Annotated in this window: 97 protein-coding genes (1 of these 97 running past the window's edge); 40 read left to right on the plus strand and 57 right to left on the minus strand. The window is 72.0% G+C overall.

Annotated features, from left to right (window positions below):
• The 3 genes from I4J89_RS31655 to I4J89_RS31665 all read right to left on the minus strand — a co-directional run.
• A partial coding sequence (locus I4J89_RS31655; protein WP_196417796.1) for an RICIN domain-containing protein occupies window positions 1–238 on the minus strand: 238 nt, incomplete at its 3' end.
• An 8-nt stretch (window positions 239–246) separates the two neighbouring features.
• Window positions 247–1,299 (minus strand): arabinan endo-1,5-alpha-L-arabinosidase, encoded by a 1,053-nt coding sequence (locus I4J89_RS31660; RefSeq protein WP_196417797.1) that lies wholly within the window; start codon window positions 1,297–1,299, stop codon window positions 247–249.
• A gap of 313 nt (window positions 1,300–1,612) precedes the next feature.
• Window positions 1,613–3,886 (minus strand): beta-L-arabinofuranosidase domain-containing protein, encoded by a 2,274-nt coding sequence (locus tag I4J89_RS31665; RefSeq protein ID WP_196417798.1) that lies wholly within the window; start codon window positions 3,884–3,886, stop codon window positions 1,613–1,615.
• A gap of 212 nt (window positions 3,887–4,098) precedes the next feature.
• Between I4J89_RS31665 and I4J89_RS31670 the strand changes: the two genes are divergently transcribed.
• The 3 genes from I4J89_RS31670 to I4J89_RS31680 all read left to right on the plus strand — a co-directional run bounded on the left by I4J89_RS31670 (window position 4,099) and on the right by I4J89_RS31680 (window position 6,890).
• Window positions 4,099–4,863, plus strand: a complete 765-nt coding sequence (locus I4J89_RS31670; RefSeq protein ID WP_196417799.1) for a L,D-transpeptidase family protein — start codon at window positions 4,099–4,101, stop codon at window positions 4,861–4,863.
• 186 nt (window positions 4,864–5,049) lie between these two features.
• Window positions 5,050–5,361, plus strand: coding sequence for a hypothetical protein (locus tag I4J89_RS31675; protein WP_196417800.1), 312 nt, complete (start codon window positions 5,050–5,052; stop codon window positions 5,359–5,361).
• Window positions 5,343–6,890, plus strand: coding sequence for an MBL fold metallo-hydrolase (locus I4J89_RS31680; protein WP_196417801.1), 1,548 nt, complete (start codon window positions 5,343–5,345; stop codon window positions 6,888–6,890). The genes I4J89_RS31675 and I4J89_RS31680 overlap by 19 nt, the downstream gene beginning before the upstream one ends.
• On the opposite strand, the gene I4J89_RS31685 is transcribed toward I4J89_RS31680, so the two are convergent.
• Window positions 6,855–7,694, minus strand: coding sequence for a thiopeptide-type bacteriocin biosynthesis protein (locus tag I4J89_RS31685; protein WP_196417802.1), 840 nt, complete (start codon window positions 7,692–7,694; stop codon window positions 6,855–6,857). The two genes, I4J89_RS31680 and I4J89_RS31685, sit on opposite strands and share 36 nt — an antisense overlap.
• Complete coding sequence (locus I4J89_RS31690) at window positions 7,621–10,110, minus strand: lantibiotic dehydratase (protein WP_196417803.1); 2,490 nt, start codon at window positions 10,108–10,110, stop codon at window positions 7,621–7,623. The genes I4J89_RS31685 and I4J89_RS31690 overlap by 74 nt, the downstream gene beginning before the upstream one ends.
• Window positions 10,111–10,242: 132 nt before the next feature.
• On the opposite strand from I4J89_RS31690, the gene I4J89_RS51660 reads away from it, so the two are divergent.
• The gene (locus I4J89_RS51660; RefSeq protein ID WP_196417804.1) at window positions 10,243–12,297 is read left to right on the plus strand and encodes a B12-binding domain-containing radical SAM protein; all 2,055 of its coding nucleotides are present in this window, start codon (window positions 10,243–10,245) and stop codon (window positions 12,295–12,297) included.
• On the opposite strand, the gene I4J89_RS31700 is transcribed toward I4J89_RS51660, so the two are convergent.
• From I4J89_RS31700 to I4J89_RS31710, 3 genes are read right to left on the minus strand one after another with little or no spacing between them, the layout of a single operon-like run.
• Window positions 12,260–13,354, minus strand: coding sequence for a TfuA-like protein (locus I4J89_RS31700; protein WP_196417805.1), 1,095 nt, complete (start codon window positions 13,352–13,354; stop codon window positions 12,260–12,262). The genes I4J89_RS51660 and I4J89_RS31700 overlap by 38 nt on opposite strands.
• A gap of 2 nt (window positions 13,355–13,356) precedes the next feature.
• The gene (locus I4J89_RS31705; RefSeq protein WP_309238554.1) at window positions 13,357–14,598 is read right to left on the minus strand and encodes a YcaO-like family protein; all 1,242 of its coding nucleotides are present in this window, start codon (window positions 14,596–14,598) and stop codon (window positions 13,357–13,359) included.
• A complete protein-coding gene (locus I4J89_RS31710; RefSeq protein WP_196417806.1) occupies window positions 14,595–15,842 on the minus strand; it encodes an amidohydrolase family protein in 1,248 nt (415 codons plus the stop codon). Before I4J89_RS31710 ends, I4J89_RS31705 begins: the two co-directional genes overlap by 4 nt.
• Window positions 15,843–15,942: 100 nt before the next feature.
• Between I4J89_RS31710 and I4J89_RS31715 the strand changes: the two genes are divergently transcribed.
• Window positions 15,943–16,488 carry a hypothetical protein gene (locus I4J89_RS31715; protein WP_196417807.1) on the plus strand — a complete coding sequence of 182 codons (546 nt, stop codon included), beginning with the start codon at window positions 15,943–15,945 and terminating at the stop codon, window positions 16,486–16,488.
• Between the two features lie 162 nt (window positions 16,489–16,650).
• Here I4J89_RS31715 and I4J89_RS31720 read toward each other — a convergent pair whose 3' ends face one another.
• The 3 genes from I4J89_RS31720 to I4J89_RS31730 all read right to left on the minus strand — a co-directional run bounded on the left by I4J89_RS31720 (window position 16,651) and on the right by I4J89_RS31730 (window position 19,790).
• A complete protein-coding gene (locus I4J89_RS31720; protein ID WP_196417808.1) occupies window positions 16,651–17,361 on the minus strand; it encodes a VOC family protein in 711 nt (236 codons plus the stop codon).
• Window positions 17,362–17,430: 69 nt separating this feature from the next.
• A complete protein-coding gene (locus I4J89_RS31725) occupies window positions 17,431–19,017 on the minus strand; it encodes a methyl-accepting chemotaxis protein (protein WP_309238555.1) in 1,587 nt (528 codons plus the stop codon).
• A gap of 104 nt (window positions 19,018–19,121) precedes the next feature.
• A complete protein-coding gene (locus I4J89_RS31730; RefSeq protein WP_196417809.1) occupies window positions 19,122–19,790 on the minus strand; it encodes a class I SAM-dependent methyltransferase in 669 nt (222 codons plus the stop codon).
• A 36-nt stretch (window positions 19,791–19,826) separates the two neighbouring features.
• Here I4J89_RS31730 and I4J89_RS31735 point away from each other — a divergent pair, with 36 nt between their 5' ends.
• From I4J89_RS31735 to I4J89_RS31745, 3 genes are all read left to right on the plus strand, one after another.
• The gene (locus tag I4J89_RS31735) at window positions 19,827–20,255 is read left to right on the plus strand and encodes a MerR family transcriptional regulator (protein ID WP_196417810.1); all 429 of its coding nucleotides are present in this window, start codon (window positions 19,827–19,829) and stop codon (window positions 20,253–20,255) included.
• 104 nt (window positions 20,256–20,359) lie between these two features.
• Window positions 20,360–21,589: a serine hydrolase domain-containing protein gene (locus I4J89_RS31740; protein ID WP_196417811.1), complete on the plus strand. Its 1,230-nt coding sequence runs from the start codon at window positions 20,360–20,362 to the stop codon at window positions 21,587–21,589.
• Between the two features lie 138 nt (window positions 21,590–21,727).
• Window positions 21,728–23,296: a pectate lyase family protein gene (locus tag I4J89_RS31745; protein WP_196417812.1), complete on the plus strand. Its 1,569-nt coding sequence runs from the start codon at window positions 21,728–21,730 to the stop codon at window positions 23,294–23,296.
• A gap of 39 nt (window positions 23,297–23,335) precedes the next feature.
• On the opposite strand, the gene I4J89_RS31750 is transcribed toward I4J89_RS31745, so the two are convergent.
• Window positions 23,336–23,977, minus strand: a complete 642-nt coding sequence (locus tag I4J89_RS31750; RefSeq protein WP_196417813.1) for a response regulator — start codon at window positions 23,975–23,977, stop codon at window positions 23,336–23,338.
• Window positions 23,974–25,119 carry a sensor histidine kinase gene (locus I4J89_RS31755; protein WP_196417814.1) on the minus strand — a complete coding sequence of 382 codons (1,146 nt, stop codon included), beginning with the start codon at window positions 25,117–25,119 and terminating at the stop codon, window positions 23,974–23,976. The genes I4J89_RS31750 and I4J89_RS31755 overlap by 4 nt, the downstream gene beginning before the upstream one ends.
• 146 nt (window positions 25,120–25,265) lie before the next feature.
• On the opposite strand from I4J89_RS31755, the gene I4J89_RS31760 reads away from it, so the two are divergent.
• Window positions 25,266–26,309 (plus strand): DUF418 domain-containing protein, encoded by a 1,044-nt coding sequence (locus I4J89_RS31760; RefSeq protein ID WP_196417815.1) that lies wholly within the window; start codon window positions 25,266–25,268, stop codon window positions 26,307–26,309.
• On the opposite strand, the gene I4J89_RS31765 is transcribed toward I4J89_RS31760, so the two are convergent.
• Window positions 26,288–26,812 (minus strand): CGNR zinc finger domain-containing protein, encoded by a 525-nt coding sequence (locus I4J89_RS31765; RefSeq protein WP_196417816.1) that lies wholly within the window; start codon window positions 26,810–26,812, stop codon window positions 26,288–26,290. The two genes, I4J89_RS31760 and I4J89_RS31765, sit on opposite strands and share 22 nt — an antisense overlap.
• Window positions 26,813–26,911: 99 nt before the next feature.
• Here I4J89_RS31765 and I4J89_RS31770 point away from each other — a divergent pair, with 99 nt between their 5' ends.
• Both I4J89_RS31770 and I4J89_RS31775 read left to right on the plus strand, forming a co-directional pair.
• A complete protein-coding gene (locus I4J89_RS31770) occupies window positions 26,912–27,778 on the plus strand; it encodes an alpha/beta fold hydrolase (RefSeq protein WP_196417817.1) in 867 nt (288 codons plus the stop codon).
• Window positions 27,779–27,954: 176 nt separating this feature from the next.
• Window positions 27,955–29,169: an oxygenase MpaB family protein gene (locus tag I4J89_RS31775; protein ID WP_196417818.1), complete on the plus strand. Its 1,215-nt coding sequence runs from the start codon at window positions 27,955–27,957 to the stop codon at window positions 29,167–29,169.
• Window positions 29,170–29,175: 6 nt separating this feature from the next.
• Here the strand turns inward: I4J89_RS31775 and I4J89_RS31780 are convergent, their stop codons facing one another.
• On the minus strand, window positions 29,176–30,339 hold the full coding sequence (locus tag I4J89_RS31780; RefSeq protein WP_196417819.1) for a TetR/AcrR family transcriptional regulator: 1,164 nt from the start codon (window positions 30,337–30,339) through the stop codon (window positions 29,176–29,178).
• A gap of 128 nt (window positions 30,340–30,467) precedes the next feature.
• On the opposite strand from I4J89_RS31780, the gene I4J89_RS31785 reads away from it, so the two are divergent.
• The 3 genes from I4J89_RS31785 (at window position 30,468) to murJ (ending at window position 33,612) form a co-directional block, all read left to right on the plus strand.
• The gene (locus tag I4J89_RS31785) at window positions 30,468–31,295 is read left to right on the plus strand and encodes a peptidoglycan-binding domain-containing protein (RefSeq protein ID WP_196417820.1); all 828 of its coding nucleotides are present in this window, start codon (window positions 30,468–30,470) and stop codon (window positions 31,293–31,295) included.
• Window positions 31,296–31,592: 297 nt separating this feature from the next.
• Window positions 31,593–31,964, plus strand: a complete 372-nt coding sequence (locus I4J89_RS31790) for a hypothetical protein (RefSeq protein ID WP_196417821.1) — start codon at window positions 31,593–31,595, stop codon at window positions 31,962–31,964.
• Between the two features lie 85 nt (window positions 31,965–32,049).
• Complete coding sequence (gene murJ / locus I4J89_RS31795; RefSeq protein ID WP_196417931.1) at window positions 32,050–33,612, plus strand: murein biosynthesis integral membrane protein MurJ; 1,563 nt, start codon at window positions 32,050–32,052, stop codon at window positions 33,610–33,612.
• 120 nt (window positions 33,613–33,732) lie between these two features.
• Here murJ and I4J89_RS31800 read toward each other — a convergent pair whose 3' ends face one another.
• The 5 genes from I4J89_RS31800 to I4J89_RS50070 all read right to left on the minus strand — a co-directional run bounded on the left by I4J89_RS31800 (window position 33,733) and on the right by I4J89_RS50070 (window position 37,798).
• Window positions 33,733–33,933 (minus strand): DUF6186 family protein, encoded by a 201-nt coding sequence (locus tag I4J89_RS31800; RefSeq protein ID WP_196417822.1) that lies wholly within the window; start codon window positions 33,931–33,933, stop codon window positions 33,733–33,735.
• Window positions 33,930–34,310 (minus strand): hypothetical protein, encoded by a 381-nt coding sequence (locus I4J89_RS31805; protein ID WP_196417823.1) that lies wholly within the window; start codon window positions 34,308–34,310, stop codon window positions 33,930–33,932. The genes I4J89_RS31800 and I4J89_RS31805 overlap by 4 nt, the downstream gene beginning before the upstream one ends.
• Window positions 34,311–34,366: 56 nt before the next feature.
• On the minus strand, window positions 34,367–35,197 hold the full coding sequence (gene erm / locus I4J89_RS31810) for a 23S ribosomal RNA methyltransferase Erm (RefSeq protein ID WP_196417824.1): 831 nt from the start codon (window positions 35,195–35,197) through the stop codon (window positions 34,367–34,369).
• 628 nt (window positions 35,198–35,825) lie between these two features.
• A complete protein-coding gene (locus I4J89_RS31815) occupies window positions 35,826–36,827 on the minus strand; it encodes a helix-turn-helix transcriptional regulator (protein WP_196417825.1) in 1,002 nt (333 codons plus the stop codon).
• A complete protein-coding gene (locus tag I4J89_RS50070) occupies window positions 36,824–37,798 on the minus strand; it encodes an AraC family transcriptional regulator (protein WP_230859948.1) in 975 nt (324 codons plus the stop codon). Before I4J89_RS50070 ends, I4J89_RS31815 begins: the two co-directional genes overlap by 4 nt.
• A gap of 224 nt (window positions 37,799–38,022) precedes the next feature.
• Here I4J89_RS50070 and I4J89_RS31825 point away from each other — a divergent pair, with 224 nt between their 5' ends.
• A complete protein-coding gene (locus tag I4J89_RS31825) occupies window positions 38,023–39,105 on the plus strand; it encodes an ATP-binding protein (RefSeq protein ID WP_196417826.1) in 1,083 nt (360 codons plus the stop codon).
• 69 nt (window positions 39,106–39,174) lie between these two features.
• On the opposite strand, the gene I4J89_RS31830 is transcribed toward I4J89_RS31825, so the two are convergent.
• The 3 genes from I4J89_RS31830 to I4J89_RS31840 are packed head-to-tail and all read right to left on the minus strand — an operon-like array spanning window position 39,175 to window position 42,812.
• Window positions 39,175–40,884, minus strand: a complete 1,710-nt coding sequence (locus tag I4J89_RS31830; protein ID WP_373688177.1) for a DEAD/DEAH box helicase — start codon at window positions 40,882–40,884, stop codon at window positions 39,175–39,177.
• Between the two features lie 33 nt (window positions 40,885–40,917).
• Complete coding sequence (locus tag I4J89_RS31835; RefSeq protein ID WP_196417828.1) at window positions 40,918–41,559, minus strand: response regulator transcription factor; 642 nt, start codon at window positions 41,557–41,559, stop codon at window positions 40,918–40,920.
• Window positions 41,547–42,812, minus strand: coding sequence for a sensor histidine kinase (locus I4J89_RS31840; protein ID WP_196417829.1), 1,266 nt, complete (start codon window positions 42,810–42,812; stop codon window positions 41,547–41,549). Before I4J89_RS31840 ends, I4J89_RS31835 begins: the two co-directional genes overlap by 13 nt.
• A 165-nt stretch (window positions 42,813–42,977) precedes the next feature.
• Here I4J89_RS31840 and I4J89_RS31845 point away from each other — a divergent pair, with 165 nt between their 5' ends.
• Window positions 42,978–45,173 (plus strand): MMPL family transporter, encoded by a 2,196-nt coding sequence (locus I4J89_RS31845; protein WP_196417830.1) that lies wholly within the window; start codon window positions 42,978–42,980, stop codon window positions 45,171–45,173.
• Between the two features lie 33 nt (window positions 45,174–45,206).
• Window positions 45,207–46,403 (plus strand): alpha/beta hydrolase family protein, encoded by a 1,197-nt coding sequence (locus tag I4J89_RS31850; RefSeq protein WP_196417831.1) that lies wholly within the window; start codon window positions 45,207–45,209, stop codon window positions 46,401–46,403.
• A 6-nt stretch (window positions 46,404–46,409) separates the two neighbouring features.
• On the opposite strand, the gene I4J89_RS31855 is transcribed toward I4J89_RS31850, so the two are convergent.
• A complete protein-coding gene (locus I4J89_RS31855; protein ID WP_196417832.1) occupies window positions 46,410–47,585 on the minus strand; it encodes an extracellular catalytic domain type 1 short-chain-length polyhydroxyalkanoate depolymerase in 1,176 nt (391 codons plus the stop codon).
• Between the two features lie 158 nt (window positions 47,586–47,743).
• Here I4J89_RS31855 and I4J89_RS31860 point away from each other — a divergent pair, with 158 nt between their 5' ends.
• Entirely contained in the window at window positions 47,744–48,481 is a 738-nt protein-coding gene (locus I4J89_RS31860; RefSeq protein WP_196417833.1) for an ABC transporter ATP-binding protein, read from the plus strand.
• Window positions 48,478–50,991, plus strand: coding sequence for an FtsX-like permease family protein (locus tag I4J89_RS31865; protein WP_196417834.1), 2,514 nt, complete (start codon window positions 48,478–48,480; stop codon window positions 50,989–50,991). The genes I4J89_RS31860 and I4J89_RS31865 overlap by 4 nt, the downstream gene beginning before the upstream one ends.
• 7 nt (window positions 50,992–50,998) lie before the next feature.
• On the opposite strand, the gene I4J89_RS31870 is transcribed toward I4J89_RS31865, so the two are convergent.
• From I4J89_RS31870 to I4J89_RS31880, 3 genes are read right to left on the minus strand one after another with little or no spacing between them, the layout of a single operon-like run.
• Window positions 50,999–51,637: a response regulator gene (locus tag I4J89_RS31870; protein ID WP_196417835.1), complete on the minus strand. Its 639-nt coding sequence runs from the start codon at window positions 51,635–51,637 to the stop codon at window positions 50,999–51,001.
• Window positions 51,628–52,752 (minus strand): sensor histidine kinase, encoded by a 1,125-nt coding sequence (locus tag I4J89_RS31875; protein WP_309238556.1) that lies wholly within the window; start codon window positions 52,750–52,752, stop codon window positions 51,628–51,630. The genes I4J89_RS31870 and I4J89_RS31875 overlap by 10 nt, the downstream gene beginning before the upstream one ends.
• A 39-nt stretch (window positions 52,753–52,791) precedes the next feature.
• Window positions 52,792–54,192, minus strand: coding sequence for a sensor domain-containing diguanylate cyclase (locus I4J89_RS31880; protein WP_196417836.1), 1,401 nt, complete (start codon window positions 54,190–54,192; stop codon window positions 52,792–52,794).
• A 140-nt stretch (window positions 54,193–54,332) separates the two neighbouring features.
• On the opposite strand from I4J89_RS31880, the gene I4J89_RS31885 reads away from it, so the two are divergent.
• Entirely contained in the window at window positions 54,333–55,175 is an 843-nt protein-coding gene (locus tag I4J89_RS31885) for an alpha/beta fold hydrolase (RefSeq protein ID WP_196417837.1), read from the plus strand.
• A 2-nt stretch (window positions 55,176–55,177) separates the two neighbouring features.
• Here I4J89_RS31885 and I4J89_RS31890 read toward each other — a convergent pair whose 3' ends face one another.
• Window positions 55,178–55,573, minus strand: a complete 396-nt coding sequence (locus I4J89_RS31890; RefSeq protein ID WP_196417838.1) for a DUF2750 domain-containing protein — start codon at window positions 55,571–55,573, stop codon at window positions 55,178–55,180.
• Between the two features lie 106 nt (window positions 55,574–55,679).
• Here I4J89_RS31890 and I4J89_RS31895 point away from each other — a divergent pair, with 106 nt between their 5' ends.
• Together I4J89_RS31895 and I4J89_RS31900 are read left to right on the plus strand one after the other, a co-directional pair.
• Complete coding sequence (locus tag I4J89_RS31895; RefSeq protein WP_309238557.1) at window positions 55,680–56,675, plus strand: endonuclease/exonuclease/phosphatase family protein; 996 nt, start codon at window positions 55,680–55,682, stop codon at window positions 56,673–56,675.
• A gap of 87 nt (window positions 56,676–56,762) precedes the next feature.
• Window positions 56,763–57,761 (plus strand): zinc-dependent alcohol dehydrogenase family protein, encoded by a 999-nt coding sequence (locus tag I4J89_RS31900; protein WP_309238558.1) that lies wholly within the window; start codon window positions 56,763–56,765, stop codon window positions 57,759–57,761.
• A gap of 167 nt (window positions 57,762–57,928) precedes the next feature.
• On the opposite strand, the gene rox is transcribed toward I4J89_RS31900, so the two are convergent.
• The 7 genes from rox to I4J89_RS31935 form a co-directional block, all read right to left on the minus strand.
• Window positions 57,929–59,350 (minus strand): rifampin monooxygenase, encoded by a 1,422-nt coding sequence (gene rox, locus I4J89_RS31905; RefSeq protein WP_230859949.1) that lies wholly within the window; start codon window positions 59,348–59,350, stop codon window positions 57,929–57,931.
• A gap of 695 nt (window positions 59,351–60,045) precedes the next feature.
• Entirely contained in the window at window positions 60,046–60,492 is a 447-nt protein-coding gene (locus tag I4J89_RS31910) for an SRPBCC family protein (RefSeq protein ID WP_196417840.1), read from the minus strand.
• 249 nt (window positions 60,493–60,741) lie between these two features.
• Window positions 60,742–62,235, minus strand: coding sequence for an ATP-binding cassette domain-containing protein (locus I4J89_RS31915; RefSeq protein ID WP_196417841.1), 1,494 nt, complete (start codon window positions 62,233–62,235; stop codon window positions 60,742–60,744).
• Window positions 62,232–64,772 carry an ATP-binding cassette domain-containing protein gene (locus I4J89_RS31920; RefSeq protein WP_196417842.1) on the minus strand — a complete coding sequence of 847 codons (2,541 nt, stop codon included), beginning with the start codon at window positions 64,770–64,772 and terminating at the stop codon, window positions 62,232–62,234. The genes I4J89_RS31915 and I4J89_RS31920 overlap by 4 nt, the downstream gene beginning before the upstream one ends.
• A gap of 4 nt (window positions 64,773–64,776) precedes the next feature.
• A complete protein-coding gene (locus tag I4J89_RS31925; RefSeq protein ID WP_196417843.1) occupies window positions 64,777–65,865 on the minus strand; it encodes a tetratricopeptide repeat protein in 1,089 nt (362 codons plus the stop codon).
• Window positions 65,866–65,895: 30 nt separating this feature from the next.
• Window positions 65,896–66,180, minus strand: coding sequence for a hypothetical protein (locus I4J89_RS31930; protein ID WP_196417844.1), 285 nt, complete (start codon window positions 66,178–66,180; stop codon window positions 65,896–65,898).
• Between the two features lie 48 nt (window positions 66,181–66,228).
• Window positions 66,229–66,603: a hypothetical protein gene (locus tag I4J89_RS31935; protein WP_196417845.1), complete on the minus strand. Its 375-nt coding sequence runs from the start codon at window positions 66,601–66,603 to the stop codon at window positions 66,229–66,231.
• Between the two features lie 100 nt (window positions 66,604–66,703).
• Between I4J89_RS31935 and I4J89_RS31940 the strand changes: the two genes are divergently transcribed.
• Entirely contained in the window at window positions 66,704–69,499 is a 2,796-nt protein-coding gene (locus tag I4J89_RS31940) for an AfsR/SARP family transcriptional regulator (protein WP_196417846.1), read from the plus strand.
• A 16-nt stretch (window positions 69,500–69,515) separates the two neighbouring features.
• Here the strand turns inward: I4J89_RS31940 and I4J89_RS31945 are convergent, their stop codons facing one another.
• Entirely contained in the window at window positions 69,516–70,331 is an 816-nt protein-coding gene (locus I4J89_RS31945; protein ID WP_196417847.1) for an SDR family NAD(P)-dependent oxidoreductase, read from the minus strand.
• 91 nt (window positions 70,332–70,422) lie between these two features.
• Between I4J89_RS31945 and I4J89_RS31950 the strand changes: the two genes are divergently transcribed.
• Window positions 70,423–71,088, plus strand: coding sequence for a winged helix-turn-helix transcriptional regulator (locus I4J89_RS31950; RefSeq protein WP_196417848.1), 666 nt, complete (start codon window positions 70,423–70,425; stop codon window positions 71,086–71,088).
• 89 nt (window positions 71,089–71,177) lie between these two features.
• Window positions 71,178–72,185 (plus strand): LacI family DNA-binding transcriptional regulator, encoded by a 1,008-nt coding sequence (locus I4J89_RS31955; protein ID WP_196417849.1) that lies wholly within the window; start codon window positions 71,178–71,180, stop codon window positions 72,183–72,185.
• Here I4J89_RS31955 and I4J89_RS31960 read toward each other — a convergent pair.
• Genes I4J89_RS31960 through I4J89_RS31975 form a run of 4 tightly spaced genes read right to left on the minus strand, consistent with a single transcriptional unit; the run spans window position 72,139 to window position 77,029 of the window.
• Entirely contained in the window at window positions 72,139–73,944 is a 1,806-nt protein-coding gene (locus I4J89_RS31960) for a glycoside hydrolase family 127 protein (RefSeq protein WP_196417850.1), read from the minus strand. The two genes, I4J89_RS31955 and I4J89_RS31960, sit on opposite strands and share 47 nt — an antisense overlap.
• On the minus strand, window positions 73,941–74,825 hold the full coding sequence (locus I4J89_RS31965; RefSeq protein WP_196417851.1) for a carbohydrate ABC transporter permease: 885 nt from the start codon (window positions 74,823–74,825) through the stop codon (window positions 73,941–73,943). The genes I4J89_RS31960 and I4J89_RS31965 overlap by 4 nt, the downstream gene beginning before the upstream one ends.
• A complete protein-coding gene (locus tag I4J89_RS31970) occupies window positions 74,822–75,700 on the minus strand; it encodes a carbohydrate ABC transporter permease (protein WP_196417852.1) in 879 nt (292 codons plus the stop codon). Before I4J89_RS31970 ends, I4J89_RS31965 begins: the two co-directional genes overlap by 4 nt.
• Before the next feature lie 15 nt (window positions 75,701–75,715).
• The gene (locus I4J89_RS31975; protein ID WP_230859950.1) at window positions 75,716–77,029 is read right to left on the minus strand and encodes an ABC transporter substrate-binding protein; all 1,314 of its coding nucleotides are present in this window, start codon (window positions 77,027–77,029) and stop codon (window positions 75,716–75,718) included.
• Window positions 77,030–77,255: 226 nt separating this feature from the next.
• On the opposite strand from I4J89_RS31975, the gene I4J89_RS31980 reads away from it, so the two are divergent.
• Entirely contained in the window at window positions 77,256–77,825 is a 570-nt protein-coding gene (locus I4J89_RS31980) for a hypothetical protein (protein ID WP_196417853.1), read from the plus strand.
• A 13-nt stretch (window positions 77,826–77,838) separates the two neighbouring features.
• Window positions 77,839–78,072 carry a hypothetical protein gene (locus tag I4J89_RS31985; RefSeq protein WP_196417854.1) on the plus strand — a complete coding sequence of 78 codons (234 nt, stop codon included), beginning with the start codon at window positions 77,839–77,841 and terminating at the stop codon, window positions 78,070–78,072.
• A 6-nt stretch (window positions 78,073–78,078) separates the two neighbouring features.
• On the opposite strand, the gene I4J89_RS31990 is transcribed toward I4J89_RS31985, so the two are convergent.
• The gene (locus tag I4J89_RS31990; protein WP_196417855.1) at window positions 78,079–78,480 is read right to left on the minus strand and encodes a hypothetical protein; all 402 of its coding nucleotides are present in this window, start codon (window positions 78,478–78,480) and stop codon (window positions 78,079–78,081) included.
• A 178-nt stretch (window positions 78,481–78,658) separates the two neighbouring features.
• Here I4J89_RS31990 and I4J89_RS31995 point away from each other — a divergent pair, with 178 nt between their 5' ends.
• Genes I4J89_RS31995 through I4J89_RS32035 form a run of 9 tightly spaced genes read left to right on the plus strand, consistent with a single transcriptional unit; the run spans window position 78,659 to window position 88,934 of the window.
• A complete protein-coding gene (locus I4J89_RS31995; RefSeq protein ID WP_196417856.1) occupies window positions 78,659–79,624 on the plus strand; it encodes a VOC family protein in 966 nt (321 codons plus the stop codon).
• A gap of 44 nt (window positions 79,625–79,668) precedes the next feature.
• On the plus strand, window positions 79,669–80,673 hold the full coding sequence (locus I4J89_RS32000) for a hypothetical protein (protein WP_196417857.1): 1,005 nt from the start codon (window positions 79,669–79,671) through the stop codon (window positions 80,671–80,673).
• The gene (locus I4J89_RS32005) at window positions 80,670–81,794 is read left to right on the plus strand and encodes an NAD(P)/FAD-dependent oxidoreductase (RefSeq protein WP_309238559.1); all 1,125 of its coding nucleotides are present in this window, start codon (window positions 80,670–80,672) and stop codon (window positions 81,792–81,794) included. Before I4J89_RS32000 ends, I4J89_RS32005 begins: the two co-directional genes overlap by 4 nt.
• 8 nt (window positions 81,795–81,802) lie before the next feature.
• A complete protein-coding gene (locus I4J89_RS32010; protein ID WP_196417858.1) occupies window positions 81,803–82,588 on the plus strand; it encodes a VOC family protein in 786 nt (261 codons plus the stop codon).
• 16 nt (window positions 82,589–82,604) lie between these two features.
• Window positions 82,605–83,564: a VOC family protein gene (locus I4J89_RS32015; RefSeq protein WP_196417859.1), complete on the plus strand. Its 960-nt coding sequence runs from the start codon at window positions 82,605–82,607 to the stop codon at window positions 83,562–83,564.
• A gap of 3 nt (window positions 83,565–83,567) precedes the next feature.
• On the plus strand, window positions 83,568–85,049 hold the full coding sequence (locus I4J89_RS32020) for an FAD-binding oxidoreductase (protein ID WP_196417860.1): 1,482 nt from the start codon (window positions 83,568–83,570) through the stop codon (window positions 85,047–85,049).
• A complete protein-coding gene (locus I4J89_RS32025; protein ID WP_196417861.1) occupies window positions 85,046–86,584 on the plus strand; it encodes a class I adenylate-forming enzyme family protein in 1,539 nt (512 codons plus the stop codon). The genes I4J89_RS32020 and I4J89_RS32025 overlap by 4 nt, the downstream gene beginning before the upstream one ends.
• 3 nt (window positions 86,585–86,587) lie before the next feature.
• Window positions 86,588–88,258 (plus strand): CoA transferase, encoded by a 1,671-nt coding sequence (locus I4J89_RS32030; RefSeq protein ID WP_196417862.1) that lies wholly within the window; start codon window positions 86,588–86,590, stop codon window positions 88,256–88,258.
• Window positions 88,251–88,934: a PIG-L deacetylase family protein gene (locus I4J89_RS32035; protein WP_196417863.1), complete on the plus strand. Its 684-nt coding sequence runs from the start codon at window positions 88,251–88,253 to the stop codon at window positions 88,932–88,934. Before I4J89_RS32030 ends, I4J89_RS32035 begins: the two co-directional genes overlap by 8 nt.
• A gap of 4 nt (window positions 88,935–88,938) precedes the next feature.
• Here the strand turns inward: I4J89_RS32035 and I4J89_RS32040 are convergent, their stop codons facing one another.
• Both I4J89_RS32040 and I4J89_RS32045 read right to left on the minus strand, forming a co-directional pair.
• Window positions 88,939–89,772, minus strand: coding sequence for a helix-turn-helix domain-containing protein (locus I4J89_RS32040; RefSeq protein ID WP_196417864.1), 834 nt, complete (start codon window positions 89,770–89,772; stop codon window positions 88,939–88,941).
• Between the two features lie 24 nt (window positions 89,773–89,796).
• Window positions 89,797–91,023, minus strand: a complete 1,227-nt coding sequence (locus I4J89_RS32045) for an ABC1 kinase family protein (RefSeq protein ID WP_196417865.1) — start codon at window positions 91,021–91,023, stop codon at window positions 89,797–89,799.
• Window positions 91,024–91,212: 189 nt separating this feature from the next.
• Here I4J89_RS32045 and I4J89_RS32050 point away from each other — a divergent pair, with 189 nt between their 5' ends.
• Complete coding sequence (locus I4J89_RS32050; RefSeq protein WP_309238560.1) at window positions 91,213–92,022, plus strand: helix-turn-helix domain-containing protein; 810 nt, start codon at window positions 91,213–91,215, stop codon at window positions 92,020–92,022.
• Window positions 92,023–92,203: 181 nt separating this feature from the next.
• Window positions 92,204–94,033, plus strand: coding sequence for an AfsR/SARP family transcriptional regulator (locus I4J89_RS32055; protein ID WP_196417866.1), 1,830 nt, complete (start codon window positions 92,204–92,206; stop codon window positions 94,031–94,033).
• Here I4J89_RS32055 and I4J89_RS32060 read toward each other — a convergent pair.
• The 6 genes from I4J89_RS32060 to I4J89_RS32085 are packed head-to-tail and all read right to left on the minus strand — an operon-like array spanning window position 94,012 to window position 104,555.
• Window positions 94,012–94,650, minus strand: coding sequence for an NADPH-dependent F420 reductase (locus I4J89_RS32060; protein ID WP_196417867.1), 639 nt, complete (start codon window positions 94,648–94,650; stop codon window positions 94,012–94,014). The two genes, I4J89_RS32055 and I4J89_RS32060, sit on opposite strands and share 22 nt — an antisense overlap.
• The gene (locus I4J89_RS32065; protein WP_196417868.1) at window positions 94,647–95,090 is read right to left on the minus strand and encodes an acyl-CoA thioesterase; all 444 of its coding nucleotides are present in this window, start codon (window positions 95,088–95,090) and stop codon (window positions 94,647–94,649) included. Before I4J89_RS32065 ends, I4J89_RS32060 begins: the two co-directional genes overlap by 4 nt.
• A gap of 5 nt (window positions 95,091–95,095) precedes the next feature.
• On the minus strand, window positions 95,096–100,711 hold the full coding sequence (locus tag I4J89_RS32070; RefSeq protein ID WP_196417869.1) for a type I polyketide synthase: 5,616 nt from the start codon (window positions 100,709–100,711) through the stop codon (window positions 95,096–95,098).
• 11 nt (window positions 100,712–100,722) lie between these two features.
• The gene (locus I4J89_RS32075; protein ID WP_196417870.1) at window positions 100,723–101,664 is read right to left on the minus strand and encodes an RnfABCDGE type electron transport complex subunit D; all 942 of its coding nucleotides are present in this window, start codon (window positions 101,662–101,664) and stop codon (window positions 100,723–100,725) included.
• A gap of 12 nt (window positions 101,665–101,676) precedes the next feature.
• Window positions 101,677–103,575, minus strand: coding sequence for an FG-GAP repeat domain-containing protein (locus tag I4J89_RS32080; protein WP_196417871.1), 1,899 nt, complete (start codon window positions 103,573–103,575; stop codon window positions 101,677–101,679).
• Window positions 103,572–104,555, minus strand: a complete 984-nt coding sequence (locus I4J89_RS32085) for a DUF1702 family protein (protein WP_196417872.1) — start codon at window positions 104,553–104,555, stop codon at window positions 103,572–103,574. The genes I4J89_RS32080 and I4J89_RS32085 overlap by 4 nt, the downstream gene beginning before the upstream one ends.
• Before the next feature lie 165 nt (window positions 104,556–104,720).
• Here I4J89_RS32085 and I4J89_RS50075 point away from each other — a divergent pair, with 165 nt between their 5' ends.
• A complete protein-coding gene (locus tag I4J89_RS50075; protein ID WP_230859975.1) occupies window positions 104,721–105,398 on the plus strand; it encodes a MerR family transcriptional regulator in 678 nt (225 codons plus the stop codon).
• A 20-nt stretch (window positions 105,399–105,418) separates the two neighbouring features.
• Here I4J89_RS50075 and I4J89_RS32095 read toward each other — a convergent pair whose 3' ends face one another.
• Both I4J89_RS32095 and I4J89_RS32100 read right to left on the minus strand, forming a co-directional pair.
• Window positions 105,419–106,933 carry an aminotransferase class I/II-fold pyridoxal phosphate-dependent enzyme gene (locus I4J89_RS32095; protein WP_196417873.1) on the minus strand — a complete coding sequence of 505 codons (1,515 nt, stop codon included), beginning with the start codon at window positions 106,931–106,933 and terminating at the stop codon, window positions 105,419–105,421.
• Window positions 106,933–107,634 carry a VOC family protein gene (locus I4J89_RS32100; protein ID WP_196417874.1) on the minus strand — a complete coding sequence of 234 codons (702 nt, stop codon included), beginning with the start codon at window positions 107,632–107,634 and terminating at the stop codon, window positions 106,933–106,935. Before I4J89_RS32100 ends, I4J89_RS32095 begins: the two co-directional genes overlap by 1 nt.
• 128 nt (window positions 107,635–107,762) lie before the next feature.
• On the opposite strand from I4J89_RS32100, the gene I4J89_RS32105 reads away from it, so the two are divergent.
• Window positions 107,763–108,128, plus strand: coding sequence for a VOC family protein (locus I4J89_RS32105; protein ID WP_196417875.1), 366 nt, complete (start codon window positions 107,763–107,765; stop codon window positions 108,126–108,128).
• A 64-nt stretch (window positions 108,129–108,192) separates the two neighbouring features.
• Here the strand turns inward: I4J89_RS32105 and I4J89_RS32110 are convergent, their stop codons facing one another.
• The 6 genes from I4J89_RS32110 to I4J89_RS32135 form a co-directional block, all read right to left on the minus strand.
• Window positions 108,193–108,639: an ester cyclase gene (locus tag I4J89_RS32110; RefSeq protein WP_196417876.1), complete on the minus strand. Its 447-nt coding sequence runs from the start codon at window positions 108,637–108,639 to the stop codon at window positions 108,193–108,195.
• An 80-nt stretch (window positions 108,640–108,719) separates the two neighbouring features.
• Entirely contained in the window at window positions 108,720–109,649 is a 930-nt protein-coding gene (locus I4J89_RS32115; protein WP_196417877.1) for a TIGR03619 family F420-dependent LLM class oxidoreductase, read from the minus strand.
• A 17-nt stretch (window positions 109,650–109,666) separates the two neighbouring features.
• Window positions 109,667–111,253, minus strand: a complete 1,587-nt coding sequence (locus I4J89_RS32120; RefSeq protein WP_196417878.1) for a DegT/DnrJ/EryC1/StrS family aminotransferase — start codon at window positions 111,251–111,253, stop codon at window positions 109,667–109,669.
• Between the two features lie 52 nt (window positions 111,254–111,305).
• On the minus strand, window positions 111,306–112,190 hold the full coding sequence (locus tag I4J89_RS32125) for a VOC family protein (protein ID WP_196417879.1): 885 nt from the start codon (window positions 112,188–112,190) through the stop codon (window positions 111,306–111,308).
• A gap of 95 nt (window positions 112,191–112,285) precedes the next feature.
• The gene (locus I4J89_RS32130; protein ID WP_196417880.1) at window positions 112,286–113,296 is read right to left on the minus strand and encodes a methyltransferase; all 1,011 of its coding nucleotides are present in this window, start codon (window positions 113,294–113,296) and stop codon (window positions 112,286–112,288) included.
• A 73-nt stretch (window positions 113,297–113,369) separates the two neighbouring features.
• Window positions 113,370–115,343 carry the 3' portion of a BTAD domain-containing putative transcriptional regulator gene (locus I4J89_RS32135; RefSeq protein ID WP_196417881.1) on the minus strand. Its footprint extends 1,359 nt past the window's final position, so only the last 1,974 of its 3,333 coding nucleotides appear in the window; its start codon lies beyond the right edge, outside the window — the gene reads right to left on this strand; the stop codon is at window positions 113,370–113,372.

The raw sequence follows: 115,343 nt of genomic DNA on the forward strand, positions 1-115,343 counted from the left end.
CTGCGTCGAGGAACTTCCATTGCTGCCAGGCGCCGTCGTTACGGGTGTACTGGTTGATCGCGGCGCCGTCGGTGGTGGCCAGGTTGTAGACGTCCAGGGCCTTGCCGCTGTTGCGGTTGACCAGCACGTACGGAGTGCCGGCCTGCACGGTGGCGGCGGACGCGTCGGTGGTGACGGCGACCGTGCCGGTGGACGCCAGCACCACCGTGGCCGCCGCCGTGAGAATGCGCTTTCGCATGCCTGCTCCTAGTAGACGAACGGCCAGCCGGCGGTGTCGTACCCGATGAGGTTGATGCCGAGCAGCGAGGCGCCGTTGTTCGCGTAGTAGTGGTAGACCAGCGCGTCGGCGTCGCTGTCGGCCAGGACGGCCTGGTGACCGGGGCCGTGGATGTTGCCGTGCCCGGCGAGGACCTGGGTGCCGCCGCCGGAGTTCATCGCGGTGCCGTTGCGGGCGACGTACGGGCCGGTGACGCTTGTCGACCGGCCGACCATGACCCGGTACGTGCTGGAAGCGCCCTGGCAGCAGCGGTCGAACGAGACCCAGAGGTAGTAGTACGACCCGCGCTTGACGATGACCGGCGCCTCGATCGCGCCGCCGCCCCGGCCGGCGATGCTGTGGATCGTGTTGTCGGCCCGCTTGCCTGTCGACGGGTTGAGCGCGACCAGCTTGATGCCGGACCAGAACGAGCCGAAGCTGAGCCACCACCGGCCGTCGGAGTCGACGAACAGGTTCGGGTCGATGGCGTTGAAGTTGTCGGAGGAGCGGGACTCGATCACCAGGCCCTGGTTGGTCCAGGTGCCGGACTCGCCGGTGGTGCTGGTGGCCAGGAAGATCGCCGACCGGTTCGAGCCGAAGGTCGAGGCCGAGTAGTACAGCCAGTACCGGCCGTCGCGGTAGGTGAGATCCGGTGCCCACAGGTTGCGGCTGCCGCCGGTGTAGGTCGTGGTCCAGGAGGCGCCGCCGGGGAATACGGCGCCCGCGTTGCGGAACGCGGTCCGGTCGGTGGAGGTCTTCAGGGCGATGTTGTTGCCGGTGTGCGCGACCAGGTAGCCGCCGTTCGGGCGACGCACGATCGTCGGGTCGTGCATACCGATGTCGCCGGTCACCACGCCGGGGTTCGGGTAGGCCGCGGGCGGGGTGGTGGGGGTGGCCGCGGCCAGCGGGACGGCGGCTCGCGTGGCCGCGTCGGACGGGCGGGTGGCCAGAGCCACGCCGGCGGCCGCGACGACGGCGAACGCGGCCGTCAGCGCCGCCAGACGGATGCGGGATCTGCGCGCGGGGGATGCGGACGAGATCATGAGCGTCCTTCGACTCGGAGGGGGCGCCGACGGCCAGGACGGGCCGGCGGCGCTGTCCGGACGCGCCGGCCGGCGACGAGGACTCCGGAGCGAATTCCTGTCGCCGGGGATGGCCGGCGCGTCCCGGGACGGGGCAACCCCGATGTTCTCGTTAACATCGTAGTACGTCAATATGCTTGGGTGGTTGGCTTCTGGGAAGTTTGAGCAGGTCAGCGCAACGACCGCAGCAGCCCGGCGGTCGCCGGACGGCCGGAAGCTGGCTGGCGATCGCGGGGCTGTGCGGGACTCTGCCTGGGCGTACCAGATAGCGGTTTTAGGTTGTCAGTGTGAGACGCCAGAGGTTGTCGGCGCTGCCGTTGTCGGATTCCTGGACCACCTGGGCGCCCTGGGTGGTGGCGTTGTTGAGGACGGCGAGCAGTTTGCCGCTGTTGACGTTGCGGATCTTGAAGGTGCCGTTGCCCTGGTCGAGCAGCGCCCAGCGGTGGTCCGCGGTCCCGTTGTCGTCCCATTGCAGGACGCGGGCGTTGTCCGCGGTGGACATGTTGTCGACGCCCAGCACCTTGCCGCTGTTGACGTTGCGGAAGCGGAACGCGTCGCCGTCGGTGATCCGGACCCAGCGGTGGTCGGCGGTGCCGGTGTCGCCCCAGATCAGAGCCAGGCCGCCGTTGGCGGTCGACATGTCCTGGATGCCGAGGACCAGCCCGCTGGCGGCGTTGACCAGCTTGTACGTCCCGGTCGTGCCGGTGCTCGTGTTCCAGTAGACGGAGTAGTTGAAGCCGTGCGCGTTGTAGAACGGCACCAGGTTGACGGTCGCGCCGTTCGCGGTGGCGGTGGTACGGGTGACCGACGAGACGTCCAGGGTGGGCGGCGTGGTGAGCGCGGTGTTGCCGTAGTTGCCGGCCAGCACGGCGGGGCCGTAGGTGATCGCCTGAACGGCGGGGTTGTCGTTGGCGGCGCGCATGACGACCCGCATCGGCAGGCGCACGGTGACGGTGTCGCCGGCGGCCCAGGTACGGGTGATCGTGGCGTACGTCCCCGGCGCGGCGGACGGGACCGAAGTGCCGTTGACGCTGATCGTCGCCCCGCTGGTCCAGGACGGGATGCGCACCCGGATGCTCCACGAGCCGCTCATCGTGCCGGACAGCGTCAGCGTGGTGGTGTCGCCGGCCGGGAACGTGGTCGTCTGGGTGACCGTGATGCCGCGCTGCGTCCAGTTCAGCACCGACGGCACGAACAGGTTCACCGTGAGCGTGTTGCCGTTGCGGAAGTAGACCGAGTCCATCAGCCGGGTGTTGACCTCGACGCCGGTGCCCTGGCAGCACCAGAAGGTGGTGTAGTCGGTGGACCAGGTGCCGCCGCCCCAGGCCGGGCCGACGCCACGGCGCCCGCCCGCGCGCAGCGGGGTGAAGTACGTGACGTGGCCGTGGTTGTCGGCCGGGTTCTGCGCGCCGATCACGTGGTTGAGCAGGGCCTGCTCGTAGAAGTCGAAGTAGCCGGCCCGGTTCGGGTCGATCAGCCACAGTTCCCGGGTCAGCTGGAGCATGTTGACGGTGTTGCAGTGCTCGCAGGTGTCGTTGGTCAGGTAGGCGGCGATCGCGTTCGGCGGGCGGAAGTGTTCGGCCTGGCTGTTGCCGCCGATCGCGTACGTGTGCGCGCCGACCGTGATGTTCCAGGCGTTGGAGGCGATGTCGCGGTAACGGGTCGTGGCCGTCGCCTTGTACTCGCGGGCCGCGCCGATCCACTTGGGCACCTGGGTGTTGGCGTGCAGCCCGTTGAGCCGGTCCTGGTTCGCCGCGAGGGGGTCGAAGACCGCGGCGTGGTCGAAGCGCTGCGCGACGGTCAGCCAGCGGGCGTCGCCGGTCTGCTGGTAGACGTCGGTGAGCACGGCGTTCATACCGCCGAACTCGGTACCCAGCATGGCCTGCATCTGGGCGGTGGTGAGCCGGGCGGTCCGGGTGTCGACCCAGCCGGCGAGCGCCAGCAGCACGGTACGCGCCTGGGTGTTGCCGATGTAGCGCCACACGTCCAGGAGCCCGGCGAGAGTCTTGTGGACGCAGTAGTACGGCACGTTCCCGTTGCTCAGGGTCCGCGCTTCCAGGGCGGTGAAGTCGGACTCCGGGAAGCCGGAGAGGTAGCCGTTGGCCGCCTGGCACTTGGCCAGTTCCGCGACCATGTAGTTGGCCTTGTCCCGGCAGGCGGTGTCGCCGAGCACCGCCCAGGCCTGCGCCCAGGCGGTGAGGAAGTGGCCCTGCACGTGGCTGCGGAACGGGAAGCTGGGCGCGTCCCAGCCGCCGTTGGCCGCCGCGCCGCCGGTGGACCGGCCGTGGTTGGCGCGGAATACATAGAGCAGCCGGTCCACGTCGACGAACCGCAGGTAGTTGAGCGTCCGGTTCTGGTTGTCCAGGAACCGGCCGGCGGTCAGCCGCACCTGGCCGAACTCGAACGGGTACGCGGCGACGCCGAGGTCGGCGCGGACCGGCGGGATGACGGCTGCGGCGGCCGGGGCGCCGCGCAGCAGAGTGGGTCCGGCCGCGGAGGCGAGGGCGACGCCGAGCACGCTGCGGCGGGTGAGGGGGAGCGGGGACATTTCCGACCTCCGGTCTGCTTCCAGAGCAGGACTGGGGAATGTGTGCGCTAACAGGCAGGTTCCCTGCTGGAACGCCTGAGCTGGGGATGCGACTTGTGATCGCTCACACGCTGGGGTTCGCACATTGAAACACCGGCGTAACTTCGCTGTCAACGCATCGACGCTTGCGAAGGTCTGCGCGGCCGGCCGGCCATGGTCCGTATGGTGGTGCGATGGAATCCGGCCTGATGCGGAGACGTGCGGCGACTCTCGTGCTAGTGCTGACGGCGGCTCTGCTTCCCGCGACTCCGGCCGCCGCGGCGTCGATTCCGGCGGATCTGGCGCACATCGGCAACGCGCGGCAACTCATCGTGGTGACCGCGCCGGGCTGGTCGTCGACGCGGGCGACTCTGCGGGCCTACCAGCGCGGCGGTGACGGCCGGTGGCGGCAGGTCTTCAAGGCGATGGCCGCGCGCACCGGGTACGGCGGGTGGGCGTGGGCCAACCGCCGGGTGCAGGACACCGGACAGACTCCGGTCGGCACATTCACCATCACGCGGGCATTCGGTGTCCGCCCGGATCCGGGGACCCGGTTGCCGTACCGCGAGGTGGACGGCAACGACTACTGGGTCGGCGATCGGCGCGATCCGCGGACGTACAACCTCTTTCAGCCGTCGGCGTCGCCCAACCGCACCTGGCGGATCTCGCAGGCGGAGCGTCTCGCGGCATATCCGACGCAGTACGCGTACGCCGCGGTGATCAATTTCAACCGGCCGTCCGGTGTGCGGTGGGACGCGAAGCGCGGTGAGTACGTCGCCGGCAAGCCGGCGCACGTCGGTCGTGGCTCGGCGATCTTTCTGCACGCCAGCGGCAAAGGCGCGACCGCGGGGTGCGTGTCGGTCAGCCGGTCCAACATGGTCCGGCTGCTCAAGTGGCTGAACCCGGCGAAGCGTCCCCGCATCGTGATGGGGCCGTCGAAGGTCATTACCCGGGCCTGACGCGGCCGGGCATTTCAGATCACGAATGCGACACTCCGAATTGGTCAGTTGCTGCCTATTTGGCGGAAGGCACCGCTACCCGACGGCGCCTTGACATCCCCCGGGAATCCACAATGCTGGAAGGCGGTGAGCTGCGCGTTTGATCAGAATCCGGCGATCTCGAATGGAGTCCGAAGGAGAAAGATTATGGCCAACGAAAAGCAGACCGACGGCGGCACGGTGCTACGTGGAGCCGACGGACAGCTCTATTTCATCCGCGACGAGATGCTGGACGCCCTGAAGATCGAGGGCGAGGGCCTGGACCGGATCGGGCGTGTCCTGCGCGACGCCGGCAAGAAGCCGGCCGGCGAGGAGGCCGAGGCCAAGGGCAAGGGCAAGCAGGGCGTCGAGCAACTGCACTACGTCCGTGGCGATCTGCTGGTCGACCAGCCGACGGACAAGGTGAAGCCACCGATCGACGAGGTCAAGAGCACCATCATGTGCCCCTGGTTCTGCTGACCGCGCGGTCCGAGGCCATCGTGACCTGGTGGTTGCGTGACGACGCGTCAGTGACCGTCGCCTACGACGACATGACACCGTTCGGCAGCCCGATGACGCAGCGACCGTCTCGGAGCGCCCGCGAGATCTTCGCCCCGATCCTGGAGCACGCCCGGAGCCACGGCTTCGACGAGGTGCTGCGTACCGGGCCCGCCTTGCTCGCCGACGTGGTGGCGAGCAAGGCGTTCGCCGGCGTCGCCGAGCCCGATGTGGACGGTGCGTGGCGCGTGCTGCCGCAGGTCCGCTACCCGGACGTCGCCGACTGCCCGCCGCGGTGGCTGAGCGTGGCAGGTCCGGCGGGCGGCCGGGTGACCACCGAGGTGCCGGCCTCGGCCTGGCCGCGGGTGCACGAGGTGATCGCGCGGCTCACCCACGACGGTTACACCGAGCAGAGCGGCGGCTCGCCGGACATCGCCGGGCTGGTCGAGCGCCTGCGCGAGGCCGGCCTGCTGCGCTCCTCGAACGACGTACCGGCTCTCACCGGGGACCTGACCTTCGCGGGCCACAACACGGTCGTGGTGCGCTCGGCGCGCTCGTCGGTCGTCGTCGACCCGTTCCTCTTCCCGAGCAGCGCGTCCTACCCGGACACCTACCAGCCCCTCGGCGCCGGCCGGCTGGGAACCGTGGACGCCCTGCTCATCACCCACTCGCACCCGGACCACTTCGATCCGGCCACGCTGATCCGGTTTCCTCCCGACATCCGGGTGATCGTTCCGGTCGCCGAGCGGGAGACCGTGCTCGGTGCGGACATGCGGCACCGGCTGGGCGAACTGGGTTTCACCAACGTGGTCGTCCTGGGCTGGGGCGAGGCCGAGACGGTCGGTGACATCGTGGTGCACGCCCTGCCGTTCTACGGCGAGCAGCCGAGCGACGGCCGGGTACTGCATCCGGACGTGCGCAACGTGGGCAACACCTACGTGGTCGAGACGCCGGCGTTCAGTGCCGCCTTCCTCGCCGACAGCGGGCGCGACCACGCGGGCGACGTCCGGGACGTGCCCGAGCGGTGGCGGCGCGAGCATCCGCCGGTGGATGTCGTCTTCGCCGGCTATCGCGGCTGGTCGACGTACCCGGTGCAGCACGTGTTCTCCTCGGTGGCGGCGTTCATGCTCTTCGTGCCGCCGACGCTGTGGGGCTGCCGGCATCAGCTGATGACCGACGCGGCGGACGCGGTGGACGTGGCGGAACGCTTCGGGGCGCGCTATCTGGTCCCGTATGCGGACGGCGGCGCGCCGTGGCACTGGGAGATCGGGCTCGGGCCGAAACTGGACGGCTCCGGGACCGAGGATCCGGACTTCGACCCGTACCCGGAACGCGTCATCGACGTCGCGCGGCGGCGTATCCGGGCGCCGGGCGGCGAGATGGTGGCATCACCGGTACGCGTGCTGTTGCTGCGCCCGGGCGACTCGGTCACCGATGTGTCCGGCGAGGCGGGCGTCGTACGGGTGCCCGGCCACTCATGGGCGTATCCGGACACCGTCCGGCTGGGTTGACTCCGCCATCGCCGCGACGCAGGAGCCCAGCAGTGGCAGCTCCAGTGGCAACCCCCAGCGGTTCCAGTGAAAGACGGCGGCCGCGGTCAGCCACCTGCGCGGCCCCCGGCTGAGCCGGCCCGCGCTGACGGCGGCCCGCAGCGCCGCCGACACCCGCGCGTTGGCCACCCGGGCCGGATCCAGCACGGCGGACGCCGCTGGACCGGGCGCCGCCAGGAAGGCACGGACCTCACCGACCACCGCCGGGTCGGGCCGGAACGGGACGCCGGCGGCGCCGCCGACGGCCTCCTCGAGTCCTTTCCAGACGTCCCACACCTCGGCGCCGTCGTCCAGGCTGCGCGTGAACAGGTCCTGGCAGATCGCCAGGGAGAGCAGCCGGCGCGACACCGGCGGATCCTGGTCGCTGCTCGCCGCGCCGGCCTCGAACCGCAGCGCGAGCGCGGCATCGGCGTCGAACAGGTCGTGCGCGATGCCCATCCCGGTCTTTCCGCCGAAGCGGCGGCGCTCGGGCTCGTACCCGGTGAAGCGGAAGCCGCGGATGTCGTTGCGTCGCTCGGCCGCGCTCAGCCAGGTCGTCAGCGCCGGTTCCAGCCGCTCACCCAGGTCCGGGCCGCCGAAGCGAAGCCGCAGTCCGGGCGGCTTGCGGACGAAGTAGAACCGCGCGAAGTACCCGTCGGCGCGCCACCGTTCTACCGTGGTCGCGAGCGCCGACCAGGGCACGAACGGCTGCTCAGCGGTCGCGGGGAAGAGCGCGGCGTTGACCTGGATCCAGATCGTGTCCTCCCCGGGGTGTGCTGTTCCCATGGTCGCCGTCATGCCAGGTGATCGCCAGTTCGGCCAGATAGTGGCGGCCCTGCGGGTCGCGGACCGGCCAGTCGCGACGATCGCCGGGCAACGCGGTGAGGACCACGCCGCCGTGCCGGGCGCGGAACACGCAGGACACCGCGAGCGGGCTGTCGGTGCGAAGCAGGATCGGGTGGTCCCCGGAGCCGGCGCGGCGCAGCCACACCAGGCCGGGCAGGGCCAGGCGCTCGGCCTCGCGGCGCCACTCCAGGTACTGGGCCGCGCCTTCGGCGGCCGCCAGCCGCTGAACCGTCGGCGCGTCGACGGCCCACTGCTCCGGGGACAGGACGGTGCCGCCGGGGAGCAGCACGGCCGGGAGGTGGTCGCGGCCGTCGATCGGGAACCCGCCGGAGACGAACTCCCAGCCGTGTCCCATGGCGAGGGCGAACAAGACCCGGCTGCACACGTCCCGCCGGCCGATCAGGGCCGCCGATCCGTAGACCGGCATCAGCGGACCGGTCGCGCTGCTCAGCCAGGCACGGTCGCCGGTGAGACGTACGCCGAACTCGAGGCAGTCCGGGGAGTGGGCGCAGAGGTCGAGATCGGCGATCCGGGGGCGGACCGCGGCGTTGCGATTGGCCGGGTCGGCGCCGATCACCTCGACCGTACGGGTACCGTGCCGCGCCCAGCCGCGGAACAGCTCGCGCAGGTTGGTGATCACACCGCCCCGCCCGTCCTCCAGCAGGGCGGCGACGCGGGCCGCGAACAACGCCGGCTGAGGGCGGCCGAACTGGAAGACCAGCCGCGAGCCACCCACCGTGAACAACAGTGTCCCCGCCGGCCCCGGTCGCGGCGCCGGATCGATCGCGGACGCCGGGAGCAGGTACGGCGTTCTCGAAGGACTCCGGATCCACCGGCGCCGCCGGGTCGCGCGGCTCTCCACCCACTCCTCGATTCCGGAACGGTCGTCGCCCAGCTGCCGCCCGTACGCGTAGAAGAGCTCGGTCAGCGGAAGGCCGTCGCCGGCCGGCATGGCGCGGGTCAACCGGCCGGCAGCGGCCGACCGGAACTCTTCGGCGAGTCCCTCCGCGGCGACGAATCCGAGCACCTCGCGCGCCGCGTCGCGAACCGCGCGCCGCAGCGACGGGGTCCAGGCCGCCGAAACGGGGAGCGCCATGTCGAGATGCACGAACGGCGGATCCGGCGGACCACCCAGGCGGCCGATCTCGCCACCGATCCGGGCGACGAGTGCGGCGACCGCCTCGGGCGAGTGGTCGTCAAAGTCGTCGGCCAGGTCCGCGCAGCACCGGCTCACCTCGTTCGCCACGGCGGTCCAGAGTGACCGGTCGGGCTCGACCAGGCGATCGGCGAACTCGCGGATCGCCGCCTCGGGATCGGCGGGTGCGGGCGGGAAGCGCAGCGCGCTGCGCAGCACGTCGCGGTCCAGGAGTTGCCGCACGGCCTCGGCGAGCACCGGGCGCAGCCGGTCCGGCTCGGGTGACGCCGACACCAGGGTGTCGATCAGTGGCGTGGCGAGGCGCGGCTCGCCGTCGCGGAAGACCTCGATCAGCACCTGGAACAGCGGATTGGCGGGAAGATCCGTCCACTCCGGGCGGTCGGTGCGGTGCTCACGTTCGTACCGGAACGCGTCGCCGGCCGCGTGCAGCGTCGGGTTGATCTGTAGTGGGTAGTCCTGCCGGTAGCGCGGCAGCCAGGCGAGGTGTGCCGCCGCGGCGGCGAACGGGGCGAGGTCGACGTGCGCGCGGTAACGGCGGGTCGCCGGGGTCATCCGCCACTCGGCTGCCGCACCGGCGGCCGGGGCGAGCGCGGCGACACCGGCCCAGGCGCCCTGCGGCGTGGCCCGACCGGCAGAGCGCATCAGGTAGCGGAACACGGTGGCCTCCAGCCGCAGGTCTCGCGCCCGGACCGGAGGCTCGGCCCGGCGGGCCCAGGAGCGCGCCACGACCGGGTTGGCCAGTGCGAGGGCCCGGCCGAAGCGGGCCTCGGCGGTCAGCGCGGCCAGCGCTTCGCGTTGCCGGGCCAGCTCCGCGCGGTGGGCGGTGGCCAGGTCGGCGTACCGGGCCGCGGCCTCTGCCCGCTCGGCCCGCTCCTGTGCGATCAGGGCGGTCAGGCCGGGAACCAGTGCGAGGTCCGCCGCGACGCCGGCGGGCGTCTCCGGCAGCGGATCGTCGCCCTGGTGTACGAGCCGCCGGACGCCCAGCAACCAGCGCCGCGCGGCGTTTCCGGTGACCACGGGGACAGCCCGGTGCAGCCGCGCCAGCGTCGTCTCGCGACGGCCGGCGATCCGGCGCTCGACCGCCAGCAGGCGACCGGCGGCCTCGGCCACCTCGGGAGCGGCGAATCGGTCGGTGATCTCGATCGGCCACCCGGCGGCGCGCAGAACAGCCCATTCCAGAATCTCGATTCCGGCCGCCACCTCGCCAGTCTGTCGTATCTCCGCAGGCCGGCGCGGACATGTCCGAATCCGTATTTCGTGCGGTATTCCGTGGACCGATCAAGGCATGGCCATGACAGTCTCGGGCTGAGGCCTGGCACAGGGGAGGTCGTGGTGAAGGTCAGTCTGCTGTTCCCACCGGCAACCGACGTCCGCAGCCCGCACCTCGCCATTCCCTCGCTCGCCGCCTTTCTGCGCGCCAATGACGTCGAGGTCCGGGTCCGGGATCTCAATCTCGAGGGATTACTCGGTCTTCTGGAGGGCGAGGCCCTCCGGGCGGCGCCGCGACGATCCGGCGTGGCCGGTGAACACGACGAGTTCGTCGTGGACTACGTCCCGCGGGCTCTCGCCGACCTGCGTGATCCGGTCGCCTTCTACGACCCGCACCGCCACCATCTGGCCCGGACCTGCCTGCTGGCCGCGTGCGAGCGGATCTCGGCGGGGCACGAGCGGGTGGACTACAGCTTCAGCAATGCGATCTATCGCATCGACGGCATCGACAGTTCGCGGCTGGCCGACCTGGCTGCCGCCACGGCGGATCCCGGGCTGAACCTGTTCGAGCCGCTCTATCGCGACTCCGTCCTGCCGGAACTGGCCCGCGATCGTCCCGACGTCGTCGGCGTGTCCATTCTCAACGGCCAGCAGATCCTGCCCGGCCTCCGGCTGGCCCGCGTGATCAAAGAGGCCGGACACTTCGTCGTCATCGGCGGCACCGTCTACTCCAAATTCGTCCCCGAGCTGCTGCGCCGGCCGGAATTCTTCGAGCTGTTCTGCGACGGGCTGGTCCCGTACGAGGGGGAGACCGCCTTCGTGAGTCTCCTGCACGAGCTCGACGGCCGGCGCGACCTCACCCGGGTGCCGAACCTGATGGTCCTCGACCGGCACGGTACGCCGAGCATCGGACCGACCCGCGCGGAGGACGTCGCCCGGCTGCCCACCCCGGACTTCGGTGATCTCCCGTTGCGCGACTACCTGGCCCCGGCACCGGTACTGCCGCTCCTGCTCGGCAAGGGCTGCTACTTCAACCGCTGCAAGTTCTGCGACATCCCGTTCATCAACTCCATCGCCGAGCAGCCGTACCGGGTCCGGCCACCGGAGCGGGTCGCCGGCGACGTGGCGACCCTGCGCGACCGGCACGGGGCGCGGTGCTTCGAGCTCACCGACGAGACGCTGTCGCCGCGATCCCTCGTGCACCTCGGCGAGGCGCTGGCGGCACGCGGCGTGGACGCTCGCTTCGTCGGCTACGCACGGTTCGAGCGGGGTTTCACGCCGGACGTGTGCGAGCGGCTCTACGCCATGGGCCTGCGGAAGCTGTTCTTCGGGCTGGAGTCGGCGAACCAGGCCACGCTCGACCACATGCGCAAGGGCATCCGGGTGGAGACCGCGTACCGGGTGCTGCGCGCCTGCCGCGACGCCGGCATCGGCTATCACGTCTTCTCGATCATCGGCTTCCCGGAGGAGCCCGAGTCGTCGGCCCGCGACACCCTGCGCTTCTTCGAGGAGCAGGGTGAGATCTTCGGCGACCCGAGGAACAGTTTCGACATCCACGGCTTCGGCCTCGACCTGCGGACGCCGTACGCCGACGAGCCCGGGCGCTACGGCATCGAGATCGATCAGGCCGACCTGGCCGGCCGGGACTTCCCGATCAGCGTCCTGAACTGGCGCAACACTCGGGGGATGAGCGGCGAGCGGGTGGAGGAGCTGCTCGGCGAGTTCGCCAGGGCGCTGCGCGAGCGGTTCCGGGACAGCCTCTGGCCCGCCTTCGAGGAGTACGCGGTGCTCTACGCCGAGCACTACGAGGGCTCGGCGTTCGAGTACCGGCTGTCGCTGCCCGAGCCGGGAGACCCGTTGCGGTTCAGCCTGGCCTGGGCCGCCGATGTCCGGGTGGCCGGGGCGTCGGCCAAGACGGTTCGCACGCTGACGGCCAGTACGACCGTCGGCGCCGCGGCGGTGGCGGTGCTCGCCGTACCTGCGGTGCCGATGACCGTGGACGAGCTGCTGGAGACGCTGGCCGAACGGTTCGCCGTGGCGCCGGGCGAGCGGGCGGCGCTGATCGCGGAGCTGCGGGTGGCGATCGACCGGCTGCTGGGCGTACGCGCGCTGTGCCTCGTGCCGGCCGCCGGCAGCGGCGTCAGGATTCCCGCCATCCACGGGCAGTCGACATCCTGACCTGGCGGGGCAGGCCGCCGTCGATGCGGTGTCCGTACAGCTGCTCCAGCTTGTCGATGAGCACACCGTCCGTGATGACCTCGACGAGGTCGTCACTCGTCACGCCCTCGGCGGCCGCCCAGGCCTGGGTGTCGGCCAGGGTGAGCAGGCCGCAGCGGCGCCGGAAGTCGTCCACGGCCAGCTGCACCTCGTCGTCGCCGGCGCGCAGCCCCAGGCGTTCCGCCTCCTGCCGGGCCAGCAGCCGCAGCAGCACCTTCTTCCGCAGCACGGCGACCGTCTCACCGGTACGCAGCACGTCCTCCTCGGCCGGCGGCCGGCTCGTTCCGGCGCTGGACGTCAGCTCGATCTCGTGCTCCAGGCGCTCCAGGAACACCGTGCGCTCGACGTGATAGTCCACCTCCAGCGGGCCCGGCCGGCGGTCCCGCACCTCGGCCATGTGGGTCAGCAGGGCGCGCGCGTCGCGTTCCTTGAGCCCGCTGCCGTACCCGTCGAGGAAGTCGCGCAGCGCGGCCGGATCCTGGCCCTCCTCGGCCGCGAACCCGGGCAGCAGCCGTAGGGAACGGGTCGGGTAGTGCAGCTCGGCGGACCTGGACACCAGCGTCCGGGCCAGCTCCGCCGAGATCACCCCGGCCTCTCGCGCCGCCCGGCAGGCGTCCCGGATGTCGACCAGCGCGTCGGACATGCGGCGGAAGCCCGACTCCGCCGGACCGTGCACGACGGCGACCTCGTCGTCGGCGTCCACGATCCCGTCGCGATACCACCGGAACACCTCACCGACGCCCACCATCCCGAACGGCGCCAGCTCGGCCGCCCGCAGCGCGCCCATGCTGGCCGCCCCGAACACATGCACGCCGCGCCGCAGGGCGACCAGGATCTCCTTGTGCCACACCGACCGGACGCTGTCGAAATAGCCGTCGACGATCCCGATCGCATCCGGCCGCGACTCCAGCAGGCGCAGGATGTCGCCGCGCTGGATCGGCGGCAGATACCGAGCGGGGAGCAGGCGCGCCGCCTCGGCAGCCGCGAGCGTCGGGCCGAGAAAGACGAACATCCGCATGGTCAGCGCCCGGCCAGCGCTCGGACCCGCGCACCGGCCCGGTAGACCGGCGACTCGGTGGGTCCCTCCAGGCCCGGCACGACAACCCGGACGACGTGTACGCCGCAGCCGGGCTCGGACAGGTCCACGGCGACGGCCACGGTGAGACCGGCGTCGCGCAGCCGGGACAGCACCACCGCCACATCCCCTTCGGCCGTCGGGGTGGCGAGCGATTCCGCCTCCTCGAACCGCGCCCCCGGCGGCGCTGCGTCGGCCAGGCGCCGATACCGCTCCAGCGCCCGTGCCGCCTGCTCCGGACCGTAGTAGCCGGCCTTGAGGTCGTCGCGGGAACCGGCGATGGCGGTGAGCCGGCTCTGCGCCGCCTCGGTCAGCGAGCGGACCAGGGCGACGACCGGATCCGGATGACAGCCCGCCCCGAAGGCCGCGCCCACCGGGTTGAGCAGCGGATCCGTGGTGGCGTCGAAGATGACGGTGCGATAGGCGGCCACCCCGACGTCACTCGTCACGTCCCAGACCACGGCGTGCACGCCGGCCTCGGCGAACTTGCGGACCAGGCCGGTGACGGCCGCGGCGCCGACCGCGTCCAGCGCCAACCGGCGCCGGTCACGTACGTCCTCCGGCTGGTGCTCCCAGAGCGCCAGCGCGTCCCGCTCGATCACCTCGCAGAGGCCGTGCAGCACCGCCTCCGCCAGGGTGTTGCCGGACGCGAGCCCGTTGGTGCCGCGATCGAAACAGCCGCTGCCCGGCATGGGCGGGACGGTGGTGTCCGCGTGCACCAGCTCGTACGGCACCCAGAGCGGATCGCCGGAACCCAGCTCGACACCCTCGATCCAGGGAATGGGCCAGTGCGGGCGGAACAACGACCCGCGGATCCCGGGCAACGCCGCGGGATCGGCGACCGGAAGCGAACGGGACAGCTCCGCGTGGCTCTGCAACCGGATCGGGCGCGCGACGTGCTCCGCCTGGTAGAGCTCGATCGCCTCCATCACCGCGGAGGCCTTGGCCGCGAGCCGGTCCAGGCCCTTGCCCTGGGACGCGGCAAGCGATCGCGAATTCGGCCGGATGGCCATGAACACCGGGATGCCGATCCGGTCCAGGCCGGTGATGTCGGCGACCCGGGTGATCCCGCAGCCGGCCAGCAGCGGCTGGACGACGGCCAGGGTCTCGGCGGGCGACCGGGTCCGATGGGTGCCGGCGTAGTACCGCTTCTCGACCGGCCGGCCCAGGACGGCAGCCGCGCTCACCGCGCCGACCAGGACGAACCATCGGGTACGCGCAACGCGGACGGCAGACCCTGGCCGGCCAGCTCCTCGAAGTTGCGCCAGTAGAACATGTCCTGCTCGTCGCCGGTCCGGCCGTCGAGCTGGGCCATGAAGGACTCCAGCGGCTCCACACCGCCCTCGTCGTGCGGGAAGTCGGTGGAGAAGAGATACAGCTCCGGGCCGGTCTGGTCGATGAGCCAGCCGACGTCCTCGTACGGGAACGGCGTGAACCGCACCTGGCGCAGCACGTACTCGCTCGGCGCCAGAGGTAGTGTCCGGGACCGCTGGCCGACGAACTCGTACCAGGCCAGATCGAGCCGCCGCAGGAAGCCGGGCACCCAGGTGGCGCCCTGCTCGATGACGCCGCACCGCAGCCCGGGATGCCGTTCGAAGACCCCGTCGAAGACGAGCGCGGCGACCGCCAGCTCCACCGGAGCCGGGATGCCCATGTAGGTCAGCGCCGGAATCAGCGGCACGTGCCCCTGCGCCCGCGGCTGCCTGGGCCGCCCGTTCTCCGCGAACACCGGAGCCACCAGCCGCCCACCGCCGCCGACGTGGAACAGCAGCGGGCGCCCGGACTCCGCCAGCATCGCGAAGATCGGATCGAAGTCCGCATGGGTGAGGCTCAGCGGGCCGACCGGATAACTCGGCACCTCGATCGCCGCGCAGCCGAACTCGAGCGCCTCCCGCGCCGCGTTCACGGCCAGCTCGGCGACGTCGAGGGACACCCAGCCGACCGGAAGCAGCCGGGGGTCGTCCGCGCAGAACGCGGTCACTCCCCGGTTGTGGGCGCGGACCGCCGCGTACAGCACCTCCGGATCGGTGATCCCGGGAGAGGACGGCAGATTCAGCAGCGGGATGTGGCCGTACGTGGAGAAGACGTACTGCGACCGGAACCCGAGCAGATCCAGTGCCCGGCTGCGGTCGGCCGGCTCGAAAGCGCCGAGCGCGGCCCAGTTCTTCCGGTTCAGCAACTCCGATTCGGCGCGCTCGCGCTCGGTGGGATCCGCGGCCGCCGAGCGGGCCTCCTCGATGACTTTGGCGGAGATCTCGCCCATCCCGTGCATGTCCAGTGGCGGAATCCGATCGCGGAAACCGGGGTCGGCGTGGCGGGCCAGCCACCCCTCGTCCTCCATCAGGTGGGCGTCGACATCATGAATGGGTCGACCGGCTGCGTAGGTCACATCAGCGGCCGGGCTGTGGCGTCCGTCGGCCTCATCGCTCATCTAGGCAACGTTTCGCGCCCGCCCGCCGATCCGTCAAACGGCTGTCAGATGGCGCGAACCCCGGCCCCGTCCCGTTGTGGCGGCCGTTCACCATGAGTCCGTGAGCGCATTGATAGAGCAACTACCCGTCCTGCTCGGTGTCCTAGTAGGAACCGGCGGGACCATCCTCGCCACCGGGATCGCGGACCGCTCGCGGTGGCAGCGGCAGCAAGCGGTGCGGTGGGACGAGCGCAGGCTCCAGGCGTACATCGAATTCGCGAACGCGGTGAAGGAGGTGCACACGTACGCGCTCCGGGTCGCCGACCTGAACGCGCTTCGCCAAGGTGTGGACCGGGAGCACGCGCTGGCCAGGATCGAAGAGGCGGACATCCGCCGGACGAAGACCTGGGAGAGTGTCCTCCTGCTCGGCGACGCCGCGTCGGTGACCGCCGGCCGCGAGTGGCGTGCCGCGGTGACCGACATCGCCCGTTACGCCCGTGGCCTCACACCGGCCGAGTTCGACCTGGCCGCTGCGATCGACCACGCCAACGAGACACGCGACCGCTTCTACCAGGCGGCCCGGGCGAGCCTCGGCATCCGTGGGGTGGCCGTGCCCCAGTCGGACTGGCTGGCCGGGCGCTTCGAGCTCCCGTCAGCACCCGGTTAAGTCCTATCCGGACCGAATGAAACTACGTTTCCCGGCGGTCGCGCTGGGGCCGTGCGGAAGGCCGGGCTCGCGCCGGGAGAGCGGGGACGGGTCGGCTTCGGCGGGTCGCCGGTCACGCGTACCCCGAAGAAGCCGGACCGGCAGGCAGACCTCGACCCGGGTCTAATCCCAGCAGAGGCAGAAGGGCTTGCCGGCCGGGTCGGCGTAGACCCGCCAGTTCTCCCCGCTCGCGGACAGTGAGGTGGCGCCGAGCTTGAGCACCGCCGCCTCGGCCGCGTCGACGTCGCCGACCGTGACGTCGAGATGGAACTGCTGGGGGTGTGCGGGGTCGGGCCAGCGCGGCGGGCGGTACTCGCTGATCTGCTGGAACAGCACCGGCTGCGCGCCGTCCTCGCCGATCATCGCCATGCCGTCGGCCTCGTAGGTGACGGGCTTGCCGAGGAGTTCGGCGTAGAACGTGCTCAGCTCCTTGGCGTCCGGGCAGTCGAGCATCACGCCCATCAGCGTGGTCTCCTGCTTCGCCGGGAACAGGCACAGGTCGAACGGGTGCCCGGCCGGGTCGGCCAGCGTGTACCAGTTCTCGTTCTTGCGGAGTAGCTGGGCGCCCAGCTCGATCGCCAGCGCCTCGCCGGCGTCGAGGTCCGGGACGCGCAGGTCGAGGTGGGCCTGCTGCGGGTACGCCGGATCGGGCCAGCGCGGCGGAACGTGGCCGGGGCTGAGCTGGACGGCGACGCGCCACCCGTCCCCGGTCTCCATGGCGATCCAGTCGTCCTCGGCGTACAGCTCGGTCCATCCGCCGAGGGCGGTGTAGAACGCGGCGAGCCGCCGGGCGTCGGGGGCGTCGAGCACCACCGCGCGCAATGTGCCGATCATCGGGCCTGCCTCCTGAGTCGTGTCAGGCTATCTTCCGCCGGAAGGCGGCCATGGCGGACCTGACGCAGATCAGTGGCGGAAGTGGTCGACGAGGGTGGTGAGTTCCGCGGCGAGCCGGGACAGGTCGTCGGCGGCCTCCTGGGTGGTGCGCGCGCCGGCGGCGGTGGTCGTGGCGACCTGGGCCACCTCGGAGACCGACTGGGCGACATCGGTGCTGCTGGCGGCGGCTTCCGACACGGTGCGGCTCATCTCCGCGGTGGTCGCCGTCTGCTCCTCCACGGCTGAGGCGATCGTGGTGGTGTAGTCACCGATCTGGTTGATCACGCCGGTGATCTGACCGATCGCCGTCGACGCCGATTCGCTGGACGCCTGGATGGTGGCGATCCGATTGGTGATCTCCTCGGTGGCCCGGGCGGTCTGTTGGGCGAGCTCCTTGACCTCGCCGGCCACGACGGCGAAGCCCTTGCCCAGCTCACCGGCGCGGGCGGCCTCGATGGTCGCGTTGAGCGCCAGCAGGTTCGTCTGTTCCGCGATGCTGGTGATCAACTGAACCACGGCGCCGATCTCGGCGCTGGCCGCACCGAGCTCGGCGACCTGGGCGGTGGTGGCCTGCGCCACGGTGACGGCCCGGTTGGCGACCTGGGCGGCCTGCGCCGCGTTGTTGGCGATCTCGGCGATGGAGGCACTCATCTCTTCCGCGCCGGCGGCGATGGTGTGCACACTGGCGTTGGTGGTTTCGCTGGCGAGGCTGGCCGTGGTGGCCTTGTCCGAGGTGTCGTTCGCGCCGGCCTGCAATTCGTTGCTGGTCGCCGACAGCTCTTGGGCGGATCCGGCCAGCGTGACGGCGACCTCGGCCATCCGGTTCACGCTGTCGCGTACGGCGTCGGTGCCCGTGTTGAGCTCCGCGGCCATCCGGCCCAGTTCATCGCGGCTGGGCACGTCGGCGGTCACCGTCAGGTCACCGCCGGCCAGCGCCTGGGTGACCTGCCGTACCGCGGTGATGGTGCCCATGATGCCGCGTATCACGACGAAGGCCACCGCACCGGCCAGGAGGACACCGATCAGCAGAGCGACGATCACGATGGTCCGGGCGGTGCGATACGCCTCGGCGGTCTGCGTACGCTGCTCCGCGGCGACGTCGAGCTCGATGGCGACCAGGCCCTTGAGCGCGTCGACGGCGGCTTGCCGCAGCGATTGGGCCTGATCGTCGCGGGCAGCCGCGAAACCGGCGATGTCGTTACGCTCCGCCATCGGCACCATGGTCTCGTCGCGGAGTTTCTTCAGCGCGGCCCAGTTCTCCTCGAACTTCGCGACTTCCTGTTCCCGGCCGGTCATGTCGGTGGCGGTGTACCGGGCGAACGCCGCTTCGAGGTTCTCGTCCGCCGCCGCCATGGCGTCCCGGGCGGCTGCCTTGCCGGCCGCGTTCCGCGAGACCGCCATGTCCAGCGTGGCCGCCCAGCTCAGGTTCACCATGCCCCGGACCTCACTGAGGTCGGCGACCGGCACCAGATTCTGGCTGTAGAGGTACTCGTTGGCGTCGGCCGCGTCGGACAGCCGGGTTAACCCGACCAGCCCGACCACCACGGCCGTGATCAACGCCACGAGTACCGCGAGATACGTCTTGACCCGTACCGACAGGTCCGTGAACCACCGCACGACCGTGACCCCCCGCCCGGCTCGCCGGCGCGGCAGGGAACGCCGCGGCAGCCAATATCCTCATATCATCACGACATGGCTCCGCGGTGGGCGTAACCGGGCAATCACGACGTGCCTGATCTCTGCCCGAGGACGCACGCCACCGGTGGGTCCAGCTCGAGCATCTCGGTCCGGAGGTGCTCGAACCCGGCTTCGATGAGCAGCCCGGCCAGTTCACCGGCGGCCGCCGACGAGGTTGCCGCGGTGGCACCCGGACAGCGCGGCTGGGACACCAGCGCGATGCGCCCGCCCGGCCGCAACAGCCGGGCGAGTTCGCGGAGCCGGGCGGCCGGGTCGGGCCACATGCCGACCGTGTTGACCGCCAGCGCGGCGTCGAACGGCCCGTCGCTGACGAAGCCGCTGGACAGGCTCTCGACCGGTGTATGAATCAGGCGTACCCGTCCGGCCCGTACGGCGGCCCGGTTACGGTGGCGGGCCTGGCGGATCATGACCTGCGAGTGGTCGACGCCGACCACCGATCCCCGGGTCGCCCGGGTGGCGAGGGCGGCGACGGCCACGCCCGGGCCGCAGCCGAGCTCGATGACCCGGTCGGCCGGCTGGACGTCGAGAAGCCGTACCGCCCAGCGGTTGCGTGCCACGTTCGACGAGCGCCGGCCCATGATCCAGCCGGCGACGTGCCCGCCGGCCCCGGTCGGGTGGTGGAACTGCGCCAGCCCTCCGTGCGCGGCCCACCAGCGGAGGAAGCGCCCCAGCATGCCCTGTTCGATGCCCATCAGCGGAGCGAACCACCTCGAGTACGCTCGAAGTCAATGTCTGCCACCGCGTTGCTGTCGATCGGCGAGCTGTCCGACCGGACCGGCGTGCCGGCCACCGCGCTGCGGTACTACGACGAACTCGGGTTGGTACGCCCGGCGGCCCGGCCGGCCGGACGACGGCGTTATGCCGCGTCGGCGGTGCAGGAGGTCGGTGTGATCCTCTTCTTCCGCGAGATCGGGTTCTCGCTCGCCGAGATCGCACGCCTGCTCGCCGGCGAGCGCCAGGGCTGGCAGGAGATGATCGATCACAAGCTGGCCGGGCTGGCCGAGCAGCAGCACCGCATCGAGGTGGCCCGCACGGCACTCGAGCACGGCCGGAAGTGCCCGGCCGCCGAGCCGATGACCTGCCCCCGGTTCCGGTCCATCATCGAGGGGCGCATGCGCGGGCTCTCACTCGAGGAGAGCCACGCGCGAGTGCACTGACTTCGTTAATCGCTGGGTTATGGGTGCCTGCCGGATTCGCCGTTGATGCCGTCCCGCGCGACGGCGACGCTCTTGGTGTCACGACGGACGCGAGGAGACGAACGATGGAATCCGGCAACGGCGGCTTCACCAAGGCAGGGCTGCACATGCTGCGCGACGTGCTGGAACGGCATGTCGATTCGGGAAAGATCCCGGGGCTCGTCGCCCTGGTCAGCCGGGGCGGCGATACGCACGTGGAGGCGCTCGGGACGATGCGCCATGACGGCGGACCGCCGATGCGCCGGGACACCATCTTCCGGATGGCCTCGACCTCCAAGCCGGTCTCGATCGCGGCGGCGATGATCCTGCTCGACGAGTGCCGGCTGCGGCTGGACGACCCGGTGGATCCCTGGCTGCCCGAGCTCGCCGACCGGCGGGTGCTGAAGCGGATCGACGGCCCGCTGGACGACACCGTGTCCGCACGGCGGCCGATCATCGTGCGGGACCTGCTGACGTCCACCTTCGGTCTCGGCATGGACCTGACGCTGCTGGGCGCCCCGATCATGGGCGCGATCTTCGAACAGGGACTCACGCCGGATCTGCCGCAGCCGATGCCGGAGCCGGACGAGTGGATGCGCCGCCTCGGCACGCTGCCGCTGATGCATCAGCCCGGCGAGCGCTGGCAGTACCACATCAGCAATGACCTGCTCGGAGTGCTCGTCGCCCGGGTCACCGGCCAGTCCTTCGAGACGTTCCTGCGCGAACGTGTCTTCGAGCCGCTGGGCATGACGGACACCGGCTTTCACGTGCCCGCCGACAGGATGGACCGGCTCCCGCCGCTCTACGCCCCGGACCCGCAGACCGGTGAGTTCCACGTGTGGGACGAGGCCGAGGGCGGACGCCACAGCCGGCCTCCGGCGTTCCCGGGCGGCGGCGGTGGGCTGAACTCCACGGTTGACGACTATCACGCCTACTTCCGGATGCTGCTCAACCACGGCACGCACGGCACCGAACGGATCCTGTCCCGGCCCGCCGTCGAGCTGATGACGACCAACCGTCTCACCCCCGAGCAGCAGGCCGCCCGGCACGCCATGGCCATCAACAACGTCCACGTGTCGTTCGGCCAGGGGCAGCACGGCGGCTGGGGCTTCGGGATGGCGGTGCGCACCTACCGCGGTGACTACGCGCCGATCGGCCAGTTCGGCTGGGACGGCGGAGCCGGCACCACGACGTACGCCGACCCGGCCAACCAGCTCGTCGGCATCCTGCTCACCCAGGTCGGGATGTCGGTACCGGACTCGGCGCGGCTCATCCACGACTTCTGGACCACGCTCTACCAGGCACTTGAGGACTGACCTCCGGTCCTGACCCGGTAACTGTGACGACGGTCACAGGTGGATCCGGGCAACCGATCCGATCTCCTGGCACACCAATGTTTCGCCCCATCCCCCAGGAGCGCATCCCCATGCGCGCGACGAAACAGGTGAAGCTAGATGAGACGATCAGTCGCACTGCGACTCTCCGCGGTGGCTGGTGTGGCGGGCGTGGCCGGGGCGATCGCCTTCGGCCTGCCCCAGCACGACGCGTCGGCCGCGGTCAGCCCGGCCACCGGCTTCGCGAGCGCGAACGGCGGCACGACGGGCGGCGCCGGCGGTGCGACGGTCCGGGCCACCACCGGCACCGAGATCCACGCGGCCCTGTGCGGCCGGGCGGCCACCGACACCCCGATCACCATCGAGGTGCAGGGCACGATCAACCACGGCAACACCGCCAAGGTCTCCGGCGGCAGCTGCAACACCGCCGCCGGCCTGATCGAGCTCAAGGGCATCAAGAACGTGACGATCGTGGGTGTCGGTGGCGGCGCGGTCTTCGACCAGCTGGGCATCCACATCCGGGACTCCAGCAACATCATCATCCAGAACGTGACCGTCCGGAACGTCAAGAAGTCCGGCTCGCCGACCTCCAACGGCGGCGACGCGATCGGCATGGAGAGCACGGTCCGCAACGTCTGGGTGGACCACGTCACCCTGGAGGCCTCGGGCGGCGAGTCGGAGGGCTTCGACGGGCTGTTCGACATGAAGGACGACGTCGAGTACGTGACCCTGTCCTACAGCGTCCTGCGCAACTCCGGCCGTGGTGGCCTGGTCGGATCCAGTGAGACCGACACCGGGAACAGCTTCATCACGTACCACCACAACAAGTACGAGAACATCGACTCGCGTACCCCGCTGCTGCGTGGCGGTGTGGCGCACATCTACAACAACCACTACGTGCGCCTCAACGAGTCGGGCATCAATTCGCGGGCCGGTGCCAAGGCCAAGGTGGACAACAACTACTTCGAGGACTCGAAGGACGTGCTCGGCACGTTCTACACCGACCAGGCCGGCTTCTGGCAGGTCAGCGGCAACGTCTTCGACAACGTGACGTGGTCGGCCAAGGGCACGGACAACAACCCGGCCGGGCCGAACCCGGTGTCCAACACGAGCGTGACCGTTCCGTACGCGTTCAGCCCGGACAACGCCGCCTGCGTGCCGGCGGTCGTGGCGCAGACCGCCGGCGCCGGAACCGGCCTGCGGGTGTCCGACGGCAGCTGCAAGGCGACGTCGACCCCGACCGTGAACCCGACCACCCCGACGGCGAACCCCACGACGCCGACCGCCAGCCCCACGGCGGCACCGACCACCGCTCCGAGCCGGCCCGCCGGCACCAACCTCAGCATCGGCGCCGGCACCGACGGCTCCAGCAAGGCCAGCGGGACCAGCTACGGCAACGTCAAGGACGGCAACCTGAGCACCTTCTGGTCGCCGAACGGCGCCACCGGGGACATCTCGATCAAGTGGAGCGCCGCCACCACCGTCTCCAGGATCGACATCCGGGAGGCCTCCGGCTCGTCCGTCGGCTCCTACCAGGTCCTCAACGGCACCACCGGCGCGGTCTTGAAGTCCGGCACCGGCGCGGGCGCCATCAGCTTCCCGGCCACCGCTCTCACCAAGATCACCTTCAAGATCACCAGCTCTTCGGGTACGCCGAAGATCGCCGAATTCGAGACCTACGCCTCCTGACCACACCGGCCGGGCCGGGGCTCTCCGGTCCGGCCGACGTCAGTCGCGGGGTCGCAGGCCGGCCCGATGGCCCAGCAGAGCGGCCTCGGTACGGTTGTCGCACCCCAGCTTGACGAGCAGCCGGGAGACGTAGCCCTTCACCGTCGCCTCGGACAGGTGCAGGCGCCGCGCGATCTGCTGGTTCGACCGGCCGGCGATGAGGCCGGCGAGCACCTCGCCCTCCCGGTCGGTGAGCGAGCCGAGCAGATCGCGGGCGCGTTGCCGGTCGGCGGTGTTGCTGATCAGCCGCTGGGCCGCCGCCGGCGACAGCACGGTGTGCCCGGCCGCGGCCACGCGTACCAGGTCGACGAGGTCGTCCGGCGCGGTGCACTTCAGCAGGAAACCGACCGCGCCGGCCCGTAGTGCCCGCAGCACGTACTCGTCCAGGTCGAACGTGGTGAGGGCGACGATCCTCGGCGGCGCCGGCAGCGTCACGATGCGTTCGATCGCGGTCAGCCCGTCCACACCCGGCATCCGCAGGTCCATCAGCACCACGTCGGGCCGCAGCCGGACCGCGGCCTCCACCGCCTCTGCGCCGTCGTACGCCTCGCCGACCACCTCCAGCTCAGCCGTGGCCGAGAGGATCGTGCGCAGGTGTGCGCACACCATCCGCTCGTCGTCGACGACCAGGACCCGGATCATCGCGGCGCCGCCGTCGGCATATAGACCGGCAGGGTGGCCCGTACCGTGAATCCGCCGTCCGGCGCGGCTCCGGCGCTGAGCGTCCCGCCGACCACCTCCACCCGGTGCCGCAGCCCGTCCAGGCCGCTGCCGCCACCGGCCGCCGTCAGGTCGGTGTCCGGCCGGCGGCGCGGGGGAGTGTTGGAGATCGTGGCGCGTACCCGCTGCTCGCCGTAGTGGACCGCGACCGTGGCGTCGGCTCCCGGCGCGTGCTTGTGCACGTTGGTCAGCGACTCCTGCACCACGCGGAACAGGGTGCGCCGTACGGCCGGCGCGACCGGGGCGGGGTCGCCCTCTTCCGTGAGCCGTACCGGCAGGCCGGCCGCGCGGGAGTCGTCCACCAGCGAGGTCAGCGCCGGCTCACCGGCCAGATCGGCGGTGCTCGCCGGCCTCCGGTCCCCGTGGCGCAGCACCCCGACCAGGTCACGCAGCTCGGCGAGGGCCTGGCATCCGGCCACCCGCAGTTCCTCGGCCGCCACCCGGGCGGCCGGATCGGTGGTGCTGATCCGCAGTGCCCCGGCCTGCAGGACCATCAGGTTGATGCGGTGGGTGACCACGTCGTGCATCTCGCCGGCCAGCCGGATCCGCTCGTCGGCCCGGGCCCGTTCGGCGAGCAGCAGCCGTTCCCGTTCGGCCCGTTCCGCCCGGTCGGTCAGTTCCGCGACCAGGCTGCGGCGGGCCCGGAAGTACATGCCGAGCAGCGCCGAGCACAGGATGACGGCCGGCGCGGTGAACGGGTCGTCGATCGCCCACGCCTGTGCCCCGACCAGGAACGCCACGGCCAGAACCCCGACCGTGGCCCACTGCCGCCATCTGCGGCCGGTGCCGTAGGCGGTGACGGCGTACGGCGCGGGCACGGCGGCCCAGGCCGGCGCGAACAGGCTGATCGCGGCGATCGCCAGCGTCGCCGTGTACGGGTGCCGGCGGCGGGCCAGCAGCATCGCGGCGGCGGTCACCTGGGCGGCCACGTAGATCCAGGTCGGCGCCGCGAGGTGCTTGGTGGCGAGGTCCGGGTCGGCGACCTCCAGCGCGCTGCCGACCAGTGCGGCGACGCCGGCGATGACCACGTCCACGGCGACCGGAAGCGACCGGCTGCGGTCCATGGCTGGAGCGTAACCGAGGCATCGAGGTGCGGCTCGGCGTGCGGGCGCGGTCGCGGCGATCCGACCATGGGCATGCGACGAAAGTAGGTCGCGGTCGCGACCTTCACCCCTGACCGGGTACGCGCGACGCGCGCTGGAATCGGAGGATGACTCGACCGGCGCCGCAGGACGTGTCCACCGCCGGGCCGCGTATCCACGCGCTCGACACGCTGCGCGGCTTCGCCCTCTGCGGCATTCTGATCATCAACATCTACCAGCAGGTCGTGTTCCGCGGCGCGGCGTCCGGCACGGCCACGCGAATGCCGGCCGCCGTGCAACTGCTGTTCTACGAGCGGTTCTATCCGGTCTTCTCGATCCTGTTCGGCATCGGCTTCGGCATCTTCCTGCGGCGGGCGGCGCTGCGCACCGAACGGCCCCGCCTCGTGCTCGCCCGCCGGCTGGTCGTCCTGCTGGTCATCGGTGCGGTCCACTTCCTCTTTCATCCGGGGGAGGCGCTTACCGCGTACGCGATGGCGGGTTTGATCGTGCTGTTGCCGTTGAGTTTTCTCGGCGGCCGCGCCGCCCTCGTCGTTGCGCTGGTCCTGCTGTTCGCCGGTGCTCAGCTGGTCGTCGGATACGGGCCGATTCCCGGGCTGCTCGCTCTCGGGTACGCCCTGGCCATGCTGGACGTGCCGGCCGCGCTCGAACGGCGCTCCGGCCGGGTGGCGATCGCGTTCGCCGTGTTCGCCACGCTGACGGCGGTGTGGATCGTCCTGGCGGTGCGCGACGTCGATCTGCCGTTCGTCAACGTGCTCGGCGGGCCGGGCGGCGGGGTGAGCCTGCTCGATCCGCTCGCCGGGATCGTCACCGGGCTGGCCTACTGCTGCGGACTGCTCCTGCTGCTGAACACACCGCTCGGTCCGGTGCTGTCCGCGGTGCTGTCGCCGATGGGCCGGATGGCGCTGACCAACTACCTCACCGCGACCGCGCTGTTCCTCGTCGCCGGTCCGCTGCTCGGCATCGACAGCACCGGCGACCTGCCCGCGATCGTCGGCCTGACCATCGGCATCATCGTGGTTCAGGCGGTGTGGAGCGTGGTGTGGCTGCGCCGGTTCCGGTACGGCCCGGCGGAGTGGGCCTGGCGCTGCCTGACCTGGTGGCGGCTCGCGCCGATCCGGCTGCCGGCCGGTCAGGTGGAAGGTGTGCGGTGACGCTGGTAGTGGCGCGCGGCCTTGGTGCGGCTGCCGCAGCCGTCCATCGAGCACCAGCGCCGGGTTCCGTTGCGTGAGGTGTCGAAGAAGTAGAGGACGCAGGCCGGGTGCGCGCAGCGCCGGATCCGGGTGGGTTGCTGGTTCAGCAGCTCCAGGTAGTTCTTGACGGCCTGCCAGGCGGGCGCCCAGCCGGCGTCGACGTGGTACTGCTCGCGCACCGCGGTGCCGTGCAGCGCGTACCGCACCGTGCCGTGCGACAGGACCTCGTTGATGTCGTGTTCGGCGGTCTCGCCGGGGTCCTCCAGGACCCGGCGTAGTGCTGCCCGGGCTTGCCGTAGCGGCGCCTGAGCAGCGGGGAGATCACCTGAGAGCCGGTGTTCGGCCAGCCAGGTGGCCATGCCGTCCGGGGTCTCGAACAGGTCGACCGGGTCTCCCCGGTCGATCCATTGCGTGTTCACCAGGTCCAGGGCTAGCGGCTCCCCGACCAGTGGTCGCTGCACCATGCCACGAATCTTACCGGCTATGGGGCCTTGACAGGTAAGAGGGAGTCGGCGGAAGCTCTAACCGTTCAAAGCTCGTTCAGTGGTTAGATAGGCTTCACCGTGACCACCACCGCATTCCGCACCGCCACCGTCGACGGCCGTACCGTCTTCTACCGGGAGGCCGGCAACCCGGACGCGCCGACGCTGGTGCTGCTCCACGGATTCCCCACGTCGTCGCACATGTTCCGCCGGCTCATCGCCGACCTCGCCGACTCCTACCACCTGATCGCGCCCGACCACCTCGGCTTCGGTTACTCCGACGCCCCCGCGGTCACCGACTTCGGCTACTCGTTCGACAGCCTCACCGCGATCACCCAGGGGCTGCTCGACCAGTTGAGCGTGGACCGGTTCGCGCTCTACATCCAGGACTACGGCGCACCCATCGGGCTGCGTATCGCCGCCCGGCACCCCGAGCGGGTCACCGCGCTGATCGTGCAGTCGGGCAACGCCTACACCGACGGGTTCACCCCGTTCTGGGACCTGCTGTTCGCCCACGCCAAGGACCGCGCCGGCAACGAGGCCGAGGTCCGCGGACTCCTCGAACCCGAGGCGACGCGATGGCAGTACACCCACGGCGTCCCGGCCGGCCGGCTCGACCGGCTCACCCCCGACACCTGGACCCTCGACCAGGCTCTGCTCGACCGGCCCGGCAACAAGGAGATCCAGCTACAGCTGTTCTACGACTACCAGTTCAACCTGGACGCCTACCCTGCCTTCCAGGACTACCTGCGTACCCACCGCCCGCCGACGCTGATCGCCTGGGGCGAGCACGACGAGATCTTCGGTGCCGACGGCGCCCGCGCGTACCTGCGTGACGTGCCCGACGCCGAGCTACACCTGCTGGACGCCGGACACTTCGCCCTGGAGACGCACGGCGACGAGATCGCCGCCCTGATCCGCGACTTCCTCGGCCGCCGCGTTTCGTAGCGTCCGTGCCGCGGTCGACATGCTGGGAGCCCGCACTCACTGGAGCCTTGCCGTCTGCGCCGAGCACGGCTATGTTAATGGAAAATCACACATCGATTGACATCGAAACCTGCTCGTATCGCCTCCTAGAACCGGTGTTCAAGGCGACGTCTGGCCGCCAGAAGGTAGGTAAGCGAATGGAAAATCTCAGCAGAAGACGCGTCCTTACCCTGGGCGCCGGGCTGGGGCTGGTGGGCGCGGCGACCCCGTCCACGGCGTGGGCGTGGTCGTCCGCCGGCTCGATCGCCGGGACCGACACGATCACCGATCCGTGGGGTGTCTGGGACGACGCCACCGACCCGCTCGTCGCCTCGCTCCTGCGCGACGGTCAGATTCCGGCCGTCAACACCGCGTTCGACAAGTGGGTCAACAACGGCGACGCGCTGCCCAGCGGCATCCCCGCCGGGCTCACCACCTACCTCCAGCAGCACAACAGGCTGCCGTCATGGGCCGACCAGACCAAGCTGAACCGCGCCGCCCAGTTCAACAAGCGGATGAGCATGTACCTGTTCCTGCTCTACGGCCTGGGCAGCGGGATCATGAGCACCGTGATCCCGCGCGAGGCCCGCAACGTCTACTGGTCGGAGGGCGGCGCCGACATGAAGGCGCGCGCGGCCAAGACCTTCACGTACGGCTACGACCTGAGCGCGATCGACGCGTTCCAGCCCTCCGGCCACTTCGTGGTCACCTCCAACAAGACGCGCCTGACCCACGCCGCGGTGCGGCACCTGCTGCCGCAGTCGGCGAAGTGGCGGGCGGTCACCGACGACCAGGACTTCATCCCGATCAGCAACGGGGACATCCTGATCACCTTCCACAGCCTCGGCACCTTCGTGCACGGCAAGCTGAAGTCCTGGGGCATCCGGATGTCGGCCGCGGAGGAGGACGCCTTCCTGCACATGTGGCAGGTCGCGCTGCACCTGCTCGGCGTGCGCGACGACTTCATCCCGGCCAGCTGGGCCGCCGCGAAACAGCAGTCGGCCTACGCGCTGACGCCGATCATGGCGCCGACGCCGGAGGGCATCGACCTGGCCGACATCCTGCTCGGGCTGACGTCGCAGATCGACCTGGGCGTCACCAAGGGCTTCCAGCGCGAGTTCGCGCGCTACCTGCTCAGCGACAAGGTCGGCGACTGGCTGAAGCTGCCGCGCGACTACGCGGCACGCACACTCATCGAGGTCGGATGGCCGGCGTACGTCGCGTTCCGCGAGGGACTGTCGCCGATCATGCCGACCGGCTTCTCGATGTTCGACCGGTTCGTACGCGGTCTCGCGATGCTGTTCCTCAACAACGGCACCTCGGCGACCTACACCCCGATCACCATCCCGACCGGGAACCGGCCCGGCACCTGAGCCGGCTCACCACATCAGGGCGCCGGTGACCAGGGCGGTGACGGCGTCCCGGTGGCCGGGTGCGTCCTGCCAGCGCAGGGCACGCCCGGCCTCGACCGCCACGCCGAACCCGGCGTGCACCAGCAGCCGGGCCTGGCGCGGGTCCAGCTCCGGGCGGGCACCGCGCAACTGCTGCTCCCAGACCGCGATGTGCTCCCGCTGCGCGAGGATCAAGGGCCGCTGCAGGTCAGCCGGCAGGCCGGCGATCTCCGCTTCCGCCACGCTGTTGAGCGCGTTGTGCTCGAACTGGTAGGCCACGTACGCCGCGGCCAGCGCGCCCACGGCCTGACGCGGGTCGGTCGCCTGGTGCAGGCTGCGGTCCACCGCCTGTGCCAGCAGCCCCGCCGCCTGCAGGCACGCGGCCACCAGGATGTCGACCTTGCCGGGGTAGTGGCGATAGATCGCCGACGGGGCGAGCCCCACCACCTGAGCGATCTGTACGTTCGTGACGTTGGCGAACCCGTCCCGGGCGAACAGCGGGATCGCCGCCGCCAGGATCTCCGCGCGCCGGGTGCGGGGCACCGGCTGCGCGGGCAGTTCGACCAGGCGTGAGCTGCCCTCGGCCGCCGCCGGATCGGTGGCGGCCACGTGCATGGCGGAGGCCAGCAACAGGTCCTCGATCCGGCGCTGCGCGATCGAGGTGTGATGCATCGTGATCGACCCGATCGCGCCGAGAGCCGCCACCGCCCGCAGGCGCTCGTCGGGCAGCGGATACTCACGCCGTACCATCTCGGTCACCCGGCCCACCACGTGCGCGAACTTGGTCCGGAGCAGCCGGCGGTCGTCGCGCTCCAGGTAGCGGGCCTCCCACCGGTACAGGCCACCGGACGCGCGGTGGGACACCGTGACCCGGGTGACGGCGGCGAGCACGTCCTTCAGCGGCGCCTCGGGCGGTGACTCGTCGAGCGCCGCGACGAGCCGGTCCACCATGACGTTCGCGCACTCGGCGAACAGCGCGTACTTGTTCGGGAAGTGCCGGTACAGCGCGGCCGCGCTGATGCCCACGCCGGCGGCGATCTCCTCCATCGACGCCGCGTGGTAGCCCCGCTCGCTGAACACCTGGCCGGCCGCCTCGACGATGAGCTGCTTGCGGTTGTGCGGCCGGGTGGCCGCGGCCGGCCCAGCAGTCACCGGATCACTCGAGCCGACGCGGGCGGACACAAGACCATGCGTGCTAGTCAATCACAGCGCGCAGGGGAGGAGATGGTGGCCGTTTCGACACCTGTCCGCCGCGACGGACAGCTGATTTCCTCCGAATCATGAAGCGCAGATCGTTACTGGCGGTTGGTGGCGGCACGATCCTGGCCGGGCTCGCCCCGGCACTGCCGGCCGCGGCCCTGCCCGCCGTCGACATGGAGATGGTCTTGCTGGCCGCCCAGGTGGACCCGCCCAAGACCGGCACCGGCGTCACCACCGGCGCGGGCGCACACGTGCTCGAGGTGGAACGGGCCCTGAACGCGAAGGGCCTGCTCGCCGCCTCGGCCGTGGACGGGCACTTCGGGACGTCCACCATCGCGGCCTACGCGGCCTGGCAACGTTCCCTCGGCTACTCGGGAGCCGACGCGAACGGCCGTCCGGGCGCCACCTCGCTGGCCCGCCTCGGCGAGGGCCGGTTCACCGTGACCCGGACCGTCTCCGCCGGCTCGCCGACCAGCACGTACGGTGGCAAGCAGGTCAACACCCGGACCCGGGACATGCTGGCGGCGGCCGACGCCACGCTGGGGTGGAGCCTGACTCTGGACCAGGGGTCGTACAGCACGTCGGACCCGACGTCGGCCGGCACGCACGACGGTGGGGGAGCGGCCGACCTCGCGGTCGGCGGCCTGACCACGACACAGCGCTGGGAGACGGTCCGCGCGCTGCGCACGGTCGGGTTCGCCGCCTGGTTGCGGACGCCGTCGCAGGGATCGTGGCCGTACCACATCCACGCCGTCGCGGTGCTCGACCCGGACCTGTCGACGCCCGCCGCCGATCAGGTCCACGACTACTACGTGGGCAGGAACGGCCTGGCCAACCACGCCGCGGACGACACGCCGGCGGCGTACCGGACGGCCTTTACCTGGTGGGAGAGGCACAACCGCGGGTAGCAGCCCGGCGCGGGTTCACGGCTTGCGGGCCACCGCGCCGTAGACCGAGACCTGAGCGTCCGACGGCGGCTGCTGATCGGTGGGCTCGCCCAGCTCGGGCCGCCAGGCCGGTGAAGAAACGCTCGATCTCGGCCTTGGAACGGACCTTCATGGTGACGCCCTGCCGGCGGTACACCTCGGCCACCTGTGCCCACGCCTCCGGCCGGAACCACCGTCCACAGTCGAGCCGGGTGCCCGGGCATCATCGCCGGAAGGATCAGGATTGGGCCGGGGCCGGGTGGGGGTATCCCCCAGCCCATGGCGAAATACGCGGTCAACGACGCCGCGGTGCGGCGGGCGCGGGAACTCATCAAGGCCAGGCAGTACGTGCTGGACAGCGACTGGGGCAGCGTCCAGCCGCGAGCCGACGCCGAGAACACCTATCTCGGCAGCCACTCCTGGGACGAGTACGCCGAATGGCACCTCGCGCTCACCGACGGCGCCACCGACGAGACCAAAGCCCGGTACGCCTTCGTCTACGGCGACTTCCGCCGGCTGCACCGGGCCGGCCTGATCGCCTGCGTCTACCGGGCGTCGGAGTGGCGCCACAAGGACGTCGAACTGGCCGCGCACGACCTGCTGCAGGAACTGGACGCGGCGGCCGGCATCACGGCGAAGTCCCGGCGCTGACCCCGCGTCCTTCAGGTTTCCGCGTCCGGCGGGTAGACAGGTCGCCGTGACGAATGGATCTTCGATCAGGCAGGCCGGGCGGAACCTGGCCGTCGCCACGCTGGCCTCACGGGCAGCCGGGTTCGTACGCATCGTGGTGCTCGCCGCGGCGCTGGGGCTGGGCACCCGCCTGCTCGACACCTACAACATCGCCAACACCCTGCCGAACGCCGTCTACGAGCTGATCGTCGGCGGGACGATGGCCAGCATCGTGGTGCCGCTGCTGACCCGGGCGGCGCTGAACGAGCCCGACGGCGGTGTGCTGTACGCGCAGCGGCTGCTCTCCCTGATCATCTACGTCCTCAGCGTCATCACCGTGCTGGCGATCGCCGCCGCGCCGCTGCTGATCGACCTGTACGCGCCCGGCTTCACCACCGAACAACGCGGCCTGGCGATCGTGTTCAGCCGGTACTTCTTCCCGCAGATCCTGTTCTACGGCATCAGCGCCACCGCGGCCGCGATCCTGAACATTCGCGGGCGCTTCGGAGCACCGGCGTGGGCGCCGCTGTGCAACAGCATCATCGTGATCGCGGTCGGGCTGACCTATGCGGCCGTCGGCGGCAGTACCACGACCACCCTGGACACGGATCACCTGTTGCTGCTGTCGCTGGGCACCACGGGCGGAGTCCTCGCTCAGATGGCGCTGGTGGTGTGGGCTCTGCGCCGAGCCGGGTTCCCGATCCGCCTGCACCCGGATCCGCGGGGCATCGCGATCCGGCGGATCGGCCGGCTCGGCGTCTGGGTGCTGCTGTCCGTGGTCACCACGCAGATTCTGGTCGCTGCGGCGACCAGGGCGGCGTCGTGGAGCGGGCCGGGCGGTATCACCGCCTACCAGAACGCGAACGCGATCTACCACGTACCGTTCGCCGTCATCGCCGTCTCGGTCATGACGGCGATGCTGCCCCGGCTGAGCCAGTACGCGGCACGCGGCGAACACCAGCGGGTCGTGACCGGATTGTCGCGGGCGGTCCGCACCGCGCTGGTCGTCATGGCGCCGATCGCAGCCGCGTTCGTCCTGCTCGGCCCGCGGATCGCGATCGTGTTGTTCGACCACGGCAACAGCAGCGCCGCGACCGTACGGGTACTCGGCCTGGTGCTCGCCGCCTACGGCCTGGCGCTGGTGCCGTTCACCAGCTACATGATCCTGCAGCGGGGTCTGTACGCCCTCCAGGACACCAGGACCTCCGCGCTGATCACCGCGGTGGTCGCCGGCGTCGGGGTGGCGGGCTGCGCCGTGGCCGGGTGGCTGCTGCCGGCCGAGGACATCGTCATCGGGATCCCGATCGCCTACGCCGTGGCCTACACCACCGGACTGGGCCTGACCGCCGTGGTGCTGCGCCGGCGTCTCGGCTACATCGACGGCAAGCGTCTGGCCCGTACCCATGTCCGGGTTTTCATCGCCACGCTCAGCGGCGCCCTGTGCGCCTGGCTCGCCATCTGGATGCTGGCCCCGGCGGCGGATTCGCCGGCCTGGCGGGGCGCGCTGATCACCGGTGTCGCCGCCGCGCTCGCCGGTGGCGTGGGCTATCTCGCCGCGGGCCGGCTGCTGCATCTGGCCGAGTTGCGGCACCTGCTGAACGCGGCGCTCCCCGGCATCCGCACCTGGTGACCATAGGGTCGTCGCATGGAACAGGACGAATCTCTGCGGCTGTCGCCGTCGTTTCGGTGCGGCGGCGACCGCACCCGGGGCCTCGCGCGAGGTGGCAGGTGGAGCGTTCCGGGTGCCGCGCTACCTGGCCAGGAAGTGCCAGCCGAGCCAGAGCCAGAAACCGAAGATCAGTACGCGTACGACGGGTGAGCGCAGTGCCGCGGTCAGCGTGGCCGGCAGTGGCCGTACGCCGGATCCGGTTCTCCGGGCGAACCGGTCGGTCGCGATCACCAGCGCGAGGATCGCGGCGAAGCCGGCGATGATGGCGGCGCGAGGTGTCATCGGCTCACCAGCCACAGGCCGGCGCTGACCCAGAGCAGGTAGCCGACCACCCGGCCGGGATAGGTGCTCAGCAGGGGATCGGCGAGCGTACTGAGCGTCGGGTGTGCGGCGTCGTCCGGTCCCAGCCAGACGCTGAGCTCGAAGGCCGCGGCCAGGCCGGCCACACCGAGCCAGACGGCCGCGGAACGAGCACCGACCGGCTCCGCGCGGCGCGGGCGGCGGCGCACACCGATCCAGCACAGCGGTACTCCGGCGATCAGGACGGCGCCGAGGGCGGGCCAGGTCAACGGCCGGCAGATGGCTGCCGTCAGCGCATAGGCGACGACGGCAGCGGTGACCGCGGCACGGCGGCGCACGGAGTGACGTACCGGATCCATCCCGGCATTGTCGCCGTGCCGGCCCCCGTTATCGCAGACGGGGGCCGGCCTGAACATCAGCGATGCAACCGTTCCCACAGCGTGATCCACTGGTCGGGGTGGACGTGCCCGACCAGAGCGTCCGACGCGATGCCCGCCGCGGCCAGCGCTCGACCGACCCCGTCATACCGGGTCGCGAGAGAGGCCCCGAGCGAACCACCGACACCGCCGAAGCCCAGCTCCACCAGCTCCTGCCAGCCCGCGAACTCCTCCACCAACGGCTGGGGCCGTCGATCGATGCGCAGAATCGCCGAGTCGACGGACGGAACGGGTCGGAAACTCACCCGGTCGACCGTGCCGCCCAGCCGCCAGGAGAACCACGGCCACGACTCCACCGTGACCAGACTCCAGCGGCCGCAGTCGCCGGTGCGCTTGCGCGCATACTCCCGCTGTGTGAGCAGCGTCGCCGAGGTCAGGGCCGGAGCACGCAGGCACCAGTCCACAATCTCCGACGTGATCGAGTACGGAATGTTGCCCACCACCGCGAACGGCTCCCGGGGCGCCCGCGCCGCGGTGAAGTCGTCCCTGACCACCTTGATCCTGGGATGTCTCCGCGTGCGCGCGGCCAGCATGCTCGCCAGCCGCGGATCGAGCTCGTAGCCGACGACCCGCGCCCCCGCCTCGGCCAGCGCCAGCGTGACCGCGCCCTGACCCGCGCCGGGCTCCAGCACGAGCCCCACCGGATCGGCGGTCTTGACCAGCAGCTCGACGGCATGCCCGTCGACCAGGAAGTTCTGCGAGAGCGTACGCCGGAGCCGGTCATCCGGCCGGCGCGGTGCACCGCCGCCGGTGTTCTTGACCTTGCGCTGACTGTGTGAATAGTTTCCGTGCGCGAAGTTTTGCGCCACAGCACTGCCCTTTCGGATCCTCGAGAAGAAAGGTCTCGAAGGGCCCCGGGCGCGCCTGCGGACGCGCGTTGCGGCGTCCGCTAGCGGGCCAGAGCCCGGCTGTGGCGGATCCGAGTGAACACAGTGGCGAAGCGGGAAGCGCACATGGCCGCGACTCTATGGGCGCCTGTCCGGCGGGACAACCGGATTTCCAGAGAGCTTCCGTCCCCAAGCGTGATCTTGCTTGGCCCACGCTCACTGCTGTCTCAACGGCCGCCAGACAGCACGCACGTTGGGCCGGGCAAGACCCGGATCGGGGTACGCGTAACCGGCGTCCCGCCGAAGCCGACCCGTGCGGGACGTAATGCCTGACTCGCGCGGGGAGGGCGGGCACGGGTCGGCTTCGGCAGGACGCCGGTTGGAGCCTGTTCCTGAACCTATTTCCGCCGGCCGGGAGATCGGTGTTCTGATGTTGGGATCTGGTGCGTTCGTTTCGGCGTCACCGTGACGCGGGTGCGAAGGTGCTACTTCACCGTCAGGGCGGACGTGCCGTTTCGGTGACTGGTTCTTGATTCATTCCACCGCCGAGGTGGGCGATGGCTGCCTGGTCCTGGTGAGGGCGCGGGGTGCGCTGGTGGTGTGGTGCCGGTCAGGAGTGTTTGTGCAGCGTATGGCTGGGCGGTACGCCGTAGGCGTTGCGGTAGTGGGCGGCGAACAGGCGGGGGTTGGTGAAGCCCCAGCGGGCGGCGACGGCGGCCACGGTGGTGGTGCTGGGGTCGGCGGTGGCGAGCATGTGGTCGGCGTGCTGTAGGCGGACCCGGTGCAGATGTGCCATCGGGGTGGTGTCGCGGTAGCGGCGGAACGCCAGCTGCAGGGCGCGGATGCTGACCCGGGCGGCGGCGGCGATGTCGGCGACGGTGATGGTCTGGTCGGCGTTGTCGTCGATGTACGCGAGGGCACGGCGCAGGGTGGTGGGGGTGGCGTCGCGGCGGTCCTCGATGGTGGGGTCGGTCAGGGCGGTGTTGGCGAAGGTGGCCAGCGCGGCAGTGGCGAGCAGGTGGGTGGCGTTGGCGATCAGCAGCGGCGATCCGGCGGCTTCGGGGTTGTCGAGCAGGTCCGTGACGTAGGCGTGGGTGTGCCGCCAGTGTGCGGCGGCGGTCGCGGAGTGAGGGTCGAGGCTGGTGAAGCGGACCGGTGTGGGTTGCCAGGCCGGCGCGGGGGCGGCGATGCGGTCCAGCACGGCGAGGTCCAGGACACAGGTGGTGAGCTCGCCGGGTGACCAGGTGCAGGTGAAGGGCCGGCCGGGGTAGGCGCCCAGGCAGACGTCGCCGGGCCGGTAGCGGCGGTCGCTGTCGCCGCTGGTGCGCTGCAGGCGGGCGGTGTTGGTGGTGACTATCACGAGGGTGGGCAGTGGTTCGCCGTCGAAGTCCAGGGTGGCGGACTGGGCGATGGTTTCCAGGTGGAATCCGGGGGCGTGGGTGCGCCGGTGGCGCAGTTGGGGGTTGTGGTCGCTGCTGCTTACGCGCATGCCGGCACCGTAGGCGTCGCTGAGGTAGCCGCTGATGGTGTCCGCGTCGGTGGAGACGAAGGCTGTGGTGTTCGGGACAGTGCTGGTCACCATCGCGGTTCCCTTCGTGGCGTCGGTGTTCAAGTACGCAAGGTGTGGTGGGGTGGCTGGCCGTAGGCGGTGCGGTAGTCGACGGCGAACCGGCCGGGGTTGGCGTAGCCCCAGCGGCGGGCGATGGCGGCGACGGTGTCGCCGCGGGTGGGATCGCCGGATTGCAGGTCGCGATGGGCGCCGTGCAGGCGGGCGCGGCGCAGGTAGCCGGTGGGGGTGGTGTCGCCGTGGCGGGTGAACGCGGCTTGTAGCCCGCGGACGCTGACGCCGGCGGCTGTGGCGATGTCCTCGATGGTGATCGGCTGGTCGGCGTGCGCGTCGATGTAGGCCACTGCCCGGCGTACCGTGGCCGGAGGGACGCGGCCGGGTCCGGGGGTGTAGTCGAGGGTCATCGTGGTGTTCGGGAATACGGCCAGCACCGCCGCCGCCGCGGTGTCCACCGCGGCCGCACGCAGTAGCGGATGTCCGATCGCGGGACCGGGCCCGGCGCACATCCGGCTCAGATAGGACAAGGTGTGCAGCCAGTGCTGGCCCATCGCCGCCGACACCGCGGTCACCCCGTCGAAACGCAGGTTCGCCGGCTTGACGCCGAGCCGGCGGGCGACGCGGGTCACCGCGGAGAATGGAATCTTCACCGCTTGCACCGTGAAGTGATTCCACTCCATGTGGATGGGCTGGTGCAGCGGCATCAACGCGGCGTCGCCGCCGGCGAGCTGGTCCCGCTGAGCGGGACCGACGCTGAGTCCGCCGCTGAGCAGCGTCGACACGATGACCTCGTCGACCGGGTCCGTCACGATCTTCGCCCACCCGCCGTAGGTCATGCGGTCGAGCGCCACGGTTTCGGTAGTCACCGAGGAGGACCGGAAGACGAAACCGCTCGGTGGTTGTCGCAGGGTCAGCCGATGATCGGCGTAGGCGCGGCTGAGGAATTCATGCGCCGCCGCAAGGTCGTGAGTTTCCACCACGGCGTGCTGCACCGGCTGCCCGGCTGCGGGTCCGGTCATGGCGATCCTTCCTTGCCGCCACTGTCCCCCACACACCACTGTGTGCCATTGCGCACGTTCTATCCAGCAAACGTACGCCGAAAATGGTCGATGTTGGAGATGCCGTCAGCATGGTGGGTGATAGGAGGATGCCGCTTGCGCCTGGCAACGGGCCCCGCAACCATGGGCCCGGACACAGAGGCCACGACCGCGTCTTCGAGCTGGTGTCCCGCTACGGCCCGGACGTGAGCCGGTTGTGTCGCGCGTACCCGACGCTGATACCCGCCATCGCCGGGCTCAGCCTGTCGCGGAGTGCTGGTGGTTCCGTTCCCCGGTTCGCCAGCGACCCGTTGATCGCCGAGCTGCAGAAGCTGCAGGACACCTTGGGTGAGGGCCCGGCCCGCGACGCCGCCCGGCTACGCCAGCCGGTGCAGGCCGGCGACCTGAAAGAACCGTCCTGGCAGCAGCGCTGGCCCCGCTTCGCTCCGGCCGCCCGGGCCGCCGGCGTGCGCGCGGTGTACGCGCTGCCGCTGCACGCCGGCGGAACCCGCCACGACGGTGCCCTCACGGTCTATCGCGACACCCCGGGTGCCTGGGACGACACCCAGCAGACCGCCGTCGAAACGTTCGCCGCCGCGGCCACCGAACTGCTCACCCTGCACCAGCGGGGCCTCGACCTCACCGGCGCGTTCACCGACGCCCACCGCGACCACGGCATCCTGCTGCTCGCCGCCGGTGCTCCGGCTGGCCCTCAACCCGGCCTCGCCACCGACCCCGGCCCCGGCCTGCCGCTGATCCGCTGGTTCCAGCAGCAAGCTCTGCCCGCCATCCGCGCTCACCTGCACACCATCGCCGGCCACGCCCTGCCCGACGACGACCGGTACCGGTTCGTGCTCGCCGTCCACGAGGCCATGAGCAACACCGTGCTGCACGGCGGTGGACACGGGCAGCTCCTGCTGTGGCACAGCGAGCAGCGTCTGTGGTGCGAGATCAGCGACCATGGCCCAGGCATCGCCCTGCCCGAGCAGCGGCCCGGCCCCGACACCGGCGGCGCCCGCGCCGCCGGGCATGGCCTGCGGCTCATCCAGCAGGCCGCTACCAGCTTGGACATCACCACCGATGCGACCGGTACCCGACTGCTGCTCAGCTACCGCCTCAACCAGCGGCGTACTGGCATCGATGCCCAACACGCCGGCAGCAGCCGGCCGTCTACGGTCCGGTACACCGGTGGGGGAGCAGGTTACCGAGCACGCCGAACCGGATCTCAGCATCAGCGCCGTCCGGCTGACCCCGGACGTTTTCACGGTCGCTGTGACCGGCGACCGTGACCTCATAACGGCGCCGGCGATGCTCCAGCAACTCCGCGACATGCTCGACAACCACCACAGCGACTAGATTTAGCGGCCTACGCGCTCCCGGCGTACCGTCGGCCGGCGGCCTCTGATGGTGCTGCGCTGCATGGCCGCGATGACCATGTCAGCGGCAGGTTCGGGGACCTCCACCAGCGAGAACCGGTCGGTGATCTGGATCGCGCCGATCTCGCGCGCGCTGAGCCCGGACTCTCCGGCGATCGCACCCACCAGGTCCTGTGGGCGTAGTCCGGCCCGCCTGCCGATGCCGAAGAACAAGCGGGCGACCGACGCTGAGGAACGCGTGGGGCGGCCGCCTTGGCGCTTGTCACGATCCTGCGGGGTACGGCTGACCGGCGGTGCCACCGGCGAGGGGATCTCGTCCTCCTCGCGGTCGCCGCCGGCCGCCTCGTGCAGCAGCTTCACGGCGGCGAGGGCGATGTTCTCGACGTCGAACTCATCGGTGAGCGAGTCGAGCACGACCCGGAACCGCTCGAGATCGTCGGCTTCCAGGCTGGCCTGCAACGCCGTGCGGGTCACCTCCATGCGCCGGGCTCGCAGGTCCGTGACGGTCGGCAGCTTCTCCAGGGTGATGCGCTGCCGGGTGAGCCGCTCGATGGCCTTGAGCATCCGCTGTTCCCGCGGTTCGGCGAGGGTGATGGCGGAGCCCTCACGTCCGGCCCGGCCGACCCGGCCGATGCGGTGCACGTATGCCTCGGGCGCCGTCGGCACGTTGAAGTTGATGACGTGCGTGAGCTGCTCGACGTCCAGGCCGCGGGCCGCCACGTCGGTCGCGACCAGCAGTTCGGTGCTCCCGCCGCGCAGCCGGCCCATGACCCGGTCGCGCTGGTCCTGACTCATGCCGCCGTGCAGGGCCTCGGCCCGGTACCCGCGCCCGTTCAGGGTCTCCGTGACCTGGTCGACCTCTTCCCGGGTGCGGCAGAAGACGATCGCCGCCGTCGGCGCCTCCACGTCGAGGATCCGCCCGAGAGCGGCCGGCTTGTGGGCCCGGGCGACGATGTAGGCGCTTTGCCGGACTAGCGGGAGTTCGTCCGACGCCAGGGACTTGCGGCCCATCGTGATCCGGACCGGTTCACGCAGGTGGCGGCGGGCGATGCTGTCGATCCGGGGTGGCATGGTCGCGGAGAACAGCACCGTCTGCCGGCCCTCGGGGGTCTCGGCGAGGATCGCCTCGATGTCCTCGGCGAACCCCATGTCCAACATCTCGTCGGCTTCGTCGAGTACGACCGTGCGTACCTCGCTGAGCCGCAGAGTCGCCCGCTCGATGTGATCGAGCACCCGGCCCGGCGTACCGACGACGACGTCCACGCCGCGCTGCAACGCCTGCAACTGTCGCCCGATCGGCTGTCCGCCGTACACCGGCAGCACCCGAACGCCCAGGTCACGGCCGTATCGGTGGACCGCCTGCGAGACCTGCTCGGCCAGTTCCCGGGTCGGTACCAGAACGAGCGAAGTCGGTGCCGTGTCCCGGCTGCCGACGGTCAGCCGTTGCAGTACGGGCAGCGCGAACGCGGCGGTCTTCCCGGTGCCGGTCGCCGCCTGTCCCACCAGGTCGTTGCCGGCCACCAGCGGCGGGATCGCCTCCTGCTGGATCGGCGTCGGTTCTTCATAGCCGAGGTTCGTCAGCGCGGCGAGCAGTTCCGGCCGCAATCCCAGTCCGGCGAAACCCGCCCCGGACTCGGACGGATGTTGGTCCATGCCGACAACCATAGGAGAACGGCCTGGCCCGCCACTCAGGGGGCACCGTGGCACGGATGTTCGTCACTGCGGTTAGGTGCGCAGGAACTTCAGGACGGCGAGGACGCGGCGGTGGTCGGTGTGTGCGGGCGGGAGGTCGAGTTTGGCGAGGATGTTGCTGATGTACTTCTCGACCGCGCTGTGGCTGACGTTCAGGGCGTCGACGATGCCGTTGTTGGAGCGGCCCTCGGCCATCAGCCGCAGCACCTCCAGCTCGCGCGGGGTGAGGCGGTCGAGGGGGTCGTCGCGGTGGCGTACCAGTAGCTGGGCGACGACCTCGGGGTCCAGCGCGGTGCCGCCGGCGGCCACCCGGCGCAGGGCGTCGAGGAAGTCGGACACGTGGGCGACGCGGTCCTTGAGCAGGTATCCGACGCCGTTGGTCTGGGTGGACAGCAGGTCGGTGGCGTAGCGCTCCTCGACGTACTGGGACAGGACCAGGACGGCGACCTTCGGGTACTGGTGGCGGATGACGAGGGCGGCCCGGATGCCTTCGTCGGTGTGGGTGGGCGGCATCCGTACGTCGATCAGGGCCAGGTCGGGGTGATGCTCGCCGACCGCGCGCAGGAGCTGCTCAGCGTCGGGTACAGCGTCGACGACCTCGAAACCACCGTCGGCGAGCAGCTTGGTCAGGCCCGCCCGGAGCAGCACGGAGTCCTCGGCGATCACGACTCGCACGGCAACTCCACGGTGATCGCCGTCGGCCCGCCGGGTGGGCTGTGCAGGGCGAACGTTCCATCGACCGAGGCGGCGCGCTGGGCCAGCCCGCGCAGCCCGGTGCCGTGGGAGTCGAGGGTGGCGCCGCCCCGGCCGTCGTCGGTGATGACGACGCGGAGCCGGCCGGCGGTGCGTTCGACGGTGACCTCGGCGCGGTGGGCGCCGGCGTGCCGGGCGATGTTGGTGAGAGCCTCGGAGACGACGAAGTAGGCGATCGCCTCGACGACCGGCGAGCAGCGCGATGTCACGGTGACGTTCAGCCGTACCGGTAGCGGCGCGCGGGCGGCGATGCCGGACAGGGCCGCGTCCAGGCCCCGGTCGTCGAGCACGGCCGGGTGCAGGCCGCGGACGAACTCGCGTAGCTCGGTGAGGGCCTGGGTGGCTTCGTCGTGGGCCGCCTCGATGGCCTGCCGGGCGGGTTCCGGCACATCGGTGAGGTTGGCGCGGGCCATGCCCAGGTTCAACGCGAGGGAGACCAGCCGTTGCTGGGCACCGTCGTGCAGGTCCCGTTCGATCCGGCGGCGTTCGGCGTCGGTGGCAGCGACGATGTCGGCCCGGCTCCGGGACAGCGACTCCACCCGTACGGACAGCGCCTCGTTCCGGCTCGGGCCGAGCAGAGCCCGGGCCACGGCCGTGTCGACGCGTGCCACGCCCCGGGCCACCCACGGAGCCGCAACGAGCACCGCCGGCAGGACCACTGCCAGCGCCACGGCGACGGACGTCGGCCAGTCGTTGGTCGACCAGCCCACGAACCCCAGCGGAAGGGCCAGCCAGAAGGCCGCGACCGAGGCGGCCCCGATCGCGCCGATGAACAGCGCCAGCACGTGGTAGGCGATCTGCCGCCACATGCCGGCCGCGCGCAACCCGCGGAACAACCGTCGCGACCTCGGAATCTCGACGCCGAGCAGCGCCCGGAAGCGCCGGCGTTGCAGCGCGGTGAGGCGCGGCACGATCAGCAGTACCGGCAGCGGGACAACCACGGTGAGCACCACGAGCACGGTGGTCTGCACCCAGTCGTCGCTCGGTGCGTAGAGCAGGCTCCACCCCGCGCTGTAGCCGACACCGACCGGCAGGCCACAGGTGAGCGCGAAGGTCACCACGCCGATCGGCAGCCCGAGGAGCGCGTGCGCGGTGGCGCGCCATCCACGTGCCGACCACAAGGCCGCCAGCGCCGTGGTGAGAGGCCGGAGGCTGGCCGTTTCTGCCGAGGTCACGCGATCACGGTAGACACCCTACGGCCCACTGGCCATGAGGTCGGCCCTCCCCCCGAGGTGAGGAAAACCCCACCCCGAACCGGCTGCCCGCCCCACCGACAGCGTGGCCGAGCCACGGCAGCGTGGTCACCATCCACGGCAGCCGCGAACGAAGGAAGACCGAAAATGCCTAAAAGCCCAGTCACCGTACGGGTGGCGCGGTGGAGCGCCCTGCATCCCTGGCGCGCGATGCTGCTGTGGGTCGTGTTCGTGGTGTTGTGCTTCACGGCCGGCGCGGTGACCGGTACCAGGGAGGCGTCCGACGGCGCGCAGAACCTCGGCGAGTCCAGCCGGGCCGAGGCGATCGTCCGGTCCGGCGACTTCGCCACCCCGGTCGCGACGGAGAACGTCCTCATCACCGCCCGGTCCGGCCCGCTGGACCGGGACACCGCCACCCGGGCAGCCGCAGCGGTGACAAAACGGATGCAGGCGCTACCGGACGTCGGCACCGCCGACGACCCGGTCCCGGCGCCGAAGGGCGACGCGCTGCTGGTCCGCGTCACGATCGAGGGCGACCCGATGACCTCGTTGCAGCGCCTGGCGCCGCTGCTGGCCGCGACCGCGGCCGTGCAGCAGGAGTACCCGTCACTGCGGGTCGAACAGGTCGGCAGTGACTCGATCGACAAGGCGGTCAACGAGATCCTCCGCGAGGACTTCGTGCGCGCCGAGCTGTTCAGCATCCCGGTGACGCTGGCGATCCTGCTGGTGACCTTCGGCGCGCTGATCGCCGCCGGTGTACCCGTCCTGCTGGCCCTGTCCGCGGTGGCCGCGGCGATCGGCCTGTCCGGGGTGGCCTCGCATCTGGTGCCGGCCAACGGCATGGTGAACAGCGTCATCCTGCTCCTCGGGCTGGCCGTCGGGGTCGACTACTCGCTGTTCTACCTGCGCCGCGAACGGGAGGAACGGGCCCGGGGGCGCGGGCACGTCGACGCCGTCGAGATCGCCGCGGCCACCTCCGGGCACGCCGTGGTCGTGTCCGGCATCGCGGTGACCGTGTCGATGGCCGGGTTGTTCCTCGCCGGCGACCCGATCTTCTCGTCGCTGGCGGTCGGCGCGATCCTGGTCGTCGCGATCGCTGTCGCGGGCTCCCTGACCGTGCTGCCGGCGGTCCTGGCCAAGCTGGGCCGCTGGGTCGACCGGCCGCGCGTACCGGTGCTGTGGCGGCTCGCCTCACGCACCGGCACGCCCCGCTTCTGGCCGGCCGTGCTGCGACCGGTGCTCAAACACCCGGCGGCGGCCCTGACCGTGTCGCTGGTCGCGCTGCTCGCCCTCGCCGCGCCGGCTCTCGGCATGAAGCTGAAGAACCCGGGCGAGGCCGATCTGCCCCGTACCGCACCGGTCATGCAGGCCTACGACCGGCTCACCGCGGCGTACCCCAGCACCGGAACGACCCACCTGGTCGCGGTCGAGGCCCCGGCCGCCTCCGCGCCGGCGGTCGCCGAGGCCCTCGACGACCTCGTCTCCCGCACCCGCACGGACGGGCTGTTCTCGCAGGACGGGCTGACCGAGCCGGAGGTCTCCGCCGACCGCACGGTCACCACCCTCGCCGTGGCCACCCCGTACGCCGGCGACAGCGCCGACGCGCGGCGGTCCCTCGACAAGCTCCGCACCCAGCTGCTGCCGGCGACCGTCGGTGCCGTGCCCGGCGCGGAGTACGCCGTAGGCGGCACCGTCGCCGCCGACGGCGACTACAGCCGCCACCTCCGTGAGCGGCTGCCCCTGGTGATCGGGTTCGTGCTCCTGCTCACGTTCGTCGTGATGGTGGCGACCTTCCGCGCGATCGTCGTCGCGCTCAAGGCGATCCTGCTCAACCTGCTCTCGGCCGGGTCGGCCTACGGCCTGCTCGTCTGGGTCTTCCAGTACGACAACCCGTGGGCGGAGAACCTGCTCGGCTTCCGTTCCAACCACGCCGTGGTGGCCTGGTTGCCGCTGCTGCTGTTCGTCATCCTGTTCGGGCTGTCGATGGACTACCACATCTTCGTGGTCAGTCGGATCCGCGAGGCCGTACTGCGTGGTGTCCCCAGCCGGCAGGCCGTCGCCGACGGCATCACCGGCTCCGCCGGCGTCGTGACGAGCGCGGCCATCGTCATGGTCGCGGTCTTCTCGATCTTCGCCACGCTCAGCACCGTCGACATGAAACAACTCGGCGTCGGTCTCGCCGCCGCGATCCTCATCGACGCCACGCTCATCCGCGCCGTCGTCCTGCCCAGCCTGATGATCCTGCTCGGCAGCGCGAACTGGTGGACACCGGCGTTCCTGCGCCGCCGCGGCGAGCCGACGCCGGCACCCCACCACCAGCCCCAGCCGACTCCGGTCGGCTGACCCGACCCGCCACCACACCTAAGGAGCCCCATCATGCTCGAACGATCTCGCCGGTGGCTGCTGGCCGCCGCTGCCCTGACCTCCGGTCTCGCACTGGTCGCCGCCACCGGGCCGTCCACCGCCCGGCCGGCCCGCGCCGGGTTCACCCTGCCCGCGCCGACCGGCCCGGAACGGCTCGGCACGGTCTCCCTGCACCTGGTCGACACCGCCCGTACCGATCCGTGGGTGCCCTCCCATCCGGCCCGCGAGATCATGGCCCAGATCTGGTACCCGGCGCAGAACACCCGCGGCTACCCGGCGGCGCCGTGGTTGTCACCGGGCGCGGTACCGCACTTCGCCGAGGCTTTCGGGCTTCCCGCCGAGACGGTGCGCTCGACGAGCACGCACGGCCGGGTGGGCGCACCGGTGGACCGGAAACCGGGCGGGCGCCCGGTGGTGCTCTACTCGCCCGGCTTGGGCGGTGATCGCGGTACCAGCACCGCCCTGGCCGAGGAATTGGCCGGCCACGGCTACATCGTCGTCACCATCGACCACACCTACGACGCCAGCGAGGTCGAGTTCCCCGGTGGGCGGGTCGAAGTGTCCGCCGTCCCGGCCGAAGTCGACGATCAGGTCATCGCCCAGGCCGTCGCGGTCCGCGAGGCCGACACCCGGTTCGTCCTCGACCAGCTGGCCGCCGTCAACGCCGGCCGCAACCCCGACGCCGGGAACCGGCGGCTTCCCGATGGTCTGCGCGGTGCGTTCGACCTGAACCGCGTCGGCATGTTCGGTCACTCCCTCGGCGGCAGCACCGCCGCCGCCACGATGCACGACGACCCGCGCGTCAAGGCCGGCGTCAACCTGGACGGCACCCTCGTCGGCGCCAGCGCGGTCGCGGGTTCCGACCGGCCGTTCCTGCTGCTGAGCAGCGACCACGGCACCGATCCCGAGGACCCCACCTGGGACACGTTCTGGGCGAACCAGCGAGGCTGGAAAGCCGAACTGAGACTGAACGGCTCGACCCACGGATCGTTCAACGACGGTCAGGTGTTCTACCCCCAGGCCGCCCGGGCGCTCGGCCTCAGTCCCGAGCAGGTGGCCGAGCTGGTCGGCACCCTCGACCCGCGACGCTCCGTCGCCATCCAGCGCGCCTACCTGCGGGCCTTCTTCGACCAGCACCTGCGGCACCGGGACAGCCGGTTGATGCATGGCACCCATCCGCGGTTCCCCGAGATCGAGTTCGTCCGGTAGCGCGGGTCAGCACTGGCCGTCGGCGAGGACGTAGTGGTTCGGGCCGGTCTGGCGCAGCGTGTGCACGGTGAAGGTGTTCCACAGGCCCATCGCCTGGCCGGAACCGTTGGCGTAGGTGTATCCGCCGGACTGGGTGGCCCGCCCCGCCGTGGTGTGCGCGTAGTTGCTCGCGGTGAAGCAGGGCTGCGCGGTGGGGGTGGCCGAGGGGGAGGGGCTGGGTGACGGCGGGGGCGTGCCGCCACCCAGGCCCCAGGACTGGGCGATGTAGTACGACGAGCAGATGGAGTTCAGGTAGTACGCCCCGGTCGTACCGCACTGGTTCTCCGCGCTGCCCGGCGCGACCGGCGTGCCGTGGCCGATGCCCTGCACCGTATAGAGCGAGACCGCGTCGCTGTAGTGCGCCACCGTGGTCGAGCCCGGCAGTGTCGCGGTCGAGGACGGGGTCTGCGGTACGCCCCAGACGTTGGTCCACTGGTCGCGCAGCTCGGTGGCGTTTGCCGGGATCACGGTGGTGTCGGCGGTGCCGTACCAGATGCCGACCCGCGGCCACGGACCGGCGTATCCGGGATTGGCGGCCCGGACCAGGTCACCCCACTGCTTCGGGGTCTTGGTCTGCGCCTGGTACTGGCAGATCGTGCCGCAGTTGTACGGCAGCCCGGCCACGATCGCCCCACCGGCGAACACGTCCGGGTAGGCGGCCAGCATGACCGCGGTCATCGCGCCGCCCGCGGAGAGCCCGGTGACGTAGACCCGCTTCGGGTCGGCCCCGTACGCCCGGACGGCGTGGTCGACCATCTGCCGGATCGACAGCGCCTCGCCCTGGCCCCGGGCGATGTCACCCGCGGTGAACCAGTTGAAGCAGGAGAGCGCGTTGTTGGCGGACGTCTGTTCGGGGAAGACGAGCGCCGCCCGGTACCGGTCGGCGTACTTGGGCCAGCCGGAGTGGCTGTAGTAGTCCGTGGCGCTCTGCGTGCAGCCGTGCAGCGCCACGACCAGCGGGCGGCCGGTGGGCAGGCCGTCCGGGACGTACGAGTACATGCGCAGGGCACCGGGATTGCTGCCGAACGAGCCGACCTGCGTCAGGGAGGCGGCCGCGTTCGCGGGGGAGAACGGGGACGTGACGATGCCGGCGACGGTCAGCACCACGGCGAGCAGTGCCGGCCAGAACCTACGGGGATTCATGTCACGTACGTTACGGAGATGTTAACGGCGGGCCCATGTGGAGCGTCGCCACAACGAGGTGTGTCAATGTGGCGGCCCGTCACTACAGCCAGCTGTAGGACTTTTCCGGTGGTGCGGGGTAGCGGTTCGGCCCGGCGCGGTGCCTAGCGTCAGGTGGCATGAGAACGCTGGCGTACGCGGTGCGGTTGGATGCGGTGTCGAAGGAGTACGGGTCGGGCAAGAACGCGGTACGCGCACTCGACGCGGTGACGGCCGGATTCCCGCGCGGTACGTTCACCGCCGTCATGGGCCCGTCCGGGTCCGGCAAGAGCACGTTCCTGAACTGCGCGGCCGGTCTGGACCGGCCGACGTCGGGCCGGGTCGTGCTGGGTGACACCGAACTGTCCGGCCGGTCCGAGACCGAGTTGACCGAGCTCCGGCGGGACCGGATCGGGTTCGTCTTCCAGGCGTACAACCTGCTCGGCGCGCTGACCGTGGCGGACAACGTCACGCTGCCGGTCCGGTTGGCCGGCCGGCCGGTCGACCCGGAGCAACTGGCGGGTGTCCTCGCCGCGGTCGGGCTCGCCGAGCATCATGACCGCCGCCCGAGCCAGCTCTCCGGCGGACAGCAACAGCGGGTGGCGATCGCCCGAGCTCTGATCAACCGGCCCGACCTGGTCTGCGCCGACGAGCCGACGGGCGCGCTGGACAGCCGCAGCGGCCGCCAGGTCCTGGCACTGCTGCGGAGGATCGTCGACGAGCTGGGGCAGACCGTACTGATGGTCACCCACGATCCGGTCGCGGCCGCGCAGGCCGACACCGTGGTGTTCCTCGCGGACGGCCGGTTGGCCGGCGAGATGAGCCGGCCGTCGGCCGAGAAGATCGCCGAGCGGATGACTCACCTGGGGGAGCGGTGAGCCGCCTGAGGCTGGCCTGGACAACGATCCGGGGACGCAAGGGCGGGTTCGTCGCGGCGTTCGTCGCGGTGCTGTTCGGTTCGGCGGTGATCACCGCCTGCGGGATCCTACTGGAGAGCAGCGAGCGCTCCGGCGTGCCGGCCGAGCGCTACCGGGCCGCCGACGTGGTGGTGGGCGCCCGGCAGGCACTGCCGGTGGCCGACGACGTGGATCCGCGGTACAGCGAGCGGGCCACCCTGCCGGCCGGCCGGCTCGCCGACATCGCCCGGATGCCCGGTGTGCGGGCGGCGATCCCGGACGTCAGTGTCCCGGTCAGCGTCCTGGCGGGGGACGGTGTCCCCACCCGGGGGCACGGCTGGCAGTCCACCGCGCTGGGCTCGTTCACCACGAGCGCCGGCCGGCCCCCGGCCGGGCCGGACGAGGTGGTGCTGGACTCGGTGCTGGCCGAGCGGGCCGGCCTCACCGTCGGCGCGCCGGTACGGCTGGCGGTCGGCTCCGGCACCGCGACCTACCGGGTGACGGGCATCGCGAGCCCGCCCCTGGTCCGCCAGTCGGCGGTGTTCTTCACCGATGACCGGGCCCGGGAACTGACCGGCCAGCCGGACCGGGTGGACGCGATCGGCGTACTGGCCGCACCCGGTGTCAGCGCCGGGGAACTGGCGGACGCCATCGAGGCGGCGGTGTCCGAGGTGGTCGTCTACACCGGCGATGACCGCAGCGAGGCCGAGTTCCTCGACGTCGGCAGCACGCGGTCGTTCCTCAGCGAGCTGTCCCTGGCGTTCGGCGGCAGCATGGTCGTGATCATCATGATCGTGGTGGCGAGCACGCTCGCCCTGTCCGTCCGGCAGCGGCTGCGGGAACTGGCGCTGCTGCGGGCGATCGGCGCGACCCCGAAACAGGTGCTCGGCATGATCGCCGCCGAAACCATGGTGGTGGGCACGCTCGGGGCGGTGCTCGGGGTGATTCCCGGCATCGGGCTGAGCTTCCTCCTCCGGGAGACGTTCCGCCTGGCCGGTGCCTTACCCGGCGATTTCGAACTGTCGATCAGCCCGCTGCCGGTCCTGGTGGCGATCGTGCTGTGCCTGGTCGCCGCCCGCGCGGGGGGCTGGATAGCCGCGCGCCGCGCGGCGCGGCTCCGGCCGGTGGACGCGCTCGGCGAGGCCGCGGTGGAACCGCCGAGGCTCGGATGGTTGCGGATGACCGTCGGCGTGCTGCTGATCCCCGCCGGCCTGGCCACCGCGATCTGGCTGCCGCTGGAGCTGCCCGGCGAGGGCGCCGCGGAGAGCGCCGCCTTCTCGGCGTTCCTGCTCGTCTTCGCCGTCGCGCTGCTGGGGCCGCGCCTGCTCGGCGGCGCCGTCACCGTGCTGGGCCCCTGGCTGAACCGGAGGGCGGGCGTCAGCGGGTACCTCGCCACCGCGAACGCGCACGCCAACTCGCGTCGGCTCGCCGCGGCGACCACCCCGCTGATCATGGGCATCACCCTCGCCGCCGGGCAGCTGTTCAGCGGAACGACCGCGAGCGCCGCCGCACGGGATCAGGCCGCGGACGGGCTGCGCGCCGACTACGTCGTCACCTCCACGTCGGCCGGCGTCTCGCCCGAGCTCGCCGGCCTGCTCCGGGACGTGCCCGGCGTCTCGGCGGTGACCCCGGTGGTACGCACCCGGACGCTGGCACCCATCGCCTCCGGAGACAGCCTTCAGATCAGGACCTACGCGGCGCAGGGTGTCATCGCCGACCGGCTCGCCGAGACCATGGATCTCGCCGTCCTGGCGGGCGACGTCGCGCGGGTGCGGGGCAACACGGTGGCGTTGAGCCGGATCGCGGCCGGCACCCTGGGCGCCGCTCTCGGCGACACCGTCGACCTGCGTCTCGGTGACGGCACGCCGATCCGGCCCACCGTGGTGGCGCTCTACGAGAGAGGGCTCGGCCTCGGTGACGTCACGCTGCCGCACGACCTCGTCCTGGAGCACACCACCGAGCGCCTGGACTTCGCGGTGCTGATCGCGGCGGACGCGGGGAGCGGTGACGCGCTGCGCGACGCCGTGCGGCACCTCCCGACCGTACGGGTCGACGACCGCGAGTCGTTCGTCGCCGCGCAACGCGAGGCCGCCGCCGGCGAGTCGGCGGTCGGCCTCATCCTCAACGCGGTCCTGCTCGGCTACCTCGCGATCGCCGTGGTGAACACGCTGGTGATGGCCACCGCCGCACGCTTCCGCGAGTTCGCCCTGCTGCGGCTCGTCGGCGCCACCCGCCGGCAGGTACTCGCGATGATGCGCAGCGAGACGCGGATCGTCGTCGTCGCAGCCGTGCTCATCGGTACGCTCGCCGCGATCCCGTCCCTCGTCGGCACCAGCCTCGGGCTGACCCGGACGCCGTTCCCGTCCATCCCACCGCACATCTACCTGGGAATCGTCGCGGTCGCCGCGCTGCTCGGCTGGGCCGCCATCATGACCTCGACCCGGATCGCCATGCGGCCGCAACCGGTCGACGCGATCGGCGCTCGCGAGTGACCGCCGGTCAGGCCCGCAGGTACGCGAGGACGGCCAGTACCCGCCGGTGCCCGCTGTCGCTCGGAGCCAGCCCCAGCTTGGCGAAGATGTTGCCGATGTGCTTGTGCACCGCGTTGTCGGTGATGAACAACCGGGCCGCGATCAGGGAGTTGTCGTGTCCCTGCGCCATCAGGTCGAGGATCTCCCGCTCCCGCCGGGTCAGGGTGGTCAGCGGGTTGGCGCGGCGGTTCAGCAGCTGAGCGACCACCTCGGGGTCCAGGGCGGTGCCGCCGGAGGCCACCCGCCGCAGCGCGTCGACGAACTCGTCCACCCGGCTCACCCGGTCCTTGAGCAGGTAACCGACCCCGGTCGGTGCGCTGGACAGCAGCTCCGCGGCGTACTCGTGCTCCACGTACTGGGACAGCACCAGCACCGGCAGCCCGGGATGGTCGCGGCGCGCGCGCAGCGCGGCCCGGATCCCCTCGTCCCGGAACGACGGCGGCAGCCGGACATCCACGATGGTCACATCCGGGCGGTGCTCGTCGACCGCGGCGAGGAAGGCGTCGGCGTCCGCGGCGACCGCCACCACCTCAAAACCTCGGCGGGCCAGCAGCAGCTCCAGGCCGGAGGAGAGCAGCACGTTGTCCTCGGCGATGACTACCCGCACGGCAGCTCCACGGTGAGCGTGGTCGGCCCGCCGGGCGGGCTGGCCACGGTGACGACGCCGTCCAGCGCCTCCGCGCGGCGCCGGATGCCGGCCAGACCGGTGCCGGCCGCCTCGTCCGCCCCGCCGGTGCCGTCGTCGCCGACCACGACACAGAGCCGGTCGCCGCTGCGGTGGGCGCGGACCACAGCCGAGCCGGCCGCGCTGTGCTTGGCCACGTTGGTGAGCGCCTCGGTGACCGCGAAGTACGCCACCGCCTCCACCGCCGCCGGCACGGTGCCCAGCTCGCCGACGTCCACCTCGGTGCTGATCCCGCTGCGAGCAGCAACCGTGCGCAGCGCGCCGGCCAGCCCGCGGTCGGCCAGGATCGGCGGATACATCGTGCGGATCACGTCCCGCAGCTCGGTCATCGCCTCCTCCGTTCCCTCGTGCGCCTCCCGCAGCAGCCGGTCCACCAGCGCCGGGTCGTCCGGCAGGGCGTCGCGGGCCACCGCCAGTCGCATGGCGATCGCGACGAGCCGCGCCTGCGTGCCGTCGTGCAGGTCCCGCTCGATGCGGCGCAGCTCCGCGCCGTGCGCCTCCAGCACGTCCGCCCGGGTCCGGGTCAGCACCTCGACCCGGTCGGCGAGCCGCTCCGCCGGGGACGGGGCGAGCAGCGCCAGCGTAGCCCTGGCATATCCGCCGGCCAGCAGCGGCAACACCAGCAGCACCACCGCGCCGAGTACGCCGATCTGAGCCGCACCGAGTGCCAGTGCCGTGCCCCAGTCCCGCACCGGTATCTCGAACACCAGCCGGGCCGGGTTGTCAGCCGGGAACGCCCACCACAGCGGCGTCACCACCATGGCCGTCAGCAGGTTCCCCGCGCACAGCAGCGTCAGCAGCCCGACCGGCAGACCGGCCACCGCGTGCGCGGGCAACCAGGCCAGATAGCGGTGACGCCGCGGTGGGTCCGGCGGCGACGCGACGCCGCGCATCCGGCCGGCCCGCCGCTGGTGCCACCCGGCCCACGGCCGTCCCACCACGGGCAGCCACAACAGCGGCAGCCCGACCAGCGTCACCGCCGCCGTAGCCAGCGTGCCCAGCAGGTACCAGGTCGCCCGCACTCCCCGTTTCAGCACGCTCCACTTGTACCTGGGCGGGCCGTGCGGGTGCGACCGTCAGCCGGCCAGAGCGTTGCGCGGGCTCTGCGGTGAGCGGGTGCGCCGCTTGCCGGAGGGTTTCGCCAGGTACATCGCCGCGTCAGCCTTCTCGAGGACGCCGTCCGGGGTGTCGCCGGACTCCGCGACCGACAGTCCGACCGTGCCCTTGCCCTGCAACGGGCCACAACTGAGCAGCAGTGGCTCGGTGAACGAGTCCCGTACGGCCTGCGCGGCGACCTCGGCCGCGGCCGGATCCGCATGTGGCAACAGCACCGCGAACTCGTCACCACCGAGGCGCGCGACCGTCGCGGTCTCGTCGACCGCGGACCGGATCCGCTCCGCCACCCCGGCGAGCAACTCGTCGCCGATCGCGTGGCCCAGGGTGTCGTTGACGACCTTGAAGTCGTTGAGGTCGATCAGCAGCATCGCGTACGGCATACCGCTGCTGTGCGCCAGGGTGAGCCGTTCGAACAGCATGCGCCGGTTCGGCAGCCCGGTGAGCAGGTCGAAGTACGCCGCCTTGTGCAGGTGCTCCTCGTACGAGCGCTGCGCGGTCACGTCGAGCAGGGCGAGCACCACGCTGCGGTCCTGGGTGAGTCCCGTCGCCATCGGCACGGTCTGCACCACCACCTGCAGGGTCGAGCCGTCGGCGCGGACCAGCCGCACCTCCTGTTTCGTCCGGCCGGCGCCGGCCGCCACGGTCCGCAGGTTGATCGGCAGCCCCTCGAGGTCCTGCATCTCCAGCTCACCCAGGTCAGGTGCGCCGGCGCCCTGCCAGCCGATCAGCTCGGTCACCGCCGGGTTGGCCAGCACCACGTCGCCCGCGGCGTCGGTGACCACGACCGGGAACGGGAGTTCGGTCAGCACGCCTTCGAGCAACGCGTTCTGGGCCTTCTGCTGCTCCTGGAGCTTGGTCATCAGAGTGCGCGTGCCGTAGACCATGAGGGTGGTGATCGGCAGCGAGATCATCGCGCCGACGACCGGCTTCACGTGCCACGGCAAGGCGACGGCGATCGCCCAGATTCCCAGGTAGCCGGCCTGCGAGAGCAGCAGCCGGGGGAGCGTACCGATCGCCGCGCGGAACAGCACGCACATGAACATCGTATTGATCATCGGCGACACATCGGTCACCTGAGAGAACACGAAGAACGCCGCCGCCAGCTCGACGGCGTCGACCCAGATCGGCAGAGGGCGCGCCCGCGAGAACTCCACGGCACGCAGGGTGAACAGGAACAGCTGTGCCGCCGCGCAGCCCACGGTCGCGGCGACGCCGACGCCCATGTGCCACACCTGCACCGTCAGTCCCACCGAACAGATCGGTAGCGACACCAGGAAGAACAGGCGCAGCGAGCGCATCAGATCCCGCTGCACGAACGACCGTATCCGGGTAGAACCCTTGCGCAGCGAATGTCGGACCATGTCTGGCTTGATCGGCGTGGTGCGCCCCGAACGGAGCCGTATCGGGCGAATTCCCCCGTGGCATAGCTCACCGGGTTCGTCCACCCGCGATGAGTTTCCGGCAGCTGTCCGGTCTACCTGACGACTCGGAGGGAGCTGAAATGCGGATTGCGGTTAACGGTGTCGAATTGTGCGTGGAGACCTTGGGGGACCCGGCGGACCCGCCGGTGCTGCTGATCGGCGTCACCACGCTGAGCTGGCCGGGCGAGCTGTGCGCGGCGCTGACCGGCCGGTATGTGGTGCGTTATGACCTGCGCGATGCCGGCCGGTCGACGTTCGTCGACCCGGACGCGCCCGCCTACGACCTGCGCGACCTGGTGACCGACGCGTCCGAGTTGTTGGTGGCGCTGGACCTGGGGCGTACGCACGTGGCGGGGCTGGGCGTCGGGGGTTTCATCGCGCAACTGCTCGCGCTCGATCACCCCGATCAGGTCGCGTCGCTCACGTTGGTCTCCACCCGCCCGGTCGCGCCCGGTCCGGTCGATCCCGACCTGCCCGACCACGCGCCGGAGATGATGAAACAGCTGTTCGGGCGTCCCGAGCCGGATTGGACCGATCGGAACAGTGTGGTCGACCACATGACCGGTTCCGCACGGCTGATGTCCGGGTCGCGGGGATTCGACGAGCACGATGTACGGGCGACCGCCGGATCGGTCTTCGACCGAACGCAACGCACCGCGAAGGCGCAGCGGGCGAGCCACATCGGCAGCATGTTCGCGGCCATCGACTGCCGGCCGCGCTGGCGCCAGCGGCTCGGCGAGATCACCGCGCCGACCCTGGTGATCCACGGGGACGAGGATCCGTTCTTCCCGCACGGGAACGCGGTGGCGCTGGCCGCCGAGATCCCGGGCGCCACGCTGCTCACCCTGCCCGGCATCGGCCAGGGCGTGCCGCGCGTGACGTGGCCGGCCGTCGTGGAGGCCCTGTTGCGCCACACGTCCTGAGGTCAGGAGCGGCGGAGCGCGGCCGTCATCCTCGTCCGGAACTCGGCGAGGGTGAGGGTCGCCGCGATGCGGTCCTCGACCGGGAAGATCGCGATGTCGGCGTCATCACCCTCCAACTGCGGCAGCCACTCCTCGAGGAACGCCCGCACCGGGATCCGGACAGCGTGCTCGCCGTCGACCTCGCCCTCGTTCTCCAGCCGGGCGACCGTGGCATGCGGCCAGATCGGCAGCAGGGTCCGGCGCGCGCCGTCCTCGGTGAACAGGATCTCGTCCTCGTCGCCCCAGACCCACAGCGCGCCCTTGTCGGCGAGGATCTCGAACGTCGTGGCCACTCGGGCCGCCTCGTCCAGCCCGCGAAGTCGTTCCGCCTGGCCGCGCGAGATGTCATCCGATGCCACTTGACCTCCGTTTATCCGACCACCGATGTTCTGCGGCGATGGTAGCGGCCACGCGCCCCGATCGGAGAGTCACTCTGCGTAATCATCGCTTTGTTATGGTCGTGCCGTGCGGATTCGCGGTTGGGAGGCTCGCCTCGCTCGGGCCCTCACCGCACGGTCGCTGATCCTCATGGCGCTCGCCGTCGTCGGTGTCCAGGCGATCGGCGGTGACGCCGGCAAGCAGCAGTCAGCTACGCGCCCGGCGCCGCCGCGTGCCGCCGCCAGCCCTCCGGTCATCGGCCCCGCGCCCTCGGAACTGGACGCGCTGGCCGGCCCGCCCGGGCCCGCCGACCTGGACGTCATGACCTTCAACCTGCGGTATGCCGACGTCGGGCCCAACTCCTGGGCGCAGCGACGACCGGTGATGCGCTCGCTCCTGAGGGCCGAACGACCGGATCTGATCGGTACCCAGGAAGGGCTCGCCGCCCAGCTGCGCGACATCGACAACGACCTGGGCGTCGGCTACGACCGCATCGGAGTGGGCCGGGAAGGGCGCGACCTCGGCGAACACATGGCGATCTTCTTCGACAACGCCCGGCTGCGCCCTCAGAAGTCCGGGAACTTCTGGCTCTCCGAGACACCGCAGGTTCCGGGATCGATCAGCTGGGGCTCGTTCCGGATCAGGATGGTCACCTGGGTGTTGTTCACCGACCTGGTGACCGGCCGGCGCTTCTACGCCGTCAACACCCACCTGGACAACATCAGCGAGATCGCCCGCCGCCACGGCACCCGGCTGATCATGGATCGGCTCGCCACGTTCGACCCGCTGCCGGTCGTGCTGACCGGCGACTTCAACAGTCCGGCCGAGCCGGCCGGCCCGATCTACCGCCTGCTGACCGGCCCGGCCGGGCTCCGCGACACCTGGACCGCCGCGCCCCGGCGCGGCCCGGAGTACGCCACGATCCACAACTACCAGCCCCCGGTGCCCGGCGGCGAACGCGTCGATTGGATCCTCGCCACGCCCGGCGTCACCGCCGTGGCCGCACTGATGAACACCTACCGCCAGGGAACGCAGTACCCGAGCGATCATCTGCCGGTCCAGGCCCGCCTTCGCCTGCCGTAGCCCGCCGGCCCGCCGGGAGCTGGCAGGATGCTCACTGTGCGTGCCGTGATTCTGGATGCGATCCGAGCCCGGCCGAGGGTGCGGGAGGTGGCCGAGCCCACGGCCCCGGCCGGCGGCGTGGTGGTCCGGGTGATGGCGACCGGGATGTGCCGCAGCGACTGGCACGCCTGGGCCGGACATGACGATGACGTCGTGTTCCCGCACGTACCGGGTCATGAGCTCGCCGGCGTCATCACCGAGGTGGGCGCGGGCGTCAGCCGCTGGCGGACCGGCGACCGGGTGACCGTACCGTTCGTCTGCGGCTGCGGCCGGTGTGAGTGGTGCCGGTCCGGGCAGGCCCAGGTCTGCCCCGACCAGCAGCAACCCGGCTTCACCCACTGGGGATCGTTCGCCGAGTACGTCGCCCTGCACGCCGCGGACACCAACCTGATAGCCGTCCCCGAGCAGGTCAGCTTCGAGGCGGCGGCCGGTCTGGGCTGCCGGTTCGCCACCGCCTACCGGTCTCTCGCCGGTCGTGCACGGCTGGCCGGCGGCGAGTGGGTGACCGTGATCGGCGCCGGCGGCGTCGGACTGAGCGCCGTGATGATCGCCCAGGCGCTGGGCGGCCGGGCGATCGCCGTGGACCGGAACCCGGAGGCTCTCGCCGTGGCCTCCGCGCTCGGCGCCGCGCACACCCTGCGCGCCGACGGCACCGACATCCCGGCCGCGATCGCCGACCTCACCGGCGGCGGCAGCCACGTAGCCATCGACGCGGTCGGCAGCGAGCAGACCTGCGCCGACGCGATCCTCAGCCTGCGCCGCCGGGGCCGCCACATCCAGGTGGGCCTGCTGCCACCGCTGGACGGCCACCCCCGGGTGCCGATGGCGCGGGTCATCGGCTGGGAACTCGATGTGCTGGGCAGCCACGGCATGGCAGCGGCCGACTATCCGGCCATGATGGCGCTCATCGAGAACGGCACCCTGCGCCCCCAGCGACTGATCGAACGCACCGTCGGCCTCGACGAGGCCGCCGAGCTGCTGCCCCGCTTCGACCAGGCGACGGTCGCCGGAATGACCATGATCAACCCCATTTCCGGGTACGCGTGACCGTCCGTCCCGCCGAAGCCGGCCCGTCCCCGCTCTCCCAGCGCGAGCCAGGCTTTCCCTCCCCGCCCCAGCGCGCCCGCCGGGAAACACCATCCCGGGTGATCTTGCTTGGCCCACGCTCAATGCTGTCTCAACGACCGCCAGACAGCACCCACGTTGGGCCCTGTCTAGCCGCCGGCGCCGAACCAGCGGCAGAGGTGGTCGTCCAAGTCCTGCTGGTCGTCACCGATCCAGGCGACGTGGCCGTCGGGGCGCAGCAGGACGGCCGGCACATCCAGTCCCGCGGTGGGATCCGCCACGTAGTCGACCCGGTCCGACCAGCCGCCGACGGTCAGGCGTTCGGTGCGGTCCAGCAGCAGGCCGCGGCCGCGATGCAGCAGATCGTAGAGGCGGCCCTGTTTCACGTCGATGTCGCGCAGCCGGCGGCCGAGCAGATCCGGGCCGTCGCCGAAGTCGTAGCGGATGCCGATCGCCGTGATCTTCTCGATCAGATAGCGGTTCACCTCGTCGAAGTCCATCAGCTTGGTGAGCAGCCTGCGCACGGCCCGCGCACCCGGTTCGGTGGACGACAGCTCCACCTGGGCGCGGGTGTTGTCCAGCACGTCCTCGGCGACCGGGCGGCGTTCGGCCTGATAGGTGTCCAGCAGTGCGTCCGGCGCCCAGCCGCGGATCTGTGCGGCCAGTTTCCAGCCGAGGTTGAACGCGTCCTGAACGCCCAGGTTGAGGCCCTGCCCGCCGGCGGGTGGATGGATGTGCGCCGCGTCGCCGGCCAGCAGCACCCGCCCGACCCGATAACGTTCGGCCAGCCGGGTGGCGTCCCCGAAGCGGGACAGCCAGCGTGGGGAATGCACGCCGAAGTCGGTTCCGGCGATAGTACGCAACTGTTGCTGGAAATCCTCGATAGTGGGCGGTTCCGTGCGGTCGCTGACTCCCGCGGCGGGAACCACGACGCTGTAGGCCCCGGCGCCCGCGGGCCGGATCCAGAATGGCTGCCGGGGCTCGCGGATCGCGGCCACCCGGGCGGCGATCTCCTCCGGCGGCACACCTACCGCCATCTCGCCCATCAGCGTCTCGGTCCGCGACGGCTCGCCGGGGAAGCCGACGCCGAGCAGTTTGCGCACCGTACTGCGCCCGCCGTCACAGCCGACGAGATAGCGCGACCGCAGCCGTTTCCCATCGGCCAGCTCGACGGTCACACCCTCGTCATCCTGCTCGAGACCGGCCACCGCACAACCGCGCCGGACCCGCGCACCCAGTGCGATCGCATGTTCTTCGAGCAGGTGCACGATGACTGGCTGCGGGATGCCCAGCAGATAGGCGTGCGCGGAATCCAGCCCCTCGGGCGCGGGCTTGTCGATGGCGGCGAAGAAGCCAGCGGCCGGACGCCGCCGTCCGCGTTCCAGAATGCGCTCCAGCAGCCCGCGCATCGCCATCAGCTCGATACTGCGAATATGCAGACCGACGATGCGGACGAACGAAGCGGGTTCGGTTTCCTTCTCCAGGACGAGTACCCGCACGTCGTGCAGCCGCAGCTCGGCGGCCAGAACGGCACCGGTCGGCCCGCACCCAGCAATGATCACGTCGAACATGAGGGGCGAGCGATCGATGCCGGGGTTCGGCGAGGGAGGTCCGCTGGCGTAGCCCGCGGCCGTATCGGTCGGCGACGGTTGGGCGGTGAATCGCGGAGAGCGCATAGGTGTGGCCTTTCGGGAGTGCCTGGTTGGCGAGGCGCTCCCGGCGACACCTACATCAATCGCCCGACCGTGACGGCAAGGGGGAGCACCCACATCGATACAGCGTTCATGGGTCTCACCTCCTCGGGCGGTGTCACGATCAGCTGCAAGCTACAAGCCCGGCCTTCACCCCGTCCAGCCCTTTCGGACAGGCCACCGTTCGAGGAGTAGCCGGGCCAGAGAGCCGTCGTGGTCAGGGTCTTGGCCCAACGTGGGTGCTGTCTGGCGGCCGTTGAGACAGCAGTGAGGTTGGGCCAGGCAAGGTCACCGCTTGGGGACCCTGACTACGGAAGCCCACTAGCGGCCACCGGCCGGCCGTGACGGGCGCTACCAACCGTGGGCCGTCACTTTGGCCGCTGGCCAGCAGCCACCGGCTGACCGCAACCGGCGCCGCCGTGCGCCAACCCGTGCGGCGACCGCAGCACGCAGCCAGGCGGCGGTCGCCGTGACCGGCAGGTGATGCTGTTTCCCGGCGGTCGCGGTGGGGCGGTGAGGGAAAGGCGGGCTTGCGCCGGGAGAGCGGGGACGGGTCGGCTTCGGCGGGACGCCGGTCAGCTCTGGTCGTCCTGGGCGTATCGGTCCAGGGCGGAGGTCCACATCCGCGAGATCAGCCGGGCCATCGGCCCAAGGTGCAGCAGGAACAGCATCGGCCGTTGGGAGAGACGGGCTCCGGTGTTGGTCCATTCGACGTGGAGCCGGCTGCCTCCGTCGTCGTCCGGCGTGATGTGGGCGAAGCCGTCGCCGGCTCCGCCGTAGCTGCTCTCCACGACCGTCCAGCGGATCACGGCGGTGTCGGACCAGTCGTAGCGGGAAACCACCCAGAAGGGTGAACCAGGAGTGCTCTCCCGGGCGACCGCCCAGGTGTCGCCCTGCTCGCGTAGCTCGTACTTCTTCGGGTCGAGTGTGCGGTTCCAGATCTGCGGCCGGCGGGCGGTGAAGTCCGTGAGGGCGCGGCGCACCTGCTCGGGCGAGGCCTTCGTCCGGACGTCGAATCGCATTCGACAATCCGAGCACACGCACCCCGGCCCGGTCCACGGGTGTGTAGGCGTCCAGACACGGTTGGGTGGCTCCGTTCCCGGCGGCCGCGCTGGGGCCGGGGGCGGCTGCCGGCTCGCGCTGGGAGAGCGGGGACGGGGTCGATTCGGCGGGACGGCCGGTCACCCGTACCCCGGATAGGCGGGACCGGCGTGCGGACCTTGACCACGGTGGGAGACCTGCAAGGTCTCCCGTCGGACGATGCCGGCCGGTCAGTGGCGGACCACCACCAGAGTGGACGTGCGGTCCAGGGCCGCGTTCAGGGCGGTGTCCAGCGTGTGCGGGTCGAGGGCGCCGAACGTCTCGTCGAGGATGAGTACGGGCGCGCCCTGTAGCAGGGCGCGGGCCAGGAAGACCAGGCTGCGTTCGCCCTCGGAGAGCCGCCAGCCGGTCTCGCCGATGATCTGTGCCATTCCGGCGGGCATCCGGTCGAGCAGGTCGCCCAGGCCGATCGCGCGGCAGACCTCCTCGGCGGACCGCAGGTCCGCGGGTTCCGGCGGCCAGGCGCGGCCCAGCAGTACGTTCATCGCCAGCGGCCCGAGCAGCAGGTGGTTGTGGTCGGCCTGGGGCACGGCGAGCACGGTGCCGGGTGTGGTGCTGGTCAGGTGTAGCCGGCCGGTGGTCGGTTCGAGGGTGCCGGCGAGCAGCGCCGCGAGTGTGGACTTGCCGCTGCCCGAGGGGCCTTCGAGGACGAGCCGGTCCCCGGCGTCGATGCGCAGGTCGATCGGGGGCAGCGCCGCGTGGGCGCGGCCGGGGTAGTGGAAGCCGACGCCGTTCGCCTTGATCGTCACGGTCTCCGGGACAGCCGCGTCGGCGGGCGGCTCGTTCGTGGTCACCGGCAGCAGAGGCCCCAGTTGGGCCCACGCGCAGCGGGCGTCGGCGAGTCCGGCGAGGCCGGTGGAGAGGTGCGCCATCGCGCCGTACGTGAACATCACCGCGAGGGCGCCCGCGGCCCTGGCGGGCGCGGCGGCGCCGGCAGCTACCGACGCGGCGAGCAGTGCCGTGCCGGTCAGGGCCCAGCCGCGCGGGATGAGCACGGTCAGGACGGTCAGGCCGCGGTCCATCGAGGCCGCGAGCGACGTGTACGCGTCCAGCGCGGCCCGCTCGCCGTCATGGCGGTGCTCGGGGTCCTGCTGGACGGCCCGCGTCCGATGCCCGGCGATCTTCTCGGCTAGGTCGTTGCCGAGCGCCAGGCGGGCCGTGGTCCAGGCCATCCGCCGCCGGGTGTACCGGGCGGTCGCCACCGCGGCGGCCACCAGCCAGCCGGTCAGCAGCACCGGTACGGCCGGGCCGAGCGCGGTGGTCAGCAGGACGGCGGCGAGCACGAGTTCCACCGCCGCCGCGAGCCCGCGCAACGCCCCGCCGGTGGCCAGGTCCTCCAGGCTCTCCGTCTCCAGCACCCGGCCGAGCAGGTGGCCGGTGCCTTCCCGGCGTACCGCGGCGGGGTCCAGCCCGAGGGCGCCGCGCAGCAACCGGCGGCGCAGCCGGGCGCCGGCGATGACGGCCAGCGCCGACTGCAGGTGGCTGGTGACGGCGCGGCAGCCGAGGCCGGCCGCCATCGTGACCGCCCACGCGGCGATCACCGTGCCGGTGAGCTCGCCGGCGAATGTGGCGCCGCCCAGGATGATCCAGGAGTAGAGGAACAGACCGTACTGGCCGGCGTGTGCGACCAGGACGGCGGCGAGGAGCGCGACCAGGCGGGTCATCGTGTGCCGCCCAGGGTGATCCGCCGCCAGGACGGGTCCCGGAAGCGGTCGGCGACGGCCTGCTCGGCGTCCAGCAGGCCGCGCAGGTACGAATCGGGCTTGCCGGCGAGCGCCTCGGGATTGTCGTCCTCCACGATCCGCCCGTCCGCCACCACCAGGACCCGGTCGAAGTCGAGGGCGTCGGCGACGTCGTGGGTGACGTACAGCAGGGTCGCCGCCGGCCACCAGCGGCGGGCCCGGCGCAGCAGGTCGCGGCGCTGGTCACGGCCGAGGCCGCGGAACGGTTCGTCGAGCACCGCGAGGCGTACGCCGGAGCGCAGCCGTGCCCGGGCCAGCCGGACCCGCTGAGCCTCCCCGCCGGAGAGCAGGCCGCCGCGTTCGCCGAGCGGCCCGCTCCTCCCCGCGGCGACCTCGGTCAGGTAGGTGTCGTCCAGGACCTCCTCCGGTACGCCGGCGCCGGGAGCGCCGCCGTAGGTGAGGTTGTCGGCGAGCGAGCGGTTCCAGAGCGTGACGGTGGGATCCACCCAGGCGGTGTGCCGGCGCAACCACGCCAGGTTTCCGGCGTCCAGCGGCGCCCCGTCCACGAGCACCCGGCCCCGCGCGGGCCGGTGCCAGCCGAGCAGGAGCCCGGCCAGGGTGGACTTGCCCGAGCCCGAGCGGCCCACCACCGCCACCTGGGAGCCGGCCGGTATCGACAGGCCGGCCACCGACAGGACCGGCTGACCGCCGGACACCACCTCGACGCCGCTCAGGTGTACCGCCACGCCGGTCCCGCCGTGACGGGCCGGCGTCGGCGTGTGCTCGACCGGGGTGGCGAAGGGTTCGATCGCCCGCAGCACCGCGCCCCGGTAGGACGGGTACCGCCGCACGAGCGCGCCGAGTTGCTGGCCGAGCGCGGGCAGCCCCACCGCCCAGTAGGCCAGCAGCAGGAACATCGCCGGATCGGACACCCGGTCGTGCGCGGCGGTCAGCAGCCAGGCGGTGCACGCGAGGCCGGCACCCGCCTGCACGAGCTCGGCGGTGAGCGCTGTGCGGTGCACCGCGCGTACGGCGGAGGCCCAGGCGCCGAGCATGCGGCCGTGTTCGCCCTCGATGAGCCGGCCGGCGCGGTGCGCGCGGATCGGCACGACACCGATCAGAGCGTCCAGGTAGAACCGGGCTACCGCGCCGACGTGCGTACGCCGGCGCAGGTCACGTTCGGCCTGCGCGGGAAGCAGCACCAGACCGGCCGCGGCGCTCGCCAGCACGGCGATCGACGCGGGTAGCGCGCTGCCGGGATCGATCACCGCGATGACCACCGGGAGCAGCACCAGCAGGGTGCCCAGGCGGGCGGTGTCCAGGGCGAGCAGCGGCAGCTCACGGAGCCGGTGCAGCCGGTGTGCCCGCTCGGCGAGGTCGGACAGCGGGCGGCTGTTCAGGTAGCGGTCCGGCAGGTCGGGCAGGCGGCGCAGCAGACCGGCCCGCAGCGCGGTCTCCAGGCGGCGGCCCACGCCGGCCGCCGCGGCGAGCAGGGCACCGTCCAGGATCAGCAGGATTGTGGCGAGTGCCAGCAGGGCGGCGAGGGTCCAGCCGGGCGCGGGCCCTGGAGAGATCAGCGTACGCATCAGCACCGCCTCGGCCAGCACGCCGGCGGTGGCCGCGACCGCACCGACTCCGATGGCGGCGAGCCGGTGCCCGGAACCGCGCAGCCAGTCGCGCAGGAAGCGGCCGGGGCCGGGGTCGCGCTGGGTGAGCGCCGCCCGCAGGTCGGCGGGCAACTCGTCGGGGGCGGGTGGCTGTGCGGTGCGGCCGGGCGCCCGTACCAGCACGGCGCCGCGGATCGTGACGGCGCCGGGGTCGCCGGGCGTGCGGCGGGCGAACCAGTGCCGCTGGTCGACGGCTCCGGGCTCGGCGACCAGCCGGGCGATCTCGCCGGCCGCGGCGTGGCGGCGGAACCCGCCTGCACCGGCCTGGCGTACGGCGGCGTCCAGCGCGGCAAGGGCATGCCAGCCGGGCGCGTCGCCCGCCGCGGCGACGAGCGCCTCGGCAGACGAAGCCGGTACGCCCAGCCGGTCCAGCTGGCGCAGCAGCGGCCGCCGCAGCGCGTCCGAGCGCGCCCAGGCCTCGAACGCCTCGGCGCCGACGGCGAACTCGTGCACGTGGACGTCGCCGAGGAACCGCCGGACCGGCACCCAGGTACGCCCGGCCGCCGGATCCATGACCTGCAACACGCCGCCGTGCCGCCGCCAGGCCACCACGAAGTGGGTGAGCCCGGACGGCTGCCGGGTGACCACGATCGCGGGCAGCGCGCCGGCCTCCGGCAGCGCCAGATGGTCGACCGGCATCATCACCTGCTCGGCGTCCAGGCCGAGCAGGGCGGCCGCGTCCTGCACCGCGTCGATCGAGGTGCCGTCGACGTCGGTCTGGCAGGCGTCGCGCAGGCGGGCGTAGCTCGCCCGGACGCCGTACCCGCCGAGCAGGCAGGCCAGCGCCGCGGGACCGCAGTCCATGCCGGAGGTCTGCACCACCTCCGGCGCCAGGAACCGGCGCGCGCCCACCGGGTCAGGCCGCCGATCCGACGGTCAGCGCGGCGAGGTTGGCGGCGGCGGCCGTCACCGCCGGGTGCTCCGGCGCGAGCGCCGCCGACAGGACGTGGTGCGCGGCGGCGGACAGCTCGGTGGCGGAGGCCAGGTCGCCCCGGTCGGCGAGCACGGTCGCCAGGTTGTTCAGGGTGAGGCCGACCTCGGGGTGGGCCGGCCCGAGCGTACGGCGCTTGCCGTCCAGCGCCCGCCGGTAGAGGCCCTCGGCCCGCGCGAGAGCACCGCTGGCGGCCGTCACGGCGGCCAGGTTGTGCAGGTTGACCACGACCTCGTAGTGATCGTCGCCGTAGCGGGCGGCGAAGTAGTCGACCGCGCGGCGCAGCAGCGGCTCCGCCTCGGCGAACCTGCCCTGCTCCTGCAACAGGGCGGCCAGGTGGGCCTCGTCGGCGACGACCACCGGATGATCGGCCGGGAACGCCGCCCGGTTCAGCTCCAGCGACCGCCGGGCGTACGGCTCACCGTCGGCGGCGCGCCCGCGGCTGTGTGCCAGGCCGGCCAGGTTGTGGAACAGCCCGGCCAGCCGCGGGTCGTCCGGCCCGTACGCGTCGCTCAGCACGGTCAGCGCCCGGCGGTAGTACACCTCGGCGTCGTCGAACCGGCCGGCGAACTTGCACAGGATGCCGATCTCGTTCCAGATCGACGCCAGCTCCACCTCGGCGTACTCCGGCGCGGCGATCGCGAGCGCCGCCTCGTACACCTCGCCGGCCGCGGCGTAGCGGCCCTGCCGGCGCAGGTTGCCGGCCAGGCCGGAAAGCGCTTGAATCTCCAGCCGCAACAGGTCGCCGCCGGTGTCCGGCAGCGCCGACATCACCGTGACGGCCCGCCGGTGGCACGCCTCGGCGGCGGCGTGATCGCCCAGCTCGTCGTGGGCCGTGCCGAGCGCGGTGAGCACGTTCGCCACGTCGGGGTGGCCCGCGCCGGCGTGCTCCTCGAGCAGCGCCAGCGCGCGCCGGCACAGCCGCACGGCCTCCGGGTAGCGGTGATCTGCGGACGCCGCCAGGGCGCGCTCGTGCAGCGCGATCGCGTCGCCGATCGGATCCGGAACGGTCATCAGGCTTGTCTCCGCCACCCGGTGCACCGGTCAGCCCAGCCGCGCGACGGTCTGGCTGTGCTGCTGACTCTGGTATCCGCCGTTCCGGCCGGCCCGGACCTGGGTCCGGACGTGCAGGGCCTGGCTGTGCTGCTGACTCTGGTAGCCCTCGTCGTTCCGGCCGGCCCGGATCCGGGTCCGGACGGTCAGCGCCTGGCTGTGCTGCTGGGACTCGTAGCCCTCATCGGCTTTGCCGGCACGCACCCGGGTACGGACGACGAGACCCGGCTTGACCGCCTCGCTCGCGTCCTCTGGCTTCTTGTTCGTCTTCGACACGGTGATTCCCCTTCGGGTGATCGGGATGCGGCAGCAGTTTCAGCGATCTCACTTGCAGCTCACTGGCAGCCGGTCCTCGGCGGCGCAGTGCCGGTCCACCAGCCGGCGTACCCGCACCACCCGGTCGGTGAGGACGCCGGCGCCGGTGCCGTGTGCGGTGACGAACGCGGCCTGCTCGTCGGCGCGGCTCATGGCCACCCGTAGCTGGGCGTGGCCGATCTGCACGGCGGCCGCCCACCCGGGCAGGGCCGGGTCGCTCCAGCGCCGGATGTGCTGGGCCAGGTGGCCGGAGAGGACCGTCCAGGACCGCGCCAGGTCGGCGCCCCGGTCGAGGTCTGCCGGGTCCAGGTCGTCGAGCGCGTCGGCCAGTCGCGCGAGGTCTCGTCGTACCGCGTGGTCGACGTACCGGGCGTCAGTGTCCATGCGCGGACTGTCTCAGCGGGCAATGGCAATCGGCTTGCAGGCGGCTTGCGGCGGCCGGACGGCCGACGCGCCGAGCGGTTGATCTTGTGAGAATTCCGGGGTGACGCCGGCAGGTATCGAACTCAGCGTGGGCGTGCTCGGAACGCTCGTCGTCCGGGCCGGCGGACAGGAGCAGGTGCTCGGCGGGCCTTCGGGCCGCATCGTCGTGCAGCGGCTCATCGTGGCCGGCGGTGACGTGGTCGCCGTGGACACGCTCATCGACGACGTGTGGGCCGGCGCCGCGCCGCCGACCGCGGTCGCGACGCTGCACGGGTACGTCTCGCGCCTGCGCCGGGTGCTCGAGCCCGGGCGGCGGCCCCGCGACGCGGCTCAGGTGCTGGTGCGGCTGGGCTCCGGGTACGCGTTGCGGCTCCCGGACGGCGTGCTGGACAGCGAACGGTTCGCCCGGCTGGCCCAGCAGGGCAGCGACCGCCTCGCCGGTGGTGACCCCGAGGGTGCCCTCGAGGTGCTCGACCGGGCGCTGGCGTTGTGGCGGGGCCCGGCGTACGCCGACTGCGCGGATCGCGCGTTCGCCCAGCCGGAGGTGAACCGCCTGACCGAGCTGCGGGTCTCCGCGACCGAGAACCAGCTCGCCGCGATGGCGGAACTCGGACGGCACGACGCCGCGGCGGCCGCGCTGGAGGCGTACACGAAAGCTCATCCGTTGCGCGAACGCGGCTGGGAGCTGCTCGCCCTCACCCTGTACCGGCAGGGCCGGCAGGGCGACGCGCTCGCCGCGCTGCGCACGGCGCGGCAGCACCTCTCCGAGGAATTGGGCGTCGACCCCGGGCCCGGCATCGTGGCGCTACAGGCGGCGATCCTCGGTCAGGATCCGGCGCTGCTGCCGGCGGCGCGGCCGACCGCGGCCGGTCCGCGCGGCAATCTGCCGGCGCGCCGGTCGTCGCTGGTGGGTCGCACCGACGAGCTGCGTACGGTGGACCGCCTGCTCCGCCGGCACCGCCTGGTGACCCTGCTCGGACCGGGCGGCATGGGCAAGACCCGCCTAGCCGTGGAGCTCGCGCGCTCACGCGACGACAGCGACGGCCCGTGGCTGGTGGAACTCGCCGGCCTGCACGACGCCGCGCTGCTCGCCGAGACGGTGGCGAAGGCCGTCGGGGTGACGGCCGGCGACGTGGCCACCCTCGCCGGCGTGCTGCGCGAGCGGCGCACCCTGGTCGTGCTCGACAACTGCGAGCACCTGGTGGAGCACGTCGCGCCGTTCGTGGAGGAGCTGCTCGGCGCCTGCCCGGACCTGCGGGTGCTGGCCACCAGCCGGGAGGCGCTGGACGCCGAGGGGGAGCACGCGTACGAGGTGCCGCCGCTGGCCGCGGACGACGCCGTCCGGCTGTTCGTGGAACGGGCCGGCGCCGTGGTTCCGGACTTCTCGCCGGAAGCGGGCGAACGGCCGGTGCTGGACCGGCTGTGTGCGGACCTCGACGGGATGCCGCTGCCGATCGAGCTCGCCGCCGGGCAGTGCAAGGTGCTGTCCCTCGGCGAGATGGTCGGCCTGATCGACGACCGGTTCACGCTGTTGCGCGGCGGCCGGCGGGCCAACACCCGGCACGCGACCATGCGTTCCGCGGTGGAGTGGTCGTACGACCTGCTCACCGCCGACGAGCGGGAGGTGTTCCAGGCGCTGGCGATCTTCGAGGGCGGCTTCCAGCTCGACGCGGCCGGTCAGGTCAGCGGGCGCGCCGACATCGTGGTGCAGCTGAGCAGCCTGGTCGCCAAGTCGATGGTGACCGTGGTCGGCGGCGATCCGCGGCGCTACCGGATGCTGGAGACGCTGCGCCAGTACGCCGCCGAGCGCACCGAACCGGCGCGCCGGGCCCGGCTGATCGAGCGGCACGTGGCCTGGGTGCGTTCGCTGTCGGAGGCGACCGCCGGGGCGCTGCTGGGCGCCGAGTGGACCGGGCGGCTCAACGACGAGAGCGCGAACATCCGGGCCGCCCTGGACAACGCCGGTGACCCGGCCGCGGTGCTGCACATCGCGACCGGGTTCTACTGGTTCTGGTACCGGGAGGGACATGTGGCCGAGGGGTTGCGGTACCTCGAGCCGGGTCTGGCGTACTGGGCGGGCGAGGACCGCCCGGACGCCCCGGATCACGGCGTCCGGGCCCGTGCCGCCCTGGGCCTGGCGCTGCTGTATTACCTGGCCGGTTCGCTGGACCGGGTGGGGGAGTCGTTGCAGCGAGCCGGTGAGCACGCGGCGCTGAGCGGCAGCGGCGTCGTGCAGGGTCAGGTGCTGGCCACGGTGTCGTACTTCGAGGCCCGTTCGGCGCAGGTCCCGGCCGCCCGGGAACACGCCGGCCAGGCTCTGCTGCTGGCCCGTGCGTTCGGCCGGATCGACCTGGAGGCCGAGGTGCTGATGGTGCTGGGCGAGGTGGAGCGCCAGGACGGCCACCTCGACGAGGCGGCGGATCGGCTGCGCGAGGCGCAGGCACGGGCCGAGGCGTGCGGGTACGCGTGGGTGACGGTCTCCTCGCAGTGGATCCACGCCAAGGTCGAGATCGCCCGGTGCCGCTGGGAACCGGCGCAGGACCTGCTGCTGCGCTCGGTCGAGGGCTGCTACGCCGGTTCCGACACGACGTCCTGGCTGGTCGGCATCGCGACGCTCAGTCATGTGCTGCACGAGCGTGGCCGTACGCCCGACGCGGCCGAGCTGGCCGGCATCGTGCAGTGGCAGGGCTCGCGGGTGGGCTTCTCGCCGTACGCCATGGATCCGGAACTGGCCGCCTACCGGGAACGGCTGCACGCCGCCCTGACGCCGGTGGAGCTGGCGGCCGCGGGCGAGCTGGCGTACGGGATGTCGCGAGCGGAGGTCATGGACCGGGTCCGGAAGCTGGCGGCCGGCTGACGCCAGCAAGGCCCCGTCAGTCGACGAGTGCGCCGCTGGACAGGTTGGCGATCGTGCCGGTCATGGCGCCGGCTCGATCCGAGGCCAGGAACGCGGCCGTCTCCGCAACTTCGGAGAGCGTGGGCAGCCTCTTCAGCAGCGTGCCCTGGGCCATCGCCCCGCCGTCGAGCAGTTCCTGGACCGATGACGCCCCGGCCGCTGCCGCGGTCTGCTTGAACAGGTCTGTGGTGTAGGAACCCGCTGCCGGCGCGTCGACGACGGCGTGCGGGCGGATGCCGATCACCCGGATGTTGCCGGGTGCCAGCTCCGCGGCCAGCAGCCGGGAGAAGGCCTCCTTGCCGGCCGCGCTCACGCCGTGCCCCAGGATGCCGCCCACCGCCAGTTTGGAACCCGGCTCGGACAGGGTCAGGATGACGCCGGGACGCTCGCCGCCCATGTGCCGTGCCACCGCCTTGCTGGTGATGAACAGCGCGCGCAGGAAGCCGTCGATCGGCCGCATGAACTCCTCAAGCGACAGGTCCGCCAGCAGAGTCCCCTGGTCGTGCGGGAAGCTCACGGCGTTGACGGCGATGTCGATGCCGCCGGCCGTCGCCGCGACCGCGTCGGCGTGCTTCTCGACCGCCTGTTCGTCGAGGACGTCGACCAGCGCGGTGTCGACCTTTCCGCCGGTGGCGCCGATGTCGCGCGCCACGGCGTCGAGCTTCGCCGGTGTCCGCCCGGCGATGAAGACCCTCGCGCCCTCCCGGGCGAACACCCGTGCGACAGCGCCGCCGATAGCGCCCCCGCCTCCGTAGATCACAGCGTTCTTGTCCTCGAGCAGTAAGGCACTCATGTGTGTCCTCTCCATGCGCCGGGCAACTAGTAGCAAAACCTAACCACAGTAGGTTGCTAAAAACAACCGAGCGCTGTGGTAATTTCTGACGATGCCGACCAGCCGCAGCTACCGCGACTCGTGCGGGATCGCCCGTGCCCTCGACGTCGTCGGGGAGCGATGGGCCCTGCTGGTCGTCCGCGAGCTGCTCCTGGCACCGCAACGCTTCTCCGAGCTGCGGCACGCTCTGCCCAACGTCAGCTCGAACCTGCTCGCCGACCGGCTCCGCGAGCTCGAGCACAACGGGGTGGTCCGCCGCGGGCAGGCACCGGCGGAAAGCGCGCGGGTCTACGAACTGACCGATCGGGGCCGGCGGCTGGAGCCGATCCTGCTGGCTCTGGGCGACTGGGGGATGGACGTGCCGCAACCCCCGCCGCCGGCCGCGCTCAGCGCCACCTCCGTGCTGATCTTCCTGCAAGGCGCCGCCCGCCCCGACCCCGCGGCGCCGCCCACCACCTACCGTCTCGAGCTGGACGGCCGGGTGTGGACGGTCCGCCTGGCGTCCGGCCTGGTCCAGGTGCGGTCCGGTGAACCCGCGACGGCCGACGTCTCGCTCCGCACGGACCCCAGGACGCTCAGCGCCCTGCTGGCCGATCCGGCCACGCTCGCGAGCGCGTGCGCCGACGGCAGCGTCGCCGTCGTCGGCGACCTGCCGGCCGTCGGCCGGCTGCTGCACGCGGTCTCCGACCCGTGGCCCTCCGGCGATCAGACGGGTTAGGCTTCGCTCCGATGCCGACTTCCGCGCGTGGCGCGCGAGCAGAGCCACCGAGTCAACGCGGGCCCGCGTCCGGGCGTCCGATAGTCACGATGCGGGACATCGCCGCCGCGTCCGGGGTTTCGCAGAGCACGGTGTCGCGAGTGCTCAACAACGCGCCCAGCCGGGTGCCGATCGCGCCGGACACCCGGGAGCGGGTGATCGAGGCGGCCCGCCACCTGGGCTACCGTCCCAACCCGCTGGCGCGCGGCCTGCGCGGCGCGTCGACCAATCTGATCGGTGCGGTCGTCCGCGACTTCAGCGACGTCTTCTACGCCGGTGTCATCGAGGCGCTCGTCGTGGAGTCCATGGCGCACGGGTACAACGTGGTGCTCGGCCACGTCCACGGCCAGCTGGACGAGGGCACGCCGCTGACGACGGTGCTGGAGACGCGGCACACCGATGCGATCATCCTGCTCGGTGACATGCGGGCCTATCCGGAGCTGCTCGCCGACCTGCGCGGTTCGCCGGTGCCGGTGGTCGGGCTGTGGCAGGGCACCAGCCCGCTCGAGTTCCCGACGGCCAACCCGGACGAGCGGGCCGGTGTGCGGGCCGGGCTGGAGCACCTGGCGTCGCTCGGTCACCGGCGGATCGGCTTCCTGAGCGGGGAGCTGCCCAACGCCTACCGGCTGCGCGAGGAGGCGTACGTCGATTTCATGCGTGAGCGGTTCGACGGCGTGCCCGACGGATACCTGCGGCGCTGTCCCGGCACCCTGGACGGCGGCGAGTCCACGCTGACCGGCCTGATGAGCCTGCCGGAGCCGCCGACGGCGGTGGCCGCGTCGACCGACCTGGTCGGCGTGGGCGCGCTGCACGCCGCGCACCGTCTCGGCATCCCGGTGCCGGCCCGGCTGTCGGTGGTCGGCTTCGACGACATCCTGATCGCGGCGCACACGGTGCCCGCGCTCACCACGCTGCGGATGCCGATCCACGAGATCGTCGGCTTCGGCATCGCCCAGGCGGTGGCGCTGGCCCGTGACCCGTCGGCCGGTCGCGAGCCTAGCGTGACCGTGTTCAAGCTGCCGCTGATCGTCCGCGACTCCACCGCGCCGCCGCCCTGATCACCGGTTCATACGGGATCCAGACGCGCATGCCGCCCTCGCCGCGGTTGGCCCACGCGAGGTAGGGGATGGCGCCGGCGGTCAGGCCGCCGGTCATCGGCACGTCGACGCCGACCACCGACTCGGCGACGTCAGGCCGCGGCACCGGCGTCAGCGCCCCGCCCGGATCCCACGTCAGCTCCTCGATCTCGGTACGCCGTGGCGCGTCGGCCGACTCGATGCAGTAGACGAGCGGACCCCGCTCCACCGCGACGCACCCCCGCACGGCGTCGATCCGGGGGTCGGGCTCGGTGATCCGGGCCGGCATCTCCAGGTTCAGTTCGACGACGTCACCGGGCTGCCACCGGCGATGCCGCTTGGTCACGCCGGCGCCGACCGCGTGAGTGCCGTCCGGCCCGGTCAAAGTCGCGGAGCGGCACCACCGGGGCACCCGCAGCGACAGGGTCCACGGCTTCGCCGGCGTCTCGACGAAGTGGACGGTGACGCGGCCGTCCCACGGATAGCCGGTGTGAACCCGTAGCCGTACCGGCCCGGAGGTGATGTCCGCCGAGGCGTACTGGTGCAGCTGGACACCGCTGTCGTCGTACGTCGCCAGGTACCGCGGCCACGAGCTGAGCATGCGCATCAGGTTGGGCGGGCAGCAGGCGCACGGGTACCAGGGGCGCCGCTGCTCGGTGCCGCCGGGCGCCCGGCGGGTGCGGCGTTGCAGCGGGTTGGTGTAGAAGAACCGGGTGCCGTCGAGTGAGATCCCGGGCAGCACGCCGTTGAACATGGTCCGCTCGATCGCGTCGGCGTAGCAGGCGTCGCCGGTGGCCAGCAACAGGCGCCAGGCCAGCATCACGCCGGCGATGGCCGCGCAGGTCTCGGCGTACGCACGGTCCGGCGGCAGCTCGTACGGGTCGCCGAACGCCTCGTCGCGGTGCCGGCTGCCCAGGCCACCGGTGAGGTAGGTGCGGGTGCGCACCATGTCGTCCCAGCGGTGCCGGACGGCGGCCAGCAGCCGGTCGTCGCCGAGCTCGACGGCCACGTCGACGGCGCCGCAGTCGAGGTAGAGCTGCCGGACGGCGTGGCCGGCGACGGAACGCGCGTCGCGTACCAGCTCATGGTCTTGCCAATAGGCCGCGCCGAACCGCGCCGCGCCGGCGAGCGTGCCCCGGCCGCGCAGATCGAGCATGCGGAGCGCCATCGTCAGATGGCGCCGGTCGCCGGTCACCCGGCCGAGTTCGACGAGCGCCATCTCGATGTTGGGATGGCCGTCGATGATCCCGTCCGGGACGTGGCCGGCGGCCCGGATCGCGATGGTGAGCAGCCGGTCGTCGCCGAGCGCGCGGTGCCACGCCACCGCCGCCTGGATCAGGTGGCCGAGGCAGTACAGCTCGTGGCCCCAGGACAGGTCCCGGTACGGCACGCCGCCGCCGACCACCTGGACGTAGCTGTTCAGGTAGCCGTCCGGGCGCTGCGCCGCGGCGATCAGGCCGATCACGTCGTCCGCGGCCGACGCCAGGTCGTGGTCGGGCTTGCGGGCGAGCTCCCAGCCGACCGCTTCCAGCCACTTGTAGACGTCGGAGTCGAGGAACGGCAGGGAGTCGGGCGCCCGGTACTCGCCCGCGGCGCCGGCCGCGAGCCGCAGGTTGTCCAGGTTTCCGGCGTCGCGGAGCTGGTCGAGACCGTGCGGGATGGTGCGCTCCCGGTTGATCCGGATCCGGTCGGCCCAGAACCCGGTGTCGAGCTCGACCCGCTGGATCGCTGCCACGCTCATTTCACCGCTCCGCTCATCAGGCCGGCCATGTAGTACCGCTGAAGCAACAGGTAGACAAGGACACAGGGGATGATCGAGATGGTGACGCCGGCCTGGAGCATGCCCCAGTCGGTGCCGCCGAGACTGGTCTCGGTGCGTGCCGTCGCCAGGATCACCGGCAGGGTGAACTTCGCGCTCGAGCTCATCATCACCAGCGCGCCGAGGAACTCGTTCCAGGACGTGATGAAGGCGAACAGGGTGACGGTGACGACCGCCGGCACCGTGGGCGGCAGGAACACCCGCCGCAGGATCTGCAGGGATCCGGCGCCGTCCATGACGGCGGCCTCCTCGATCTCGCGCGGCACCGCGGCGAAGGTGTTGCGCAGGATGTAGAGGCTGAACGGCAGCTGGATCGTGGTGTGCAGTACGGCCAGCCCGATCAGCGAGTTGGTCAGGCCGATCCGGGCGAACATCAGGAACATCGGGGTCAGCAGCGCCTGGTACGGCACGATCAGCGCGAGCAGCAGCACCAGGAAGATCAGTTCCCGGCCGGGGACCGGGAAGCGGGCCAGCCCGTACGCGGCGGGCACCGTCAGCAGCAGCGTGAGGACGATCGTCAGAACCGCCGTGCCGAAGCTGTTGCCCAGGTAGGTGAGCAGGCCCTCCTGGTAGTCCCAGAGCCGCCGGTAGCTGTCCAGGCTCACCCCGTGCGGCAGATAGGTCGGCGGGGTGGCGGCCGCCTCGGCGGTCGGCTTGATCGAGGCCAGTGCGGAGTAGACCAGCGGCAGCAGCATGACCGTGCTGATCGCGATGCAGCCGGCCGCCACCAGGTATCCGGTGCGTCCGGTCCGGGCCGGCCTCGGCACGGCCCGGACCGGCGCCCGCTCCAGCGTCGCGGTCATGACTCGCTCCGGCGGGTCAGCACGAGCTGCACGACGGTGAACGCCAGGATGGTCACCGCGAGGATCAGCGACAGGGCGGCGCCGTAGCCGAGCTTCAGGTACGGGAACGAGTTCAGGTAGACGAAGAAGACCGAGGTGGCGGTCTCGTTCTGCGGCTGCCCGGCGGTCATGATGTAGAACTGGTCGAACGCCAGCAGCGAGCCGATCACGCTGACCAGCGTCACCAGCAGGACGGTACGCATGGTGAGCGGCAGGACCACCCGACTGATCCGCTGCCAGTACCCGGCGCCGTCCACCAGGCTCGCCTCGGTGATCTCGGTCGGGATGGCCTGGATCGCGCCGACGAACAGGATCATCCCGAAGCCGATGACCTTCCACACCACCGAGGTGCTGATCGCGAAGTTCGACGTGCCGGCGTCCACCCCGAGCCAGAGCACCGGCTGATCGATGACGCCGAGGTCGAGCAGGATCCGGTTGATCACCCCGAAATCCGTGCTGAACAGCCAATACCAGAGCAGGCTGGAAACCCCAAGACCGATAACAACCGGGACGAATATCACGGTACGGGTAAACGCCCGCATCCTCGATGCCGGCGCGGTCAGCAGTGCCAGCAGGTAGCCGCCGACGATGAGCACCGGCGTGATCAGGACCGTGTACTTCAGCGTGAACAGGAACGACGTCCAGAATTGCCGGTCGCTGAACGCCTGCCGGAAGTTGTCCAGGCCGATGAAGTGCGGCTCGGCGATCAGCGACCACTCGTGCAGCGACATCCAGATCATCCGGCCCAGCGGGTAGGCCGTGAACACCAGCACGAACGCCAGCGCGGGAGTCACGTACGCCAGGCCGGTCAACCGGTTCCGCCGCGTACCCTGCATGACAAGTCCCCCTCGTCAGGACTTCGCGGCGATCTCCTTCATTTCCTTCTTCGCGTCGGCGATGACCGTGTCCAGGTCGTCGTCGCTGTAGTAGGCGCGCTGCAGCATCTTGAGCCACGGCCCCTGCGGCGAGTTGATCTGCTCGAAGAAGGTCAGCGTGTACGGGGTCCGGCCGACGGTCAGCGCCTTCGCCACGTCCTGGACCAGCGGTTCTTCCTTGAAGTACTTGTTGTCGACCATGTCGCTGCGGGTGGTCAGGTTGAGCGCCTTCGCGTACACCTCGACCTGGACGTCGTCGGAGAGCAGGAACTTCATGAAGTTGACCGCGTCGTTGACCCGCTTGCTGCCCTTGGGCACCACGACCAGGTCGCCGCCGATGAACGAGGCGCTCGAGTTCGGCGCCATGCCGGGCAGCAGGGCGATGCCGAAGTCCATCTTCGGGTTCTGCTGGCGGGCCAGCGTGATGTTGAAGTTGCCGGTGCCCATCATGCCGACCTTGCCGGAGCCGAACTGGAGGTGGAACGTCTCGCCGTTCTCGGTCCGGTCGCCGTCGTGGACGTTGCCGGCCTTGACCATGTCCCGCTCGAACTGGAGCACCTGCTTGACGCCGTCGCCGACGAGCGGCTCGTCGCCCGGCCCGGCCGCCTCGATCTTGGCGTCCGAGGCCCACATCAGCGGGCCGACCGTGAAGATGTTGCAGCCCGCGCAGTTGCCCGGCAGGTAGTAGCCCTTGACGTCCCCGCCCAGCGCGGTGATCTTGTCGGCGTAGGCGCGCAGCTCGGGCAGGCTGGTCGGCGGCTTGTCCGGGTCGAGGCCGGCCCGCTTGAAGAGGTCCTTGTTGTAGAACAGCGCGGACACGTCGGCGTAGAGCGGGACGCCGTAGAGCCGGTTCTCGTACGTCGCGACCGTCATGTGCCCCTTGCTGGCGGTGGTCAGCTCCGGCCAGCCGCCGATGCGGTCGGTGAGGTCGACGAGCTGGCCCGCCTTCTCGAACTGCGGTGCGTAGATCAGGTCCATGCCCATCAGGTCGGGCACCTGGCCGGAGGCGATGCCCTGGGCGATCTTGCCGACCATCTCGGTGTGCGGAATGTAGGTCAACGCGACCTTGCAGCCGGGGTTCTTGGTGTTCCACGCCGCGACGAGCATGTCCACCATGTCCTTGTTGCCACCCGAGCGCTCCCACATGGTGAGCTCGCCGTCGCTGGCGCAGCTGGTGGTGGCAGCCACGTTCCCGGTCGTGGACTCCGGTGACTCGGCCCCCTGAGAGCAGCCCGCGACCCCGAGCACGGCCGCGACCGTCAGGAGGGACAACCGCTGGCGGGTCCTCATCCCACAGCCTCCTGTCGAGTGAGCGTCAGTCGGGACCGTAACCCGTACCGCATACGTTTGCGTACATACGTTTGCGCAGTAGCCACGACTTGTCAGTCCCGACATAACTGAGAAAGCGGGCCCTACCTCGCCGGTGCGCGCGAAAGAGGGCAAGAAACAAGAAGTTCGCCAACATCAGCGCCCGTAGTGTCGGCACGTCGTGCCTAGGCGGAAGGAGTGGCGCTTCATGGCCAGCCGCGGATTCCTCGACTCCCGGACACTCGGCGAGACCCACCACCGGCTCGCGCTCAACGTCTTCATGGTCATCGTGCTGGCGCACTGGGCCGAGCACATCGTCCAAGCCGTACAGATCTGGGGTCTGGGCTGGCAGCGCCCGCAGGCGCGCGGTGTCCTGGGCGTGCCGTTCCCGTGGCTGATCTCCTCGGAGTGGCTGCACTACGGGTACGCGCTCGTCATGCTGGCCGGGTTGTGGCTGCTGCGCGGCGGATTCACCGGGACGTCACGCCGGTTCTGGATGCTCGCCTTCGGCATCCAGCTCTGGCACCACGTCGAGCATCTGCTCCTGCTGATCCAGGCGCAGACCGGTCGTCCGTTGTTCGGCCAGGCGGTGCCGGTCAGCCTGTTGCAGCTGGTGGTGCCCCGCGTCGAGCTCCATCTGTTCTACAACACCGTGGTCTTCGTGCCGATGGTCATAGCCGTCTATCTGCACCTGCGTCCCAGCGCGGCCGAGGCGGCGAAGATGCGGTGCAGCTGCCGGCCGTCCATGGCGCCGCTTCCGGCCCCGGCCACCCTCTGAGCCCGTGGCGGTGATGGGCGTTCTCCTCACGGCCGGACCACACCGGCATGCCGACCTCAGCCAGGTGGACCTGCTGTTGCTCGCCGGGAACGCGGTGCTGGTCGTCGTGGTGCTCGCCCTCGTCCTCCGGCGCCCACGCGTCCGGGACCGCGCCGACGGGCGCTGGCGACTGCCGGCGGCGGAACGCCGCCGGTCCGCCGAGACGGAGCCCGAGCACTCGGATCGCCCCGAGTACTCGGATCGCTGAGAGCGGTCAGCCGGGACAGGGCCCCGCCCGCCACCCGGCACTCGGCCACATCAGGCACTCGTCCGACAGATCCAGGATGACGAATTCCGGCCCGTCCTGTGCGGCGAAGCTGATCGCGGGACGGTCGGTACGGGTGAAGCGGACGCCGCAGCTCTCCAGGGCCGCCCGCACCGCCTCGATCTCGTCGGCCAGGAGCACCACATCGCTCTGTGCCTCGTCCTCCACGGACGACGCCGTGTGGTCGAGTGTCCAGTCCAGCACCAGGACGACGTCTCCCGCGTCGTAGCTGATCGACCGGGCGTCCTCGGCGACGGCCCGCAGGCGCAGTGACTCGCCGAAGTACCGCCGCGACGCCGCCAGATCCTTGCGGCAGGTGTGCAGGCGCATGGTTCGCTGGTGTGCTGCCATCTCGAGGCTCCTCGCTCGGTCCCGGCCGGCGCGATGGTTGCATCCTCCCCGAATTCTGCCCCACGCCGATACTCGCAGCTTGCTCAAAGCCGGGCGGGAAAGAGCAACAGACGAGAAGGCGCGCATCGGCGGGCCGGCCGAGCATGGCGGAGACGGCTCCACCCGTGCGGAGGTAACGATGCTGACCGGTGCACCCCTCGTCTCCCTGGTGATCTACGCGGCCGACGTGGCCGAGTCCGCGGACTTCTACCACCGCGGTCTGGGCCTGCCACGGCTTCCCGCCGAGCCGGGTGAGGCACGGCTGGGCGCGGGCGGCCTCGATCTGTGGTTGCGCCCGGCGGACAAGCACGGTGTCCAGCTGTTCGGCCGCCGCGACGACTCCTCGGATGTGGTGTTCCTGGTCGAGGACCTGCAGGCGAGGCGCGAGGCGCTGGAGGAGCGGGGAATCAAGTTCGACCGGCGGCGCAGCTACGAGGTCGGTCTGGTGACCGACTTCTACGATCCCAGCGGCCACCGGCTGATGCTCTACGAGCCGTCGCCCACCGCACTCACCTGGCCGAGCGCACCCAAGGTACGTGCGGTGTGGCGCGCACACGGCCGGGGCGGCGCGGACGTCATCGGCCCGGCCGCCGGCCCCGCCGAAGGGCCGCCCGCGCGGACCGGCCTGTCCGGCAACCCGCTGGTCTACCTGTTCATGTTCGAGAACGACCAGATGGCGGCCCTCGACTTCTATCGTGACCGGCTCGGCCTCGAGTTGCTCGAACGGGTGCACTGCTGCAACCAGGACTGTGACTCCGAGATCGAGGGGATCGGCAAGTACGACGGCGGTGACGTGCTGCTGTCGACGCACCACATGCACGAGAAGACGATGGTCTTCGACGACCAGGGCCGGCCGTACTCGCCGCGGGAGTTCACCCCCGAGCACGGCCAGGGCATCGCGCCGGTGTTCCTGGTCGACGACATCGCCGCGGTGACCGAACGGCTCATCGCTCGCGGTGTGGAGTTCCCGGGCGGCCTGCAAGACGACCCGGCCGGCACGCTGGCCCGCTTCGAGGACCCGTTCGGCCATCCCTTCTTTCTGCTACAGCGGATTTCCGCGGCGCAGAGCAGCAAACCGAGAGAAGGCGCGGACGCCGTCCGCTGAAAGGCTTTCCCCATGCACTGAAACCCCCGAGGAGGGAACCGACCATGCCCGTCAACGTCTACCGCAACGAATCCCTGGTCCAGATGGAGACCTACGAAGCCGAGCCGGCGCGCGTCGACGAGCTCGTCGAGCAGGTCCGTGCGAAGTGGTCGCTGCTGCGCGAGCACGGCTACGCCGGTGACTACCCGATCGAGGTGCTCCGCGGCAACCGCAACGGCGGCAACATCAAGGTCGTCGAGGTGTTCCGCTGGAAGTCCGTTCAGGACCGGATCAACGCACAGACCGACCCCGACTACGTCGCGCTGGCCGGCCAGATCTCCTCGCTCACCACGGCCGAGGGGACGAAGGAGACCTACACCCAGGCGGTGCGCGGCTTCAACCACAACTTCCCGTCCGTCGGCGGCGTGGAACTGCTCAAGGGCGTCTGCTCCTGCCTGCTCACCATCGACGGGGTGGTGAAGGACTACCAGATGAGCGTGAAGAACGGCATCGTGCTCATGCACCGCAGCCCGCGCATGGACCTGGACGGCGACGGCCGCAACGAGATGTATCTGAAGATCCTGATGCACGGTGGCGAGATCATTCAGGCGGCGCTCGGCCCGATCCGGGTGGAGCAGAACTTCAACCGCCCCAACGACGGCATCGTGAAGTCCAACAGCGCCGGTGGCTCGGACTTCCCCGGCACGGCGATCTGGCGGGTCTCCTGGAAGATCCACACCCCGATGGGCCCGGTCCTGACCGACCCCGACCAGCCGCTGATCTTCGGACCGGCGACGGTCAACCACTACCCGCCGGTGGGCACGCACTTCCACTCGCCGACCGGCCCGGTGGCACTGGTGCACGAGGAGACCGGCGCCCGGGTGGGCACCCTGACCCCGGGCGAGCTGACCGCCTTCGACATCGTCGTGACCAAGGACGACGAGATCTACGCCGACGTGCTGAACACCCCGCCGGCCGACATCTTCGAGGTGATGGAGGAGTGGCGGAACCGGATGGGTGACCAGGAGGTGCAACCGGTGGTGGCCGGAGCCACCGACGGAGTGATGTGACCGTCCTGTCCGGTGAGGGGCCGCCGCCGACGTCCTGGCTGGCGGCCTCCGACCCCGACCCGTTCCCGGCGCCGGACCGGCTGCCGTCCGGCGCCGACGTCGTGGTGATCGGCGCCGGCCTGGCCGGCGTGTCCACCGCGTACTGGCTGGCCCGGCGGGGCGCCTCGGTGCTGGTGCTCGAGGCGTACCGGCCGGCGTGGGGCGCGAGCGGCCGCAATGCCGGGATCTACCTGGCCGGACTGCATCCGATGGAGGACGACACCGTGCTCCGCAAGGTGCTGGCCGACGAGGGGTTCGATCCCGGCTACCGGCGTACCGGCCACCTCAGCCTGGCGGCGTCCGCCGAGGTGATGGAGCGGTTCCGGGCCGAGGTGGCGCGGCGTCCGCCGGCGGCCACCCCGTTGCACGCCCTCGACCGGGCCGGCTGCGCGGAGATCCTGCGGATGCCGATGGCGCCGCACTTCGCCGGCGGCCGGTGGATGCCGGACGGTCACGTGATCCATCCGGTACGCCTGGTGCGAGGGCTGGCCGCCGCGGCCGAGCGGCACGGCGCCCGGATCGCCACCGGGACCCGGGCCGTGCGCGTCGTCGCCGGCCGGGACACGCACCTGCGGGTACGCACCACCCGCGGTACGGTCCAGGCCGGTCAGGTGGTCTACGCGTGCAACGCCGAGATCACCCGCTTCTGCCCCACGCTCGCCGGCTTCCTCCGGCCGGTACGCGGCCAGATGCTGGCCACCACCGCCCTGCCCCCGCTGTTCACCTCGGGCATGGCCGTCGACTTCGGCACCGTCTACTGGCAACAGACCACCGACGGCTCGATCGTCATCGGCGGTCGCCGCTCGGCCGAGGAGTTCCTGCCCGCCGCGTTCCCCGGCTTCCCGCCCTTCGAGGTACGGCACCGCTGGACGGGCGTGATGGACCAGACCGCCGACGGCCGGCCGCTGATCGGCGCCGTGCCGTGGGCGAACCGGCAATGGGTGATCGCCGGGTTCGGCGGTCACGGCCTGCCACCCGGCGCCGGCGCCGGCCGTGGCCTGGCCGAGGCGATGGACACCGGGTGCCGGGCCGGGCCGTCGCCCGCCTTCGACCCGGCCCGCGCGGTACCCGCACACCAGTGAGGACAGCGATGAGCATTCTGAGCGACGGCCTGGCCGACGCGCCCCTCATGTTCGTGTTCCTGGACGTCTCCTCGTTGCCCCGGCACCGCCGGCTGTACGAGCAGGTGTTCGGCTTCCACGCGGTGGAGAGCCAGTTCCATCCGCCGCACGAGCACCACGGTCTGGTGAAGTACGACGCCGGCGGCACCATCCTGGCGGTCAACCTCTTCGCCGAGCGCAAGTTCCAGCGCCCGGAGGCGGACGGCGTCACCCTGATCTGCCGGGTCGACGAGCCGGACCGGCTGGCCGGGCTGACCGACTACGGGCACGTCGCCGGCACCAGCTTCACCGACACCGACGGGCACCACTACCAGTTCGCCGACCAGCCACCGGCCGATCCCGGTCTGCGCGCCGAGATCAGCGGACTGCGCCTGGCCGTGCCGGACCTGGCCGCCGCGGTGCCGTTCTACCGTGACCTGCTGGGCCTGCGGCCGGTCACCGAGACAAACCTCCGCACCGGGTCGATCGACCTGAGCCTGGAGGAAGCCGCACAGAGCCCGGACGGCCGGCCGATCCGCCACAACGCCTGCCTCATGGTGTTCTACACCGCCGACGTGGTCGAGGCCGAGCAGGCGCTGCGTGAGCGCGGCGTGGCGTTCTCGTCGGGCGCCGGGTTCAGCGACATCGGTGGTACGGCGCGCTTCCGTGATCCGTCCGGCCACACCTTCTGCCTCTACCAGCCGTCGGCGGAGAGCCTCACCTGGGGCAGCGCCGACAAGGTCATGGAGCTCATGACCGCCCGTACCCGAAGCTGACCGTAAGGAGCCCGCCATGCCGGACGAGCGCCGCATCGTCTATCTCTTCCTGTACGTCCGTGACCTCGCCGTGTCACGGGACTTCTTCGAACGTGCGCTGCGCCTGCGCGTGCTCGAGGAGGACGACCGGTCCGTCAAGTACGACACCGGCGAGGTGATCCTGGCGCTGAACCGCGCCGACGACTACGGCATCACGCTGCCGGACGAGCACGACCACTCCACCGACATCGTCTTCCTCGTCGAGGATCTGGACGCCGCACGCGCCTCGCTGGAGGAGCGCGGCGTGACGTTCACCGAGACCCATCGCTACGAGATCGGCGCGATCACCGACTTCTACGACCCGGACGGGCACTGGTTCACCCTGTACGAGACGTCCGAGGAGTCACTGACCTGGCCCAGCGGCGACCGGATCCAGGCGGTCCGCGCCCTCTACCAGGCCGACGGCAAGCCGGGCCTGGCCGGGCCGCACGGCGGGCCGGAGTTCTCCCTGGACGGCAAGCCGCTGATCTACCTGTTCCTGTTCGTCCGGGACGCCGACGAGGCGGCCGGGGTGTACGCCGACGCCCTCTCGATCCGCGACATCGAGGGCGGCCCGTGCAGCCGGGCGTCCACCGCCGACGAGGAGGGCGTGATCAAGTACGACACCGGTGGCGTCCTGCTGACCACGCACTCGCTGGAGACGGTCCGCCCGGAGGAGGAGATCATCGACCACCCGTGCCCGCCGCGTACCGTGAACCCGCGCGAGATGGGCGGCAAGGCCGTGGTGTTCCACGCCCCGGACATCGAGGTCGCGGTCAAGGAGCTCGCCGAGCGCGGGATCCGGTCACCGGAGGGAATCGTCCGCTCGGCGATCGGCGCGACGGTCCGGTACGCCGACCCGTCCGGGCACGTCTACTTCCTGTACGAGCCGTCCGAAGAGGCGCTGCGCTCGCCGAGCGGTGCCAAGCTGCGGACCATCCTCACCCGGACGTACTGAGCCGTGGCCGGCGCCGGCGGCGCGGCCGCGCACCGGGATCTGCGGCGACTGGTTCGCGGTGACCTGCTCCTGCCGGGCGACGACGAGTACGACGACGCCCGCCGGGTGTGGAACGGCGCGATCGACCGCCGGCCCATGCTGATCGTCAGATGCGCCGACGCCGGCGACGTCGCTGTCGCGGTCCGCTACGCCGTCCGCCGCGAGATCGAACTGTCGATCCGCAGCACCGGCCACAACGTCACCGGGTGCGCGGTCAGCGACGGCGGGATCACGCTGGACCTGTCCGGGATGCGGGGGATCGAGGTCGACCCGGAACGACGGATCGCGACGGTGCAGCCCGGCGTGCTCTGGGGCGACTTCGACCGGCGGGCGCAGGCCGACGGCCTGGCCACCACCGGCGGGCGGATCTCCACGACCGGAGTGGCCGGGCTGACGCTGGGCGGCGGCATGGGCTGGCTGATGCGCCGGTACGGCCTCGCCGCCGACAACCTGCGTGCCGTCCGCCTGGTCACCGCGGACGGCATGACCTCCCGCGCGGACCGGACCGCCGACGCCGACCTGTTCTGGGCGCTGCGCGGAGGCGGGGGCAACTTCGGCGTGGCGACCGCCCTGCAGTTCCGCCTGCATCCGGTGGGCCCCGCGGTGACCGGGGGAGCGGCGTTCTATCCGGCGGCCGTGGCCGGCCCGGTGCTGCGGTGGTACCGCGACTTCGTCCAGGACTGCCCCGACGTGCTGTCCGCGCAGTGCAACCTGCTGCGACTGCCCGCCGCGCCGTTCGTACCGGCGGAGTTGCACGGCCGGGCGGCGGTGGCCGTCGCCGTCTGTCATCTCGGCACCGAGAGCGACGCCGACCGGGACCTGGCCGCGCTCGCCCGCCTCGGCCCGCCGCTGCTGCACCGGATCGGCCGGATGCGTTACACCACGTTGCAGCGCCTCTACGACAACGCGGGCCGCTTCGGCTCCCTGGTCTACGGCCGGGCCGGCTACCTGCCGGCCCTGACCGACCGGGCGATCGCGGCGCTGACCGGCCCGGCCGCGCCGGTCCCGTCGCCGCACTGCATCGTCATGCTCTCCCCGCTCGGCGGCGCGGTGGCCCGGGTGGGGCCGACCGAGACCGCGGTCGGTCACCGGTCCGCCGGGTTCAGCGTGTCGGTGGACGCCGTCTGGCAACGCCCCGCCGACACGCCCGCACACCGGCAGTGGGTGGACCGGTTGTGGGACGCGCTGCGCCCCTGCACCGACGGCGTGTACGTCAACGAGCTCGGCGACGAGGGCCCGGACCGGGTGCGTGCGGCGTACCACCCGGTGGCCTGGTCACGCCTGCGCGCCATCAAGGCCCGCTACGACCCGGGCAACGTCTTCCGCCTGAACCAGAACATCCCACCGGCCGGCGCCGGGACGACCGCAAGCGGGGAGAAGGCGCCCCCGGCCGCGGCCGCGCAGCCTGAGATGACGACCGCACACGGGATCGGGGAGCGGTTATGAACGCCGAACCAGCACCGACGTTGTCCGCCGCCCTGCTCGCGACGGCGCAGCGCTGGCCGGACCGGGCCGCCCTGATCTGTCCCCGGCACCGGCTGACCCACGCCGATCTGGCCGAGGCCGCCGGACGGCTGGCCGGTGTCTACCGGCGGCTCGGCGTCGGCAGCGGGGACCGGGTGGCCTGCTCGGTGGGGAACCGCTGCGAGTACCTGGTGGCCATGGCGGCGGCGTGGAGCCTCGGCGCGGTGCATGTCGCCGTCGATCACCGGTCCACCGCACCGGAGCTCGCCGCGGTGATCGCCAAGACCGGGGCCGGCACGCTCATCTACGAGCCGGGAGACGACCGGACCAACCCGTACGCCGTCCCGGCCGCGGTGCGCCGCCGGCACCCGGACGTACAGGTGGTCGTGGTGACCGACCACCTCGCCCCGGCGGAGCTGGTGCGCTGGACGGTCGACGACGCGGGCCGGCCGGAGCCCGGCGACGGCCCGGCGCCGGACGACCCGGCCATCGTGTTCATCAGCTCCGGCACGACCGGCACCCCGAAGGCCACCGTCGGCTTCCACGGCAATCTGGCCGGTCGCTGGCGTGCCCTGGCCGGCTGGCTGGAGTTCCGGCCGCAGGACGTGCACCTCGCCCAGCTGCCGCTGTCGCACGGGTTCGGCATGATGATGGCGCTCTCCGGGCTGCTGGCCGGCGGCTGCCTCGTGCTGCTCGACCGGTTCTCCCCGGAGGCCGCTCTCCAGGCGGTCGGCACGCACGGCGTCACCGTGCTCAACGGCGCACCGGCCCACTTCACGCTGCTGCTGGACCGCCTCGACCCGGCCGTGCACCAGGTGGACACGCTGCGTTTCAGCGTGGGTACCGCCGGCTCGTTCCGCCCGGAGCTGGTGAACGAGATCTGGGAGCGGCTGGCCGTCGACCTGATGGTGATGTACGGCTCCAGCGAAGGCATCGGGGTGGCCACCAAGGACGCCGAGGACGTCCTGCGCGGCTCGGTCGGCCGCCCGGAACCCGGCTCGGTGCGCGTCGTCGACTCCCGCCACGAGCCGCTGCCCACCGGCACGGTCGGTGAGATCGCCTTCTCCCGGTCCACGTATCCGGTGCGCTACTACGGCGAGGCCCCGCCACCGGACCCGTGGTACTACTCCGGCGACCTGGGCCACCTGGACGAGCAGGGACGTCTCTACATCCACGGGCGGCAGGCACACCAGATCGACCGCGGCGGGCTGAAGGTGGACCCGGTCGAGGTGGAACAGGCCCTGCTGCGCTGCCCGGACGTGGCGGACGCCGCGGTGTTCGGGCGCGCCGACCCGATGGTCGGCGAGACGGTGTGCGCCTGCGTCCAGCCGGTGACCGGCCGGCATCCCGACCTGCTCGTGCTGCGCGCCGAGCTGAGCCAGCGGCTGGCGCCGTTCAAACTGCCCGAGGAGCTGTGCCTGCTCGACGAGATCCCGCGTACAGCGATCGGCAAGGTCGACCTGCCCCGGCTGCGCGAGGCGGCGAGGACACCGGCGCAGCGCCTGGAACGGCGGTGACCGATGGACGCCGGCACGATCTGCGCCACCCATCTCGAGCGGCTCGGCGTCCGCGCCGACGGGCGGATCGCGATCCGCTTCGAACCACCCGCCGGCGCCGAGCCGGAGGGTGTCGCGCAGGCCCGCAGCGGCCTGATGACCGTCCACGGCCGTGAACACGGTGCCCCGCGCCGGCTCGGCGTCGACGCCGGCGCGATGGCCGGCGGCATCCTCGCCGCGCAGGGTGCCCTGGCCGGGTTGATCGGCCGGCTCCGCGGCCTGCCGGTGCGCGGTGTGACGGTCCGCGGCCTGGCCGGTCCGCTGCAGTTCGTCCGGCATCACCTGGCGATCGCGACCGGCGGTGGCTCGTTCCCGTACCGGGCCGCCGGCGTGCCCGCTCCACCGTTCCGGACGGCGGACGGTGTCTGGGCCGAGATCGAGGTGCTGGCCGGCGACGACTGGGCGGCCTTCTGGCGCCGGCTCGGCCTCGACGGCGCGGACGTGGTCGGTGCCGCCTGGCTGCCGTACGTCTATCGGTATCTGGCCGGCGAGTGCCGGGTGCCGCCGCAGCTGCCGGCCGCCTTCGGCCGGCACACCCTGGCCGAGGTGCGCGCGGCCGCCGAGGCCTGCGGCGCCGCGGTCGTCCCGGTACGCACCACACCCGCCCCGGTCATCGCCGAACCGTGGACCGTCGAACCGCACCACGCGACGACCGGCCACCGCCCGTCGCCCGGCCCGTCGACGCCGGACGCACCGCTGAGCGGGCTGCACGTCGTCGAGGTCACCTCCCGGCTCCAGGGTCCGCTGGCGGGCCTGCTGCTGCACCGGCTCGGCGCGCGGGTGACCAAAGTGGAACCGCCGGGCGGCGACTTCGGCCGGCACAGCCCGCCGCTGGCCGGCCAGCACGGCGCCGCGTACCTGGCGTACAACGACGGCAAGCGGATCGAGGAGATCGACTACAAGCGCCCGGCCGGCCTCGCCCGGCTGCGCGAGCTGGCCGCGAGCGCCGACGTCTTCCTGCACAACTGGCGGCCGGGGCGGGCCGAGGCGCTGGGGCTCGACGCGGCCGCCGTCGCCCGGGTGAATCCGGCCGTCGTGCACGCCACCGCGTCCGGCTGGGACGGCATCACCGACCCGCCCTGCCCGATCGCCGGTGACTTCGTCGTTCAGGCGTACGCCGGATCCGGCAGCCTGCTCAACCCGCCCGGCGCCGACCCACTGCCCAGCCGGGTCACCCTGGTCGACGTGACCGGTGGCCTGCTGGCCGGCGAGGCCGTGCTCGCCGGGCTGCTGCGGCGGGAACTCACCGGGCACGGTTGCCGGGTCGGCAGTTCGCTGATCCGCGCGTCGGCCGCTCTGGCCGCCGCCGCGTCCGCCCCGTGGGGTCCGTGGGACGGCCCGGTCGAGACGGCCTCCGGTCGCCTCGTCGTGGCCGCCGCCGACCCGGCCGCCGCCGGCCGGTTGCGTGCCGCGTGCGGCCTGCCGGTGTCGGCCGGCGACGCCGAGGTGCGGGCCGCGCTGCGCCGCGACTCCGCCGCGCACTGGGCGCACCGCCTGCCGGAACACGGCGTGCCGTCGGCCGCGGTGCCGGCCGACCTCACCGGTCTGGCCGACGACCCGCACCTGGCCGGCCTGCTCGAACGGGCCGGCGACGCCTGCTGGATCCCCGGAACACCGTGGAGTTTCGATGGTTGAGCCGGGCGAGCGGGTCCTGGTGGTCACCGCCCACCCGGACGACGCCGAGTTCCACTTCGGTGCCACCATCGCGGCGCTGACCGACGCGGGCGCCGACGTGCGCTACCTGATCTGCAGCGACGGCGCCCAGGGCGAGCCGGTGGACGCGACAACGCCGGTACGCATGGACGAGCAGCGCGCCGCCGCGGCCGTGCTGGGCGTACGGGAGGTGCGGTTCCTGGGGTTGCCGGACGGCTGCCTGGAACCGACGCTGGCCCTGCGCCGGGAGATCACCGCACAGATCCGGCGGGACCGGCCGGCCCTGGTGCTCACCCACTATCCGCGCCGGGTGCTGGACATCCCGATCGAGGCCTCGCATCCGGATCACATCGCGGTCGGTGAGGCGACGCTCGCGGCGGTCTACCCGGACGCGGACAACCCGCGGGCCTGCCCCGAGCTGGCGCGGGACGGCCTCGGCCCGCACCGGGTCCGCGAGGTCTGGGTGCCCGGGTACGAGCGGCCCAACCACTTCGTCGACGCGACACCGTACATCGACCGCAAGAGCGACGCCCTGCGGCAGCACCGCAGCCAGACCGGTGGAGAGCCGCCGGCGTGGGTGTTCGAGTGGATGCGCCAGGCCGGCCGCGGCCCGGGCTACGACTACGCCGAACACTACCGGCGCATCGCGATCGGGTGAGCCGTCAGCCCGGCATCCGTTCGGCGGCCGCCATCAGCAGCGGCAGGGCCAGCAGGATCGGCGGGTCGGTCGGGTTGCGCCGGCGCAGCGTCAGCTCCACGGTGACCGGCGCGGTCGCGGCGCGCTCGGGCACCTGGATCGGGTTCGGGGCCGCGGCGACGTAGCAGCGGTCCAGGTCGGTGACGGCCACCGCCTCGCGTACCGTCACCGATCGCTCGAAGCACATCGCGAGCGGCTGGAACACCCCGGGCGTCCGCACGCCGAGCCCGGCCGTGCCGGGCGTGCGGACCACCGCGCAGCCGGCCGGGCGGCGCTGCGGGATGGTGCTGTCGAAGAGCCCGACGGCGGCCGGTGTCCCGTCATCGGGGCCTCCGCTGACCGACACCGTCACCGTGGCCGGCCCCGGCTGTTCCATGGCGTCCTCGAGCCGTTCCAGGATCTCGTGGAACGGCACGTCCGCGTAGCTGCCCACGAGCCGGCGGAACCGTCCCGGTGGCACGCCGACGACCCGGGTGAACTGCGAGGTGAACGTGCCCAGGCTGGCGTACCCGATCTGCATGCAGATGTCGGTGACGCTGTCGTCGCTGTACGCCAGCCGCCGCTTGGCCTCGGCGATCCGCCACGCGGCGAGGAACCGGGCCGGCGTGGAATCGGTCAGCCGGTGGAAGATCCGGTGGAAGTGGAACGGGCTCAGCCAGGCGGACTGGGCGAGCGTACGCAGGGACAGCTCGTCACCCAGGTGCTCGCGCATGGTGCCGATGGAGCGCAGGACAGCCTGGCTCCACATGTCCGCGGTGTGCTCGGTGACCGGCCGACCCGCTGCGGATGTTAGCTCCATGACGCTCCTCTCCACCGGCGGCGGTCAGCTCCGCAACGCCTCGAACAGGGTGGGGATCGATTCCTTCTGGAAGTCCACGTCGACGTCGAAGTCGTTGATCATGCCTTCCAGCACGAGCAGGGACAGCAGCGGGAACACGAACTCGGGGTCCGCGGTGATCCGGTGCCGGCGTTGCAGGTCGAACAACCGGGCGGCGAACGGTGCGAGCCGGAACTGGCCGGCCAGCCGCCCGTGGTTGTCCCGCACGAGCTGGCCCAGTTCCCGGCGGAACGCGGACAGGTCGGCGCCGGCCGGCACGCTGCTGGCGCTGCGCAGCACGATGTCCGCGCACACCTCGCCCCGGCCCAGCGCCATGTTGACGAAGAACTGGGCGAACAGCTTGCGCACCTTGGGGGTCAGCTCGACCACGAAACCGGCGTCCAGCAGCACCACCTCGCCGGTGGGCCGCAGGTACAGGTTGCCGGGATGCATGTCGCAATGGACGAGGCCGTCGATGAACAGCATCTGGTAGACCGCGTGCAGAATCTGCCGCACGATGGTGCGGCGCTGCTCCGCGGTGAAGGTGGCCGGCCCGAACCGCTCGAGTTCGTCGAGGAACTCCATCACGAGCACGCCCTCGCCCGCGGCCGCCGGTACCGTCGCCGGAATCCGTACCATGCTGCCGAGGTTGCCGCGCAGCCGTTCCAGCATGACGGCCTCGCGCGCGAGGTCGAGCTGGCCGAGAACGGCCGGTCCGATCTGATCGATCATGCGCCGGGCCGGCAGGCCACGAAGTCCCGGCATGTGCTCGCCCAGCCCGGCCATCAGGCCGAGCAGCCGGAAGTCGGCGAGCATCAGGCGCTCCAGCCCGGGCCGCCGTACCTTGACCGCGACCGGCCGGCCGTTGCGCAGCCGGGCGCGGTACACGCCGGCGATGCTGCCGCTCGCCACCGCGGTGTAGTCGAACTCGGCGAACGGCCACGCCCGCCCGCCGCGGTACGCCGTCGCCAGGGCCCGTCTGACGTCGGCGGCGGACATCGGTTCCATCCGGTCGGTGAGCCGGGCCAGCCGCGCGCAGAACGCCGGCGGCAGCAGGTCGCCCCGCGTGCTCAGCAGCTGGCCGCCCTTGACGAAGGTAGGTCCCAATCGGACCAGCACCGGTACGACACCGGTTTCCCGCCGCGCCACAGTGGACCACAGCACCGCTCCGCCCGCGACGAGCCAGCTGCTCAGGCGGGCGATCAGGACGGGCCACGGGACGGTGGGCGCCATGCGGAGCCTCCCGGCGGACGGCGACGAGGCGGGCTGTCTCGCCCGATTCAACGAGCGCGGCGACGGCCCGGGCAAGGCCGTACGGCGCAGACCCCAACCTTGAAGACTCCGCGCCCGGTGACTTCAAGAAGTCGTCAAGGTGCGAAGTGCACACTGCGTGGCGTAAGCAGTTCGGCACGGAGGGGGAGCGTGTCCACGGCGATGAAATCGGCGAGCCCCGACGTACGGCTGGCCCACACCGAGGCGGTCACCCGCGCCATCGGCGTGATGCGCGAGCGGCTCGCGCATCCTCAGCCCCTGCGCACGCTGGCCGGCGCGGCCGCGTTCAGCCCGTTCTACTTCCATCAGGTGTTCCGCGAGATCACGGCGGTGACACCAGCCCGGTTCCTGGCGACCCTGCGGATGGCCGAGGCACGGCGGCTGCTGCTGCACTCCAACCTGTCGGTCCGGCAGGTCGGCGCGCGGGTCGGCTACGCCAGTCCCGGTACGTTCTCCGCCCAGTTCGGGCAGCTGACCAGCACCCCGCCGTCGCGTTTCCGGACGCGTGCCCGGGCGCTCGGCGACGCCCGGGCGGCCGGGGCGAGCTGGTGGTCACGGCCGCACCGGCAGCCGTACGGCGGCGCCCCGGCGATGGTCCTGACCCGGGCGCCGGAGCCGGGATCGCTGGTCTGCGCCTGCCTGATGCCGGCCGGAAGCCTGCGGGTGCACCGTGGACGCTGGGCGCCCTCCACCGGGCTGTCGCGGGTGTCCTTGACCAAGCCGCCGGCATGCGGTGAGTACGCGGCGTTCTGCATGGTGATCCCGGCCGGCACACGGATCGTCGACGCGCTCGTCAACGACGTACCGGGCAGCCTGCACATTGGACGCGCCCGGCTGTCGGTCTCCGAGCGACCACCGCCGGCGGTACGGGCGGAGCTTCGCCGGCCGGCGCCGACCGATCCGCCGATCGCCGCCCTGCTGCCGCTGGCCTGCCCGCCCGACGCGGCCGGGCCCACGTAGCGGGCAGTGTCGAAACAAGACAGAGAAGGAGTGATCGGACACTCGATCCGATGGATAGCTGAAAGGCACACTCTCTATGAGGCCGGCGGGGACGGCGCATGAGACCCGCCGGTGACGACTTCGACGGGAGCTGTCGATGTCCGACTCCAGGGCGATCTTGCGCATTACGACATTGGGATCGATGCAGGTGCATCGGGGTCCGGTACCGATCGACCTCGGGCCGGCCAAACAGCGGGCGGTGCTGGCGGCCCTGGCCCTGCACGTCGGTCACCCGGTCTCCATCGAATCGCTGCTCGGCATGGTGTGGGGAACGGCGCAGCCGGTCAGCGCCCGCCAGCTGGTGCACACGTACGTGGCCCGGCTACGCCGTCTGCTGGAACCCGATCTGCCACCCCGGGGCCGCACCAACATCATCAGCTCCGGGCCCGGCGGCTACCGGTTGATGACCAGCCGGGAGCTCGTCGACGTCACCCGCTTCGAGCTGCTCTACCGGCAGGCGAAGCAGTTCCTCTCGGCCGACGAGTCGCAGCGGACCTTCGAACTGCTCGGCGAGGCGATGCGGCTGTGGCGCGACCCGGATCTGACCGAGCTGTCCTCCCTGCTCAACTCCCCGGAACGGCTGGACCTGCTGCGCCGGATGTGGTCCGACGCCGCGCTCGACTACGTCCGTACCGGTCTCGACCTCAGGCAGGCGGCGACGGTGCTGCCGATCGCGCGCCGGCTGGCGGCCACCGAGCCGATGAACGAGCTCGCCCAGGCCCAGTACATGGTCGCGCTCGAACAGACCGGTCGCCGGGCCGCCGCGGTCCGGCACTTCGACGACATCCGGGTGATGCTCAAGGCGGAGCTCGGCGTACGGCCCGGAACCGAGCTGTCCGACGCGTACCGCGCCGTGCTGGCCGGCGACGATCCGATGCCGGTGCGGGCCGGTGTCGCCAGCGCGCCGGCCGACCCGGTGCGCCCGCCCTGGCGCGGCCGGGGCCCCGGTCTCATGCAGCTGATCTACCGCGAGCGCGACCTGAACGCGGTCATCTCCATCCTGGCCGAGCAGCGGCTGCTGACCATCACCGGGCCACCGGGATGCGGCAAGTCGACGCTGGCCCTGTGCGCGGCGGCCTGCCTGCGCGACAACCTGCCGGGTGGAGTGGCGGTGCTGGACTGTGCCGAGATCACCCACGCGGCGCAGCTGGAGCGGCGGCTGAGCACCCTGCTCGGCGCCGAGCCGGGCAGTGCCGCGCCGTCGCGCCTGCTCGGCGACCAGCAGATCCTGATCGTCTTCGACGACGTGGAGCACGTGATCGACGCGTGCGTCGAGGTGGTCGACGACATCGTCCGCGCCTGCCGCAACGTGTCGGTGGTGGTCACCTCGCGCGAACCGCTGGGCGTGCCGTACGAGACGGTCTGGCGGTTGCGGCCGCTGCGCGTGTCCAGCGCCGACGAGCCGCACTGGACCGCCGAGCCGCCGGCCGTCCAGCTGTTCGCCCGCCGGGCGGCGCAGGTCAGCCCCGGGCTGCGGCTCGACTCGGACCAGATGCGGACCGTCGCCGGCCTCTGCGAACAGCTCGACGACCTGCCGCTGGCGGTGGAACTGGCCGCGGAGTGCCTGGCCACGGAGACCCTGGACCAGCTGGTCCGGCGCGTCGACGATCCGCTGCGCGACCTGCAGCCGCCGCGGCGCGGGCTGCCGTTGCACCACCGCTCGTTGCAGGCCGCGCTGCTGCGCAGCCTCAACTGCCTGGAACGGCAGGAGCGGTGGTGCTTCCTGCGGCTGGGCGCGCTGCCGCTGACGTTCTGCGCCGCGAAGGCCGAGGCGGTCTGGAAGTCGTCGCCGTACGGCCCGGTGGACAGCCGGCTGATGCTGATGCGCCTGGTCGACAAGTCGCTGCTGTTCGTCCGCCGGGACCGGGGTGTGCCGCTCTACGGCAAGCTGCGGCTGGTCCACCGGCTCGCCACCGACCTGGGAATGACCGAACGCGGCAAGTACGGCGCCTACGCCGTCGCGGCGCCCTGACCGTTCACCGCGACCGGGGCGTGGTCCAGCTCGCCGATCCGGATGCCGATCCGCCCGTGCAGCCCGTACGCCGTGCTGATCCGTGCCATCAGAACCGCGAGATCCTCCATCTCCCGGCTGCTCTCGATGCCGCCGGCGTCCAGCGGATCGAACCCGAGCCGTGCGGCCAGCTCGAAGACCGCGGGCTTGGCCTCGGCCGGCCCGGCCACCGGCATCGTCACCCGGCTGCCGCCGATCCGGGTGGCGGCCAGGTGGTCGGCGGCGACCGTGTTGAACGCCTTGACCGTCCGCCAGCCGTTCGCCGCGGCCGCGATGATCTCGCCACCGGACAGTCCGGGCGGCACCATCCGGTCGCGGCAGAATCCCGGGTTCGTGGCGTCGATCAGGGTACGGCCGCCGCCGCACCGGCCGACCGGCCCGGAGACCAGCCCCAGGGCCACCGGGAACGGCAGGGCGAGCAGCACGATGCGGGTGTGCCGCAGCAAGTGGTCCAGCGTCGACTCGGGCGAGTCCCGGGCGGTGCACAGCGCGGTGGGCACCCCGGCGGCGGTCAGCGCCCGGGCCAGCGCCGTACCCATCCGGCCCGCGCCGATGATTCCCACAGCCGCCGCGGTCACCGGCCACCGCCTCGGACCGGGTCGTACCGGGCCAGGGCGGCGCGCAGCTCGTCCGGAATCGGCGCCGGTTGCAGCCCGTGCGCCGCCCGCCGCATGCACGCCACGCTCTGCCGGCCACGGGCCAGCAACTCCTCGCGGCCGTCCTGGCAGCGCACGTAGTCGAACGCCATCGCCACCCGGTTGCCGGTCATCCGCTCCAGCTCCATCCGGATCTCGATCCGGTCGCCGGCGAAGCTCTCCGCGTAGAACTCCACCGCGCAGTCCACGGTGACCAGCACGAAGTCACCGTCCAGCAGGGACAGCACGCCGGGCGCGCGGTCGAGCAGGAACTGCTCGCGGCAGTGTCCCTGCCAGCGTACGTAGTGGGCGAAGTAGACGTTGCCCACCACGTTCGTCTCGTCGAGGGTCACCCGATGGTGGTGGACGTATCGGCCGGTCATCGCCGTCACCCGGTTCCCACGCTGATCGCCACCGGGCCGGCCGTGCTGTCCAGCACCACGCTGTGCAGTGCCACGTCGCCGGACCGCAGCGTCGTACCGCCGTCGACCGCCGTGGCCACGGTGAGCGGCGCGGACGGCGGCTCGCCGAGCTTGCGCAGCACCTCCCGGCACGTCCAGATCCGCCAGGCGGCGGTGCCGGTGTCCTCACCGGCGGCCCGGGCGGCCTGGGCCGCCACCGCCACATCCGCACCGGGCAGCGGTGGCGCCGCCGCACCGATCCGGTCCCAGTCGACCGCCACCCGGCCGGGTCCGGCCGCGACCAGCAGATGGTCGTCGAGGTGGCTGGCCGACACCGAACCCGGGCCGGTGGTCACCGGGCGCCCGTCGTCGGCGTGCGTGACCCGGACGCCCGCCAGCCAGCCGGCCACCTCCGCGGTGTGCGCCGGATCGGAGCGGTCGGCCCGGGCGGTGGCCAGTTCCACCGGCGGCGCCGGCCGCTGCCGGGCCAGTAGCCGGGTCAGGTACGCGCCGGCCAGTTCCAGCGGCCACCGGGGCAGATCCATCGCCCGGACGGCCCGCAGCCGCAACCCGGTCCAGTCCTCCACCGGCGCGCCCGCCGGATCGGTCACCGTCAGGTCGAAGACGAACCCGTCCGGATCCTCGGAACGCTGCCGGGCGGACACGGTGAGCCGTCCGGCCGGCGGGCGGTGCATGCGGATGCGGTCCACGCCCACCGGCAGCACCATCCGGTCCGGCACGCAGGCCTGGAGCAGGTGCAGGAACGCGTCGCGGGCGCCGAGGTCGCCGAGGCGCAGCCGCTGGTCCAGGAACGCGGAGAACCACGGGTCACCCGGGCCGGCGTCGACGACGCCGACGCAGCGGTACGCGCCGATCGCCCGGTAACCGCGTACCCGCTGGAACACCGGGCCGTGGAAGAACAGTGGCCCGTACAGGTGCTCGGCCGGCATCTCGGCTCCGGACAGCCCGGCGACCGCCGGGTCCGGCGGCGCCGGCGGACCGCCGAACCTCGCCCGGAAGTGATCGGTGGCGAAGCCGGTCTCGTCGCTGCGCAGCACCACGTCGACCGTGCCGTCCTCCCTGGTCAGGCCGGCCACCCGGAGCGTACGGCGGTCCCGGTCCGGAACGGTGACCGGATGGCTGAGCCGCACGTCGGTGAAGAGCGGCCGCTCGGCTGCTCCGGTGAGCGCCGTGGCGCACTGGGCCATCGCCTCCAGGCCCGCCACGGCCGGCAGCACGGCCGTCCCGTCGACCCGATGGCCGGTCAGGTACGGGTCGGTGCCGGTCGACACGTCGGCCGCCGCGACCAGCTCGGTGCCCGGCGTGTGTACCAGTGGCGCCTCCAGGAACCGCCCGGACAACGCCTGGTCGCCGGTGCGCCAGCGCAGCGCCGGGCTGGCCGGCAGCCGGCCGGTCACCAGCACGCTGGGCGGCAGGGCGGTGGCGGACAACAGGCGCAGCAGCATGGCGGCGCCGGCGTCCACCGGGATCGGATCGAGGCCGCGCCGGATCAGCCCGTCGAGTACGCCCAGGCGTACCCCCATGCCCGCACCCGACCAGGCCGACCACTCGACGTTGAGCCAGCGGACCTCGGGCCGCTCCGCGGTGAGCCGGGCGCATCGCTGGGCCAGCCATTCGTTGGCCACCGCGTAGTGCGCCTCGCCGGCCAGCCCGGTACGCGCGATCACCGAACCGAAGGTGACCGCGAACCGCAGCTCGCCGGTGTCCAGGGCGGCCAGCACATGCTCGAATCCGTCGGCCTTGGGCGCGTGTGCGGCACGCATCGCCGCCACGTCGAGGTCCGGGATGAGCACCGGGGCGTTCTGCCCGGCGGCGTGCAGCAGCGCCCGGACCGGGCCGTGGCGGTGCCGCACCTCGCCGAGCACCCGCGCCACCGCGGCGCCGTCGGTGACGTCGACCGCCCGGTAGACCGCGTCGGGCAGCCGGGACAGTGTGGCCCGTACCGCCGGGTCGGTCCGCGGTGACCGGCCGAGCAGCACCATCCGCGCGCCGGTGTGGCCGGCCAGTGCGACGGCGCACTCCGCTCCGATGCCCTTCGCGCCCCCGGTCACCAGGCAGACGTCGCCCGGGCGCAGCGGGATCCGGTCCGGATCGGCCGGCGGCAGCGCGACCGGCTCCATCATCGGTACGGTGCGCCGCCCGTCCCGGCCGAAGACCACCTCGGCGTACGGTGCCGGCTCGTGACGGGCCTCGGCGGCGGCCCGCGCGATGCCGGCGGCATCCGCCGGCACCTCGACCACCAGCACCGGGATCTTCGGGTCCTCGGCGGCCAGGCTGCGGCCGACCGCCGCGCCGACGCCGCCGTGATGCACGACGACGAGCGGGGCGCCGTCGCGGTGCGCCGCCTGGAGCGCGGCCACCACGTCCGCCGCCGGGGCCGGGGCCGGCCACGGCGGTAGCGCGAGAACGTGAGACGGCGTGCCGTGGCCGGTCCGGGGGAACGCGGCGCGGATCTCGTCCGCCAGCGGGTGCCCGGCCAGGTCGCCGACCACGGTGAACGAGCGGTCGGTGACCGGGCCGCCCGGCTCGGGCTCCGCGACGAGGGTGGGCGCGAAGGCCCGTACCCATCCGGCCACACCGGCCGGGGCCGCCTCGTCGCCGTTCTCGGCGGCCGGCAGCTCGGCGATGGTGTCCGCGAGTTCCCGGACGGTCGCGGTGGCGAGGGCGAGCGGCACCGCCGGCATCGCCCGGCCCAGCCGCGCCGCCGTCTCGGCGGCGATCTGGGTGACCCGCAGCGAGCTCACGTGCAGTTCGGCCAGCAGGCGGGCGTCCGGCGCGATGGCGTCCGCGTCCAGTTCCAGAGCCTCCGCCACGCAGGCGAGAGCGACACCCAGCGGGTCACTCCGCTCCGGTCCAGCCGGCCGCGCCGCGGCCGTCTCCGGACCGGCCGGCACGGCCGGCGTGGCCTCGCACGGGTTGGTCAGCAGCACCCGGTCCCGGTCCAGGGCGAACGGCCGGGTGAAGCGGTTCTCGAACAGGGGCGCGAGGGTACGGCACCGGCCGGCGGCGAACAGTGCCGCGGTGACCGCCGCGACACCCTCGGCGGAGGGTGACCCGGCGTCCAGGGACACGGTCGCGGACCCGGTCAGGCCGGCCATCAGCCGTCCCGGACCGACCTCGACGAACAGGTCGGCGGAGAGCCGGGCCAGCGCCTGCGTGAACCGGACCGGCGCGGTGAGCTGCCGGACCAGCAGCTCCACCGGATCCTCGCCGGCCAGCCAGTCGCCGGTGACCGTCGAGGCCACCGGCCGGCGCACCGGTCGCCAGGTCACCGCGGCGGCGGCCGCCTTGAGCCGGGGCGCGGCCGGTGCCATGGCCGGTGAGTGGAAGGCGTGCGCGACCGGGAGCCAGGCCGCGCTGACGCCGGCGCGTGCCGCCTTGTCGATCACCCGGCCGACCGCCTCGCGGCCGCCGGACACCACGGTCTGGCGGGCGCCGTTCTCCGCCGCGATCACCGCGTCGGTGCCCCGCAGCAGACCGGCCACGACCTCCGGGCCGGCGTGCAGGGCCGCCATCCCGGCCGGTGCACGGTCGGCCGCGGCCATGGCGGCTCCCCGGACGGCGGCCAGCGCGTACGCATCCCTCTCGCGCAGCGCGCCGGCCCAGACCAGCGCACCGATCTCGCCGAGGCTGTGCCCGGCACCCTGGTCCGCGTCGGCGCCGATCGCGGCCAGCCACCGCAGCCCGGCGAGGATGCCGCGCAGGACAGCCGGCTGTGCGACGTCGGTGCTCACCGTGGCGTGCGGGTCGCCGGGAACCGCAAGCGCGTCGCCGTATCCGGGCGGCAGGGTGCCGAGCAGCGGACCGAGCGCGCCCGGTCCGGGGTAGCAGGGCGCCGCCTGCCCGGGGAACAGGACCGCGGCGCGCAACCGGCCGGGGCCGCCGAGAAACACGCCGCGCCGCGGGTCGATGAGCGTCGTGGCACCGGTGGCCAGGTGTTCGCGGGCGTGCCGGACGGCGGCGGCCAGCGCGTCCGGATCGGTGACCGCGGCAGCGAACCGGTACGGCGCGTCCACCGCCTCGGTGCCGGCCAGGGTGGCCGCCAGATCGCCCAGTTCACCGGCGGACATGGTGGCCGCTACGTCCCCGATCCGGGCCAGCCTCGCCGCCAGCGCCGCCCGGTCGGCGGCGGTGCAGACCACCACCTCGTGTCCGGGGTGCGGTGCGGCGAGCCGCCGTTCGGCGGGGGTGAGCCGCCGGCGCCGGCCGGCGGGCGGCCCACCCACGACCACGTGCGCGTTGATGCCGCCGAAGCCCATCGCGCTGACCGCGGCGTGCCGCCGGCCGGCCGGCCAGGGCCGAGCCTCGCCGAGGATCTCCAGGCGGGCGCCGGGTGCGGTCAGCAGCGGATGCGGTTCCGGGCACCCGGTGGTCGGCGGCAGCACCCCGTGGTGGATCGCCTGCACCGCCTTGAGCAGCCCGGCCACGCCGGCCGCCGCCTTGGTGTGCCCGATGTTGGCCTTGATACTGCCGAGCGCCGCCGGACCGGCGGCGTCGCGGCGCAGCTCCAGCAGCGCGTCGAGCTCGGTACGGTCGCCGACGTCGGTGCCGGTGCCGTGCCCCTCGACCAGGCTCACCGTGGCCGGGTCCACGCGGGCGTGCTGGTACGCCCGGCGCAGCGCCAGACCCTGCCCGGCGGACTCCGGACGGGTCAGCCCGCCGCCGCCGTCCGACGACAGTCCCCAGCCCAGCAGCTGGGCGTAGGTGCGCAGTCCGCGCCGGCGGGCGTACGACTCCCGGCACAGCACGAGCACCGCGCACCCCTCGCCGGGCAGGAAGCCGGTCGGGCGCCGGTCGTACACCCGCATCTCGCCGTGCGCCATCGCACCCACCCGGGCGAAGCCCACCAGCTCGAACGGGTCCAGGCTGAGGTCGACTCCGCCGGCCAGCGCCACGTCCAGCCGGCCCTCGGCCAGCGCCGTGGCGGCCGTGGAGACGGCCAGCAGCGACGACGCGCAGGCACCGTCCACGGTGTACCCGAAGCCGTGGAAGTCGAAGTGGTTGCACACCCGGCCGGCGATCGTGTTCGCCAGCGCGCCGGCGAGTGTCTCGTCGGACGGCTCCGGGAACGGCCCCTTGAACGCGCGCTCGACCGCCTCGACGAACCCGGCACGCTCGCCGGCCGGCACGCCCGAGGAGTCGAGCGCGGTCAGCACCGAGCGCCGCACGTACGGCCAGCGGTTGCGCAACGCGTTCGCCCGGGAGAACTCGCCGGTCAGCGTGTTGCCCAGCACCACACCGGTGCGGGCGCGGTCCAGCCCGTCGCCGTCCGGGAATCCGGCGTCGGCCAGCGCCGCCGCGCTCACGTCGAGCGCCAGCCAGTGGGTGGTGTCCACGGCCCGGAACGTCGGGCCGGCCACCCCGAAGCGCTGCCGGTCGAACGTCCAGTCGCTGATCAGCCCGGCGTGCGTGACGTACGTCTGGTCGGCGTCCGCACCGCCGTACTCGGCCAGCGGCAGCCGTTGCGGCGGCAACCGGCGGAAGGACCGCCGCCGCGCCATGACGTTCTGCCACAACTGGTGCGGGTCGGCGGCCTCCGGATACCGGCAGGCCATTCCGACGACGGCGATCCTCTCGGCCATGCTGATCTCTCCTAGCTGCCGACGTTGACCGCCTCCGGCGTGCGTGCCGGAGTGGTGGGCGGTCGCGACGGCGCGGTGCGGCCGTCGCCCGCGCGGCGGGTCCGCACCAGGGTGAACAGGAACCGGCCGGCGCACACGATGGTCAGCGCGTAGAACAGCCCGAAGGTGATGTGCGCGGTGACCAGCAGGCCGTACACCCCGGCGGTGGCGGCGCCGAACAGCACCTGGTCGCGCGGGCGCGACGGGGACGTCTGCGGGTCGGTGATCATGTAGTTGGTGAACAGGATGAACGCCACGCCGGTCATCACCAGCAGGGCGGACGCCAGACTGTCCGGCAGGAACGCGCCCCGGATCACCGCCTGCAGCGCGAAACCGCCCACCCAGCCGAGAATCAGCGGCATCCGCCCGGTCAGCTTCGCGTTGATCACCGTGCCGGAGATCAGGATCACCGCCGGCAGCGCCCAGTCGACGATCGAGCCGGTGTTCTCGGTGAACTGGTACGGCGGTGCGATGGCCACCCAGGTGAAGCAGATCAGCGTGGCGCTGATCCCGAGGTTGCTCGGGTTGAAATAGTGGCGCGGCACCCCACCGACCCGGATCCGCAGCAGGTACTTGCTGCTGATCGCGACGGTCACGGCGAAGACGGTGGGCATCAGCCGCTCGTTGCCGTACAGCAGCATCGCGCAGGCCAGCGCGGCGATGTGCGCGGGCAGCAGGAAGGTGACCAGGTTGCCGGTGGAGCCGCGGAAGCGGACCGGCCGGTGCTGCGCCCACGCGTCCACGCTCTCCAGGAGCAGGCTCAGCGCGTACGCGGTCAGCAACGCCACGATCGGCGTCAGATACGACTGCTCGAAGCCGAGCCACACGTGCCCGAGGATGGTGAAGACGGTGATGGACACGGCGAACCGGCGCAGCGCGGTCAACCCCTTGGGCGATCGGGTCGGAGACGTCATCGCTGTTCCTTTCTAGGCGCCGGCGCCGAGGGTCAGGTCGTGCCAGCCGGGCGGCAGCGTGCGGGTGAGGGTGTGCCGGCCGGCCGCGTCGCGCCAGGTGACCGTGACCGTGGCCGCGCCGCCGCCCGCGCCGAGCCCGAACAGCAGCTCGGGGGAGTTCACCCCGGTGTGCCCGTTGGCCGGGTAGAGCTGGGCGCGCGACTCGGTGCCGTCCGCGCGGGTGACGGTGACCGAAGCACCGATGGCCGGTCGCGGCCGATCCGCCGGGCTCGCGCCCGGCAACAACAACCGCAGACCGAGGTACGCGCTACGCGTACCGGTGTTGTGCAGGAACTGCGAGCGGGCCCACTGGTTCGCGAGGAGCACGTCCGGCCGCCCGTCGTGGTCGACGTCGGCGATCGCGATGCCCCGGCTCGGCCCGTGGTTGGCTATCCCGAGCTTCGCGGCGATGTCGACGAAGCGGCCGTCGGCGTCCCGGACGAAGAACGGGTCCCGCTCCCGGCCGGAGATGTCGGTGTCGGCGTCGAAGTTCGGCCACGCCGCCGGGAACCGCAGCACGTCGTCGTTGGCCATGGCGAGTTCCTGGAGGTTGGCCCAGCGGTTGATCCGGCCGCGGACGAAGCCGACCGCCTGGATCAGCTCGTCGGTGCCGTCGCCGTCGAAGTCGGCGGCCTTGACGTCCCAGCCCCAGCCGCTGCGGGGCAGCCCGAGCGGCTCGCTGTCGTCACGGTAGGGCGCGCGACCGTCGCCGAGCGGGCCGGTCCCGGTGCTGACGAACGCGAAGTTGCTCTCCTCCAGGCCACGCTCGACGGTGATGTTGCTGACCACGATGTCCGGCCGGCCGTCGGCGTTCAGTTCGGTGTACGCCACACCCATGCTCTTGAACGAGTCGTCGCCGAGCGCCTTGGACTTGGGCATGTCGGCCTCGCGCACGCCGCGCAGCTCGTCGAACGCGATCCGGCCCGGCGCCGAACGGTTGTGCAGCAACTGGTCCGGCCCGAAGTCGTTGGCCAGGTACAGCTCGGGCAGCGCGTCGCCGTCCAGGTCCTGGGCGCCGGTGGCCAGCGTCCACGAGGTGGAGGGCGCGCCTTTCAACGCCGCCGAGGCGTCGGTGTAGCGCGGCACGCCGACGCCGGCGGCCCGGTCCACGCCGGTGAGCCGCAGGATCCGGTTGGTGCCGGCGTTCGTGGCCTTGGACATCGAGTCCTGCATCCGCATGTGCGGGTCGTCGCGGGCGGCGCCGTCCAGCACCCGGGCACCGTCCGGGAAGTAGTTGCCGATGAACACGTCGAGGCGGCCGTCGCCGTCCAGATCCACCACGTTGGCCGTGGTGCTGTTCCAGATCTCGGTGGGGTTCGGCACGATGTCGGTGGCACGGAACGCGTCCGCTCGCAGCGGCGCACCGGGCAGGCGCAGGTAGGCGATCGGGGTCCGCCCCCAGAAGTGCACCAGCACGTCGGTCCAGCCGTCCTCGTTCAGGTCGGCGGGCACGCAACCCATCGGCGCCGTCGTCGTCGCGTCGTACGCCACTCCGGCCGGCAGCAGCGCGAACACCGGGAACCGGCCGGCGCGGTCCGGCGTCGGCCGGATGGTCACCGAGTCGTCGCGCGGATCGACCAGGCACGCCTCGGCGGGCAGCCCGTCGCCGTCCATGTCGGCCAGGCCGGCGGCGGCTCCGACCGCGGAGATCCAGCCCTGGATGTGCCGCAGCGCCGGCTGCACGGTCCGTTGCGTACGCGCTCCCGCCGGGTCCCCGTTGACGTCGCGGATCTCGAAGCCGAACCGTGCGGCAAGCGTCGTGGTGTCCGCGGCCGGTGCCGCCGGCAGCCGGGTGAACCAGCCGGCGGCCACGCACAGCGCCGCTGCCAGCACGGCCACCAGCGCCATCCGTCCGCTCTCCCGCATTCTCATGATCGCTCCTCCGCGGCCGCCGGGCCGACCGCGGTGGCGGCCGCCAGCCGCTGCACGCGCAGTCGCCACCGGCGATAGCCGCTCGCGTCCTGGTCCGGGACGTCCAGGCCCTCCCGGGCGGTCCAGGTCCATGCCGAGGCCGTGGCCGGGGTGACCCCGGCCAGGATGGGCACCGCGATGTCGCAGTGCTCCGGGATGCCGCCGGCCAGCCGCCAGGCCTCGGCGGCGAACGCCGCGCCCTGCGCGAGGGACGGGCGGTGCTCCGCCGCACGCTCGGCGAGCAGTTCGTAGGTTCCGGGGCCGGCGCCGCCGGCATAGGTGGCGGCCAGGCCGATCCCGCTCCACACGTCACCGTGGTGGCGTGACGGCATCGTGGTGACCAGCGCGGCCACCCGCTCCGGGTCGCCGCAGGCCCGGAACCAGAGGGAGCGGCCCAGGCCCTGGTACTCGATCTCGCACACCGCGGAGCACGGGTACGCGTGCGCCCGCCGGCGGTCGAGCTGCCGCGGCCCGGCGAAGAACGCGTCGCAGAACCCCTTGCCGTCGTACGCCAGCCAGCGCAGCAGCGGTGCCGAGGCGCCGATCCGGCCGAGCCGCCGGCGTCGCAGCTTGGCCATCGCCCAGCCGCTGCCGACGTGCATCAGGTACGCGTACCGGTCGCCGTAGGCCGCGTGCAGCGCGTCGGTGCGCCGGGTCCCGGAGATCCGCGCCGCGTCCAGCAGGGTGGCGGCCATGGCCGCGCCCTCGGCGGCGAATCCGCGCCGGTTCGCGGGTGTGTCCAGCTCGGGCGGTTCGTCCGGGCCGGTGGCGAGCTCAGCGTTGTAGCCGTCCAGGAACGAGCCGGCCGCCGCCTCCAGCGTGGCCCGGGTGGCGGCCGGCTCGGTGGCGAACCCGCGCGCGCGGAAGTCGACCAGCGACGGTGAGAGCACCAGCGGCCGGCGCCAGCCCAGCCGGCGCTGCGGTGACTTCGATCCGGTCATGCCGGTGAGCCAAACACCGGCGGGTTGACGGTTTCTGGAACGTTCTGGACCCGGCCTGACAGCCCCGGAGGGCGGTCCGATCGGAAGAAGTCGGGCCACCGGTGACGCCGTACGATGAGCGGGACCCCAAGCATCGATGCGACCGGGCAGGTGGGTGCGATGCGAATGGCCCAGTTGGCCGAACGGAGCGGCATCGCGGTGCCAACGATCAAGTACTACCTGCGGGTCGGACTGCTGCCGCCCGGGCGGGCAACGGCCCGCAACCAGGCCGAGTACACCGACCGTCACCTGCGCCGGTTGCGGCTCGTCGACACGCTGATCGGCGTCGGGGGCTTCGCCGTGACGGCGGCCCGCGCGGTTCTCGCGGCCGTCGACGACGTACGCCTCCCCGCCGCCGAGCTGGTGGGCACCGTTCTGACGGCCGCACCCGCCGCCGGCCGGGCCCGCGGTGTCGACGACGGCGACCTGCGCACCGCCGAACTGGTGGTCACCGCGGCCGTCGGCGACCGGCACCGCACTCCGGCGGCCGAGGCCCGGCTCTTGGACTCGCTGATCGAGGCGTGCGCGGTCGCCGAGATGCTCGGCGTCGTTGAGCTGGGCGCGGCGCTCGAGCAGTACGTCGCCGCCGCCCGGATGTGCGCCGCCTGCGACGAGAAGGTGCTGCTCGCCTATGCGGCGCATCGCAACCTCGCACCGGAGGAGCGCGACCCGGCCGTCCGCGAGGCCGTGGTGATCGTCCTGGTGCTGGGTGCCGTACTGCGCTCGGCGCTGACCGGCCTGGCACAGCAGGACGTGCTGTCGCCGTTGCTGGCCGGCGCCGCCGGCCTGCCGGACGCGGGTTGAGCCCGCGGATTCATGTTCGGCTACCGGTCGAAAAGGGACTCGAAGAGCTCGATGCGCCGGGTCGAGATCGGCACGGTCAGGTGGAGCGGGGTGCTCATCGACGGTGGCGCCGGGACCGGCGCCGGGACGGGCAGCAGCGCACGGATGCCGCGTTCGGCGAGCTCGCGTTCGACGCTGCCGTCCGGGTCGGCGACCACCACCCACGGGATGTCGGGATGCCCGGGTTGGACGGTGAGTCCGGCCGCGCTCAGCCGGTTCACGAACGCCGGTTTCACCGTCCGGACGCGCCGCCGCAGCGCGGCGAGCGGATCGCCGGCCGACAAAACCCGCAGCGCGGCGTGCAGCGCAAGCTCGCCGATCAGCATCGGGGTGATCAGTTCGCGGACGCGGACGGCCAGCGCCGGGGAACAGACCGCGAAGCCCGCCCGCAGGCCGCCCCAGGAGTACGCCTTGGTGAATCCGCGCAGCACGATCAGGTTGTCCACCTCGCCGGCCACCGTGACGAGACTGCCGGCCGGGCCCAGGTAGGCCGCCGCGCTCTCGTCCACGACGAGCACCGCGTCCGCCCGCGCCACGACCCCGGCGAGCCGGACCATGTCGCCGAGGTCCAGGATGCCGGCGTCGAACGCGGGCCGGTCCAGGCTCACCAGCGTGGGCCGGACCCGCCGGATCTCCGCGGTCAGCGCGGCGAGCGTGGCAGGTTCCCCGGTGATCCGGACGTCCGCGCCGCGGAACGCGGCCCAGGCCGCCAGATCCGGGTGGGTGTGCGCGGGTGCCAGGATCGGGCCGCCGTCGGCGAGGCCGGCCAGGTCCCGCAGCAGCGAGGTCACGCCGGCGCCGAAGCTGAGCTGGGCGGGCGCCACCGGGCGGCCGAAGAACCGGCTGACCACCGGTGCGCCGCGCCGGCCGCCGAACGGGTCGTCCACCGGGTAGTGGCCGGCCACCTGGTCGGCCTGGGCGGCGAGGTCGGCCCACACCTTCGCCGGCGAGGGGTCCAGCAGTTCCGTCTCGTCGTCGGCGTACCGCAGGTCCAGCCGGGTCGCCTCGCCGGCCGTGCCCCACGCCGTCACGGCCAGGGAGTCCGGCGGCGCGGGCAGCGCCCGGGCCACGATCAGCACGCCCGGCGGGGTGCCGCTGGAGGTGAGCTCGAGGTGCTCCACCCGGTAGCCCGCGGCGCGGACCAGCGCGGACAGTTCGGTCGGATGGTAGAAGCGGGTCGCGCCGCAGCGCCCGGTGAGCGGGTCGAACGACCCGGTGGGTGCGCTCTGGTCGAGCAACAGCACGCCGTCCGGCCGTAGCCGGCGGCGCAGGTCGGCCAGGTGGCGCCGGTGCGCCGGCTCGTCACCCGGGCGAGGCCATCCGGCGCAGACGGCGGCGTCGGCGGGCGGCGCGCCGGGCTCCGGCGGGATCACGACGACGGTACGCCCGGAGCGTTCCAGCGCGGCCGTCAGCCCTGCGGCGTCCGTGCCGGTGATCAGAACCCGCTCGCCGGTGAGCCACCGGTCCAGCAGTCGCTCGATGTGGCCGGCGGACATCAGCGGCCGGCCAGGATCTCGCGCAGGGTGGCGCCGCTGTCGTACCCGAGCGCCAGCTCCGATGGCTGGTAGAGGCAGAACCGGTGCCCGCCGGGATCGGTGAAGTGGATGGTGCGGCCGATCTCCTTGGAGCCGACGCCGCGCCCGCTGAAGGTCAGCCCGGCGTCCGCCAGCTCGGCCGTGCTGCGGTCGATGTCCGGGGTGTGGAACACGAGCAGGTACGTGTCGTGCCGGACACGGCAGCCGTTCGTGACGGGCGGCGCCGCTTCCAGCACGATCGGGACCGATCCGGTGACGAAGGCCGGCTCCGCCGGCTCCGGCTGCCACAGGCCCAGCACGTCGCGATAGAACGGCACGCAGGCCGCCGGATCGGTGACCCGCAGGCGCAGCTCGGTGACGACCGGGGGCCGGCCGCCGGGCCGGAAGCGGTGGCCGTGCGGATCGGTCACCAGCGCCGTCCCGCCGGCGCACACGATGGTCAGCCCGTCCGAGCCGGACACCCGGAAACGCGAGGCGGGGGAGAGGTTGAGCGAGAGCAGCAGCGAGCCGGCGTCGTACTTGACCACGCCGTGGCGGTGGCTCGGATCGTCGTCGGTCTCGATCACCGGCAGGCCGAGCCGGTCCTCCATGAACGCCCGCTGGGCGGCCAGATTGTGGGCCTCGAGGAAGACGTACAGCAGTGGCCGATCTCGAAGAAGCACCGCAACTCCTCGTTGTCGTACGCCCGCGGGGTTCTCATCAGTTGCTTTGTTCGTGTGTCCGGGTATGCCGGAGACGCGTCAAGTGCCAGGCTGGTCCGGACGGAAACCGTTAGAAGGTGGGGGTCGACATGATCATCGGAATGCACGCCACGATGTACAGCACCGACGCCGAGAAGGACCGGGCCTTCCTGCGCGACACACTGGGCCTGACCACGGTCGACGCCGGAGGCGGCTGGCTGGTCTTCGCGCTTCCCCCGGCCGAGTTGTCCGTGCATCCCACCGACTCGGCGCCGACCGGGGAGATGGCCGATCTCATGGAGTTCTACCTGCTGTGCGACGACGTCAACGCGACGATCACCGAGCTGCGGGAGAAGGGCGTCGACATGTCCGGCGAGATCAGCGACGAGGGCTGGGGGCTGGTCACCTCGATCCCGCTGCCCGGCGGCGGCAAGATCGGTATGTACGAGCCGCGTCATCCGACGGCGATGAGCTGAGCGTTCCGGCCGGGGTCCGGCGGGCGCGGCGGCGCGGGCGAAACGGCGCCGCCGCGCCGGGCCCTCATTCTTCCTCGTCCTGCTCGACGCTCTGGGCGGCGAACACCTCAAGCATGCCGCCCTTGGCGTCGAGCGACTCGTGTTCGACCATCAGGCCGTCCTGGAACGTCACCACGTCCGTGCCGGTGAAGCTGGTCTTCTGATTCGTGGCGGCCACACCGAGCCAGGCCCCCTTCTGGGTGCCCTCCATGCGCCACCGGAAGGTGACCTTGTCGCCTTCGGACGTCATCTCCTCGATGGTGAATCTGCCGTCCGGGAACGCCGAGCGCAGGTGCTGGATCTTCAGCTTGAGACCGAGCCGGTCCTTCGTCGTGCCGGGGAGCGGCGTCTTCTCGATGTTTCCCCGGCGCTTGACCAGCCCGTCGACAATCTTGGTGTTGCCGCTGTTGAACGCCTCGGTCATCTTGCGAATGGCGGCCTCGTTCGCCTGTTGCCTTTCCGCCTGAGTCATGTCAGCGCCTTCCTGGTTCGCTGATCCGCGTTCGCGATTACGTCTGCCGAGCCTAGGTACGCACCCGCCCGGCGCGCTTCTCACACCTTGCTCGTCAGCGCGCGATCCGCGGCCGTCTTGATCCGGGCGAGCAGCTCGAGCTGTTCGTCGAGGGGTGGCTGCCGGACGTTGGTGAACAGCACGTGGTCCACGGCGAGTTCTTCGAGGCGCCGGAGGTCCTCGACGACCTGGGCCGGTGAGCCGCCGAGAAACGGCCGGCCGGTCCCGATCGGGGACGACGTCAACGGGGTGGCCGCCCGTACCACGATCGACAGTCCGCCGGGGTCGCGGTCGGCCCGCGCGGCGGCGTCCCGGAACCGGCCGATCGCCCGCGCCAGCCGCTCGAACGACATGGACGTCGGGTTGAACCCGTCGGCGAACCCGGCGGCCCGGTCGATGGCCACGTCAGCGGCCGCGCCCACGATGATCGGCGGGCCGCCGGGCTGGTGCGGCTTGGGATCGAGGTACGACAGCGGGATCCGGTGGTACCGGCCGTCGTAGGAGACCGGGTCCGCGGCCCACGCCGCGCGCAGGGCCGACACGAAGTCGCGCAGCCGGTCGCCGCGCTCGCGGAACGGTACGTCCCAGGTGGCGTACTCCTCCCGCATCCAGCCCTGGCCGAGCCCGACGACGAGGCGCCCGCGGCTGAACCGGTCGACCGTGGCGAGCCGGCGTGCCAGCTGGATCGGGTTGTGCAGCGGTGCGGTCAGCACGCTGGTGCCCAGCTTCACGGTGGTGGTGCCCGCCGCCACGAAGGCGAGCGTGTCGATCGGTTCGTAGGTGGTCCGGTAGTACTCCGGCAGGGGCCGCGGCGGTCCCGGCGGCTGGGCGACGTCGGCCACCGGACACAGCAGCCGCTCGTGCGTCCACACCGCGGCGTACCCCAGATTCTCGGCCTCCCGGGCCATCCGCGTGATCGCCTCGGGGCCGGCGTACGGCCCCGAGGTCAGCAGATCCACCCCCAGATCCATGCTCGCTCCCTCCGCCGTCACCCGCCGGCGCATTCCGCGTCCGCCGCCGCGAGTGCTCCGGCGATCTCCTCGCAGTGCGCCGGCTCCAGCCGCGGGTTCGTCTGTACGAAGGCGAGCCGCCGGAGCAACCGCAGACTCTCGTCCATGAAGCCGGGCCGGTAGTCACGGTCCGGCACGTGCGACCACGGGTTGCTGCGCGCGTCGATGCCGACGCGCGCGTTCATGGCGCGGAATTCCGTCGCCCAGTGCGCTCCGGTCGCCGGCAGATAGCGATCCGTGCTCATGGCCGCATAGCAGTGTTCGATCTCGCCACCGGCGAACAGCTCCCGCGACGTCGTGACATGCCGGATCCCGCGTGCCCGGACGGCCGCCGCGAAGGCCTGACAGGCCGGCTCGTCCGGGAAGAGCAGGGGAGTCATCCAGCCGGAGTCGCCGGCCGGGTCGTTGCTGGGCACCCGCTGATACGTCCGCGCCGGTCCGGCCAGTTCGAAGATGCGGTCGCGGGCGGTGCGGAGCCGGCCGAGCAGCTCGTCGAGGCGTTCGAGCTGCGCCAGCGCCACCGCTCCGGTCAGCTCGTTCATGCGCAGACCGGTCGCCGGCATGATCCGCCCGCTGAGGTTCATCGCCCGCTTGCGGGCCGGGATCGTCCGTCCGCCGGTGTAGTGCACCGCGAACTGGTAGAGCTCGTCCGAGTTCGTCGCGAGGTAGCCGCCGTCGCCGGCCGCCACGAACTTCATGAACTTGGTGCTGAAGATCGCCGCATCGCCGATGCCGCCCAGCCGGCGGCCGCGGTAGCTCACCCCGACCGCCTGGGCGTTGTCCTCCAGCAGTGCGATGCCGTGCCGGTCGGTCAGGGCGCGCAGCGGCCCCAGGTCGCACGGGGCTCCGAAGAGGCTGACCGCCATGACGGCCCGGGTCCGCTCGGTGATGGCGCGGGCCACGTCGGCCACCGAGATGCCGAGGGTCGCGTCCACCTGGGCGATGACCGGTACCGCCCCGCAGAGAATGACGGCGTCGGCGCAGCCCACCCAGGTCACGGCCGGAAGGATGACTTCGTCGCCGGGGCCGACGCCGAGTCCCAGCATCGCCGCGGTGAGAGCCGTGGTGCCGGAGACCGTGGCATGCACGTGCTTGACGCCCAGCAACGACTCCATCCCCTGCTCGAAGCGCCCGACGAAGGAGCGGGAGGCGGGCACCTCGTACCTCCAGAGCCGTTTGCTCCGCAGCGCCTCCAGCACGTAGCGCTCCTCCGCCTCGCCGGTCAGCTCCGCCCCGGTGCTGGTGTAGGGGATGTCCAGATAGTTGCCGAGACCCGCGGCTCGCAGCGCGGCCGCGTACCGTTGCTCGCCCACGGCGTCCTGGATCAGCGACAGGACGACGGAGACCGCGGGCGGCGAGGCCGTGCGACTGAGATACCGGATCACGTCGGCGATCTCGTCGTCGTCCTTCGTCACGAACGCCTTGCGGAACTCGTCGTGGGCCTCGTCGCCGGCGAGCGCCGCATAGGCGGCGCTCTGCAGGTCCTTGAGCGCCCGGCCGGACCCGTCGTGGGTCTGCTCCGCCGTGATGGCCGCCAGCGCGGCCCGCAGGTCCTTGAAGTCCATGGTGCTGTGCCTCCGCGGTACGGGGAGCGGTGCTGGGGAAAAACGCGCGCGCTCAGAGGTCCGCGCGCAGGATTCGCTGGATCGCCGCGCCGCTGGGCCGCGCCATGGTCTCCGCGGACGGCTGGCACAGGTAGTACCGGTGGCCGCCGGGATCGGCGAAGCCGGCGGCCACCCCGATCGGCGAGACTGGGGACTCCCCGGTGAAGGCGAGCCCTCGCGACGACAGTTCGGTGGTGGCCGCGTCCAGGTCGGCGGTGTGGAAGCCGAGCGCGACGCCCGCCGACCCTTCGACCGTCACCCGGTGCTCGGCCGCGTGCTCAGCGTCGCCGACATGGTGCGTGGTCAGGAGAACTCCGCCGGCGTCGTACTTCACCACGCCGTCCGGAACGGCCGTCACACCGCGGTGGCAGGTGTTGACCTCCAGCGGTACGAGACCGAGCGTGCCCTGATAGAACTTCTCGGTCGCGTGCAGGTCGTGGACGTACAGGAAGACGTAGAGCAGTTCCAGGCCGGGCCCGTCGCCGGCGGCCCGCCGCAGCGCCCGGATCTTGCCGCCGCTCGGCCAGCTCATCGCCGCCTCGGACGCCTCGTAGAGGCAGAGCCAGTGCCCGTCCGGGTCGTAGAGGTCCGCCATGGTGCCGGCCCGGGACGTCTGCGCGGGGCGTAGCGAACCACCCCGCTCGTCCATCGCGGCCCCCACCGCGCGCATGTCATCGACCAGCAACGTCAGGGTGAGGGAGCGATCCCGCTCGCCGAGAGGCACGGCGGGGTCGGAGGTACGGATCAGGGTGAGTACGACATGGCCGAGCGGGTAGCTCACCGACGTGTCGTCCGGGTCCAGCGCCGGAAGGCCCAATACCTCCTCGTAGAACTGTCGTGATCGGGAGAGATCGCGAACGGCCAGGGTCACGTACATCAGACGGTGCTTTGTCAGCATCGTTCCGGCTCCCGAGTGGAATCAGGCGGCCGGTTCGACCGCGTCTTTCTGCGACCGTAGGTGCCGGTCCGGACCGGGGTCTTCTCCCACGTTGCTCACCGCGCGCCGGCGACGATGCTGTAGCCGTGCTTGGCCGAGCTGATCTTGACAAGCCGCAGGCCGGCCTCGCCGAGGAGCGCCTCGAACTCTGCCGCCGTGCGTTCCCGGCCGTGGCAGCCGACGAGCATCAGCAGGTCCATCAGCAGCCCCGGGCTCGGCCGGTCGCCGGGCGGCAGCACGAACTCGACGACGAGCAGCAGCCCGCCCGGGTTCATCGCCCGGCGGCAGTTCGCGAGCACCCGGACCGCTTCGTCGTCCGGCAGGCCGTGCAGCACGCTCTTCAGCACGTACGCGTCACCCGCCGGCAGGGACTGGCTGATGTCGCCGGCCACCGCTGTGCAGCGATCGGCGACGCCGGCCCGCTCGAACACCCGCCGGGCCTCGTCGAGCACGCGAGGCTGCTCGACGAGCACCCCCCGCATCGCCGGGTGGGCACCGACGATGGCGGCCAGCAGCTCGCCGCGGCCGCCGCCGACGTCGACGATCACGTCGACCCCGGAGAGGTCGTGCTCCGCGACCGCGCCGGCGACCGGGACGGTGTGCCGCGACATCATCTCGTCGAACACCGCTCCGGACTCCGGATGATCCGCGAGGTAGTGGAAGAACTCCTGGCCGTACAGGTTCTCGAAGGCCGGGGAGCCGGTGCGGACGCTGTGCTCCAGGGCGCCGAACGCCTGGTAGCTCACGCCGCCGGACCAGAGCGCGAAGGGGCGTACCGATCGGGGGGTGTCCGAACGCAGCAGCTCGCCGACCGGGGTGAGGGAGAATCGCCCGTCGTCCATGGCGACGATGCCGTAGCCAGCGAGCGCGCGGAGCAGGCGATACAGCGCCCCCGGATGAGCACCGACCGCGGCGGCGAGCTCCGTGCTGTCGCGCGGGCCGTCGCGCAGCTGGTCGGCGATGCCGAGCTTCGCCGCCACGTGGATGGCCTGCTGGATCTGATTGCCGACGAGGAGCTGGGCGAGGTTCTGGGCAGCGGAACTCACCGGTGCCGATGTGCTCGTCATCGCGGGAGCGTAACGCCGGGTAGCCGCCGGATTTTTCTTCCCGCTTGCTGTTCGGAAACCGGGGATCGTGCCGTCACACGCGGCGGCCGGTCACGGCGCTGTCCAGGGTCGCCACCCGGTCGCGGACACGCGCGGCGTCCGCCGGCGCGGTCGTACCGTATGCGGTCAATGCCCGTTGATAATGCTGTCGTGCGCCGCTCAGGTCGCCGTCTGCCCGGCATGCCTCCGCCAGACCGGTGTGCGCTTGCCCCTGCTGGTCCCGGGCGCCGGTCTCGGTCGCCACGGCGAGCGCGGCAGCGTGATGTTCCAAGGCATCAGCGATACGACCGGCGGCCGTAGCGGCTTCGCCCAGGCCGTTGAGTGCGTACGCCTCGTGTTCCCGGTCGCCGGCGTCCCGGAAGAGAGCGGCGGCCTCGTCGAGGTAGTACGTGGCCGCCTCATGATTGCCGCGACGTCGTTCGACCCCACCAAGTCCGAGGTAGGTCCAGCCCAAGCCGGTGACGTTGCCGACGTTCCGGTAGATCTGTGCGGCTTGCTGGTAGTGCTCGGCGGCCGCGTCGTCGCGGCCCGACCGGGCCTCCAGGTCGCCCAGGTTGGCGAGAGCCATGGCTTCGCCGTCACGGTCGCCGGCTCGCTCGAACAGCGTCAGAGCCAGGCGATGACGTCGGCTCGCCACCGCGTCGTGGCCCAGCCGCTCGGCGATGTTGCCCAGGTCGGTCAACGCCGCCGCCTCGCCGGTCGGGTCGCCCGCCTGCCGGTACAACACGAGTGCTTCCTCGAGGTATCCGGTCGCCTCCGGGTAGCGGCAGAGCCGCCAGTTCGCGATGCCGAGATTGCCGAGCGTACGGGCCTGCCCGACGGCGTCGCCGGCGTCGCGGAACAACCGCAACGCCTGTTCGAAGTCGTCGATGCTCTCCGATTGCCGGCCGAGGTGACCGTTGGCGTTGCCCAGGCCGAGCATGGCGTGCGCTTCACCGGCCCGGTCCCCGGCCGCCCGGGCCGCATCGCGGGCATGGCCGTGCACCACCATCGCCTCGTGGTGGAATCCGCCGTCGAGATAGCGGTAAAGGATGCTGGAGAGGACGACCGCGTGGCGGGTGTGGCGACCTTGCGCGGCCGCCACGACGACCGCCACAAGATTGGCGCGCTCGGCGTCGAGCCAGTTCCGCGCGGTCTCCGGGTCCGGCAGGGCCGTGGCCGTCGTTCGGGAGGTGGGGACGAAGACCAGACGGTGATGCTTCTCGGCCGGGTACGACACGTGCATCGCCTCGGCCGCCATGACGGCGTAGTAGTCGAACAGCCGGGTCAGTGCCGCGGCGCGCTCGACGTCGTGGTGCTCGTCGTTCGCCAGCTCGCCGGCGTAGCTGCGCAGCAGATCGTGCATGGTGTACCGGCCGGCACCGGACCGGCTGATCAGATGCGCCCGGTTGAGCCGTTCCAGGGCATCCCGGGCGGACGACGGCTCGTCGCCCAGCAGCGCGGCGGCGGCGCCGAGTCCGAGGTCGGCTCCGGGATGCAGGCCCAATAGCCGGAAGGCGCGCACTACCGGCGGGTCGAGGTTCCGCAACGACCAGGAGAACACCGACGCGACCGCGGTCCGGGGGTCTTCGTCGACGTCGAGCATGTGCAGTCGCCGCTGAGCCAGCTCGGCGGCCAGGTCGGACAGCCGGGCAGCGGGCCGGGAGTTGACCAGCTCGGCGGCTACCCGCAGAGCAAGCGGCAGTCGCGCGCAGCGCTCGGCGAGCTGCGTCGCCGCGCCGGGCTCGGCGCCCACCCGGCCGCCGATGAGACGGCTCAAGAGCTCTACCGCGTCGGGCAGAGGTAGCAGTCCCAGGTCCAGCCGGCGGGCACCGTCGCGCGCGACCAGGCCGGAGAGGCTGTCTCGGCTGGTCAGCACCACTAGGCAGGAGGGCGAACCGGGAAGCAGGGGTCGTACCTGTGCCGATGTGGCCGCGTTGTCCAGCAGGATGAGCAAGCGCCGGTGGGCGATGCGGGAGCGGTACAGCGCCGCCCGGCTGTCGACCTCCAAGGGGATGTCGTGCTCGGC

This window comes from Actinoplanes aureus, from assembly GCF_015704865.1.
GTDB classification, from domain to species: domain Bacteria; phylum Actinomycetota; class Actinomycetes; order Mycobacteriales; family Micromonosporaceae; genus Actinoplanes; species Actinoplanes aureus.

Bases quoted from the DNA above. Each gene is read 5' to 3' on its own strand.
- I4J89_RS31660 (WP_196417797.1), bottom strand. From the start codon at position 1,299: ATGATCTCGTCCGCATCCCCCGCGCGCAGATCCCGCATCCGTCTGGCG.
- I4J89_RS31665 (WP_196417798.1), bottom strand. From the start codon at position 3,886: ATGTCCCCGCTCCCCCTCACCCGCCGCAGCGTGCTCGGCGTCGCCCTC.
- I4J89_RS31670 (WP_196417799.1), top strand. From the start codon at position 4,099: ATGGAATCCGGCCTGATGCGGAGACGTGCGGCGACTCTCGTGCTAGTG.
- I4J89_RS31675 (WP_196417800.1), top strand. From the start codon at position 5,050: ATGGCCAACGAAAAGCAGACCGACGGCGGCACGGTGCTACGTGGAGCC.
- I4J89_RS31685 (WP_196417802.1), bottom strand. From the start codon at position 7,694: ATGGGAACAGCACACCCCGGGGAGGACACGATCTGGATCCAGGTCAAC.
- I4J89_RS31700 (WP_196417805.1), bottom strand. From the start codon at position 13,354: ATGCGGATGTTCGTCTTTCTCGGCCCGACGCTCGCGGCTGCCGAGGCG.
- I4J89_RS31710 (WP_196417806.1), bottom strand. From the start codon at position 15,842: ATGAGCGATGAGGCCGACGGACGCCACAGCCCGGCCGCTGATGTGACC.
- I4J89_RS31720 (WP_196417808.1), bottom strand. From the start codon at position 17,361: ATGATCGGCACATTGCGCGCGGTGGTGCTCGACGCCCCCGACGCCCGG.
- I4J89_RS31730 (WP_196417809.1), bottom strand. From the start codon at position 19,790: ATGGGCATCGAACAGGGCATGCTGGGGCGCTTCCTCCGCTGGTGGGCC.
- I4J89_RS31735 (WP_196417810.1), top strand. From the start codon at position 19,827: ATGTCTGCCACCGCGTTGCTGTCGATCGGCGAGCTGTCCGACCGGACC.
- I4J89_RS31740 (WP_196417811.1), top strand. From the start codon at position 20,360: ATGGAATCCGGCAACGGCGGCTTCACCAAGGCAGGGCTGCACATGCTG.
- I4J89_RS31745 (WP_196417812.1), top strand. From the start codon at position 21,728: ATGAGACGATCAGTCGCACTGCGACTCTCCGCGGTGGCTGGTGTGGCG.
- I4J89_RS31750 (WP_196417813.1), bottom strand. From the start codon at position 23,977: ATGATCCGGGTCCTGGTCGTCGACGACGAGCGGATGGTGTGCGCACAC.
- I4J89_RS31755 (WP_196417814.1), bottom strand. From the start codon at position 25,119: ATGGACCGCAGCCGGTCGCTTCCGGTCGCCGTGGACGTGGTCATCGCC.
- I4J89_RS31760 (WP_196417815.1), top strand. From the start codon at position 25,266: ATGACTCGACCGGCGCCGCAGGACGTGTCCACCGCCGGGCCGCGTATC.
- I4J89_RS31765 (WP_196417816.1), bottom strand. From the start codon at position 26,812: ATGGTGCAGCGACCACTGGTCGGGGAGCCGCTAGCCCTGGACCTGGTG.
- I4J89_RS31775 (WP_196417818.1), top strand. From the start codon at position 27,955: ATGGAAAATCTCAGCAGAAGACGCGTCCTTACCCTGGGCGCCGGGCTG.
- I4J89_RS31785 (WP_196417820.1), top strand. From the start codon at position 30,468: ATGAAGCGCAGATCGTTACTGGCGGTTGGTGGCGGCACGATCCTGGCC.
- I4J89_RS31790 (WP_196417821.1), top strand. From the start codon at position 31,593: ATGGCGAAATACGCGGTCAACGACGCCGCGGTGCGGCGGGCGCGGGAA.
- I4J89_RS31800 (WP_196417822.1), bottom strand. From the start codon at position 33,933: ATGACACCTCGCGCCGCCATCATCGCCGGCTTCGCCGCGATCCTCGCG.
- I4J89_RS31805 (WP_196417823.1), bottom strand. From the start codon at position 34,310: ATGGATCCGGTACGTCACTCCGTGCGCCGCCGTGCCGCGGTCACCGCT.
- I4J89_RS50070 (WP_230859948.1), bottom strand. From the start codon at position 37,798: ATGACCGGACCCGCAGCCGGGCAGCCGGTGCAGCACGCCGTGGTGGAA.
- I4J89_RS31845 (WP_196417830.1), top strand. From the start codon at position 42,978: ATGCCTAAAAGCCCAGTCACCGTACGGGTGGCGCGGTGGAGCGCCCTG.
- I4J89_RS31850 (WP_196417831.1), top strand. From the start codon at position 45,207: ATGCTCGAACGATCTCGCCGGTGGCTGCTGGCCGCCGCTGCCCTGACC.
- I4J89_RS31855 (WP_196417832.1), bottom strand. From the start codon at position 47,585: ATGAATCCCCGTAGGTTCTGGCCGGCACTGCTCGCCGTGGTGCTGACC.
- I4J89_RS31860 (WP_196417833.1), top strand. From the start codon at position 47,744: ATGAGAACGCTGGCGTACGCGGTGCGGTTGGATGCGGTGTCGAAGGAG.
- I4J89_RS31880 (WP_196417836.1), bottom strand. From the start codon at position 54,192: ATGGTCCGACATTCGCTGCGCAAGGGTTCTACCCGGATACGGTCGTTC.
- I4J89_RS31885 (WP_196417837.1), top strand. From the start codon at position 54,333: ATGCGGATTGCGGTTAACGGTGTCGAATTGTGCGTGGAGACCTTGGGG.
- rox (WP_230859949.1), bottom strand. From the start codon at position 59,350: ATGTTCGACGTGATCATTGCTGGGTGCGGGCCGACCGGTGCCGTTCTG.
- I4J89_RS31910 (WP_196417840.1), bottom strand. From the start codon at position 60,492: ATGCGATTCGACGTCCGGACGAAGGCCTCGCCCGAGCAGGTGCGCCGC.
- I4J89_RS31915 (WP_196417841.1), bottom strand. From the start codon at position 62,235: ATGACCCGCCTGGTCGCGCTCCTCGCCGCCGTCCTGGTCGCACACGCC.
- I4J89_RS31925 (WP_196417843.1), bottom strand. From the start codon at position 65,865: ATGACCGTTCCGGATCCGATCGGCGACGCGATCGCGCTGCACGAGCGC.
- I4J89_RS31935 (WP_196417845.1), bottom strand. From the start codon at position 66,603: ATGGACACTGACGCCCGGTACGTCGACCACGCGGTACGACGAGACCTC.
- I4J89_RS31945 (WP_196417847.1), bottom strand. From the start codon at position 70,331: ATGAGTGCCTTACTGCTCGAGGACAAGAACGCTGTGATCTACGGAGGC.
- I4J89_RS31950 (WP_196417848.1), top strand. From the start codon at position 70,423: ATGCCGACCAGCCGCAGCTACCGCGACTCGTGCGGGATCGCCCGTGCC.
- I4J89_RS31955 (WP_196417849.1), top strand. From the start codon at position 71,178: ATGCGGGACATCGCCGCCGCGTCCGGGGTTTCGCAGAGCACGGTGTCG.
- I4J89_RS31960 (WP_196417850.1), bottom strand. From the start codon at position 73,944: ATGAGCGTGGCAGCGATCCAGCGGGTCGAGCTCGACACCGGGTTCTGG.
- I4J89_RS31965 (WP_196417851.1), bottom strand. From the start codon at position 74,825: ATGACCGCGACGCTGGAGCGGGCGCCGGTCCGGGCCGTGCCGAGGCCG.
- I4J89_RS31970 (WP_196417852.1), bottom strand. From the start codon at position 75,700: ATGCAGGGTACGCGGCGGAACCGGTTGACCGGCCTGGCGTACGTGACT.
- I4J89_RS31975 (WP_230859950.1), bottom strand. From the start codon at position 77,029: ATGAGGACCCGCCAGCGGTTGTCCCTCCTGACGGTCGCGGCCGTGCTC.
- I4J89_RS31980 (WP_196417853.1), top strand. From the start codon at position 77,256: ATGGCCAGCCGCGGATTCCTCGACTCCCGGACACTCGGCGAGACCCAC.
- I4J89_RS31985 (WP_196417854.1), top strand. From the start codon at position 77,839: ATGGGCGTTCTCCTCACGGCCGGACCACACCGGCATGCCGACCTCAGC.
- I4J89_RS31990 (WP_196417855.1), bottom strand. From the start codon at position 78,480: ATGGCAGCACACCAGCGAACCATGCGCCTGCACACCTGCCGCAAGGAT.
- I4J89_RS31995 (WP_196417856.1), top strand. From the start codon at position 78,659: ATGCTGACCGGTGCACCCCTCGTCTCCCTGGTGATCTACGCGGCCGAC.
- I4J89_RS32000 (WP_196417857.1), top strand. From the start codon at position 79,669: ATGCCCGTCAACGTCTACCGCAACGAATCCCTGGTCCAGATGGAGACC.
- I4J89_RS32010 (WP_196417858.1), top strand. From the start codon at position 81,803: ATGAGCATTCTGAGCGACGGCCTGGCCGACGCGCCCCTCATGTTCGTG.
- I4J89_RS32015 (WP_196417859.1), top strand. From the start codon at position 82,605: ATGCCGGACGAGCGCCGCATCGTCTATCTCTTCCTGTACGTCCGTGAC.
- I4J89_RS32025 (WP_196417861.1), top strand. From the start codon at position 85,046: ATGAACGCCGAACCAGCACCGACGTTGTCCGCCGCCCTGCTCGCGACG.
- I4J89_RS32030 (WP_196417862.1), top strand. From the start codon at position 86,588: ATGGACGCCGGCACGATCTGCGCCACCCATCTCGAGCGGCTCGGCGTC.
- I4J89_RS32035 (WP_196417863.1), top strand. From the start codon at position 88,251: ATGGTTGAGCCGGGCGAGCGGGTCCTGGTGGTCACCGCCCACCCGGAC.
- I4J89_RS32040 (WP_196417864.1), bottom strand. From the start codon at position 89,772: ATGGAGCTAACATCCGCAGCGGGTCGGCCGGTCACCGAGCACACCGCG.
- I4J89_RS32045 (WP_196417865.1), bottom strand. From the start codon at position 91,023: ATGGCGCCCACCGTCCCGTGGCCCGTCCTGATCGCCCGCCTGAGCAGC.
- I4J89_RS32055 (WP_196417866.1), top strand. From the start codon at position 92,204: ATGCAGGTGCATCGGGGTCCGGTACCGATCGACCTCGGGCCGGCCAAA.
- I4J89_RS32065 (WP_196417868.1), bottom strand. From the start codon at position 95,090: ATGACCGGCCGATACGTCCACCACCATCGGGTGACCCTCGACGAGACG.
- I4J89_RS32070 (WP_196417869.1), bottom strand. From the start codon at position 100,711: ATGGCCGAGAGGATCGCCGTCGTCGGAATGGCCTGCCGGTATCCGGAG.
- I4J89_RS32075 (WP_196417870.1), bottom strand. From the start codon at position 101,664: ATGACGTCTCCGACCCGATCGCCCAAGGGGTTGACCGCGCTGCGCCGG.
- I4J89_RS32080 (WP_196417871.1), bottom strand. From the start codon at position 103,575: ATGAGAATGCGGGAGAGCGGACGGATGGCGCTGGTGGCCGTGCTGGCA.
- I4J89_RS32085 (WP_196417872.1), bottom strand. From the start codon at position 104,555: ATGACCGGATCGAAGTCACCGCAGCGCCGGCTGGGCTGGCGCCGGCCG.
- I4J89_RS50075 (WP_230859975.1), top strand. From the start codon at position 104,721: ATGGCCCAGTTGGCCGAACGGAGCGGCATCGCGGTGCCAACGATCAAG.
- I4J89_RS32095 (WP_196417873.1), bottom strand. From the start codon at position 106,933: ATGTCCGCCGGCCACATCGAGCGACTGCTGGACCGGTGGCTCACCGGC.
- I4J89_RS32105 (WP_196417875.1), top strand. From the start codon at position 107,763: ATGATCATCGGAATGCACGCCACGATGTACAGCACCGACGCCGAGAAG.
- I4J89_RS32110 (WP_196417876.1), bottom strand. From the start codon at position 108,639: ATGACTCAGGCGGAAAGGCAACAGGCGAACGAGGCCGCCATTCGCAAG.
- I4J89_RS32115 (WP_196417877.1), bottom strand. From the start codon at position 109,649: ATGGATCTGGGGGTGGATCTGCTGACCTCGGGGCCGTACGCCGGCCCC.
- I4J89_RS32120 (WP_196417878.1), bottom strand. From the start codon at position 111,253: ATGGACTTCAAGGACCTGCGGGCCGCGCTGGCGGCCATCACGGCGGAG.
- I4J89_RS32125 (WP_196417879.1), bottom strand. From the start codon at position 112,190: ATGCTGACAAAGCACCGTCTGATGTACGTGACCCTGGCCGTTCGCGAT.
- I4J89_RS32130 (WP_196417880.1), bottom strand. From the start codon at position 113,296: ATGACGAGCACATCGGCACCGGTGAGTTCCGCTGCCCAGAACCTCGCC.